At 71.9% G+C, this 111,259-nt stretch carries 115 protein-coding genes and 1 riboswitch (2 of these 116 running past the window's edge); of the genes, 73 read left to right on the forward strand and 42 right to left on the reverse strand.

Annotated elements, in window-relative coordinates; all coding sequences use genetic code 11:
* Window positions 1–205, reverse strand: partial view of a DUF4032 domain-containing protein gene (locus RBH18_RS01190; protein WP_306203921.1) — the beginning only. 1,007 nt of this gene lie to the left of the window's left edge; only the first 205 of its 1,212 coding nucleotides appear in the window; the start codon lies at window positions 203–205; its stop codon lies beyond the left edge, outside the window.
* A gap of 90 nt (window positions 206–295) precedes the next feature.
* Here RBH18_RS01190 and RBH18_RS01195 point away from each other — a divergent pair, with 90 nt between their 5' ends.
* Together RBH18_RS01195 and RBH18_RS01200 are read left to right on the forward strand one after the other, a co-directional pair.
* On the forward strand, window positions 296–1,702 hold the full coding sequence (locus RBH18_RS01195; RefSeq protein WP_306203922.1) for a trypsin-like serine peptidase: 1,407 nt from the start codon (window positions 296–298) through the stop codon (window positions 1,700–1,702).
* Between the two features lie 14 nt (window positions 1,703–1,716).
* Window positions 1,717–2,424 (forward strand): phosphatase PAP2 family protein, encoded by a 708-nt coding sequence (locus RBH18_RS01200; RefSeq protein ID WP_306203923.1) that lies wholly within the window; start codon window positions 1,717–1,719, stop codon window positions 2,422–2,424.
* Here the strand turns inward: RBH18_RS01200 and nagA are convergent.
* Genes nagA through RBH18_RS01215 form a run of 3 tightly spaced genes read right to left on the reverse strand, consistent with a single transcriptional unit; the run spans window position 2,374 to window position 5,333 of the window.
* A complete protein-coding gene (nagA, locus tag RBH18_RS01205) occupies window positions 2,374–3,465 on the reverse strand; it encodes an N-acetylglucosamine-6-phosphate deacetylase (protein WP_306203924.1) in 1,092 nt (363 codons plus the stop codon). The two genes, RBH18_RS01200 and nagA, sit on opposite strands and share 51 nt — an antisense overlap.
* Complete coding sequence (locus tag RBH18_RS01210) at window positions 3,462–4,385, reverse strand: ROK family protein (protein WP_306203925.1); 924 nt, start codon at window positions 4,383–4,385, stop codon at window positions 3,462–3,464. Before RBH18_RS01210 ends, nagA begins: the two co-directional genes overlap by 4 nt.
* 45 nt (window positions 4,386–4,430) lie before the next feature.
* Complete coding sequence (locus tag RBH18_RS01215) at window positions 4,431–5,333, reverse strand: SIS domain-containing protein (RefSeq protein ID WP_306203926.1); 903 nt, start codon at window positions 5,331–5,333, stop codon at window positions 4,431–4,433.
* A 192-nt stretch (window positions 5,334–5,525) separates the two neighbouring features.
* Here RBH18_RS01215 and RBH18_RS01220 point away from each other — a divergent pair, with 192 nt between their 5' ends.
* Entirely contained in the window at window positions 5,526–6,311 is a 786-nt protein-coding gene (locus RBH18_RS01220; protein ID WP_306204031.1) for a DeoR/GlpR family DNA-binding transcription regulator, read from the forward strand.
* Between the two features lie 89 nt (window positions 6,312–6,400).
* Window positions 6,401–6,751, forward strand: a complete 351-nt coding sequence (locus RBH18_RS01225) for a hypothetical protein (RefSeq protein ID WP_306203927.1) — start codon at window positions 6,401–6,403, stop codon at window positions 6,749–6,751.
* A gap of 9 nt (window positions 6,752–6,760) precedes the next feature.
* On the opposite strand, the gene RBH18_RS01230 is transcribed toward RBH18_RS01225, so the two are convergent.
* Complete coding sequence (locus RBH18_RS01230) at window positions 6,761–7,585, reverse strand: ABC transporter permease subunit (RefSeq protein WP_306203928.1); 825 nt, start codon at window positions 7,583–7,585, stop codon at window positions 6,761–6,763.
* Window positions 7,582–10,239, reverse strand: a complete 2,658-nt coding sequence (locus tag RBH18_RS01235) for an alpha/beta fold hydrolase (RefSeq protein ID WP_306203929.1) — start codon at window positions 10,237–10,239, stop codon at window positions 7,582–7,584. The genes RBH18_RS01230 and RBH18_RS01235 overlap by 4 nt, the downstream gene beginning before the upstream one ends.
* A gap of 97 nt (window positions 10,240–10,336) precedes the next feature.
* On the opposite strand from RBH18_RS01235, the gene RBH18_RS01240 reads away from it, so the two are divergent.
* A complete protein-coding gene (locus RBH18_RS01240) occupies window positions 10,337–12,538 on the forward strand; it encodes an AAA family ATPase (protein WP_306203930.1) in 2,202 nt (733 codons plus the stop codon).
* Here RBH18_RS01240 and RBH18_RS44050 read toward each other — a convergent pair.
* From RBH18_RS44050 to RBH18_RS01255, 3 genes are read right to left on the reverse strand one after another with little or no spacing between them, the layout of a single operon-like run.
* A complete protein-coding gene (locus RBH18_RS44050) occupies window positions 12,535–12,891 on the reverse strand; it encodes a DUF3263 domain-containing protein (protein ID WP_372338833.1) in 357 nt (118 codons plus the stop codon). The two genes, RBH18_RS01240 and RBH18_RS44050, sit on opposite strands and share 4 nt — an antisense overlap.
* A gap of 8 nt (window positions 12,892–12,899) precedes the next feature.
* On the reverse strand, window positions 12,900–13,907 hold the full coding sequence (locus RBH18_RS01250; protein WP_306203931.1) for an ABC transporter permease subunit: 1,008 nt from the start codon (window positions 13,905–13,907) through the stop codon (window positions 12,900–12,902).
* Window positions 13,904–14,893 (reverse strand): ATP-binding cassette domain-containing protein, encoded by a 990-nt coding sequence (locus tag RBH18_RS01255; RefSeq protein ID WP_306203932.1) that lies wholly within the window; start codon window positions 14,891–14,893, stop codon window positions 13,904–13,906. Before RBH18_RS01255 ends, RBH18_RS01250 begins: the two co-directional genes overlap by 4 nt.
* Before the next feature lie 160 nt (window positions 14,894–15,053).
* Here RBH18_RS01255 and RBH18_RS01260 point away from each other — a divergent pair, with 160 nt between their 5' ends.
* Entirely contained in the window at window positions 15,054–16,067 is a 1,014-nt protein-coding gene (locus RBH18_RS01260; protein WP_306203933.1) for a helix-turn-helix transcriptional regulator, read from the forward strand.
* A gap of 57 nt (window positions 16,068–16,124) precedes the next feature.
* On the forward strand, window positions 16,125–16,526 hold the full coding sequence (locus RBH18_RS01265; protein WP_306203934.1) for a cupin domain-containing protein: 402 nt from the start codon (window positions 16,125–16,127) through the stop codon (window positions 16,524–16,526).
* Between the two features lie 40 nt (window positions 16,527–16,566).
* On the opposite strand, the gene RBH18_RS01270 is transcribed toward RBH18_RS01265, so the two are convergent.
* Window positions 16,567–16,773, reverse strand: a complete 207-nt coding sequence (locus tag RBH18_RS01270; protein ID WP_306203935.1) for a response regulator transcription factor — start codon at window positions 16,771–16,773, stop codon at window positions 16,567–16,569.
* Window positions 16,773–16,934: a hypothetical protein gene (locus RBH18_RS01275; protein WP_306203936.1), complete on the reverse strand. Its 162-nt coding sequence runs from the start codon at window positions 16,932–16,934 to the stop codon at window positions 16,773–16,775. The genes RBH18_RS01270 and RBH18_RS01275 overlap by 1 nt, the downstream gene beginning before the upstream one ends.
* A gap of 276 nt (window positions 16,935–17,210) precedes the next feature.
* Between RBH18_RS01275 and RBH18_RS01280 the strand changes: the two genes are divergently transcribed.
* From RBH18_RS01280 to RBH18_RS01335, 12 genes are all read left to right on the forward strand, one after another.
* Complete coding sequence (locus tag RBH18_RS01280) at window positions 17,211–17,816, forward strand: helix-turn-helix transcriptional regulator (RefSeq protein WP_306203937.1); 606 nt, start codon at window positions 17,211–17,213, stop codon at window positions 17,814–17,816.
* Window positions 17,817–18,026: 210 nt separating this feature from the next.
* Entirely contained in the window at window positions 18,027–18,161 is a 135-nt protein-coding gene (locus RBH18_RS01285) for a hypothetical protein (protein WP_306203938.1), read from the forward strand.
* Window positions 18,162–18,277: 116 nt separating this feature from the next.
* A complete protein-coding gene (locus RBH18_RS01290) occupies window positions 18,278–19,441 on the forward strand; it encodes a SagB/ThcOx family dehydrogenase (protein WP_306203939.1) in 1,164 nt (387 codons plus the stop codon).
* On the forward strand, window positions 19,434–20,480 hold the full coding sequence (locus tag RBH18_RS01295; protein ID WP_306203940.1) for a SagB/ThcOx family dehydrogenase: 1,047 nt from the start codon (window positions 19,434–19,436) through the stop codon (window positions 20,478–20,480). Before RBH18_RS01290 ends, RBH18_RS01295 begins: the two co-directional genes overlap by 8 nt.
* Window positions 20,477–22,267 (forward strand): S9 family peptidase, encoded by a 1,791-nt coding sequence (locus RBH18_RS01300; protein ID WP_306203941.1) that lies wholly within the window; start codon window positions 20,477–20,479, stop codon window positions 22,265–22,267. Before RBH18_RS01295 ends, RBH18_RS01300 begins: the two co-directional genes overlap by 4 nt.
* The gene (locus RBH18_RS01305) at window positions 22,212–23,471 is read left to right on the forward strand and encodes a tetratricopeptide repeat protein (RefSeq protein ID WP_306203942.1); all 1,260 of its coding nucleotides are present in this window, start codon (window positions 22,212–22,214) and stop codon (window positions 23,469–23,471) included. The genes RBH18_RS01300 and RBH18_RS01305 overlap by 56 nt, the downstream gene beginning before the upstream one ends.
* Window positions 23,472–23,479: 8 nt before the next feature.
* Window positions 23,480–24,838, forward strand: coding sequence for an MATE family efflux transporter (locus RBH18_RS01310; RefSeq protein ID WP_306203943.1), 1,359 nt, complete (start codon window positions 23,480–23,482; stop codon window positions 24,836–24,838).
* The gene (locus tag RBH18_RS01315; RefSeq protein ID WP_306203944.1) at window positions 24,835–25,422 is read left to right on the forward strand and encodes an O-methyltransferase; all 588 of its coding nucleotides are present in this window, start codon (window positions 24,835–24,837) and stop codon (window positions 25,420–25,422) included. Before RBH18_RS01310 ends, RBH18_RS01315 begins: the two co-directional genes overlap by 4 nt.
* Window positions 25,419–25,907, forward strand: a complete 489-nt coding sequence (locus RBH18_RS01320) for a flavin reductase family protein (protein WP_306203945.1) — start codon at window positions 25,419–25,421, stop codon at window positions 25,905–25,907. The genes RBH18_RS01315 and RBH18_RS01320 overlap by 4 nt, the downstream gene beginning before the upstream one ends.
* Window positions 25,904–27,097: a tetratricopeptide repeat protein gene (locus RBH18_RS01325; RefSeq protein WP_306203946.1), complete on the forward strand. Its 1,194-nt coding sequence runs from the start codon at window positions 25,904–25,906 to the stop codon at window positions 27,095–27,097. Before RBH18_RS01320 ends, RBH18_RS01325 begins: the two co-directional genes overlap by 4 nt.
* 50 nt (window positions 27,098–27,147) lie before the next feature.
* A riboswitch (SAM riboswitch) is annotated at window positions 27,148–27,286 on the forward strand.
* Between the two features lie 10 nt (window positions 27,287–27,296).
* Window positions 27,297–28,577, forward strand: a complete 1,281-nt coding sequence (thrC, locus tag RBH18_RS01330; RefSeq protein ID WP_306203947.1) for a threonine synthase — start codon at window positions 27,297–27,299, stop codon at window positions 28,575–28,577.
* A gap of 238 nt (window positions 28,578–28,815) precedes the next feature.
* Window positions 28,816–29,787: a GNAT family N-acetyltransferase gene (locus RBH18_RS01335; RefSeq protein ID WP_306203948.1), complete on the forward strand. Its 972-nt coding sequence runs from the start codon at window positions 28,816–28,818 to the stop codon at window positions 29,785–29,787.
* Here RBH18_RS01335 and RBH18_RS01340 read toward each other — a convergent pair.
* The 3 genes from RBH18_RS01340 to RBH18_RS01350 all read right to left on the reverse strand — a co-directional run bounded on the left by RBH18_RS01340 (window position 29,726) and on the right by RBH18_RS01350 (window position 34,580).
* On the reverse strand, window positions 29,726–30,313 hold the full coding sequence (locus RBH18_RS01340; protein ID WP_306203949.1) for a hypothetical protein: 588 nt from the start codon (window positions 30,311–30,313) through the stop codon (window positions 29,726–29,728). The genes RBH18_RS01335 and RBH18_RS01340 overlap by 62 nt on opposite strands.
* Complete coding sequence (locus tag RBH18_RS01345) at window positions 30,310–30,828, reverse strand: GNAT family N-acetyltransferase (protein WP_306203950.1); 519 nt, start codon at window positions 30,826–30,828, stop codon at window positions 30,310–30,312. The genes RBH18_RS01340 and RBH18_RS01345 overlap by 4 nt, the downstream gene beginning before the upstream one ends.
* Window positions 30,829–30,938: 110 nt before the next feature.
* Window positions 30,939–34,580: a bifunctional glycosyltransferase/CDP-glycerol:glycerophosphate glycerophosphotransferase gene (locus tag RBH18_RS01350; RefSeq protein ID WP_306203951.1), complete on the reverse strand. Its 3,642-nt coding sequence runs from the start codon at window positions 34,578–34,580 to the stop codon at window positions 30,939–30,941.
* 589 nt (window positions 34,581–35,169) lie between these two features.
* On the opposite strand from RBH18_RS01350, the gene groL reads away from it, so the two are divergent.
* A complete protein-coding gene (groL, locus tag RBH18_RS01355; protein WP_306203952.1) occupies window positions 35,170–36,792 on the forward strand; it encodes a chaperonin GroEL in 1,623 nt (540 codons plus the stop codon).
* A gap of 136 nt (window positions 36,793–36,928) precedes the next feature.
* Here the strand turns inward: groL and RBH18_RS01360 are convergent, their stop codons facing one another.
* Window positions 36,929–38,182, reverse strand: coding sequence for a Gfo/Idh/MocA family protein (locus RBH18_RS01360; protein WP_306203953.1), 1,254 nt, complete (start codon window positions 38,180–38,182; stop codon window positions 36,929–36,931).
* A gap of 74 nt (window positions 38,183–38,256) precedes the next feature.
* Here RBH18_RS01360 and RBH18_RS01365 point away from each other — a divergent pair, with 74 nt between their 5' ends.
* From RBH18_RS01365 to RBH18_RS01380, 4 genes are all read left to right on the forward strand, one after another.
* On the forward strand, window positions 38,257–39,384 hold the full coding sequence (locus tag RBH18_RS01365; protein WP_306203954.1) for an ROK family transcriptional regulator: 1,128 nt from the start codon (window positions 38,257–38,259) through the stop codon (window positions 39,382–39,384).
* Window positions 39,385–39,495: 111 nt separating this feature from the next.
* On the forward strand, window positions 39,496–40,737 hold the full coding sequence (locus tag RBH18_RS01370; protein WP_306203955.1) for an ABC transporter substrate-binding protein: 1,242 nt from the start codon (window positions 39,496–39,498) through the stop codon (window positions 40,735–40,737).
* A complete protein-coding gene (locus tag RBH18_RS01375) occupies window positions 40,734–41,639 on the forward strand; it encodes a carbohydrate ABC transporter permease (protein ID WP_306203956.1) in 906 nt (301 codons plus the stop codon). Before RBH18_RS01370 ends, RBH18_RS01375 begins: the two co-directional genes overlap by 4 nt.
* Entirely contained in the window at window positions 41,632–42,450 is an 819-nt protein-coding gene (locus RBH18_RS01380; protein WP_306203957.1) for a carbohydrate ABC transporter permease, read from the forward strand. Before RBH18_RS01375 ends, RBH18_RS01380 begins: the two co-directional genes overlap by 8 nt.
* A 19-nt stretch (window positions 42,451–42,469) precedes the next feature.
* Here the strand turns inward: RBH18_RS01380 and RBH18_RS01385 are convergent, their stop codons facing one another.
* Together RBH18_RS01385 and RBH18_RS01390 are read right to left on the reverse strand one after the other, a co-directional pair.
* The gene (locus RBH18_RS01385) at window positions 42,470–47,770 is read right to left on the reverse strand and encodes an Ig-like domain-containing protein (RefSeq protein ID WP_306204032.1); all 5,301 of its coding nucleotides are present in this window, start codon (window positions 47,768–47,770) and stop codon (window positions 42,470–42,472) included.
* Between the two features lie 172 nt (window positions 47,771–47,942).
* Window positions 47,943–49,160, reverse strand: a complete 1,218-nt coding sequence (locus tag RBH18_RS01390) for an MFS transporter (RefSeq protein WP_306203958.1) — start codon at window positions 49,158–49,160, stop codon at window positions 47,943–47,945.
* 53 nt (window positions 49,161–49,213) lie between these two features.
* On the opposite strand from RBH18_RS01390, the gene RBH18_RS01395 reads away from it, so the two are divergent.
* From RBH18_RS01395 to RBH18_RS01405, 3 genes are read left to right on the forward strand one after another with little or no spacing between them, the layout of a single operon-like run.
* Window positions 49,214–50,041, forward strand: a complete 828-nt coding sequence (locus RBH18_RS01395; protein ID WP_306203959.1) for a winged helix-turn-helix transcriptional regulator — start codon at window positions 49,214–49,216, stop codon at window positions 50,039–50,041.
* A 29-nt stretch (window positions 50,042–50,070) separates the two neighbouring features.
* Entirely contained in the window at window positions 50,071–51,948 is a 1,878-nt protein-coding gene (locus RBH18_RS01400) for a glycerol-3-phosphate dehydrogenase/oxidase (protein ID WP_306203960.1), read from the forward strand.
* Window positions 51,945–52,214, forward strand: coding sequence for a DUF4031 domain-containing protein (locus RBH18_RS01405; protein WP_306203961.1), 270 nt, complete (start codon window positions 51,945–51,947; stop codon window positions 52,212–52,214). The genes RBH18_RS01400 and RBH18_RS01405 overlap by 4 nt, the downstream gene beginning before the upstream one ends.
* On the opposite strand, the gene RBH18_RS01410 is transcribed toward RBH18_RS01405, so the two are convergent.
* Window positions 52,200–52,844 (reverse strand): HD domain-containing protein, encoded by a 645-nt coding sequence (locus RBH18_RS01410; RefSeq protein WP_306203962.1) that lies wholly within the window; start codon window positions 52,842–52,844, stop codon window positions 52,200–52,202. The genes RBH18_RS01405 and RBH18_RS01410 overlap by 15 nt on opposite strands.
* A 24-nt stretch (window positions 52,845–52,868) precedes the next feature.
* On the opposite strand from RBH18_RS01410, the gene RBH18_RS01415 reads away from it, so the two are divergent.
* Together RBH18_RS01415 and RBH18_RS01420 are read left to right on the forward strand one after the other, a co-directional pair.
* Entirely contained in the window at window positions 52,869–54,023 is a 1,155-nt protein-coding gene (locus RBH18_RS01415) for an FUSC family protein (protein WP_306203963.1), read from the forward strand.
* A 46-nt stretch (window positions 54,024–54,069) separates the two neighbouring features.
* Entirely contained in the window at window positions 54,070–55,467 is a 1,398-nt protein-coding gene (locus tag RBH18_RS01420) for a PrsW family intramembrane metalloprotease (RefSeq protein ID WP_306203964.1), read from the forward strand.
* On the opposite strand, the gene RBH18_RS01425 is transcribed toward RBH18_RS01420, so the two are convergent.
* Window positions 55,458–55,754: a GroES family chaperonin gene (locus tag RBH18_RS01425; protein WP_306204033.1), complete on the reverse strand. Its 297-nt coding sequence runs from the start codon at window positions 55,752–55,754 to the stop codon at window positions 55,458–55,460. The two genes, RBH18_RS01420 and RBH18_RS01425, sit on opposite strands and share 10 nt — an antisense overlap.
* Before the next feature lie 190 nt (window positions 55,755–55,944).
* Here RBH18_RS01425 and RBH18_RS01430 point away from each other — a divergent pair, with 190 nt between their 5' ends.
* On the forward strand, window positions 55,945–57,201 hold the full coding sequence (locus RBH18_RS01430; protein ID WP_456237622.1) for an AI-2E family transporter: 1,257 nt from the start codon (window positions 55,945–55,947) through the stop codon (window positions 57,199–57,201).
* A 98-nt stretch (window positions 57,202–57,299) separates the two neighbouring features.
* Window positions 57,300–58,667, forward strand: a complete 1,368-nt coding sequence (locus RBH18_RS01435) for a hypothetical protein (RefSeq protein ID WP_306203966.1) — start codon at window positions 57,300–57,302, stop codon at window positions 58,665–58,667.
* A gap of 118 nt (window positions 58,668–58,785) precedes the next feature.
* On the opposite strand, the gene RBH18_RS01440 is transcribed toward RBH18_RS01435, so the two are convergent.
* On the reverse strand, window positions 58,786–60,714 hold the full coding sequence (locus tag RBH18_RS01440) for an ATP-dependent DNA helicase (RefSeq protein ID WP_306204034.1): 1,929 nt from the start codon (window positions 60,712–60,714) through the stop codon (window positions 58,786–58,788).
* Between the two features lie 163 nt (window positions 60,715–60,877).
* Between RBH18_RS01440 and RBH18_RS01445 the strand changes: the two genes are divergently transcribed.
* Window positions 60,878–61,384: a DUF402 domain-containing protein gene (locus tag RBH18_RS01445; RefSeq protein ID WP_306203967.1), complete on the forward strand. Its 507-nt coding sequence runs from the start codon at window positions 60,878–60,880 to the stop codon at window positions 61,382–61,384.
* Here RBH18_RS01445 and sigJ read toward each other — a convergent pair.
* The gene (gene sigJ / locus RBH18_RS01450) at window positions 61,367–62,266 is read right to left on the reverse strand and encodes an RNA polymerase sigma factor SigJ (RefSeq protein WP_306203968.1); all 900 of its coding nucleotides are present in this window, start codon (window positions 62,264–62,266) and stop codon (window positions 61,367–61,369) included. The genes RBH18_RS01445 and sigJ overlap by 18 nt on opposite strands.
* A 109-nt stretch (window positions 62,267–62,375) precedes the next feature.
* Between sigJ and RBH18_RS01455 the strand changes: the two genes are divergently transcribed.
* The 6 genes from RBH18_RS01455 to RBH18_RS01480 all read left to right on the forward strand — a co-directional run bounded on the left by RBH18_RS01455 (window position 62,376) and on the right by RBH18_RS01480 (window position 66,771).
* Window positions 62,376–63,314, forward strand: coding sequence for a PI-PLC domain-containing protein (locus RBH18_RS01455; protein WP_306203969.1), 939 nt, complete (start codon window positions 62,376–62,378; stop codon window positions 63,312–63,314).
* A gap of 116 nt (window positions 63,315–63,430) precedes the next feature.
* Window positions 63,431–64,057: a DUF47 domain-containing protein gene (locus RBH18_RS01460; RefSeq protein ID WP_305784807.1), complete on the forward strand. Its 627-nt coding sequence runs from the start codon at window positions 63,431–63,433 to the stop codon at window positions 64,055–64,057.
* Window positions 64,058–64,060: 3 nt separating this feature from the next.
* Window positions 64,061–65,068, forward strand: a complete 1,008-nt coding sequence (locus tag RBH18_RS01465; RefSeq protein WP_306203970.1) for an inorganic phosphate transporter — start codon at window positions 64,061–64,063, stop codon at window positions 65,066–65,068.
* 44 nt (window positions 65,069–65,112) lie between these two features.
* Window positions 65,113–65,442, forward strand: a complete 330-nt coding sequence (locus RBH18_RS01470; RefSeq protein WP_305784809.1) for a PadR family transcriptional regulator — start codon at window positions 65,113–65,115, stop codon at window positions 65,440–65,442.
* Window positions 65,439–66,410 (forward strand): hypothetical protein, encoded by a 972-nt coding sequence (locus RBH18_RS01475; protein ID WP_306203971.1) that lies wholly within the window; start codon window positions 65,439–65,441, stop codon window positions 66,408–66,410. Before RBH18_RS01470 ends, RBH18_RS01475 begins: the two co-directional genes overlap by 4 nt.
* A 178-nt stretch (window positions 66,411–66,588) precedes the next feature.
* The gene (locus RBH18_RS01480) at window positions 66,589–66,771 is read left to right on the forward strand and encodes a hypothetical protein (RefSeq protein ID WP_306203972.1); all 183 of its coding nucleotides are present in this window, start codon (window positions 66,589–66,591) and stop codon (window positions 66,769–66,771) included.
* Here RBH18_RS01480 and RBH18_RS01485 read toward each other — a convergent pair.
* Entirely contained in the window at window positions 66,768–67,745 is a 978-nt protein-coding gene (locus tag RBH18_RS01485; RefSeq protein WP_306203973.1) for a Gfo/Idh/MocA family protein, read from the reverse strand. The two genes, RBH18_RS01480 and RBH18_RS01485, sit on opposite strands and share 4 nt — an antisense overlap.
* Window positions 67,746–67,822: 77 nt before the next feature.
* On the opposite strand from RBH18_RS01485, the gene RBH18_RS01490 reads away from it, so the two are divergent.
* Window positions 67,823–68,569: an NUDIX hydrolase gene (locus RBH18_RS01490; RefSeq protein ID WP_306204035.1), complete on the forward strand. Its 747-nt coding sequence runs from the start codon at window positions 67,823–67,825 to the stop codon at window positions 68,567–68,569.
* 39 nt (window positions 68,570–68,608) lie between these two features.
* On the opposite strand, the gene pstB is transcribed toward RBH18_RS01490, so the two are convergent.
* The 4 genes from pstB to pstS are packed head-to-tail and all read right to left on the reverse strand — an operon-like array spanning window position 68,609 to window position 72,707.
* The gene (gene pstB, locus RBH18_RS01495; protein WP_306203974.1) at window positions 68,609–69,385 is read right to left on the reverse strand and encodes a phosphate ABC transporter ATP-binding protein PstB; all 777 of its coding nucleotides are present in this window, start codon (window positions 69,383–69,385) and stop codon (window positions 68,609–68,611) included.
* A 12-nt stretch (window positions 69,386–69,397) separates the two neighbouring features.
* On the reverse strand, window positions 69,398–70,483 hold the full coding sequence (gene pstA, locus RBH18_RS01500; protein ID WP_306203975.1) for a phosphate ABC transporter permease PstA: 1,086 nt from the start codon (window positions 70,481–70,483) through the stop codon (window positions 69,398–69,400).
* Entirely contained in the window at window positions 70,480–71,565 is a 1,086-nt protein-coding gene (gene pstC / locus RBH18_RS01505; protein ID WP_306203976.1) for a phosphate ABC transporter permease subunit PstC, read from the reverse strand. The genes pstA and pstC overlap by 4 nt, the downstream gene beginning before the upstream one ends.
* Window positions 71,566–71,615: 50 nt before the next feature.
* Window positions 71,616–72,707, reverse strand: a complete 1,092-nt coding sequence (gene pstS / locus RBH18_RS01510; protein ID WP_306203977.1) for a phosphate ABC transporter substrate-binding protein PstS — start codon at window positions 72,705–72,707, stop codon at window positions 71,616–71,618.
* 415 nt (window positions 72,708–73,122) lie between these two features.
* Here pstS and RBH18_RS01515 point away from each other — a divergent pair, with 415 nt between their 5' ends.
* Complete coding sequence (locus tag RBH18_RS01515; protein WP_306203978.1) at window positions 73,123–74,820, forward strand: MFS transporter; 1,698 nt, start codon at window positions 73,123–73,125, stop codon at window positions 74,818–74,820.
* On the opposite strand, the gene mshD is transcribed toward RBH18_RS01515, so the two are convergent.
* Together mshD and RBH18_RS01525 are read right to left on the reverse strand one after the other, a co-directional pair.
* On the reverse strand, window positions 74,821–75,699 hold the full coding sequence (gene mshD / locus RBH18_RS01520; protein ID WP_306203979.1) for a mycothiol synthase: 879 nt from the start codon (window positions 75,697–75,699) through the stop codon (window positions 74,821–74,823).
* 10 nt (window positions 75,700–75,709) lie between these two features.
* Entirely contained in the window at window positions 75,710–76,432 is a 723-nt protein-coding gene (locus tag RBH18_RS01525; RefSeq protein WP_306203980.1) for a winged helix-turn-helix transcriptional regulator, read from the reverse strand.
* A gap of 293 nt (window positions 76,433–76,725) precedes the next feature.
* Between RBH18_RS01525 and RBH18_RS01530 the strand changes: the two genes are divergently transcribed.
* From RBH18_RS01530 to RBH18_RS01560, 8 genes are all read left to right on the forward strand, one after another.
* Window positions 76,726–77,724, forward strand: coding sequence for a hypothetical protein (locus tag RBH18_RS01530; RefSeq protein WP_306203981.1), 999 nt, complete (start codon window positions 76,726–76,728; stop codon window positions 77,722–77,724).
* A gap of 54 nt (window positions 77,725–77,778) precedes the next feature.
* Window positions 77,779–78,570, forward strand: coding sequence for an LmeA family phospholipid-binding protein (locus RBH18_RS01535; RefSeq protein ID WP_306203982.1), 792 nt, complete (start codon window positions 77,779–77,781; stop codon window positions 78,568–78,570).
* Window positions 78,571–78,640: 70 nt separating this feature from the next.
* Window positions 78,641–78,718, forward strand: coding sequence for an Ms5788A family Cys-rich leader peptide (locus RBH18_RS44055; protein ID WP_372338835.1), 78 nt, complete (start codon window positions 78,641–78,643; stop codon window positions 78,716–78,718).
* A 151-nt stretch (window positions 78,719–78,869) separates the two neighbouring features.
* Window positions 78,870–79,718 carry a sulfurtransferase gene (locus RBH18_RS01540; protein ID WP_306203983.1) on the forward strand — a complete coding sequence of 283 codons (849 nt, stop codon included), beginning with the start codon at window positions 78,870–78,872 and terminating at the stop codon, window positions 79,716–79,718.
* Window positions 79,719–79,723: 5 nt separating this feature from the next.
* On the forward strand, window positions 79,724–80,056 hold the full coding sequence (locus RBH18_RS01545; RefSeq protein WP_305784824.1) for a DUF1416 domain-containing protein: 333 nt from the start codon (window positions 79,724–79,726) through the stop codon (window positions 80,054–80,056).
* Window positions 80,057–80,190: 134 nt separating this feature from the next.
* Window positions 80,191–80,436 carry a hypothetical protein gene (locus tag RBH18_RS01550; protein WP_306203984.1) on the forward strand — a complete coding sequence of 82 codons (246 nt, stop codon included), beginning with the start codon at window positions 80,191–80,193 and terminating at the stop codon, window positions 80,434–80,436.
* Window positions 80,433–80,735, forward strand: a complete 303-nt coding sequence (locus tag RBH18_RS01555) for a type II toxin-antitoxin system PemK/MazF family toxin (protein WP_306203985.1) — start codon at window positions 80,433–80,435, stop codon at window positions 80,733–80,735. Before RBH18_RS01550 ends, RBH18_RS01555 begins: the two co-directional genes overlap by 4 nt.
* 35 nt (window positions 80,736–80,770) lie before the next feature.
* A complete protein-coding gene (locus RBH18_RS01560) occupies window positions 80,771–81,637 on the forward strand; it encodes a hypothetical protein (protein WP_306203986.1) in 867 nt (288 codons plus the stop codon).
* On the opposite strand, the gene RBH18_RS01565 is transcribed toward RBH18_RS01560, so the two are convergent.
* A complete protein-coding gene (locus RBH18_RS01565; RefSeq protein ID WP_306203988.1) occupies window positions 81,631–82,005 on the reverse strand; it encodes a DsrE family protein in 375 nt (124 codons plus the stop codon). The genes RBH18_RS01560 and RBH18_RS01565 overlap by 7 nt on opposite strands.
* Window positions 82,006–82,019: 14 nt before the next feature.
* Between RBH18_RS01565 and mtfM the strand changes: the two genes are divergently transcribed.
* From mtfM to RBH18_RS01625, 12 genes are all read left to right on the forward strand, one after another.
* Window positions 82,020–82,124, forward strand: coding sequence for a small membrane protein MtfM (gene mtfM / locus RBH18_RS01570; protein ID WP_304438988.1), 105 nt, complete (start codon window positions 82,020–82,022; stop codon window positions 82,122–82,124).
* A complete protein-coding gene (locus RBH18_RS01575; RefSeq protein WP_306203989.1) occupies window positions 82,121–82,723 on the forward strand; it encodes an FABP family protein in 603 nt (200 codons plus the stop codon). The genes mtfM and RBH18_RS01575 overlap by 4 nt, the downstream gene beginning before the upstream one ends.
* 77 nt (window positions 82,724–82,800) lie before the next feature.
* A complete protein-coding gene (locus RBH18_RS01580) occupies window positions 82,801–83,199 on the forward strand; it encodes a Fur family transcriptional regulator (protein ID WP_306204036.1) in 399 nt (132 codons plus the stop codon).
* On the forward strand, window positions 83,196–84,254 hold the full coding sequence (ygfZ, locus tag RBH18_RS01585; protein WP_306203990.1) for a CAF17-like 4Fe-4S cluster assembly/insertion protein YgfZ: 1,059 nt from the start codon (window positions 83,196–83,198) through the stop codon (window positions 84,252–84,254). Before RBH18_RS01580 ends, ygfZ begins: the two co-directional genes overlap by 4 nt.
* Before the next feature lie 26 nt (window positions 84,255–84,280).
* Entirely contained in the window at window positions 84,281–85,114 is an 834-nt protein-coding gene (locus RBH18_RS01590) for a BKACE family enzyme (RefSeq protein ID WP_306203991.1), read from the forward strand.
* The gene (locus tag RBH18_RS01595; protein WP_306203992.1) at window positions 85,111–86,046 is read left to right on the forward strand and encodes an asparaginase; all 936 of its coding nucleotides are present in this window, start codon (window positions 85,111–85,113) and stop codon (window positions 86,044–86,046) included. Before RBH18_RS01590 ends, RBH18_RS01595 begins: the two co-directional genes overlap by 4 nt.
* A gap of 68 nt (window positions 86,047–86,114) precedes the next feature.
* The gene (locus RBH18_RS01600) at window positions 86,115–86,624 is read left to right on the forward strand and encodes a helix-turn-helix domain-containing protein (RefSeq protein WP_306203993.1); all 510 of its coding nucleotides are present in this window, start codon (window positions 86,115–86,117) and stop codon (window positions 86,622–86,624) included.
* The gene (locus RBH18_RS01605; protein ID WP_306203994.1) at window positions 86,624–87,082 is read left to right on the forward strand and encodes a hypothetical protein; all 459 of its coding nucleotides are present in this window, start codon (window positions 86,624–86,626) and stop codon (window positions 87,080–87,082) included. The genes RBH18_RS01600 and RBH18_RS01605 overlap by 1 nt, the downstream gene beginning before the upstream one ends.
* A gap of 64 nt (window positions 87,083–87,146) precedes the next feature.
* The gene (locus RBH18_RS01610) at window positions 87,147–87,458 is read left to right on the forward strand and encodes a DUF2516 family protein (RefSeq protein ID WP_306203995.1); all 312 of its coding nucleotides are present in this window, start codon (window positions 87,147–87,149) and stop codon (window positions 87,456–87,458) included.
* Window positions 87,455–88,351, forward strand: a complete 897-nt coding sequence (locus tag RBH18_RS01615; protein ID WP_372338830.1) for an alpha/beta fold hydrolase — start codon at window positions 87,455–87,457, stop codon at window positions 88,349–88,351. Before RBH18_RS01610 ends, RBH18_RS01615 begins: the two co-directional genes overlap by 4 nt.
* Before the next feature lie 31 nt (window positions 88,352–88,382).
* Entirely contained in the window at window positions 88,383–88,868 is a 486-nt protein-coding gene (locus RBH18_RS01620; RefSeq protein WP_306203996.1) for a hypothetical protein, read from the forward strand.
* A gap of 30 nt (window positions 88,869–88,898) precedes the next feature.
* A complete protein-coding gene (locus RBH18_RS01625) occupies window positions 88,899–89,654 on the forward strand; it encodes an EI24 domain-containing protein (protein WP_306203997.1) in 756 nt (251 codons plus the stop codon).
* Here RBH18_RS01625 and RBH18_RS01630 read toward each other — a convergent pair.
* The 3 genes from RBH18_RS01630 to RBH18_RS01640 all read right to left on the reverse strand — a co-directional run bounded on the left by RBH18_RS01630 (window position 89,651) and on the right by RBH18_RS01640 (window position 92,964).
* A complete protein-coding gene (locus RBH18_RS01630) occupies window positions 89,651–90,664 on the reverse strand; it encodes a LacI family DNA-binding transcriptional regulator (RefSeq protein WP_306203998.1) in 1,014 nt (337 codons plus the stop codon). The genes RBH18_RS01625 and RBH18_RS01630 overlap by 4 nt on opposite strands.
* A gap of 4 nt (window positions 90,665–90,668) precedes the next feature.
* Window positions 90,669–92,075 (reverse strand): GH1 family beta-glucosidase, encoded by a 1,407-nt coding sequence (locus RBH18_RS01635; protein ID WP_306203999.1) that lies wholly within the window; start codon window positions 92,073–92,075, stop codon window positions 90,669–90,671.
* A 127-nt stretch (window positions 92,076–92,202) separates the two neighbouring features.
* Entirely contained in the window at window positions 92,203–92,964 is a 762-nt protein-coding gene (locus RBH18_RS01640; RefSeq protein WP_306204038.1) for a maleylpyruvate isomerase family mycothiol-dependent enzyme, read from the reverse strand.
* Window positions 92,965–93,031: 67 nt separating this feature from the next.
* On the opposite strand from RBH18_RS01640, the gene RBH18_RS01645 reads away from it, so the two are divergent.
* Window positions 93,032–94,111 (forward strand): UDP-N-acetylmuramate dehydrogenase, encoded by a 1,080-nt coding sequence (locus tag RBH18_RS01645; protein ID WP_306204000.1) that lies wholly within the window; start codon window positions 93,032–93,034, stop codon window positions 94,109–94,111.
* On the opposite strand, the gene RBH18_RS01650 is transcribed toward RBH18_RS01645, so the two are convergent.
* Both RBH18_RS01650 and RBH18_RS01655 read right to left on the reverse strand, forming a co-directional pair.
* A complete protein-coding gene (locus RBH18_RS01650) occupies window positions 94,108–94,602 on the reverse strand; it encodes a CAP domain-containing protein (protein ID WP_306204002.1) in 495 nt (164 codons plus the stop codon). The two genes, RBH18_RS01645 and RBH18_RS01650, sit on opposite strands and share 4 nt — an antisense overlap.
* A gap of 60 nt (window positions 94,603–94,662) precedes the next feature.
* Complete coding sequence (locus RBH18_RS01655) at window positions 94,663–95,355, reverse strand: sensor histidine kinase (protein WP_306204003.1); 693 nt, start codon at window positions 95,353–95,355, stop codon at window positions 94,663–94,665.
* A 155-nt stretch (window positions 95,356–95,510) separates the two neighbouring features.
* On the opposite strand from RBH18_RS01655, the gene RBH18_RS01660 reads away from it, so the two are divergent.
* From RBH18_RS01660 to RBH18_RS01715, 12 genes are all read left to right on the forward strand, one after another.
* Window positions 95,511–96,209, forward strand: a complete 699-nt coding sequence (locus RBH18_RS01660) for a response regulator transcription factor (protein ID WP_305784843.1) — start codon at window positions 95,511–95,513, stop codon at window positions 96,207–96,209.
* A gap of 67 nt (window positions 96,210–96,276) precedes the next feature.
* The gene (locus RBH18_RS01665; protein WP_306204004.1) at window positions 96,277–98,631 is read left to right on the forward strand and encodes a chemotaxis protein CheW; all 2,355 of its coding nucleotides are present in this window, start codon (window positions 96,277–96,279) and stop codon (window positions 98,629–98,631) included.
* Between the two features lies 1 nt (window position 98,632).
* Entirely contained in the window at window positions 98,633–99,070 is a 438-nt protein-coding gene (locus RBH18_RS01670) for a chemotaxis protein CheW (protein WP_305784845.1), read from the forward strand.
* Complete coding sequence (locus RBH18_RS01675; protein WP_306204005.1) at window positions 99,070–99,942, forward strand: hypothetical protein; 873 nt, start codon at window positions 99,070–99,072, stop codon at window positions 99,940–99,942. Before RBH18_RS01670 ends, RBH18_RS01675 begins: the two co-directional genes overlap by 1 nt.
* 13 nt (window positions 99,943–99,955) lie before the next feature.
* A complete protein-coding gene (locus RBH18_RS01680) occupies window positions 99,956–101,101 on the forward strand; it encodes a protein-glutamate methylesterase/protein-glutamine glutaminase (protein ID WP_306204006.1) in 1,146 nt (381 codons plus the stop codon).
* Window positions 101,098–101,943 carry a CheR family methyltransferase gene (locus RBH18_RS01685; protein WP_306204007.1) on the forward strand — a complete coding sequence of 282 codons (846 nt, stop codon included), beginning with the start codon at window positions 101,098–101,100 and terminating at the stop codon, window positions 101,941–101,943. Before RBH18_RS01680 ends, RBH18_RS01685 begins: the two co-directional genes overlap by 4 nt.
* A 15-nt stretch (window positions 101,944–101,958) precedes the next feature.
* Window positions 101,959–102,336 carry a response regulator gene (locus RBH18_RS01690; protein ID WP_246595167.1) on the forward strand — a complete coding sequence of 126 codons (378 nt, stop codon included), beginning with the start codon at window positions 101,959–101,961 and terminating at the stop codon, window positions 102,334–102,336.
* A complete protein-coding gene (locus RBH18_RS01695) occupies window positions 102,333–102,812 on the forward strand; it encodes a chemotaxis protein CheX (RefSeq protein ID WP_306204008.1) in 480 nt (159 codons plus the stop codon). The genes RBH18_RS01690 and RBH18_RS01695 overlap by 4 nt, the downstream gene beginning before the upstream one ends.
* Complete coding sequence (locus RBH18_RS01700; RefSeq protein WP_305784850.1) at window positions 102,809–103,171, forward strand: response regulator; 363 nt, start codon at window positions 102,809–102,811, stop codon at window positions 103,169–103,171. The genes RBH18_RS01695 and RBH18_RS01700 overlap by 4 nt, the downstream gene beginning before the upstream one ends.
* A 7-nt stretch (window positions 103,172–103,178) precedes the next feature.
* Window positions 103,179–103,664, forward strand: a complete 486-nt coding sequence (locus tag RBH18_RS01705; RefSeq protein WP_306204009.1) for a hypothetical protein — start codon at window positions 103,179–103,181, stop codon at window positions 103,662–103,664.
* Window positions 103,665–103,930: 266 nt separating this feature from the next.
* Complete coding sequence (locus tag RBH18_RS01710) at window positions 103,931–104,131, forward strand: hypothetical protein (RefSeq protein ID WP_306204010.1); 201 nt, start codon at window positions 103,931–103,933, stop codon at window positions 104,129–104,131.
* Complete coding sequence (locus tag RBH18_RS01715) at window positions 104,118–104,771, forward strand: hypothetical protein (protein WP_306204011.1); 654 nt, start codon at window positions 104,118–104,120, stop codon at window positions 104,769–104,771. The genes RBH18_RS01710 and RBH18_RS01715 overlap by 14 nt, the downstream gene beginning before the upstream one ends.
* 4 nt (window positions 104,772–104,775) lie before the next feature.
* Here the strand turns inward: RBH18_RS01715 and RBH18_RS01720 are convergent, their stop codons facing one another.
* The 8 genes from RBH18_RS01720 to RBH18_RS01755 all read right to left on the reverse strand — a co-directional run.
* Complete coding sequence (locus RBH18_RS01720; RefSeq protein ID WP_306204012.1) at window positions 104,776–105,810, reverse strand: sulfotransferase family protein; 1,035 nt, start codon at window positions 105,808–105,810, stop codon at window positions 104,776–104,778.
* A 239-nt stretch (window positions 105,811–106,049) separates the two neighbouring features.
* On the reverse strand, window positions 106,050–107,141 hold the full coding sequence (locus tag RBH18_RS01725; RefSeq protein WP_306204013.1) for an EscU/YscU/HrcU family type III secretion system export apparatus switch protein: 1,092 nt from the start codon (window positions 107,139–107,141) through the stop codon (window positions 106,050–106,052).
* 3 nt (window positions 107,142–107,144) lie between these two features.
* A complete protein-coding gene (gene fliR / locus RBH18_RS01730; protein ID WP_306204014.1) occupies window positions 107,145–107,909 on the reverse strand; it encodes a flagellar biosynthetic protein FliR in 765 nt (254 codons plus the stop codon).
* Complete coding sequence (gene fliP, locus RBH18_RS01735; RefSeq protein ID WP_306204015.1) at window positions 107,906–108,760, reverse strand: flagellar type III secretion system pore protein FliP; 855 nt, start codon at window positions 108,758–108,760, stop codon at window positions 107,906–107,908. The genes fliR and fliP overlap by 4 nt, the downstream gene beginning before the upstream one ends.
* A gap of 1 nt (window position 108,761) precedes the next feature.
* Entirely contained in the window at window positions 108,762–109,184 is a 423-nt protein-coding gene (gene fliO, locus RBH18_RS01740; protein ID WP_306204016.1) for a flagellar biosynthetic protein FliO, read from the reverse strand.
* Between the two features lie 4 nt (window positions 109,185–109,188).
* Window positions 109,189–109,935 (reverse strand): flagellar motor switch protein FliN, encoded by a 747-nt coding sequence (fliN, locus tag RBH18_RS01745; RefSeq protein ID WP_306204017.1) that lies wholly within the window; start codon window positions 109,933–109,935, stop codon window positions 109,189–109,191.
* On the reverse strand, window positions 109,932–110,870 hold the full coding sequence (locus tag RBH18_RS01750; RefSeq protein WP_306204018.1) for a flagellar motor switch protein FliM: 939 nt from the start codon (window positions 110,868–110,870) through the stop codon (window positions 109,932–109,934). Before RBH18_RS01750 ends, fliN begins: the two co-directional genes overlap by 4 nt.
* Before the next feature lie 135 nt (window positions 110,871–111,005).
* Window positions 111,006–111,259, reverse strand: the 3' portion of a protein-coding gene (locus RBH18_RS01755; protein WP_306204019.1) for a flagellar basal body-associated FliL family protein. 205 nt of this gene lie beyond the right edge of the window; the window shows 254 of its 459 coding nt (coding positions 206–459); its start codon lies beyond the right edge, outside the window; the stop codon is at window positions 111,006–111,008.

Consider the following 111,259-nt stretch of genomic DNA (forward strand, 5'->3'; position numbering starts at 1 on the left):
GCAGCAGGTCGTACTCCTTCTCCGCGATCTTCTCCCGGGTCTCCTTGAGCGCGTAGACCGTGTCGTTGAGCTTGACGAACCGGACGATGTGCCGCGAGATGCCCTGCGGGAGCGCGACCAGGTGATCGGCGGGCCACTCCTCGAGCGGCACGCTCCACGGCAGGTCCAGCAGCGCCGGGTCGATGAGGGCGGACGTGATTCGCACGTTGCCAGTGTGCCTCGCCGCCACGGCGCGTCGCTGTCGTACGTGGCTCGTTACACAGCAGGAAATGGCGACCGAGGGACGGGAGTGAGAGTGCGACGCTCGGTAGGCATCGTCGCCGGGGCATGCACCGCCCTGGCACTGGCCGGGACGGCTGGTGCGGTGGCGTGGAACAAGTCCGGCACCGAGGGCCGGGCGGTCGGCTCGTGGCACGACGCGGCTGAGCGTGTCCCTGTGTCCGCTGATCAGCGCGCGATGGCAGGGGCTGCGAGCAGCGCGCCCAGCGCGTCCGCCTCCCCGTCGGCCACCGGAAGCTCGACGCCCGCAGGCAGCGCTGCCCGGCAGGCGGAGCGCGGCACTGTCGAGGAGAAGTTCGAGCCGCGCGAGCGAGTGCACGAGAGCGGCAAGGAGGAGGACGGCAAGCAGCGGGTCGGCGAGCTGCTCGACGTCGAGAAGCTCCTGGGCTACGGCAAGCCGCAGCGCGAGGTCTTCCACTACCCGAAGGCTTCCTACGTCAAGCTGCACTTCGACCGCATGGCCATGCTCCCCGGCGACTACGTGACCGTCTCCGACCCCGAGGGCGAGGAGTCCTACCGGTACGAGGCGCCGAAGCTGCTGGACCGCACGGCGCCCGTCGACAAGTGGGCGATGTCGGTCACCGGGGACACCGCCGTGCTGGAGGTCCACCGCGGCGGCGGCTCGCTGGTCAGCTCGCTGCTCGGCAAGCTGGGCGTCCGGGTCGACAAGGTAGCGAAGGGCTACTCCCGCGCGGAGCAGGCCAAGGTGCCCGTCGACGAGATGGCCGCCCCGAACCGTACGGGCCGGGAGGAATCGGTCTGCGGCAGCGACGAGAGCTCCGACGCGGTCTGCTACAAGTCGGCCGACCCGGTGGCGTACACGCGGTCCAAGGCGATCGCCCGGCTGCTGATCAACGGCACCGAGCTGTGCACGGGCTGGCGCGTCGGCTCCAAGAACAGGATGCTGACCAACAACCACTGCTTCGCGAGCTCGGCGGACGCGTACGAGACCGAGGTCTGGTTCAACTACCAGTGCGCCAAGTGCGGCGGCTACGAGGTCTTCAACCCCACGAAGGTCTGGGGTGACGAGGTGCTGGCCACCAACCACACGTACGACTACACGCTCTTCACGGTCGGCAACTTCGACAAGATCAAGAAGTTCGGCTCGCTGTCGCTGGACACCGGGCGGCCGGCGAAGGGCCAGGAGCTCTACGTGCCGCAGCACCCGGCCGGCGAGCCGACGCGCATCGCGGGCCGCCTGGGGGAGAAGGCCGGCACCTGCGCGGTGGTCGACAACGCCTTCGACGGGTACGCCCAGGACACCGACGTCTCGTACTACTGCGACACCGAGGGCGGCTCCAGCGGCAGTCCCGTGCTGTCGCGCAAGTCGGACAAGGTCGTGGCCCTGCACCACTTCGGCGGCTGCCCCAACTCCGGTGTGCGTGCCGATCTGCTGCACGAGAAGTTGAAGTCGTACCTCTGAGCTAGCTTGAGGGCATGCCGACTGCCATCGAACCCCGCACAGACCAGCGCGTACGCCGCCAGTGGTGGCCCGACGCGCTGGCGCTGGCGGGGTTCGTGGCGTTGACCGTCGCGCTGGCGAACGGGCACCTGCTGGCCCTGGACGAGGCCGTCGCCGACTGGGTGGACGGTCACCGTCCGGCCCCGCTCTACTGGACCCTGCGCGTGTTCAACTACCTCGGCCAGGGCGGGCAGGTGCTGATGCCGGTCGCCCTGCTGCTGACCGCGCTGGCGTGGTGGCGGCTGCGGTCGTGGCGCGTCGCCGTCCCGTTCGCGGCGGGGTTCGTGATCACGTACGTCACGATCGGCCCGCTGAAGATCTGGCTCGACCGGGCCGCGCCGCACTTCGCCGGCCCCGACCGGGAGATCCTGTTCAATCCCTTCGCCGACGGCGAGAAGGCGATGAGCTATCCCAGCGGGCACGTGGCGAACGCGATCGTCTGGTACTTCGTGATCGCCCTGCTGCTGGGTGTCGTGCTGCGGACGCCGCTGTCGCCCCGGGCCACCGTGCTGCTGCGTGTGGTGCCGCCCGCGATCGTGTTCGTGACGACGACCTACCTGGCGTTCCACTGGATCACGGACTCGGTGGCCGGGCTGCTGCTCGGCCTCGTGCTGGGGCGGGTGCTGGCGCGCCTACCCCTGCTCGAGCCAGGCTCCCGCCCGCATCACGCGCTTGACCTGTAGGTCCTCGGAGAGGACGACCAGGTCGGCGCGCAGGCCGGCCTCCAGGGCGCCCACCTGGTCGGCGAGGCCGAGCGCGCGGGCCGGGGTGGTCGAGGCCATCGCGGCGGCCGTGGGCAGGTCGAAGCCCGCACCGACCGCCTGCCGGAAGGCCGCGTCCATGGTCAGCGTGCTGCCGGCGATCGAGCCGTTGCGGGTCAGCCGCGCCACCCGGTCCGCGACCGTCACCGCCTGCCCGCCCAGCTCGTAGTCGCCGTCCGGCATGCCCGCCGCGTCCATCGCGTCGGTGATCAGCGCCGCCCGGTCCGGGCCGGTGGCGTGGCCCGCGAAGCGCAGCGTGCCGTCGTGCAGGTGGATGCCGTCGGCCACGAGCTCGCAGACGATGCCGGGGGAGTCGAGCAGGGCAACGACCGGGCCGGGCTCCCGGTGGTGCATCGGGGGCATGCCGTTGAAGACGTGGGTGCCGACGGTCGCGCCCGCTGCCACCCCGGCCAGGACCTGCTCGTACGTGGCATCGGTGTGCCCGATCGCCGCGACGACGCCGTTGTCCACGAGCCACTTGATCGCGTCGAGGGCTCCGGGCAGCTCCGGCGCGATGGTGACCATGCGAACGTTTCCGAGAAGCCGGGACAGCTCCTCGATGCTCGGGTCCCGGAGGAAGCCGGGGTTCTGGGCGCCGCAGCGGGCACTGCTCAGATAAGGCCCCTCGAAGTGGATCCCGGCGATCTGCCCGCTCTCCACGAGCGGTGCATAGGCTGTGACCGCATCGCGCATCAGCTCGAACGGGCTGCTGACCAGGCTCGCCAGCATGGTCGTCGTGCCGTGGGCCAGATGGAAGGCGGCCGCCTTCCCGGCGTCCTCGGCGTCCCCCCTGGTGAACGTGTGTCCACCGCCGCCGTGGCAGTGCAGGTCCACGAAGCCGGGCACGACGATATCCGAGATGTCGGGTTCGCTCGCGGCGACGTCGAGGATTGTCGGCCCGTCGACCTCGACGAAACCGGGGATCACCGCGCCCGGCCGGACGATCCGTCCATGCACCTTCATCGTTCCTCCAGGTGGTCGAGGGCCAGCTGAGCGGCACCGATGCAGCCTGCATTGTCGCCCAGGGCCGCGCGGACGAGCTGCGGCATCCGATGGAAGGTGACCCGCGCGTCGAGCGCCGTGCGCAGCGGGCCGAGCAGGGCCTCACCGGCCTCCGCGAGCCCGCCGCCGATGACGATGGCCCCGGCGTCGTAGAGGGCCTGCGCGGTGAGCAACCCGTCGGCGAAGGCTTCGACGGCCTCGTCCCAGACCTGGTTGGCGAGCTGCTCGCCCGCTGCCGCCCGGGTCGCCACGTCCTGCGCGGTCACGCCGGCCTCGCCGGAGAGGGCCACATAGCGCCGGCCGATCGCGCTGGCCGAGCAGATCGACTCCAGGCAGCCGTTGCTCCCGCAGCCGCACGCCGGGCCGCCCGGCCGGACGACGATGTGCCCGAGCTCGCCGGCCGCGCCGTGCGCCCCCGCGAACGCCTTCCCGTCGATCACGTGCGCCGCCGCGATGCCGGTGCCGACGGCGACGAAGAGCACGTGCCCCTCGCCCCGCCCCGCGCCCAGCCGGGCCTCGGCAACCCCGCCCGCGCGCACGTCGTGGCCCAGCGCCGTCGGCAGCTGCACCCTTTCCTCGGCCAGCTGCCGCATCGGTACGTCCCGGAAGCCCACGTTGCTCGACCACACCGCGACGCCGTTGTCCTCGTCGATCACGCCCGGCACGGCCATGCCCACGGCCACCGGGGTGAGGCCCTCGGCGCGCGCCCGGGCCGCCAGGCTCGCCGCGATCTCGAGGATGTTCTCCGTGACCGCCGCGGGCCCGCGCTGGGCGAGCGTGGGGTGCCGCTCGGCGTGGCGGACCGTGCCGTCCGTACTGACCAGGCCGCACTTCATGCCGGTGCCGCCGACGTCCAGCGCCACCACAACGTCGTTGCTCACGGATTTACCTCTCGCGACGCAAAACTGGATCGACGCCGCGTTGCGTCATGACAGCACTACTGATCGGGTGACCCCGCGCGGGTGGTCGGGGTCTATGCCCTGGCTCGTGGCGAAGAGCACCGCGACGCGCTGCGCCACCACCAGGTCGGCCATCGGGTCGAAGGTCTCCCGGTCGGCCGCGCCCCAGTAGCTCTTGCTGTGCACGAAGGTGGCGCCGGTCTCCTCGACCTCCTCGGGCAGCCCGGCCGGCACGTCGCCAAAGGCCCACACCACGCGGCCGGGCTGCGCGATCGCGATCGGCCCGTGCCGGTACTCGAACGCCGGGTACGCCTCCGCCCACCAGCCGGCGGCCTCCCGGCACTTCAGCGCCGCGTCCTCCGCCAGCCCGACGGTCCAGCCCCGGCCCAGGAAGGTGATCTGCTTGGCGAGCGACGGGTGCACCGGCAGCGGCAGCCGCACGGCCACCTCGCCGTCCGCCGCGAGCGCCTCGATGTCGTGGCCCAGGTGCGCCCGGAACATCGCCAGCGTGCTCGTGGCGAACCGGGTCTGCACGACCGACAGCTCGTCGGCGAAGTCGAGCAGAATCCGCTCGTCGGCCAGCGGCACCACCGGCGTCTCCGGGTCGGCGGTCACCACCGTCGTCGGGGTGTTGCCCTGCAGCTGCTTGAGCAGCTCGACGGCCTCCGTCGTGGTGCCGGAGCGGCTGACGACGACGACCCGGTCGTAACGGCGGCCCAGCGGGAACTCGGAGGCCTGGAACGCGTCGGTCTCGCCGTGGCCCTCCCGCTCGCGCAGCGCCGCATAGGTCTGCGCGACGAACCAGGACGTGCCGCAGCCGGCGACGGCGACCCGCTCGCCGGGCTCGGGCAGCCCGGGGGCGCCGGCCAGCTCGGCCGCCTGCCGCCAGCACTCCGGCTGGCTGGCGATCTCCACCTTGACGTGGCTCATACTGCTCCTCATCAGGTGCTGCGGCTGCGCGGTTACGCTCGGTTCGCCGGTCTTTCGAGCGCCATTCTGCGCGGTTCCGGGGCGGCGACGCAACCTCCCGCGCGGCTTCGCGCAGGTAACCTCTTTGCTACGCGCCGTTTCGCGCACTAATGTGCACTCTCTTGACGGGTTTCGAGCATGGGAGATCATCCGGTGGACCGGTACGCGCGCTGGAACGCCCTCCTGGAGCTCCTGGCGGAGAGCGGCCGCGTCACCGTCGAGGACGCCGCCGACCGCCTCGACGTCTCCCAGGCCACCATCCGCCGCGACTTCGACCAGCTCGCCCAGCAGCAGATGATCACCCGCACCCGCGGCGGCGCGGTGGCCAACGGCGTCTCCTACGACCTGCCGCTGCGCTACAAGAGCGCCAAGCACTCGGCGGAGAAGCAGCGCATCGGCGAGGCGGCCGCCACCCTGGTCCAGCCCGGCACCGTGGTCGGCCTCAACGGCGGCACCACCATGACCGAGGTCGCCCGCGCCCTGGCCGTCCGCCCCGACCTCAACACCAGCGGCGAGGGCGCCCAGCTCACGGTCGTCACCAACGCCCTCAACATCGCCAACGAGCTGCTCGTCCGCTCCCGCATGAAAATCGTGGTGGCCGGCGGCGTCGTCCGCCCCCAATCCTTCGAACTGGTCGGCCCCCTGGGCGGCGCCCTCCTCAAGGAGGTCACCCTCGACATCGTCCTGCTCGGCGTCGACGCCCTCGACGTCGACCTGGGCGCCGCCGCCCACCACGAGGGCGAGGCCGCCATGAACAGCCTGATGGTCGCCCGGGCCAAGCGCGTCGTGGTGATCGCCGACAGCTCCAAGCTGGGCGGCCACGCCTTCGCCCGCATCTGCCCCATCACCAAGGTCGAAACCCTCGTCACCGACAGCGGCGCCCCCGACGCCCTGGTCGCCACCTTCCGCGAAGCCGGCGTCGACGTCATCCGCGCCTGACGCCGTCGCGCTCGGACCGGGTGCGCCCGGAGCTTCCCTTCGAGCTCGATCTTGCCTTGGCCGCGTCCCGGCCGTTGACTCTGCGCAGGATGCCCGCCGTCCGCTTCCGCCACGACCACTTCGCCATCTTGCAGGCTGCCGCGCAGGAGTTGCGCGAACGGATTGCGGAGGAAGCGGTCTTTGTGACCGGCAGTGTCGTGCGACTGCATCGTGAGGCAGCTGAGCACGGTGAGATCAGCGTTGCCGGCACGGTGGAAGGCGATGATCGGTTGTACCGGGTATGGATGACCCTTCCGGAGGCCGACTACGTCCAAGCGACGCGTGCCCACGAGCAGATGCTCAGCGTCGCGGTTCGTGGCGACCTGGTGCGCCGGGGGACCAGGCTGTTGCTGCGCAATCCAAGTGGATTCACAGTGCTTCCGGAAAGTGCTGACGAGTGACGGCCCGAGTCAGGAAGTCACGTCCTTGCGGGTGAAGCGGTAGAACGCCAGCCCCCAGAACAGGGCCGCGTAGCAGACGGCCGACAGGGCCCCCTTCACCATGTCGTCGGTCTGGGCGGGGGTGGACAACAGACCCAGCCAGGCGTCGCTGTAGTGGGTGGGGAGGAAATTGCGGATCACGCCGAGGGCTTCGATCTGGTCGAGGATGCTCGACAGGATCCACAGGAGGACCGCGCCGCCGACGGCTCCCAGGGCGGCGTCGGTGGCGACGGAGAGCAGAAAGGCCAGGCCCGCGACGCCCAGCAGGATCACCGCCAGGTACGCCAGGATGCCCAGCAGCCGGACCAGCCCGTCCCCGGCGGGGATGGTGGCGGCGACCGTGCTGCCCAGCGGGTGCCAGCCGTAGCGGAGGGTGCCGGCGAGCAGTGCCGTTCCGGCCAGGGTGAGCAGGGCCGTGAGGGAGTAGCCCAGGGCGACCAGGAGCTTGACCGCGAGCAGGCGGGCCCGGGGCACCGGGATCGCCAGCAGGTAGCGGAGGCTGCCCCAGCTCGCCTCCGAGGCCACCGTGTCGCCGAAGAAGAGGGCGACCACGACGATGAGCAGGAAGTTCGACGAGACCAGCAGCGTGAACAGCGTGAAGTTGAGTCCGCCCGAGGTGGCCAGGTCGACCAGGGAGGAGAAGGCGCCGCCGCCGTTGTCGTCGTCGTCCCCGCCGCCGAACTCGAAGGCGACCAGGACGATCAGGGGCAGCAGGACCATGAAGCCCAGGGCCAGCTGGGTACGCCGCCGCGACGCCTGCCTGCGGACCTCGGCTGTGAGGGGGAGCGTGCTCATCGGTCACCACTTCCGCGGGAGTTGTCGCCGACCAGGGCGAGGAAGGCGTCCTCGAGGCGGCGGCGCGGCACCACCCGGTCGACGCCGACGCCGGCGCGGACCAGGGAAGCCACCACCTCCTCGCGGGGAGTGCCGTTGGTGTCCACGATCAGGGAGGCGCCCTCGGGCTTGGCGTCCAGGGAAAGGCCGGTCAGGACCGCCGTGGCGGCGGCGACGTCGGAGACGCCGATCTGGATGGACGGGGAGTCGCCGACGATGTCCTCGACCGGGCCGGACGCGACGATGCGGCCCTTGTTGACCACGACGGCGTGGGTGCAGGTCTGTTCCACCTCGGCGAGGAGGTGGCTGGAGACCAGGACCGCGCGGCCGTCGGTGGCGTAGCGGCGCAGGACGCGGCGCATCTCGGCGATCTGCGGCGGGTCGAGGCCGTCCGTCGGCTCGTCGAGGACCAGCAGCTCGGGCAGGCCGAGCATGGCCTGGGCGATGGCGAGGCGCTGGCGCATGCCGTGGCTGTACGACTTGGTCCGCCGGTGCACCGAGTTGCCGAGCCCGGCGATCTCCAGCGCCTCCTCGAAGCGGGCCTCCTCGACCGGCCGGCCGGTGGCCCGCCAGTACGCGACCAGGTTCTCGTGGCCGGTGAGGTGCGGCAGGAATCCGGGGCCCTCGACCAGCGCCCCGACCCGGCGCAGCACCGGCGCCCCGGGCACCAGCCGTTCGCCGAAGACCAGGGCGTCGCCGGCCGTCGGCATGGTCAGGCCCATGAGCACCCGCAGCGTGGTCGTCTTGCCGGCGCCGTTGGGTCCGAGCAGCCCGACGACCTGCCCGCGCTCGACCCGGAAGTCCACCTGCTCCACGGCGACGAACCCGTCGTTGTACGCCTTCCGCAGCCCTCGCACCACGAGGGGCGTATCCGAGAAATCGGGAACGGGGGTCGCGGGTCGCCGCCGGGAGAACATCACGACCGCGGCGACAGCCACGGCGATGGCCACGATCACTCCGAGCAGGATCCACCGCCACACCACCTGCGGGTTCGCGATGGGTGTCCCGGCCAGCGTCGGCAGCGAAACCGCGCCCGACACGGCAACGGTGTAGTCCGCGGGCGCGGCGGGGGTCAGGAACGCCTGGTCGGACGTCGCGACCACCACCCGTACCTGATGGCCCTTGTCGATCTGGCGCACGATCGCCGGCAGCGTGACCGTCACCGGCTCGGCCTGGGCCAGAGCCTTCGGCAGGCCGGTGAGCCGGAGCGGCGCGACCAGGCCCCCGCTCAGCGTGGCCGTCCCGTCGGCGCCCACGTCGTAGAGCTTGACGAAGACCGTCGCCGTCCCGCTCTCCGACGCCACCCGGATCGGGACCGTCGGCGCCCCGGCCGCCTCGATCGCCTCGGTCACCGGCGCGGACTCGAAGGTGGCGTGCTGGCCCGGCAGGTCGCCCGCGACGCCGCCGAGCAGCGAGCTGAGCTGGCCGCCGACCCCCGGCAGCGAGGAGATCGCGCCGGGGTTGCCGTTGGGCGGGCTCGCGATCCGCTGCTCGGCCCCGGCGACCGCGACCTGCGTCCGCCCGCCGCCCCCGAGCCCCGGGTACGCCTCGTCCGAGTATCCGTTCGTCACGAGCCCCCGGTCGAGCGCGCTGAACCCGGCCACGCGGGAGTAGGTGAAGCTCGTCGCCGGCGCCGCGCCCGAGCCCTTCACGTAATGGTCGAGCCACTGGACGGTGAGGGCCTCGGTGCGGTCCTGATCCGTCTGCGGCCCGAGACCGCCGTCGTGCCCGCCGGTGAACCACGCGACCCGCACCGGCGTGCCCGTGGCGGCGATCCCGCGCGCGTTGGCATCCGCCTCGGACAGCGGGAACAGCGTGTCGACGGCGCCCTGGATCAGCAGCGTCGGCGCCTTGATCCGGTCCAGCACGCCGGCCGGGCTCGACCTGGCCAGCAGCTCGGAGATCGCCTTGTCCGGCGTCCCGGTCGTGGCCATCTGCAGATAGGCGGCACAGACGTCCGCCGCGAAGCGCCCGCATGCCGGGTTGTCCCCCGCGGACGAGCCGAAGAAAAGGCCCGCCCAGGCCTTCTTGAAGACGCCGCCGGGAAAGAAGGAGGTCTCCAGGCTGTTCCACGTGATCGACGGTGCGATCGCGTCGACCCGGCTGTCCTGCCCGGCCAGCAGCAGCGCCAGCGCCCCGCCGTAGGAGCCGCCCACCACGCCCACCCGCGGGTCGCCGGCCCGGTCGGTGCGGACCTCGGGCCGCGTGGCGAGCCAGTCGAGCAGCCGTTGCGCGTCCTTCACCTCGTAGTCCGGGCTGTCCAGGTGGATCTCGCCGCCGCTGCGCCCGAAACCGCGCGCGGTCCACGTGAGCACGGCATAGCCTCGGTCGGCGAGCTTTTCGGCGGTGTCGGCGACCGAGTTCTTCGTACCCCCGAAGCCGTGGGCGAGCAGGACGGCCGGGACCTTCCCGTCGCGGTCCTTGGGCAGGTAGAAGCGGGTGTCCAGGGTGACCGGCTCGGTGCCGGAGGGGCCGGACTGCACGGTGACCTGGGCGTCCGACGCGGTCCACGAGTGCCGGTCGGGCAGCGCGGCCCAGGTCACCAGGGCGGCGACGAGCACGAGGACCGCAGCACCCGCCAGGATGCGGCGCCGCGTCAGGCGGGGCAGAGACATGTGATCACGCTATAGCGGTGCCACTGAGTGATCGCTGTGAAGTGGCGCGCGGCGCTAGCGTGTCCCCTGTAAGAAACATCGAACGGAAGGCCGGCGCGTGCCCGACGATCTGACGCTGACCGTGCATGAGCGACCCGGGCAGCTGCCCCGCCGCGGCATCGTCCGGCTGCATCCCGAGGTGATGGCCGCGCTGGCGGTCAATCCGGGCGACCCGCTGCGCCTGACCGGCCGGCGCACGACGGCCGGTGTCGCGGCCAAGGCCGAGGCGGGCGCGAGCCGGGCCGCCCTCTACGCCGACGACCTGGTCCTGGGCAACCTGCGGCTGCGCGACGGCGACGAGGTCACGGTCACGCCGATCCCGGTGGTGGCCGCCCGGCGGGTGACGCTGGCCGGGCCGCCGGAGATCACGGCCGTGGTCACCCACGAGATGCTGCGGCTGGCCCTGCTCGGCAAGGTGGTCACCCCGGGCGACGACGTGTCGCTGCTGCCGCAGGACGTGCCGCCGCAGGCCAGCCATCGGGCGCTGGTCGAGGGCGCGCGCCGCAGCCTGGCCAACCGGGTCGGCTTCCGGTGGACCAGCGAGCTGCTGCAGGTGGTCGCGGTCGAGGACGCCGGGTCCGCGCTGGTCACGATGGACACGGTGGTCGGCTGGCAGGGGCGGGACACGACCGTACGCCCGGAGCCCGCGGCCGTGGCCCCGGCGCGACCCGCCGCCACCGACCCGGACACGCCCCCGCTGAGCCTCGACGACCTGCCGGGGTTGCGCACCCAGGCGGACGAGCTGACCGAGCTGCTCGACCTGGGCTTCAACCATCGGGAGGTGCTCAGCAAGCTCGGCACCACCGTGGCGCTGGGCGTGCTGGTCACCGGCCCCGCGGGGTCGGGGAAGTCGGCGCTGGTCCGGGCCGTCGCCGCCGGCGTGGGCGCCAAGGTGCGCGCCGTCTGGGGCCCCGAGCTGGCGGCGCTGACCAACGACGCGGCGGCGACCCGGCTGCGTGACGCCGCCCGGGAGCTACAAGCCGGCGGGCCCGCCGTGCTGCTGATCAGCGACGTCGAGGCGCTCGCCCCGCGCGACGAGCCCGGCCCGCTGGCCACGGTCTTCCGGCAGGTGCTGGCCGGCCTCGTGGAGTCGGGCGCGGCAGTCGTGTGCACCACCAGCCGCCCCGAGTCGGTGGACCCCGCGCTGCGTGCGCCGGACCTGCTGGCCGTCCAGCTGGCGGTGCCGTTGCCCGACGCGGCGATGCGCCGGGAGCAGCTGCGGGTGCTGACGCGCGGGATGCCGCTGGCCGAGGACGTGCGGCTCGACGACGTTGCCGGGCGTACGCCGGGATTCGTCGCCGCCGACCTGGGCGCGCTGGCCCGCGAGGCCGGGGTGCACGCGGCGCTGCGGCAGAAGGAGGCGGAGGCGCCGACCGTGGCGATGGCCGACTTCGAGGCCGCGCTCGACGTGGTGCGCCCGACGTCGATGGCCGAGTCCACGCTGGAGGTCGCGCAGGTCACCCTCGACGACGTGGGCGACATGGCCGAGGTCAAGGAGGTGCTCACCGAGTCGGTGCTGTGGCCGCTGACCTATCCGGACACGTTCGCCCGGCTCGGCGTGCAACCTCCGCGCGGCGTGCTGCTCTACGGCCCGCCCGGCTGCGGCAAGACCTACCTGGTCAAGGCCATCGCCGGTACGGGCAAGGCGAACGTCCTGTCGGTCAAGGGCGCCGAGCTGCTCAGCAAGTGGGTCGGCGACAGTGAGCGGGCCGTCCGCGAGCTGTTCCGCCGCGCCCGTGAGGCCGCCCCGACCCTGGTCTTCCTGGACGAGGTGGACGCGCTGGCTCCCACCCGCGGCCAGTCGACCGACGGCGGCACCACCGACCGCGTGGTGGCCGCGCTGCTGACCGAGTTGGACGGGGTCGAGGCCCTGCGCAACGTCGTGGTGATCGGGGCGACGAACCGGCCGGACCTGATCGACCCGGCGCTGCTGCGCCCCGGGCGGCTGGAGCGGCTGGTCTTCGTGCCGCCGCCGGACGCCGACGCCCGGGCCGCGATCCTGCGCGCCTCGGCGAAGTCGGTGCCGCTGGCCGCCGAGGTGGACCTGGCCGAGCTGGGCATCGAGCTGGAGGGCTTTTCCGCGGCGGACTGCTCGGCGCTGATCCGCGAGGCGGCGCTGGCGGCGATGCGCGAGTCCCTGGACGCCACGACGGTCACCGCCCAGCACGTGGCGACCGCGCGCAAGCGGGTGCGGCCGTCACTGGATCCCGTACAGGTGGCTTGGCTCGAGGCCTATGCCTCGACGCACAGCGCGGGCTAGCGGCGGCGGGTGCGGGCCCGGGTGGACCGCAGCCGCCGGAGCCGGCCCACGAGCACGGGGTCGTGCTCCAGGGCGGCCGGGTTGTCGAGCAGGCCGTTGAGCAGCTGGTAGTAGCGGGTCGAGGAGAGGCCGAACGCGTCGCGGATGGCCTGCTCCTTCGACCCGGCGTGCTTCCACCACTTCTGCTCGAAGGCCAGGATCTGCGTCTCGCGATCCGTCAGCGGGACGCGTTGAGTGGGCACCTGGGGCTCGTCAGGCTGCATGGCGGTTCCTCGCGACGGTCGGCAAGCCCCCGGGAGGGGGACCGTCGTAATAGTGGCAGCCGACGATCCCCTCCGCGCGTTGTCCGGCAGAAACTACATCATGTGATGTCTCGGCTACGGATGGACCACAGCGCGAGGCCGACGATGAGGACTAGGATCCCGCCCAGCAGCCCGCCCGCCATCGGCCAGGTCAGCGTGAGGGTGTCCGGTTCGCACCCGGTCGGCGAGAAGTTGCACGCGTTCCAGTCCTCGAGCTTGACCTCCTTGAGCATCCAGGCGGAGAGCCAGGCCGGGGCGAGGTAGGCCTCGACGAACTTGGTGCCCGCGAGGGCGAGCACGGTCGCGAGTCCCACCTGGAGCACGGCGATCACGCCGATCGCGGCGCCCATGGCCACGGCGGTGTGCCGGCCGATCGAGGCCAGCCCGAAGCCGATCGCCCCGGCGACCAGCACCAGGGCCAGCCCCCGCAGCTCGGTGAGCGCCACGGACTGCCAGGCGCCCGCGGTCATGCCCGCCATCGAGCCCCGGAACTCGCCGATGAGCGCGAAGGCGCCGGTCCACAGCGCCGAGAGCACCACGGTCAGCACGGCGAGACAGCTGAGCAGGGCGAGCAGCTTGGTGCCGAGCACCTGGACGCGCTTCGGCCGCCACAGCAGGAGGTTCATCATGCCGCCGCTGTTCCACTCGGCGCCCACGTAGGACGCCCCGATCACGAACGCCGCGGCCGCCAGCAGGCTGGCGAGCACGACGACCATGGCCGGGAAGAGCTCCTCGAACTCGAAGGTCGCCGGCTCGTACCACTGCGGGTCGAAGTCGGCCTGCTGCGGCGTGTACATGTCCGCGCAGTTCGTCGGCCAGTTGGACGCGTCGGGCGTCCCTTGGGCGTTCTCGCACGCCTGCTTGTCGGCACTGGCCTGCTGGGTCGCGAGCTCGAACTGCCGCTGGGCCTCCGCCTGCGCGGCCGCCGTGGTCTCGGGGCCGAGCTTCTGGTTGGTCACGGCCATGCCGACCGCGACGGCGGCCAGGATCAGCAGCACGCCGAGCAGGAAGAACTTCGTGAAGCGGCGCTTGGTCAGCCGCCGCGTCTCCGCCCTGAACAGACTCATCGGCCCCACCCGTTCGCGCCACCGGACGCCGTGGCGACCGTCTGATCCACCTGCCGGTGCTCGCCCTCGACCGGCGCCGTGCCGGTCAGCTCCAGGAACACGCTCTCCAGGTCGGCGGTCACCGGGGCGAGCTCGCTGACGAAGACGCCCCGCGTGGCGAGCTCGCGATTGATCGCGCTCGGCTGCGCGCCGGAGACCAGGAGGTGGTCGTTCTCGAGCGACACCTGCGCCCCGAGCTCACGCAGGAGGCCGGCCACCGCGGGGAGATCGGTGACGGTGTCCAGGCGTACGCGCACCGAGGCCGACGCGTGCGACGCCAGCACCGACGCCACCGAGCCCGCCGTCACCCGCCGCCCGGCCGCGATGATCGTCACCGAGTCGCAGATCAGCTGGATCTCGCCCAGGATGTGGCTGGACAGCAGCACGGTCATGCCCGACTCGGCGAGGTTGCGCATCAGCGAGCGCATCTCCCGGATGCCGCCGGGGTCGAGGCCGTTCGCCGGCTCGTCGAGGATCAGCAGCCGCGGATTCTTGAGCAGCGCCGACGCCACGGCCAGCCGCTGCTTCATGCCGAGCGAGTAGCTCTTCACCCGGTCCTTGGCGCGGTCGCGCAGCCCGACGAGCTCGAGCACCTCGGTCACCCGGCGCTTGTCGACGCCGCCCGCGTCGGCCAGCAGGGAGAGGGTGTCCTGCGCGGAGAAGTTCCCGAAGAACTGCGGGCTCTCGACGATCGCGCCGACCGACCCGGCCACCTCCGGCAGCGCCGCCGGCACCTCGCGGCCGAGCAGCACCATCCGGCCGCCGTCCGGGCGGATGAGGCCCAGCAGCGTACGCAGCGTGGTGGTCTTGCCCGAGCCGTTCGGACCCAGGAAGCCGTGCACCTGCCCCGACTCGACGACCATGTCGAAGCCGTCGAGGGCCCGGCGCACCCCCTTCCTGCTCTTGTAGGTCTTCCGCAGACCCGATATCTCCAGGACGGCACTCAAGCCGCACCTCCCCGCCCAGTGGCCGATGACCCGCGTCACACTACGCAGTGGCCGCCACCCCGGGGCCCGGCTTCGGCGAGCAGCCCCCGCGAGGACGAACGGGCTGGCTGTGCTGCCCTTCGTAACCTGGTGGTAGTTAAGTCGCGTTACAGTGCGTTGCGTGGCGGACATCGATGGCGGCGAGTCCCACCCCGACGCTCTGGAGACAGCGCTCTACCGCTGGATGGCGGCGAACGACTGGACCTTCGACGAGGAGCGTGCCGCCACGGAGCTGGAGACCACGGTCCCGGCCCTGCGTGCGGCGCTGGCGTGGCATGTCACGGCGGGTCTGCTGCACCGGGACGGCACGTTGCCCGGCCGCTACATCGCGGTCGACCCCGACGTGGTGCTCGCGGCGACGACCTCCGACCTCGAGCAGGCCCTGCGCACCGGGCAGGCCCGGCTCGGCCGGATCCGCAAGCAGTTCGGCGATCTCAAGGCCGACTATCTCGACAGCGTCCGGCGCGCCGCCGGGGCCGTCGAGCTGATCCCCCGGCTCGATCAGGTGCGGGTCGCCCTGACCCGGGCCTCCGAGGCGTGCCGCTTCGAGATGCTGACCAGCCAGCCGGGCGGCAACCGGGCCCCCGAGGCGCTGGAGGAGGCGCTGCACCGCGACACCAGCCTGCTCGAGCGGGGCATCCGCATGCGCACCCTCTATCAGCACACCGCCCGCTTCAACGGCCCCAGCCAGGCGTACGTGGCCACGGTGTCCACCCTCGGCGCCGAGTATCGCACCGCCCACCAGCTCTTCGGCCGGCTCATCATGTTCGACCGCGAGGTGGCCTTCCTGCCGGACTCGCACGGCTCGTGGGGCGCCGTGGTGGTCCGCGAGCCGTCCATCGTGGACTACTTGTTCCACATCTTCGAGGACGCCTGGGATCAGGCCCAGCCCTTCTCCGAGGCGGCCACCGACGGGCTCGAGGCGGTCGCGCGCGATCTGGACCGGACGATCCTGCGCCTGCTCGCCTCCGGGGTGAAGGACGAGACGATCGCGCGGCGGCTGGGCATGTCGCTGCGGACCGCGCGCAAGCACATCGCCGACATCATGGAGGGCCTGAACGCCCAGAGCCGCTTCCAGGCCGGCGTCCGGGCCGCCGCCTCGGGGCTGCTGAACGACACGCGGCTCGAGGGCTGACGCTGTCCCGGATGTTCGTGACTGGTGGGCCCGGGCAGCGGTGGCCACGCTGGATTCATGACCAGGACGACCGGGGCCCTCTTCTGGCGTGACGTGGTGGCCAGCCTGTCGGTGCACGCGCGCCGGGCCCCGGCCGTGGTGTGGCCCGAGGACGGTGAGGCGGTCGCCGAGCAGGTGCTGGCCGGCGACTCCTTCGGCGGGCTGCCGGACCCCGTGGTGTCCGCCACGATCGTGCCGCTCCCGCCGCCGGGGGCCGCGGACGCGGATCGGCTGGTGCTGGTCCTGCGCGGGAGCTGCCGCGTCTGCATCGCGCCGGTGCTCGACCTGCGGCTGCGTACGGGAGAGGTGGTCTTCGTCCCGGCCCGAGCGCGATGCGAGTGGCTGGAGCCGCGCGCCGGCTTCCGCGCCCTGCTGATGGTGCTCGGGGACGCGGACCGGCCCCGGCAGGCGAGCCGGTGACGGCTGCCCGGCCGGGGCCGGTGCTTCGAGGAGGTTCCGGTCAACTCTGCTCGTCGGCGAGCTTGAAGGCCAGCCGCAGCAGCCCCACCCGGGCGTGCGTGCCGGTCTTGCGCCGGATGCGCCGCAGATAGGTGTCGACGGTGTGCCGGCTCAGGTTCATCCGGTGGGCGATCGCGTCGTAGGTGTCGCCGGTGGCGAGCTCGCGCAGCACCTCGCGCTCCCGCGGGGTCAGGGCGCCGGCGGGCATCAGCCGCCCCAGCCGCTGTCTCCGCCCTCGGGCACGGGCCCGTCGGCGAGGACGGTCGTGGTGACGCCGCTGCCGGTGCCGGCCGGTTCGGACGTGGCGTGAGTGGCGATCCCGAGTCCCACCAGCGCCACGAGGGCGGCCGCACAAGCGATCAGCTTCATTCTTCGTTCCTCTCCAGCTCTTTGCGGCGGGTGCTGACATCGAGACTGGCGGACGGCGGCGGGCGGCCGCTACCCGGCCGAGGCTTCACCAAAGTGCGCTGCATCAACGCCACCCGCGAACAAAAGCGGCATCGCCCGGGATGACCGGATGTATCGTCATCTGCGCCGGGGTGGAGTACCGGCACCGGCAGCAACGTGAGGGACGTTCTCGCTGGTCAGCCGCGGGGGTGCCGGGTTTGGCTCGGAGGAACCGGATTGCTGCCACGTGGAGGATCCATGGCCCAGCCCTCAGTGGTCGTCTTCGCCGACGACCCCCTCGTCAAGCAGGGAGCGGACGCGTACCTGCGCTCGGTGAGCGACGTGCGGGTGTGCACCCTGGACGCCCTGCCGGCCGCGGACGTCGTGCTCGTCCTGGCCGCCCAGGTCACCGAGAGCACGATGGCCCTGCTGCGGAACATCGCTGCCACCAGCCGTAACCGCGCGATGCGGATGATCGTCGTGGTGCAGGACATCAGCGAGGTCCACCTGCTGCGTGCCGTCGAGTACGGCATGACCACACTGCTGCTGCGCCCCGACTGCGACTGGGCGCGCATCGTCGCGGCGATCACCGACCCCGACGAGGCGGTGCTGCCGCAGAACGCCATGCGCGCGATGGCGGACCAGCTGCGCCGCAGCCACGCCTCGGACGGGCACGGGCTCTCCGAGCGCGACATCGAAATTCTGAAAATGCTGGCCGACGGCGCCGGGACCGCCGAGATAGCGGATCGCCTGCGCTATTCCGAGCGGACCATCAAAAACATCCTGAACGCCCTCATGAAACGGCTTTCCCTGCGCAATCGAGCGCATGCCGTCTCCTACGCGATGCGCGCGGGTCTGCTCTAGCCCCAGCGCACCGCAACGCCCGGCCGGTCACCGGCCGGGCGTTCTTGTTTTCCCAGCTCAGAACGCTCTGTGGCGGGCTCGCACTGCCCTGTTTCCCCCGCCTGACTTCACCTTGGCCCCTCATCGTTGCCGGCGCCGGTGGCCCTCCGGCAATGTATTCCTCAGAGCCGGACAGGCCGGTTCGAGAAACAGACCGAAAGGGGTCCTGAAATGGACACGAACAACATCTCCGTGATCGAGGACGACGCCACCGCCAAGGCCGCCCCGGTCGAGACCGAGACCGCCGAGATCGTCGAGGAGTCGGCGGCGTACGAGGTCATGCTGCTCCAGGGCTCGGTCTACTGAGCCCAGCGGCGACACCGCTGAAAGCCGGCTGATCACGCGGCCCCTTCAGGGCGACTCCCGCCTGAAGGGGCCGCGTGGCCCCACCGACGCCCCGTCGCCCGAGGAGGGCCGAGAACATGGAGATCCGACTCAACCCGGCGGTCCGGATCCATCCGCCGTCCGAGGTCATCGGCGACCGGTGGTCGGCCGAGAACATCCTCACCCGCACCCGCTTCACCGTCTCCCCCCAGGTCGCCGCGGCGCTGGTCGCGGCCGCCCGCCCGCAGACGCCCGAGGAGCTCGCCCGCGGCCTGGCCGCCGCCACGGCCGAGGCCGGGCGCGCGCCGATCGCCTGGGCCGGCCTGATCGACGGCCTGCGCGAGCGGGACCTGCTGGTCGACGACGCGGCCCTGGGCACGGACGCCGAGCTCGACTGGCTCGTCGACGTGCGCCGCCGCTGGAGCGAGCACGGCTGGCACGAGGCCGCCGAGTACCACACCCTCACCTTCGACTACCCCTGCGTCGACTACACGGCCGCGATCGCGATCCTCGAGGACCGCGACCGGATGCGCGGCTACCAGTCCGACGAACCGGACACCGACCGCTTCAAGCTCGACTACGCCGACCGGAGCGGCATCGCCCTGCCCGAGCTCGACGAGGACCTGATCACGACGAGCGCGCGCGACGTGTGGGCCGGCGAGGTGAAGCCCGTACCGCTGGACCTGGAGAAGTTGCGCACCGTCGTGGCCGCCGCCTTCGGGATCACCGGCTGGATCGTGCCCAAGACCGACTCGGCCCCGCTGCTGCGGCGCAGCAGCCCGTCCGGCGGCGCCCGGAACCCCACCGAGGGCTACGTCGTGGTCCGTGACGTCCCGGGCATCGACCCGGGCTGGTACCACGTCACGATGCAGCCGTTCAGCCTGCGGCGCGTCGGCGAGCTGCCAGTCGACGACGACTCGCTGCGGCGGCTGTTCCCCAACACTGTCCAGCGCTTCCCCGCCCACGCCCGGGCGCTGCTCGTCCTCACCTGCACGTTCGAGCGCAACATGTATCGCTATCGCGAGCCCCGTACCTATCGCACTGTCCACATGGATGCCGGCCACGTCGCCAACGCGTTCCGGGTCGCGAGCCGGGCCGCCGGCCTGACGTCGGCGATCTTCTACTGCGACGCGGCCACCGAGATCGAGGCCGTGCTGGGTCTCGACGGCATGGCCGAGGGCTACATGCTCACCGTCGCGGTGGCCGACGGCCAGGACGAGGAACTGCGCATCCCCGCCCGACGGGAGACCTCCGATGTCTGAGCCCACCCCTCGCTGGCCGGTCGGCGTCGCCGTACGCCCCCCGGTCGACCCCGCAGCCGGAACCGTCGAGGTGGCGGACGTCATCAGCGGCCGCCGCTTCCAGTGGCGTCCCGAGGCGCTCGCCACGGCGATCCTCGGCGGGCGCACACCCGACCGCCTCACCGGCCTCGGCGACCGCGACCACCTCGTCGAGGGCTGGCAGCACTGGTACCGCCGGGGCTGGCATCCGTCCGACGAGTCCTATGTGGCCTCGCGGCGGTGGGCGTACGCCGACACGACCGACCCGGGCGACACCATCCGCGAGCAGACCCTCCGCGACTACCTCGAGACCCACGGCGACCCGCCCGAGGAACAGCTGCCCGACACGCCCCCCGTGTCCCTCGGTACGCCGGCCGAGCCCGGGGAGCACGCCGTGTCCCAGCTCATGGCGCGGCGGCGCAGCGGCCGGGCGTACGTGCCGCGGGACGTCCCGCTGGCGAGCCTGTCCGGGCTGCTCTGGTACGGGCTGGCCGACATCCGCGAGCGGCGCGAGCGCACGGGCACCGGCGACCCGGTGACCCTGCTCGACAGCTTCGGCTCGGCGTGGGACATCGCGCTCTGCGTCTTCGGCGTCGAGGGCGTCGAGCCGGGCACGTACCGCTACGACCTGCGCCGCCACGAACTGCGCCCGGTCCGTCCCGGCGGGCACCGCGACGCCATGATCGACGTGTTGCAGGGCATGCACTCGCCGGCCACCGCGGCGTGGACCCTCGGGCTGGTCGCCGATCTGCCCCGCTACCAGTGGCGTTACCGGCACGAGCACGCGCTGCGGCGGCTCTGGTTCGAGGCCGGGATCATCGGCCAGGAGCTGTTGCTGCTCGCCTCCGCGTACGGCATCAGCACGCTGGTCACCCCCGCCCAGAAGGACCGGCCCTACCTGGAGCTGCACGGCTTCGACGACCGCCGGTACACCGCCGTCTACACGCTGACCCAGGGGCTCAGCCGGGCCCGGGCGGGCATCGCCTTCAACGGCCACGACGTCGACGCGGTGCCGCGATGAGCCTGCGCGACGAGCTGCTGGCCGGGGAGCTGCACACCCACGTGCGGCTCGCGCCCGGCGGCGGATCCGTGGCGCTGGTCCGCACCACCGCGTCCGGCCCGGAGATCGTCGCCGGCGACAAGGTGCTGGCCACCGAGCACGACCACTCGGTCGGCGGTCTGATGTGGACGCCCGACGGGACGGGACTGCTGTATCGCCGGGCGCCGCGCGGCACCGAGCGATGGGAGCTCGTCCTGCTGCGCCTGGCCGGCGGCCCGCCCGAGGTGGTGTCGTCCGGCCCGGTGACCGACTTCTGGGCCGCGGGAGAGGACATCCTCTACGCCGGCCGGGGCGCCCTCTTCCGCTGCCGGCCGGGCGCCGCGCCGCCGGAGGAGGTGGCCGCCGACCGTACGTTCCACCGCTGGCTGGTCGATCGGGACCTGCGCGTCCGCGGCGGCATCCGGCTGCTCCGCGACGGCGGTCTCCAGCTGGTCCTCGACGGCGAGGTCCGGCTCGCGATCGGCGTCGACGAGGCCGCCATGTTCGCCGTGGTGGGCTTCTCGGGCGACGGCACGACGCTCTACGTGCTCTCCGGTCACGACGCGCCCACCCGCCGGTTGCTCGCCCTGGGCGCCGCCACGGAGACGCTCTACGCGCATCCGAAGCTCGACGTCGAGGGCTACCCGATCGGCGGTCCCGGCGTCTGGTTCGACCCGCGCACCGGGCTGCCGGACCTCTGCCAGACCGTGGCGCAGCGTCCCGAGCTGCACAGCCTCACCCCGGCCCGGGACGAGGCGGTCCGGCGGCTCAACGCCGATGCCGAGGCGGTGCTGCTGGTCGACCGGGCCGCCGACGACCGGACCTGGCTGATCGTCCGGGTCACCTCGGACGGGCCGATCCACTACGAGCTCATCGATCCGGAGACCGGCGCGGGCCGCCCGGTGCTGGTCAACCGGCCGGGCCTGCTGGGCCGCCGGCTGCCCCGGCTGACCGACCTGCATTTCCCGGCCCGCGACGGCACCCCGATCAGCGGGTACGCCCTCCGGCCCCTCGACCGCGCGGGCCCGCTGCCCACGGTGGTCGTCGTGCACGGCGGCCCGGCGGGACGCGACTACTACCGGTTCCACGCCGAGGCGCAGTTCCTCGCCGCGCTCGGCTACCAGTCCCTGCACGTCAACTATCGCGGCTCCCGGGGCTTCGGCTCCGCGTTCCGGCTGGCCGGCAACGGCGAGTGGGGCGGCCTGATGCAGCAGGACCTGTACGACGCCGTGGCCGCCGGCGTCGAGCGGGGTCTGGTCGACCCGGCCCGGGTGGCGTTCCTCGGCAGCTCGTACGGCGGATTCAGCGCCCTGCTCGCCGCCTGCACCCGCCCCGACCTGGTCCGGTGCGCCGTGGCGATCAGCCCGCCCACCGACCTGGCGGCACTGGTCACCGACACGCCCGGCTACTGGCGGCCCCTTGCCCCGGCGCTGCGCCGGCAGATCCTGGGCGGCCGCGCGCCGGACGGCGACTGGCTGCGGGAACGGTCGCCGGTGCACACCGTACGAACGGACTCCGCGCCGATGCTCGTGGCGCACGGCGTCCGGGACCCCCGCGTGCCGGTCGCCGCCGTCGACGAGTTCGTGCGCGTGGCCCGGGCAGCCGGCCCCGGCGTCACCTACCTGCGCTTCGACGGCGAGGGCCACCACGTGGCGAGTGCCGCCGCCCGCCGCGTCCTCTTCTCCGAGATCGAGCACTTCCTGGAGGCTCACCTTGTCCACGACGACCGTCCAGCCCCGGCTCCAGCTGCAACGCCGGTTCACGCGTAGCCACCCGCACGGCCACTTCCCCCGGGTCACCGGGATGCCGGGGCTGCCGCACAACCGGCTGGGCGTCTTCTGGCGCCCGATCATCGACATGGCCGACAGCCCGTACGCCCCCCTGCGCCTGCGCCTCGTCCAGCACGTCTCCGACTGGATCGCCGAGCCGGACGCGGGACACGTCTCGTGGTTCGCGATCATCGGCATCCCGGGGCTGCGGCACCAGGTGCTCCGGCACGCCGGCCTGGAGGAGTACGACTGCCTGACGCCCGAGGGTCTGCCCGCGCACCTGCGCACCCCGCAGTGGCAGCGGCTCGTCGACGCCGTCGGGCGCTTCGACCGGCTCGACGACGGGACCCGGGCGCTGGTCGTCTTCCAGCTGGCGCAGATCTCGTACTGCGAGTTCGCCGCCGATCTCGCCGGGGTCGTGCATCCGGACGGCAGCGAGCGGCGGGACAAGCTGGCGTACGAGGTCGCCCGGGTCACCGCCCGCGTGCCCGGCCGGGCGCCGGTGGCCCTGGACGTGTTCGCCGAGGTGGCCACCCGGGCGGCGGATCCGCGGCTCGCGCTGGCGGCCTGCTCGCAGGGCATCGGTCACTCGATCCGCAGCAACGCGGGCGTCGAGCGGGCGGAGGGCTTCGAGCGGCTCGGCGACGCGGTGCTGGCGGGCGGCGTGCCCGACGACTGGCACGGTCACCTGATCCGCAGCCGCTACCACCGCGCGGTCGCCCTGCTCCGGCTCGCCCAGCGGCGCCCGGCCGAGATGCGCGCGGAGGTGGAGTCCGCCCTGGCGGAGAGCGACATCCTGTACGCGGCCGACCCCACCGGCACCGACCGCATGGTCGCCGACGAGAACCGTCGCATCATCCTCGAGTCGCAGATCAAGGCGGCGGCGCGGGCCCGGGGCGACGAGTCCGAGGCGCAGCTGCGCGAGTTCTGCGACGGGCTGCACTCCTTCGACCCGTACTGCCTCGAGGCCCTGCTCGTGATCGGCGACGGCTACGCGACCGCGGGCCTGTTCGCCGACGCCGCCCGGTGGTACGCCCGGGCCGGCGAGCTCTGCACCGGCGCCGGGGCGATCGGGTGGTTCCGGGCCGGCCAGTGCTACGAGCTGATCGGCGATCTCGGCAGCGCCGTCAACGCGATGGGCCGCTGCCTGGAGCTGGACACCACCGCCGTCGAACCGCGCGAGTTCCTCGCCCGACAGCTCTAGGAGCCATCATGTCCTCCTCGCGCACGATCGCGGCGCTCGGCTTCCCGATGCTGCTCGGCGCGTTGTCGGCGTCGCTGTCCGGCGTCATCGACACCGCGATGATGGGCCGCTTCGGCCCGGCGGACCTGGCGGCGGTCGCCGGCACCTCGGCCGTCTTCGACATCTTCGCCAACGTGGTGCTGGCCGCGATGGTCAGCTATCAGATCCTCGCTCCCCGGTTCGCCGGCCGCAAGGACCCGGCGGGCATCCGGCGCTCGCTCGCCTCGGCGCTGCGCTGGTGCGGCGGCGCGGCGATCCTGCTCACCGTCGTCACGTACGCGGCCGGGGGCTGGCTCAGCGGCCTGGTCTCCGGCGGCGACGAGCAGGTGCGGCAGATCGGTGCCGACTACCTGGCCACGCGCGCCCCGACACTGCTGCTGATCGTCCCGTTCACGCTGCTGACGGCGAGCCTGAACGCGTACGGGGAGACCCGCTACGCCGCCCTCGCGAGCATCGTGGTCAACGCCGCCAACCTCGGGCTGGACGCCGCGCTCATCTACGGCCCGGGCCCGTTCCCGCGGCTCGGGGCGGCCGGCAACGGGCTCGCCACCACCCTCGCCTGGCTGATCGGCCTCGCCTGCCTGGCCGTCAGCGCCCGTCGCTTCGGGCTGTGGCGTCGCCTGGGCGCGTCCGGTCCCGCCCTGCCGCCGCCGGACTTCGAGACGTCGGTGCCCCGGCTCGCCTGGCCCGCCGTCGTGTCGAACGGGCTCGACTACGCGGGCATGGCCGTCTTCTTCGCCATCCTCGGCTCGGTCGGCACGACCGCCCTGGCCGGGGGCCGCGTGGCCTTCGAGATCACGCTGTTCCTGTTCGGCATCGGCATGTCGTTCGGTGCGGCGGCCCGGATCCTCATCGGCCGCTCGGCGGGGGCGGAGGACCCCGCGGCCGTACGCGGCCTGTGGTCGGCCGGGCGCGGCGTCCTGCTCGTCCCCGCCGTGCTGATCGCCCTGCTCCTGGTCGTGTTCGCGCATCCGGTGGCCGGCATCTTCACCTCGTTCGCCGACGTCCGCGAGCAGACGGTGACCGTGCTGCCCCTGGTCGCCCTCTGCGTGCCGCTGATGGCCCTGACGCTCGGCAACCTGAGTTTGATCCGCGCCCTCGGCCACACCCGCAAGGACATGTACGCCAACCTCGCCGCCGCCCTCCTCGTCCAGCTGCCGGTCGGCTGGCTCGGGGCCACGGCGACGGGCTGGGGACTGCGCGGCGCGTTCCTCGGCGTCCTCGCCTACTGGCTCGCCCGGGCCGTGTTCACCGAGATCGTGGCCCGGCGCCTCCTGCCCGTCCCGTCCGAACCCACCCCACTGCAAGCGAAGGAGACTGTCCGATGAGCGACTTCCCGATCGACATCCCCGAGGTCAGCCGCAAGGCCGAGGCACGCGCCGTGGCCGGCAGGTTCATGATGTCCTCCGAGCCGCGCGTGGGTGCGCTGCTGCGGACCCTGGTCGCCAGCAAGCCCGGCGGCCGGATCCTGGAGGTGGGCGCCGGGATCGGCGTCGGGGCCGGCTGGATGCTCGACGGCATGGACGCCGACGCCCGCCTGACCTCGCTGGAGGTGCACGGCCGCTACGCCGACGTCTGCCGCCAGATGCTCGCCGGCGACGACCGGGTCGAGGTGGTGACCTCGGACGCGACCGAGTGGCTGGAGGCCTACGACGGCGAGCCCTTCGACTTCGCCTTCGTCGACACCACGATCACCAAGTTCCACCGCCGCGACTCGCTGTTCCGCGTCCTGGCCGACGGCGCCATCGTCGTCGCCGACGACCTGCTGCCCCAGGACAGCTGGGCGCCCGAGCACCCGCCGCGCGTGGAGCTGTTCCGCAAGGAGATCCTCGTCGAGCCGGACCTCGTGCCGACCCTGCTGGACTGGGCGTCGGGCGTGGTCATCGCCACCTACCGCAAGCCGCGCTCATGACCGCCACCGCCGTCCCGGCCGCCGACTTCGTGCGGCGCGCCCTGCGCAGGCACGCCGCCGGGGTCACCGTCGTCACCGTGCCCGGCCCGGCCGGCTTCACCGCGACGTCGTTCACCTCCGTGTCCCTGCGGCCCGCCTTGGTCACGTTCTTCGTGGCCGAGGAGTCGTCGGCCGCCGCGGCGGTGGTGCGGGCGGACGTCTTCGGGGTCCACCTGCTGGCGGCCGGGGAGGCGGGGCTGGCCCGGCGCTTCGCCGCCCGGGGAATCGACCGCTTCGCCGGCCTCGCGACCACCGCGGGGCCCGGCGGGGTGCCCCTGCTCGACGGCGTCGACCGGCTCGTTGCGCGGACCGTCTCGGTCCACCCCGTCGGCGACCATCTGCAGGTGCTGGGCGAGGTGGTGAGCGCGGCCGGCCACCGCCCGCGCGGCCCGCTGGTCTATCACGACGGCGGCTACGCCACCACGACCGCGCTGCCGGCGTCATGACCAGTGCGGTCTACACGCGTACGGATGTCCGGGGCGGCTTCCCCCGCCGCGAGGGCGCCCCGGACATCGCCGCCAACCGGCTCGCCGTCTTCTGGCGGCCCCTGCTGGACCTGCGGGACAGCCCGTTCACCGCCGTGCGGCTGCGCGCCGTGCCGGTCGTCAACGCCTGGCTGCGTGCCCCGGAGCGGGCGCCCCGGTCACCGTTCTCGCTGATCGGGGTGCCCGGTCAGCGCGGTCAGGTGGCCCGGCACGCGGGGCTCGACGCGTACGGGTGCCGCGAGCCCGCCGCCCTGGCCCCGCACCTGCGGCCCCCGGGCTGGCAGACGCTCGTGGACGCGATCGACGCCTTCCCCGGCCTCGACGACCACGCCCGTGGCCTGGTCGTCTTCCACCTCGCCCAGCTGTCGTTCTGCGATGTGGCGCTCCGGCTGGCGGGCGACGTCCGGCCCACCGGCGACGTCACGCACGACTGGTACGTGCTGGACGTGGGGCGGGTGCTGGCGCGTACCGGAAGATTCGACAGGGCTCTGCCGCTTTTCGCCGCCCTGACCGAGTCGCCCGACCCGGTCCTCGCGACCACGGCGGTCTTCCAGTGGATCGGGCACTCGCTGCGCACGAGCGGCCCGGACGCGCACCGCTTCCTCGACCTCGGCCTCGCCCGCGCCCGGCAGGTCGCCGACCCCCTGGTGGTGAGCCACTTCTCCCGGGCCGTCGCCATGCTCCTGCTGCGCGACGGCGACCTCGGCGGCGCCCGCCGCCACGCCGGCCTGGCGTTGTCGTTCCACGAGGCGATAGCCCCCGGGCTGCCGCGCGACGAGAACGACCGGTGCCTGGCGGAGCTCGCCCTGCGCATCGCGATGCGGGCCGGCGACCCGTCGGAGATCGTGGCCTGCTGCGACCGCCTGGCCCGGGCCGACCCCTACTGCGTGGACGTCCGCCTCCAGCTGGGCGCCGGCCATGCCGCTGCGGGTGACCTCCGCTCGGCGGCCCACTGGTTCTCCCGGGCGGGCGAGCTGGGCACGGGCGCGGGGGCGGTCGGCTGGTTCCGCGCCGCCCACTGCTTCGCGGCGGCGGGCGACCCGGCAGCCGCGGCGAACGCCATGGGCCGCTGCCTCGAACTGGACACCTCCGCCCGCGAGCCCCGTCATCACCTCGCCGAAGCGTTAGATCCCGCTCACACCTCGGGATGAGCGGGTTGGCTTTCCGGGGCGAGGACGTAAGGTGGTCGTAACAACTGAATACCTCATCCAGAGGGGTAGAGGGACACGGCCCGACGACACCCCGGCAACCACCGCGCTCGACTCGATGACGAGGCAGAGGCACGGCAGGTGCTAATTCCGTCCTGGTTTGCAGTGATCCTGCGCCAGGGAAGATGAGAAGGAGCCTCGCATGACGTCGACGGTCGACGCCCCCACCACCTCCATCAGCCCCGCCCGCTCGCTCGTGTGCCGCGGCTGCGGTGCCGAGTTCCCGCTCGCCGCGCAGCACGCTTGTTACGAGTGTTTCGGCCCGCTCGAGGTCGCCTACGACACCGCGGCGCTGGCCAAGGTGACGCGGGAGCAGATCGAGGCGGGTCCGCAGAACATCTGGCGCTACGCGGCGCTGCTCCCGGCCGGGCAGGACGCCGCCACCCGGGTCACGCTCGACCCCGGCATGACGCCGCTGGTGAGCGCGCCGGCGCTGGCCGCCGAGATCGGCCTGCGGGCCCCGCTGTGGGTCAAGGACGACTCGGCCAACCCGACCCACTCGTTCAAGGACCGGGTGGTGTCGGTGGCCCTCACCGCCGCCCGTGAGCTGGGCTTCACCCGCTTCGCCTGCGCGTCGACCGGCAACCTGGCCAACTCGGTGGCCGCGCACGCCGCCCGGGCCGGCGTCCCCTCGATCACGTTCATCCCCAGCGACCTCGAGCAGGGCAAGGTCATCACCACCGCGGTGTACGGCGGGGAGCTCGTCGCCATCGACGGCTCCTACGACGACGTCAACCGGCTGTGCGGCGAGCTCGTCGAGACGGACGAGTTCGAGGACACCGCGTTCGTCAACGTCAACGTCCGCCCGTTCTACGCGGAGGGCTCCAAGACGCTGGGCTACGAGGTGGCCGAGCAGCTGGGCTGGCGCATCCCGGCCCAGGTCGTCATCCCGATGGCCTCCGGCGAGCTGCTGACGAAGGTCGACAAGGCGTTCAGCGAGCTGGTCGAGATCGGGCTGGTGGAGGCGCCCGAGGGCGGCTGGACCGTCTTCGGCGCGCAGTCGGCCGGCTGCAACCCGATCGCCACGGCCCTGCAGAACGACTCCGACACCATCGTGCCCGTCAAGCCGACCGGCATCGCGAAGTCGCTGAACATCGGCGACCCGGCCGCCGGGGCGTACGCGATCGAGGCGGTCAAGCGCACGGGCGGCTGGATGGACTACGCCGACGACGACGAGATCCGTGAGGGCATCCGGCTTCTTGCCCGGACGACCGGGGTGTTCGCCGAGACCGCCGGCGGGACCACCGTCGCCGTCCTCAAGAAGCTGGTCGAGAGCGGCAAGCTCGACCCCGAGAAGGAGACCGTGGTCTACAACACCGGCGAGGGCCTCAAGACGATCGACGCCGTGGCGGGCCTGGTCGGGCCGACCCACCGGATCAAGCCGTCGCTGCGGGGCGCCCGTGAGGCCGGCCTGCTGGGCTGATCCGGCCGCCGATCACGCTGCGTGATCGATCCTCTGCCGACGGTCTAAATTACTCCCCAGGAGGGCTTGCGCGCCGATCTCCGGATCGGCAGGATGCTCTACGCGGGAGGGCGCGACGCCGTACGAGACCCCCACCTTTGAGCTTGGAAACAATCTCTCCCGGGGGTCCAACGACCCGGTGCCGGAGGCGCCGTGCGCGCGCCCTCTCGACCAAATTCGCTGGTGCGGTGCCCCGTGGATGGACCACCATCCGCGGGTGCACATCACCCCGCTCACCCCCGCCGACCACGATGACGCCTATGCCGTGGCCCGCGCCTCCGCCGAGCACGAGACGCCGGAGATCCCCTTCTGGTCCCGCGCGGGCTTTCTCGGCCGCATCGAGGCCCCGTGGCCCGGCAGCACCTACGAGTTCTTCCTCGCCCGCCTCGACGACGGCACGCCGGCCGGCTTCCTCGAGGCCGGCTTCCCGGAATCGGGGACCGCTGTCAATCTGCACCTTGCCGTGCATCCCGAGCACCGGCGGCGCGGGGTGGGACGGGCACTCTACGCACTCGCCGTCGAGCGTGCCCGCGCCCTCGGCCGCAAGCACCTGATCGCCCCGGCCATCGACCGGCTGCCCGACGGCCCGGCCTTCGCCGCCGCCATGGGTGCCGTTCCCGGGCTGCCCGAGGTCCGCAGCCGGCTGGACGTGCCGGACGCCGTCGCCGCGCCGCCCGTCGCCGCCGGCTACCGCCTGGTGCAGTGGGTCGACCACGCCCCCGACGAGTACGTCGACGACATCGCCTACCTGGACAGCCGCCTGCTCGCCGACGCACCCACCGGCGATCTCGCGTGGGAGCCGGAAAAGGTCGACGCCGCCCGGGTCCGCGAGGCCGAGGAGGCGATCGTCCGGCGCAACCGCACGGCCTTCCACACCGGCGCCGTCCACGTGGCGACCGATCGCCTCGTCGCCTGGACCATGATCACGTGCCCGGACGACGTCCGGTGGCAGGCCTGGCAGCAGATCACGATCGTCGACCCGCCGCACCGCGGGCACGGGCTCGGGCTGACCGTCAAGGCCGCGAACCTGGCCTTCACCCGCGCCGACCGGCCGGAGCTGCGGGCGGTCGACACCTTCAACGCGGCGGAGAACGCCCCTATGCTGGCGGTCAACGAGGCGCTGGGCTACCGCCGCCGCGAGACCTGGGTGCAGTGGCAAGCCACGCTCTGAGCCCGCCTCCGGCCCGAGGCCTGGGTGCAGTGGCAAGCCACGCTCTGAGCCCGCCTCCGGCCCGAGGCCTGGGTGCAGTGGCAAGCCACGCTCTGAGCCCGCCGCCGGCGACCCGGCGCAACCCGCGCCGCAGGGGCAGGTCGCGGTAGCCGCCGTGGGCCAGGCCGGCGTGCCGTTCGAAGGCGTTGCGGGCGCCGTACGAGCCGGTGAGCGCCCAGGACCAGCCGCACGTCGCCCAGTAGGCCGGCCAGAACAGTGGGCCCAGCAGCGCGTACTGGTCGGCGTGGCGGCTCTCGTGGGCGAACAGCTCCGCGCGGTCGGGGTGCAGCAGCCACGCGGCCGGGCGGCGGGTCAGGATCACCGAGCCGACTGTGAAGCAGGTCGCCGGGGGCACGCGCCGCCGGTAGCCCTCGGCGACCAGGATGCCGTCCCGCCCGCGCCGCAGTCTGGTGCCGCTCAGGAGGGCCAGCAGGACGCCCGCGCCCGTGGTGCCGTTGAGCAGGTTCACCGCGGATCGCAGCCTCATGCGCGCCGCCGCATCTGCAGCTCGCGCAGCCCGGGGACGACCGGGTGGGGGACGCGTACGCCCGTGTCCTCGAAGCCGATCCGCTCGTAGGCCCGCACGGCCCGGTCGTTGCCGACGACGACCTCCAGCATCAGCTCGTCCCGGCCGCACGCCAGCGACCACTCGGCGACGGCGTCGATCAGCGAGGCGAGCACGCCGCGGCCGCGGTGGGCGGGCGTGAGATAGACCGCGAAGACCACCGTCGCCCCGGGCGCCTCGGGCAGCACAGTGCCCCCGGCGTGCCCCACCAGCCGTCCGCCGGGATCCGCGACGAACTGGGCCAGGTGCTCGCCCGTCGCCGCCTGCGCGATCCGCCGGCAGTAGTCGGCGTGCGGCCGGGCGGCGGCCTGCGCCACCGACTCCAGGAACGCGAGCGGGCTGTCGGCCAGCATCTCGAGGCGCAACGCCCGCATCCGCGCCGCGTCCTCGGGCGTCACCCGGTGCACGGTCAGCGTCGGGGCCAGGGTGCTGGTCATGCTGCCTGCCTACCTGGTAAGGCCGCCACCGGCAACCCGGACGACGGAATCACCACCGGAGAACCCGCCGCCCGGACAGCGCGGCGGGACTCCGGTCCGTCACCGGCGCGTCAGCCGCCGAGCTCCAGGATGCGGTCCAGCACCCGCCGCGTCGCCTTCCCGTCGTCCAGGTCGCAGAAGCGGGCCCGGAACGCCGCCCGCTCGTCCTGGTAGGCCGTCGGGTCCGCCGCGACCTCCACCAGCGTCTTGATCACGTCGTCGGACGTCATCAGGAGCGGGCCGGGGGCCTCGTTCTCGAAGTCGAAGTAGAAGCCGCGCAGCCGGTCCCGGTAGTGCTCGAGGTCGTACGTGAAGAGCAGGATCGGCCGCCCGGTGTTGGCGAAGTCGAACATCACCGAGGAGTAGTCCGTGATCAGCACGTCCGCGATCGAGCAGAGGTCCGCCATGTCGGGGTAGGTCGACACGTCGATGGCGAAGCCCGAGCCGTCGTTCGGGATGGGGTCGACGACGTTGGGGTGGCGGCGCACCAGCACGACGTGGTCGTCGCCCAGGGCCCGGCGGGCGGCGGCGAGGTCGAGGTGCATCGACATCTTGTAGCGGCCCGAGCCGTAGAACTCGTCGTCCCGCCAGGTGGGGGCGTACAGGACGACGCGCTTGCCCTCCGGGAGGCCGATGCGCTCGCGGATGGCGGCCATGGCCACCGGGTCCTGGTTGACGAGCACGTCGTTGCGGGGGTAGCCGGACTCGAGCATCTCGCCCTGGTAGCGGAAGGCCCGCTGCAGGATCGGGGTGCTGAAGCGGTTGGGCGACACCAGGAACGACCAGTTGGGCGTCTCGCGCTCGACCCGCTCCAGGTAGTTCCAGTCGGCGTGGCGGATGTCGTCGACGTCGAACGCCAGCCGCTTGAGCGGGGTGCCGTGCCAGATCTGCGCCACGACCTGGCCGGGGCGGCGGACGAACCAGTCCGGCAGGTGCGAGGTGGTGACGATGAAGCGCGCGGTGGCGAGGGCCTCGTACCACTCGGTGCCGCCGAGGCGGGCCGGGGTGAGCGTCTCCGGCACGGGGGCCTGCCCGTCACGGACCGTCAGATACTGCGCCTCGAGCGGCAGCCCGCGGCGGAGGATCTCCTCGTGGATCCGCCTCGGGCTGTCCGAGTACTGCCGGCCGCCGAAGCACTCGAACAGCACGGCGTCGCGCAGTGGGCTGCGGCGCAGGGTGGCTGTCCGCTTCTCGCGCAGCTGGGTGCGGGCGTAGGCGCCGCGCTCCTCCACCCGGAGCACCGAGCCGGCCCGCAGCGCCACGAAGTCGCCGTCGGAGAGCTCCAGGAGGAACTCGCGGTGCTCGTCGGGCGAGTAGGCCGGGCAGATCGCCCGGACGGCGTTCGCCACGACCAGGTTGGTGAACCTGTTGGGGCCCTCGGCCCGGTGCGAGACCAGGATGTCCCACAGCGAGGGCCGCAGCTCGATCACGCTGCCCCAGGACGGCACCTTGCTCGGGTTGATCCGCGCCGCCCACTGGTCGCCGTCGACGGTGACCTCGATCGGGCACTCGTCGGTGCCGTTGCGGGTCCGCAGCTTGATCTCCGGCGGGCCGTCGACCGGCCGGAAGTCACCGGTCAGCACGAGCGTGCCGTCGGGCTCCCACCCGGCCGTCCGGGCCACCGGGCCCTGGGCGCGGGCGCACAGCCACAGGAAGCCCGCGGTGGAGCGGCGGACGAAGACGTGCCGGTCGAACGCGGTGGTCCAGGCGCTCGGGAGGTCGTCGCTGACCAGGTGCTCGGACCGCTGGCCGCCGCTGAAGAACCCCATCTGGATGCGCCAGCGGTCCATCGGGCCGCCGGGCGGGGGCATGCTGGCCGGCCCGGCGTCGCCGAGCAGGTCCTTGAGGTCCATGACCGCCCGGAACGGGGTGCTGCCGTGCCGGGTCTCGCCGAACTCGACCGCCGCGTGGGCGTCGGCGATGTCGGGGACCCGGCACAGCCGGATGCGTCCGGCGCTCGGCTGGCTGCCGAGGACCTGGCCGGCGATGACGAGCTTGTCGTCCTCGAAGGTGATCGAGGTCGCCTTGGCGGACACCTTGTCGATGCGCAGCATCATGTTGGCGCCGTCGGTCGACGGGGTGATCTGGGTGGAGGCGTCCAGCACCTGGCGGGTGAGGCGCAGCTTGGTCGGCAGCGCGCCGACCTTGAGCCGGCCCTTGCGCAGCTTGGTGCCGGAGAGCACGCCGACCGCGATCTGCCAGCGGCCCTCGGTCCAGCCGCCGCCGGACTGCAGGTCGACCGGGTCGATGGTGACCTCGAAGCCGGACCAGTCGTACGACTGCTGGGGGCGGCTGGAGGTGGCGGTCGCCTCGGGCTCGCGGCGCGCGGTGGTGGGCAGCGTGATCGTGCGGCCGGTCTTGCGCTCGCGCAGGCGGATGACGCGCACCGAGGTCCACCGGGAGTTGGCCGGGGTGCCGTCGACGTAGGCGTAGCCACGGAGGACGAGCTTGCCGTCGCGCCAGGTCACCTCGGTGACCCGGCTGCGGAGCGCCGGCTTGCCCAGCTCGTAGAGCTCACGCGGGACGCCCACCGCCGGGTCGTCCAGGAAGGGCAGCTCGGCGTAGCGCTTGTTGCCCTCGTGCTTGGTGCCGACCGTCATGCCGGGCCGGCTGGCCTGCAGCACCTCGATGACTTCCGCGAGCTTGTCTTGGCGCACGAGGTGCCAGAGCACCTTGAACTTGGGGGGCAGGCGGTCCATCGTGTCGGGCGACACCCGGTCGAGGAAGAGCTTGACCTCGCGCATGAACGCCGCCTGGAACTCCGGGCCGGCGTCGGGCAGCTGGCGGGCGACGATCGCGAAGTCGTCGACCAGCACGTTGTAGTCGTAGGCCTGCTTGACCTCGTCCTGGCCGTGGTCCTGCAGGAAGCTGCTGACGGTGTCGATCGCCCGGAAGCGGTCGCCGGTGGTGCCCCAGTCGTTGAGGCGCTGGGTGATCGACTGCTCGCCGGCCTCGCGGCGGCGCCAGTAGTAGACCGGCACGCTGAGGACGTCGACCGTGGTGGCCATCGCGTGGGCGATCAGCGACGGCGGGATGTCCTCGTGCAGGCCGGGCGGGAAGGTGATCCCGTTCTCGTCCCAGAACCGGCGCCGGTAGACCTTGTTCCACATGGTGCGGTCGCGCAGCAGGGCGTGCCGCTCCCGGACGTGGGTGCGCAGCACGGTCTTGCTGAAGGTCGCGGTGTGCATGCCCGACGGGGCGGCGCCCTTGGAGGTCAGGAGCCGGACCGCGCCGCACGCGAAGTCGGAGCCGGTGTGGTCCAGGGTGTTGATGAGCAGCTCGTAGGCGTAGGACGGGACGATGTCGTCGCCGTCGCAGAAGGCCAGGAAGGTGCCCTTGGCGGCCGCGATGCCGGTGTTGCGGGCGATGCCCGGGCCGCTCTCGCTCTGGTGGATCGCCGTGAAGCGGGAGTCCTTGGCCGCCCAGGCGTCGGCGATCGCCGCGGTGCCGTCGACCGAGCCGTCGTCCACCACGATGACTTCGAGGTTGTGGTAGGTCTGGCGGGCGAGCGACGTCAGGCACTCGTCGAGATAGGTCTCGATGTCGTGAGCGGGCACCACGACGCTGAGCAGCGGCCTGGTGCTGGTGCTCGGACGCGTTGCTTGATCCTCGGCGGACCCGGTGACGCTGGGTGACCGCTGCGCCGGGATCCGCTGGGCCTCCGCTTCCCGTAGGTGGGCGCGCTCGTCCGCGCCGACAGTACGGTTGTCCACTCCGCTCACTCCTCAATCCGGTCGAGGCCGGATCGCCCGCTGTCTTCCGGCTGGCTCGCCGCCCCCGGCACGCTACACGTGCCGTCAATCGCTGACGGATGGTCGCCGACCAGGAGCGACGGCCAATTTAGCATTGATCTGTCCAGATCGAATCGGGCAAACAGCTCATTATGGGCAGGTGTCCGGCGGGTGTCACCAGCCTGTCCTCCGCCCGGTGGTCGCCGAGCAGGGGGATTGCCGCCGGCGGGCGTCTCCGGCCGGAATCCGCAGTCCGCGGATCGTTCACGCATTGTGATCATCGAAGTGTTGCGCGGGAGCCCGGACATGGCTGTTGTCCTTGCACTCGCCCCAGGGGAGTGCTAAACAAGTTCTTGGCACTCGCGACCAGTGAGTGCCAGCAGGTCGGGACGGTGGGGTCACGGCCGCGGTGCCGCCATCGGCGCCGGGGCACGGGACCGGTCGTCGCGGGCTATCCGGCTCGGCCTGAGGACGTCGCATCGCCAGGTGGCGACGTCCACAGCGTTTCTCGACGTGCGGAATGCGGGCCGACGAGGCCCGGCGCCGCGAATGTCCAGGAGGACACAGCCGTATGGCCAAGATCATCGCATTCGACGAGGAAGCTCGTCGCGGCCTCGAGCGTGGCATGAACCAGCTCGCCGACGCCGTCAAGGTGACGCTCGGCCCCAAGGGCCGCAACGTCGTGCTCGAGAAGAAGTGGGGCGCTCCCACCATCACCAACGATGGTGTGTCGATCGCCAAGGAGATCGAGCTCGAGGACTCCTACGAGAAGATCGGCGCCGAGCTGGTCAAGGAGGTCGCGAAGAAGACGGACGACGTCGCCGGTGACGGCACGACGACCGCGACCGTCCTGGCCCAGGCGCTGGTCCGTGAGGGTCTGCGCAACGTCGCGGCCGGCGCGAACCCGATGGCCCTCAAGCGGGGCATCGAGGCCGCCGTCGCCAGCGTCTCCGAGGGCCTCTCGCAGCTCGCCAAGGACGTGGAGACCAAGGAGCAGATCGCCTCCACCGCCTCCATCTCCGCCGGTGACTCCACGGTCGGCGAGATCATCGCCGAGGCCATGGACAAGGTCGGCAAGGAAGGCGTCATCACCGTCGAGGAGAGCAACACCTTCGGTCTCGAGCTCGAGCTCACCGAGGGCATGCGCTTCGACAAGGGCTACATCTCGGCCTACTTCATGACCGACGCGGAGCGCATGGAGGCCGTCTTCGACGACCCCTACATCCTCATCGCGAACAGCAAGATCTCCGCGGTGAAGGACCTGCTCCCGGTGCTGGAGAAGGTCATGCAGGGCGGCAAGCCGCTGATCATCATCGCCGAGGACGTCGAGGGCGAGGCCCTGGCGACCCTGGTCGTCAACAAGGTCCGTGGCACCTTCAAGTCCGTCGCCGTCAAGGCCCCGGGCTTCGGTGACCGCCGCAAGGCCATGCTCGACGACATCGCCATCCTCACCGGCGGCACGGTCATCAGCGAGGAGGTCGGCCTCAAGCTCGACGCCGCCGACCTGAGCCTGCTGGGCCAGGCCCGCAAGGTCGTCATCACCAAGGACGAGACCACCATCGTCGACGGTGCCGGCAACGCCGAGCAGATCCAGGGCCGGGTCAACCAGATCCGCGCCGAGATCGAGAAGTCGGACTCCGACTACGACCGCGAGAAGCTGCAGGAGCGCCTGGCCAAGCTGGCCGGCGGCGTTGCGGTCATCAAGGTCGGCGCGGCCACCGAGGTCGAGCTCAAGGAGCGCAAGCACCGCATCGAGGACGCCGTGCGCAACGCGAAGGCGGCCGTCGAGGAGGGCATCGTGCCCGGCGGTGGCGTGGCCCTGGTGCAGGCCGGCAAGACCGCGTTCGACAAGCTGGACCTGACCGGCGACGAGGCCACCGGTGCCAACATCGTCAAGGTCGCGCTCGACGCCCCGCTGCGTCAGATCGCCGTGAACGCCGGCCTCGAGGGCGGCGTCGTGGTGGAGAAGGTGCGCAACCTGGAGGCCGGCCACGGCCTCAACGCCGCCAACGGCGAGTACGTCGACCTGCTGGCCGCGGGCATCATCGACCCGGCCAAGGTCACCCGCTCGGCGCTGCAGAACGCCGCGTCGATCGCCGCGCTGTTCCTCACCACCGAGGCCGTCGTGGCCGACAAGCCCGAGAAGACCCCGGCCCCGGCCGGTGCCCCGGGCGGCGGGGACATGGACTTCTGAGTCCAGCCCCACCCGGGTGAGCCCCCTCGCGGGGTGAGCCCGTCGCAAGGCACGAAGAGCGGGTCGCCCTCCCCGGCGGCCCGCTCTTCCTTTTGTCGTACGCCCGCCGCGGCCGATGAGGAGCCACGGCGGGGCCTCAGTCGGCGAGGGTGACGACGGTGCCGGTGTGGCGGGCTTCCTCGGCGGCCCAGACGACGCGGTGGGTGGCGAGGCTCTGGACCGCGTCCGAGGTGAGCAGCGACGGGTCGTTCGAGGCCACGGCCGCGAGGAAGGCGTCCAGCAGACCCTCGTCGCCCCCGCCGTGGCCGCCGGCGGCGTCGGGACCGCCGGGCACCGTGGCGGTGAGGGTGGTCTCGGCGCCGGTGCGGAAGTCGACGTAGCGGGCGGTGTGGCCGTCGCCGTCGAGGTAGCCGTGGGTGCCCAGCAGGCGGGTCCTGCGGTGCTCCATGGGTGTGAAGGCGCTCATCGTGAAGGAGCAGGTCGCGCCGTCGGCGAACTCCATCGTCACGACCTGGTGGTCGACCACGTCGTTGTCGCTGGCGTAGACGCAGCGGCCGTACGGGCCCGTGCGCAGCGCCTCGAGCACGGCGCCCTCGGTGAACTCGTCGGTGATCGCGCCCAGCGGCCAGAAGTGCTGCTCCTCGTCGGCCAGCGCCGCCAGGTAGAACTTCGTGGCCGAGTACGGGCACGTCTGCTGGAGTGGGCAGTCGACGCACCGGTCGGCGGCCGTGGGCGGGCGCTCGGCGGCCCGGAAGTGGGTGAGGCTGCCGAAGGAGCTGACCCGCCGGGGCGTACGCCCGAACACGTAGACCAGCCAGTCGATGTCGTGACAGCTCTTGGTGAGCAGCATCGGCCCCGACTCCGTGGAGTTGCGCCAGTTGCCGCGCACGAAGGAGTGCGCGTGGTGCCACCAGCCCACCGGCTCCAGGTGCTGCACGCTCACCAGCCGGCCGATCAGCCCGTCGTCGAGCGCCTTTCTGATCATCCTGGTGTACGGCGTGTACCGGAGCACGTGGCACACCGCGAAGATGACGCCGTTGCGCAGGGCGGCGTCCGCGATGGCCGTGGCCTCGGGCTCGGTCGGGGCCATCGGCTTCTCGAGCAGGATGTGGTAGCCGAGGTCGGCCAGGGCGACGGCCGGGCCGAGGTGCATGCGGTCCTGGGTCGCGATCACGGCGGCGTCGGCGAGGCGGGGCTGCGCGGCCAGTCCGGCCCAGTCCTCGTACACGTGCTCGGGCGGGATGCCGAACTCGGCGGCGACCCGTTCGCGGCGGTGCCGGTCGGGCTCGGCGACGGCGACGACGCGGCCGCGACCGGAGGCGACCGCGTGCCGGGCGTACGCCTGACCCCTCAGGCCGGCGCCGGCGAGGGCTAGAGTCACTGCGGGCATGGGTCCCTCCGGAACGTTACTCTGGAGTCCATGATTATTGGTGGCCGACGGCGTCGTTCACAAGGGGGTCCGGCTTGACCAGCGGCGGGGATCTGTCCCGGCTTCGTCAGCTCAACGCGCTGGCGGCGCTCAAGGTGGTGCGGGCCGCGGAGGGCGGCCTGACCCTCACCGAATTGTCGCGCCGCACCGGCCTGTCCCGCGCCTCGACCGAGGATGTCGTGCGCGATCTGCTCGGCCGTGGCTGGGTGACGGAGGCCGAGCCCACGGCCGGCGGGGTCGGGCGGCCGGCGCGGCGCTACCGCTTCCGGGCGGACGCGGGGCGGCTGCTCGGCGTGGACATCGGCCGGCAGGAGGTGCTCGCCCTGCTCACCGACCTGGACGGCGAGGTGCTGCACAGCCACCGGGTCGCCGTCACGCCCGAGCTCGGCCGCGCCGAGCGGCTGGCGGCCACGGACCGGGCGGTGGGTGCGGTGCTCAAGGAGGCGGGCCTGCGCGGCGACCGCGTGTGGGCCAGCGGGGTCGCGACGACCGGGCTGGTCGACGGCACGGGCAAGGTCATGCTCTCCGAGGCGCTGCGCGAGTGGACCGGCGTGGACCTGGCGGCGCACGTCCGGGGCCTGGTCGGCGGGCCCGTCCTGGTCGAGAACGACAGTAAGCTCGCGGCGCTGGCGGAGGGCTGGCTGGGCGTGGCGCGGCACGCGAAGGACGTCGTGTTCATCCTCTCCGGGGTGGCCACCGGCGTCGGGCTGATCATCGACGGCAAGCTGCACCGGGGCTTCGGCAACGCGGCCGGCGAGATCGGCGCGCTGCCCGCGGTGGGCTGGACCCGCGCCCCCGAGCACCTGAAGCGGCCCGAGGGCGGCGACATCTTCGCGGCGGCCCGGGCGGGCGACCGGCGGGCCGCGGCGGCGATCAGGAAGTACGTGAAGGACCTCGCCCTCGGCGTGTCGGCGCTGGTCCTGACGCTGGACCCGGAGCTGGTCGTGGTCGGCGGCGCCTTCTCGAGCGCGGGGGACCTGATCGCCGGGCCGCTGCGGCAGGAGCTGGACCGCTGGTGCCTGCGGACGCCGGAGATCCGCGTCTCGGAGCTGGCCGGGCGTGGTGTGGCGCTCGGCGCGGTCAAGCTGGCGGCCGATCACATCGAGGCGGTGCTCGCCTCCAGGTCGGGCTTCACGTCGACCGACCAGTTCTCCCGGGCCTGAATGTTGATGAAGTCGTAACAATCGAAGGCCTTGCCATAATTTCACTGGTCCCCATGATAATTCCTCAAGCGCAGGACCGCCGGGCCACGGCGGGTGTCGGAGGGACCACGTATGCGCGCCACCACACGAATCGCCGCTGCACTCCTCGGGGCCACGGCCCTGATGCTGTCCGCCTGTTCCCAGGATTCGTCCGGATCCGACGACAAGGTCACCCTGTCCTACGCGGTCTGGGACCAGACCCAGAAGGCCGCGATGGACCAGCTCGCCGCCGACTTCACCAAGAGCCACCCGAACATCACCGTCGACGTCCAGCTGACCCCGTGGGAGGGCTACTGGACCAAGCTCAAGGCCGCGGCCACCGGCGGGGACGCGCCCGACGTCTTCTGGATGAACGGCCCCAACTTCCAGCTGTACGCCTCGAACGGCGTGATCAGCCCGAACCCCGAGCAGGTCGACACGTCGGTCTATCCGAAGGCGCTCGTGGACCTCTACACCTTCGACGGCAAGATGTACGGCCTGCCGAAGGACATGGACACCGTCGGCGTCTGGTACAACAAGGCGCTCTTCGACGCGAAGAAGGTGCCCTATCCGAAGGACGGCTGGACCTGGGCCGACTTCCAGGACGCCGCCGCGAGGCTGACCGACGAGGGCAAGGGCGTCTACGGCACCGCCGCGTCGCTGAGCAGCTTCCAGGAGTACCAGTACAACACCATCGCCCAGGCCGGCGGCTACGTGATCAGCCCGGACGGCAAGAGCTCCGGCTACGCCGACCCGAAGACCATCGCCGGCCTCAAGTTCTGGACCGACCTGATCGAGAAGAAGCACTCGCCGGACCTCAAGACGATGACGGACACCATCCCGCTCCAGCTCTTCGAGGCCGGGAAGATCGCGATGTACTGGGGCGGCTCCTGGGACGTCCTCGAGTTCACCGGCAACGACTACACCAAGGACAAGGTGGACGTCGCGCCGCTGCCCACGGGGGAGAAGCAGGCGACGATCATCCACGGGGTGGCCAACGTGGTCGGGGCCAAGGGCGAGCACAAGGACCAGGCCTGGGAGTTCGTGAAGTACCTCGGCTCGCAGCCGGCCGCGCGGATTCTCGGGAAGACCGGTCCCATCCCGGCCTACACCGGCACGCAGACCGACTGGGTGAGCGCCCACCCGGAGCTGAGGCTGCAGACCTTCCTCGACGCGGTGAGCTACGCCGTGCCGTTCCCGGTCTCGAAGAACACCGCCGCCTGGAACGAGGCCGAGCTGAGCCACCTCACCAAGGCGTGGAGCGGGGAGCAGCCGGTCGAGCAGGCCGCGACCGAGCTGGCCACCGACATGAACGCGCTGCTGGCCAAGGAATGACGTCCCCGCGCAGGCACCGGGTCACCGAGGCGCTGTGGGGGTACGCGTTCATCGCCCCCACGGCCCTCGGGCTCGGGCTCTTCTACCTCTGGCCGGTGCTGCAGACGGCGTACTTCTCGTTCACCGAGTGGGGCGCCTTCGGCGGCCACACCTTCAGCGGCCTGACCAACTACGAGCGCCTGGTGCACGACCCCGAGATGGGCCGCGCGCTGGTCAACACGTTCGCGTACACGCTGCTGGGCCTGCTCTCCATCCCGCTGGCGATCGTCTTCGCGGCGCTGCTCAACCGGAAGATGCGCGGCGTCTCCGTCTACCGCACCTTCTTCTTCCTGCCCGTGGTCACCATGCCGGTCGCCGTGGCGATGGTGTGGCGCTGGCTCTACAACGGCGACTACGGGCTGATCAACTACGTGCTGTCGCTGGCCGGCGTCGACGGGCCGAACTGGGTCGCGGATCCGGACACCGCGCTCTACGCGCTGGTGGTCGTCGGGGTGTGGAGCAGCGTCGGCTACAACCTGATCATCTTCCTGGCCGGCATGCAGGCCATCCCCGCGGACTACTACGAGGCCGCGTCGCTCGACGGCGCCGGCGCGTTCCGGCAGTTCTTCCGGATCACGCTGCCGCTGCTGTCGCCCACCGCCTTCTTCGTGTCGGTGGTCTCGGTGATCGGCTCGCTCCAGCTCTTCGACCTCGTGTACGTCATCGGCGGGTCGGGCGCCGCGGCCCGCGCGAACCCCGCGTTCCCCCGGCTGCAGACGGTCGTGCAGCTCTTCTACGACCGGGCGTTCGTCACCAACGACCGGGGCTACGGCGCCGCGATCGTGATGGTCCTGCTGCTCATCATCGTGGTGCTGACCGCGATCCAGTTCCGGCTCCAGAAGCGGTGGGTGCACTATGCCTGAGAAGAGCCGGCGGATCGGGCTGCACGCGGTGCTGATCGTCGCCTCGGTGCTGATGGTCACGCCGTTCCTGTGGCAGATCGTCACGTCGCTCAAGACGCTGAGCAGCGCCACGAGCGTGCCGCCGACGCTGCTGCCCGAGGGCCACTGGGCCAATTACGGGCGGGTGTTCGACCTGCTGCCGTTCGGCACGCAGTTTCTCAACACATTGGTCACGGCCCTGGCCCGTACGGTGGGACAGGTCTTTCTCTGCTCGATGGCGGCCTATGCCTTCGCGCGCCTGCGTTTCCCCGGCCGGAATTTCCTCTTCGGACTCTTCCTGTCGGTGCTCATGGTGCCGCCGCAGCTGTTCATCATTCCGCAGTACCAGATCATGTCCGACCTGGGCTGGCTCAACAGCCTCCCGGCGCTCATCGTGCCCGGGCTGTTCAGCGCGTTCGGCGTCTTCCTGCTCCGCCAGTTCTTCCTCGGCCTGCCGGTGGAGCTCGAGGAGGCGGCGCGCATCGACGGCGCCGGGCCGTGGCGGATCTACTGGTCGATCGTGCTGCCGCTCGCGCGTCCCGGGCTGGTGGCGCTGGCCGTGCTGGTGCTGCTGTGGTCCTGGAACGACCTGTTCTGGCCGCTCGTGGTCAACACCGACCCGGACAAGATGACGCTGGCGGCGGGGCTCGCGTCGCTGCAGGGCCAGTATCAGACCGACTATCCGGTGCTCATGGCCGGCTCGCTGCTGGCGTCCGTACCCGTCATCGCGGTCTTCGTCTTCCTGCAGCGGCAGTTCATCCAGGGCATCGCCCAGACCGGCATCAAGGGGTGATGCCGGTCCGGGCGATCCGTCAGGCGGCGTGCTTGCCGGGGCGGTGGCGGCCCGGGCCGCGGTCCCGGGTGCCGCCGGCCAGGAGCCAGGCCGGGCTGCGCCCGCCGAACCAGAAGAGCGCCGCGCCGACGATCAGCGTCAGGATGCCCACACCGCCCACCGACGCGAGGTCGGCACCGGTCTTCGGCAGCTTGATCAATGATCCGCTCGTGCCGTTGTCGGCCTCGTGCACGGTGACCGTCACGGTGGCCTTGGCGGTGCCGCCGTTGCCGTCGCTGATGGTGTAGGTGAACGTGTCCTTGCCACCGGCGTAGGAGTCGTCCGGCGCGTACGTGATCGTGCCGTCGGCGTTGATCACCGCATGGCCGTGCGCCGGCTTGCTCACCTTGACGATCGTGGCCGCGTTGGTGTCGTTGGCGCGGACCTGGACGATGACCGACTTGCCGGCGGTCACCGAGGCGGTGTCGTTCTTCGCCTTCGGCGCGATGGCCGTGGAGGTGCCGGCCACCATCACCTTGATCGTGCCGGTGGCCACGTTGCCGTCCGCGTCGACCGCCGAGTACGTGAAGCTGTCCGCCCCGGCGAAACCGGCCTCCGGCACGTACGTGACCGTGCCGTCGGCGTTCAGCTTGGCCGTACCGTGCGCGGGCTTGCCGATCCGGGTGACGGTGACCGGCGTACCGTGCTCGTCCTTGGTGGGCAGCGTGACCGACACCGGGGTGGCCGGCTTGGCGTTCGCGCTCTTGTCCGGCACCACCGGCGGCTGGCCCACCTTGACGGTGACCGTGGCGGTCGACGTCGCGGTGCCGTCGGTGATCGTGTAGGTGAAGGTCGCCGTCCCCGACCAGCCGGCCGGCGGCGTGTAGCGCACCGAGGTGCCGGTGAAGGTCACCGAGCCGTGCTCCGGCTGGGTCACCGCGGTCACGGTCAGCGGGTCGCCGGCCGGGTCCAGGTCGTTGGCCAGCACCTTCACGGTCACGGCCTGCTGGTACGGCGTCGTGGCCGAGTCCGGCAGCGCCACCGGGGCGTCGCCGGTGACCGTCACGGTGACGGTGCCCGTCGCGGTGCCGCCGTTGCCGTCGCCGACCACGTAGGTGAAGGTGTCCGTACCCGTCCAGCCCGCGTCCGGCACGTACCGCACCTTGCCGTCCACGATCGTCGCCTTGCCGTGCGCCGGCGTGCTGACCGACTGCACGGTCAGCTTCTGGCCGGTGTTGACGTCGGTGTCGTTGGCGAGCACGTCGATGTCCGTCTTGCCGTTGCGGGCCGCGGCGGCCTGGTCGGAGGTCGCGACCGGCGGCGTGTTGCCGACGCCCACGGTCGCGGTGCCCGTGGCCTCGCCGCCCGACGCGTCCCGGACGACATAGGTGAACGTGTCGGTGCCGACATAGCCGGCCTCCGGCGTATAGACGGCCTTGCCGTCGACGAGCGTCACCTTGCCGTGCTTCGGCTGGGTCACCGAGACCAGGGTCAGCGCGCCGCCCGCCGGGGCGGTGTCGTTGCCGAGCAGGTCGACGGTCACCGCCGTACCGGCCTTGGTCGTCGCGTTGTCGGGCGCGGGGACCGGCAGCGCGCGGATGGTGATCGTGACGGTCTCGGTGTCCTCGCCGCCGTTGTCGTCGGTCACCGTGTACTCGAAGGTGTCCGTGCCGCTGGCGCCGGAGTCGGCCGTGTAGGTGACCGTCTTGCCGTCGGCGCTGACGACCGCCTTGCCCTTGCCGGGCGTGGTGACCGACTTGAGGCGCAGCACCTGGCCCAGGTTCGGGTCGGTGTCGTTGGCGAGCACCTTGAGGACGGCCGGCGTGCCCGGCTGGGCCACGGCGGTGTCCGGTACGGCGATCGGGTTCGCGTTCTGCACGGTGACCGTGACAACCGCGGTGTCGGTGTTCCCGTGCGTGTCCCCGACCGTGTAGGTGAAGGTGTCGACGCCCGCGAAGCCGCCCGACGGCACGTAGATCAGGTTGCCGCCGCTCAGCGTGACAGTGCCGTGGGCGCCGTTCGTGAACGCGGTGACCGAGATCGGGTCGCCGTTGGGGTCGGTGTCGTTGTCGAGCACGGTCAGCGTGACCGCGGTGTCGGTCGGCGTGGTGGCCGAGTCGGGCTTCGCGACCGGCGCCGAGTTGAGCACGGCGATGGTGACGAGCGCGGTGGCCGTGCCGCCCTTGCCGTCGGTGATCGTGTACTCCAGGCTGTCGGGCCCGAGGTAGCCGGCGGTCGGCGTGTACGCGATCGTGCCGTCGGGGTTGACCGACGCGGTGCCGTGCGTGGGCATCGTGGTGATCGTGACCGTCAGCGGGTCGCCGTTGGGGTCGGCGTCGTTGGCGAGCACGGTCAGGGTCGTGGGCACGTTCGACTCGGCGCTGACCGGGTCGTCGCCGGCGATCGGCGCCGCGTTCGCCACGGTCACGGTGACCTTGGCGGTGATCTCGCCGCCCCGGCCGTCGCCGACCGTGTACTCGAAGGTGTCCGGGCCGGACCAGCTGGTGTCGGGCTCGTAGACCAGCTTGCCGTCGCCGTCCACGGACGCCGTGCCGTGCCCCGGCTGCGTCGTGCCGATGATCGTCAGCGGGTCGTTGTTCGCGTCCGCGGCCTTCGGCGCCCAGTCGATGGTGACCGGGGTGTCGTAGTCGGTGGCCGCCGTGAGGTCGGCGGCGGTCGGCGCGGCGTTCTCCACGGTCACGGTGACCGTGGCGGTGGACGTCGCGGTGCCGTCGGAGATCGTGTAGGAGAAGGTGTCCGTACCGGAGAACTTGGCCGCCGGGCGGTAGGTGATCTTGCCGCTGGTGATGTCGGCGGTGCCGTGCGCCGGCGTGGTGGCGTTGGTGATGGTCAGCGTGTCCTTGTTGGCGTCGGTGTCGTTCCCGAGGACGTTGATGACCACGTCGGCGAGGTAGGGCGTGGTGGCGATGTCGTTCGACGCGGCCGGGGCCGCGTTGGCGACGGTGACCTTGACCGTGCCCGGCGTGGTGCCGCCCCGGCCGTCCGACGCGGTGTAGGTGAAGGTCGCCAGGCCCTTGAAGTCGGCGTTCGGGGTGAACACGACCTTGTTGCCGCTGATGGTGACCGTGCCGCCGGCGGGCTGGGTGACCGCCGCGACGCTCTTCGGGTCGCCGTTGGGGTCCGAGTCGTTGGCCAGCACGTCGATCGTGACCGGCTGGGCGGCAAGAGTGGCCGCCGTGTCGTCGGCGGTCACCGGCGGGGCGTTGTCGACGTTCACGGTCACGGTGCCGGTGGCGGTGCCGCCGTAGCCGTCGCTGACCGTGTAGGTGAAGGTGTCGGTGCCGGCCCAGCCGGTCGTCGGCGTGTAGGTGATCGTCTTGTCGGCGTTGACGACGGCGCTGCCGTGCGCGGGCGCGGCGCCCATGGCGACAGTCAGGGTGTCCCCGGCGTCGGCGTCGCTGTCGTTGGTCAGGACGTTGATCGTCGCGGCGGTGCTGGTGGCGGTGTTGGCCGTGTCGGCGCCCGCCTGGGGCACGCTGTTGACCCGCAGCGGGGCGGTCGCGGTGTTGTTGCCCGGGGTGTTGTCGGTGCCGGAGCCGGAGACCGCGACGGTGGTGGCCGAGTCGAGCACGGCGCTGCTGCCCACGGTCGCGGTGATGGTGACCGTGCCGGAGGTGCCGCTCTCCAGGGCGCTCAGCGCGCAGGTGATGTCCTGGCCGGACTGCGTGCAGCCGGCGGGCAGCGAGCTCACGGTGATGCCGGTCGGCAGGGTCAGCTTGGCGACGGGCAGGGGCTCGCGGTCCGTGCCGTTGTTGGTGACCGTCACGACGTACGTCACCGTGGCCGGGGCCGGGTCGCGCTGCACCGTCACCGGGGTGGCGGTCACGGCGGCGGACAGGTCGGCGACGGGCTTGTCGACGGTGGCGTTGACCACGTTGCTCGTACCGGAGATCAGGCGGCCGGTGTGCTCGCCCTCGTAGCTCATCGCGGCGACGTTGGTGATGGTCGAGCCGGACGGGGTCGAGTCCTTGACCTTCACCCGGTACGTGACCACGGTCGTCGCGCCGGTCGCGAGCGTGCCGCCGGCGGTCGCCGTGGCGCCGGTGCCGAGGCGGAAGGTCGTCTTGCCCTGCGCGCTGTCGGTGACGAACTCGCCGCGGTCGTCGCCGGAGGCGTCCGTCACGGCGGTGCCGTCGATCTTCAGCGAGCCCGGCACGTACGTCGTCCCGGCGGGCACGGCGTCGGTCAGCACGGTGTGCAGGCTGTTGTCGGTGCCCTTGTTGTTGACGCTGATCGAGTACTCGATGACGTCGCCGGGCATGAGCCGCGAGTCTCCGGTCTTGTCGGTGCCGGTGAGCGTGGCGGTGAGGTCGGGGGCGTACAGGTCGGTGGTGAAGGTGACGACGCCCGGGTAGAACGTCTCGCCGCTCGTGGTCAGCGTCAGGGTCGCGCTGGTGGCGCCGTTGGCGAGCTTGCCGGTGGCGTCGAACTGGTCGACGTCCAGGCCCATGGTGTTGACGTAGTTCGGCGTCCGGTCGGTGATCGACGTGCCGCCCTCGCTGATGGTGCTGTTGAAGAAGTTGTCGGCGGGGTTCTTGCCGTCCGTCATCGCGGTGCCGTTGAGCTTCAGGGCGTCGCCGGTCTTGCCCAGGTCGCCCTCGTAGACGACCGTGCCGATCTTGGTGGTGACCTGGCCGGAGCCGGGCGTCAGGAAGCCGTTGACGGTGATGTCGACGCTGGTCGAGGAGTTGCTGACGACCCCGAAGCCGTCGTAGACGCGCAGGTCGCGCATGGGCAGCGAGGCGTTCTGGTACGCGATCACGAGCGCCCAGCCGGCGTGGCGGTCCTTGCCCGTGCCGGCCTGGATGTTGCCGACCGCGTAGGTGCCGTTGCCCGCGCCGGCGACCGCCGAGGTGACGTCCGCGAAGCCCTGGAAGACCGTGGTCGCCGTGACGTTGACCTTGCCGGCCGTGACCGTGGACCAGCCGGGCGTACCGGGGACGGCGAACTTGACCTTGTTCTTGTCCGCCTCGGTCGGCGCAGCCGCGCCGCTGGTGCCCGCCGCCGTGTTCGCGCTCCAGTAGAGGCCCGCGAAGAGCACGGTGCTGTTCGCCGGCATCGCGATGGCCGCGCTGCTCGAGTTGAAGATGCCGTTCGCGCTGTCCGCACCGACGTTCTCCATGACGTAGCCGTTGTTGTTCAACGACTCGTCGGTGGTCGAGCCCGAGCCGCCCTGCGCGGCGGTGCAGCCGGTCGCGGCGGTGGGGCACACGAGGTTCACGTTGCCGCGCATCAGGATCGCGCCGTTGGCGTTGGTCCCGAACTCCTGGCCGAACGGAGTCGTGATCGCGGCATCGGCGCGGTTGATGTACAGCGTCATGGCCACGGCCACAGCAACGACGACGAGCAGAGCGAGCACACGGTGCGGTGCGGAGCGCAGGGCATGCATGCGGGCCTCGAGATCCTGAGCGTGCGGAAGCCCCGGGCCTGGTGGCCCGGGTCTCACTGACGCTAGGGACGGACGAGAGCCGTTCAGGTGCAGCGGCGGCCGCTCACGGTTGCACCTCCGCCAGGTCCCGCTTGTCGCGCGCCGGCGACAGCAGCCACGCCAGGGGAGCGCACACGGCCACCACTCCCGCCGCGACGAGCGTGGCCCGGGCGCCGACCAGCCCGGCCGCGGCGCCCGCGAGCAGCCCGCCGATCGGAATGGCGCCCCAGGACACGAACCGGACCGTCGCCATGACCCGGCTGAGCAGCTCGGGCGGGCTCTCGGTCTGCCGGTACGTCCGGGTGGTCACGCTCAGCACCACCACGGACCCCGCGAAGATCAAATTCCCCAGAGCGAAGGATCCGTACGCGAGCCCGCCCGCCCCGGCCGGGATGAGCAGCGCGCCTGCCGCCGCCGTGCCGCCGGTGAGCAGGAGCGCCCGTGCCGTGCCGACGGCGGTCGTGAACCGGGTGGTGAGCGCGGCGCCGATCAGGGTGCCCACGCCGTCGGTGGCGAGCATGAGCCCGACCACGCCGGGGGAGGCGTGCAGGTCACGCACCAGATAGAGCGGGAAGAGCGCGAGATGCACGCCGCAGACGAAGTTGACGGCCGTGGCCGCCCACATGCCGGGGCCCATCACCGGGTGCCGGACGACGTAGGAGAAGCCCTCCCGGATCATCGCGGCCACGGGCGGCCACTTGTCCGGCCGGGCCACCCGCCGCTCGGGCAGGCTGCGCAGCAGGACCGCGGACACCAGATAGCTGACGGCGTCGAAGAGCAGGGTGGGCACCGCGCCCAGGACCTGGACGACGACACCGCCGAGGGAGGGGCCGCCCAGCTCGGTGGAGGCGTGGGTGCCCGAGGTGAGGCTGTTGCGCGCCTGGAGCTGGTCCTTGCCGACGATCTCGGGCAGGAACGTCGAGTTGGCGACGTCGAACAGCACGTTGGCGAAGCTGATGACGAGCGCGGTCACGACGAGATGGGTCACCGAGAGGGTGCCCAGCCACCAGGCGACGGGCACGGACCCGACCGCGACGGCCCGGGCCAGATCGGCGCCGACCTGGGTGCCGCGCAGGGGGAGGCGCTGCACGATCACCCCGGACGGCAGGCCGATCACGATCCAGGCGGCGTAGCGCGCGGCGGCGATCAGACCCATCTGGAACGGCGACGCGTCGAGCACCGCGAGCGCGGTCAGCGGCAGTGCGACGCCCCCGATGGCCGTGCCGAGACCGCTGACAGTCCCGGCCGTCCACCACCGCCAGAAGACGCTCACGGCACCCACCTCGTCCGTCGCTCGTAGTGAGTTCCAATCTGGAACGCACTATACTGACGAGCGTGCGGAGAGTCGACCTGGCGGATGCGGACTGCGGGATCGCGCAGGCGGTCGGGGTGCTCAGCGACTGGTGGACGTTCCTGGTCGTGCGCGACATCGCCGGGGGCGTGACCCGCTTCGACGCGCTGCAGCGGGCGCTGGGCATGAGCCGGCGGGCGCTGACCGAGCGGCTGGGCGCGCTCGTCGACGACGGCGTGCTGCGGCGGGAGGCGTACTCGGAGCATCCGCCGCGCTACGACTACGTGCTCACGGAGAAGGGCGAGGGGCTGCTGCCGGTGCTCATCGCGCTGCAGGACTGGGGCACGCGGCACGTGATGGGCGACGGCTCGCTGACGGCCGAGGCCGGCCCCGAGGAGATCCGCCGGGTGCACGACCTCGTGGGGCGGGCGGTGCCCGGGCTGACCGTGGAGCAGCCGACGGTGCTGTTCTTCTTCCCCGGGGCCTATGCGCCGGAGGATCGCCGGGGCTATCCGCCCGGCTACGGGGACATCCCGGGCGCCGCGGGCTGCACGCTGGAGGCGCGGACCTATGCGGCGCGCGCTGCCGACTTCGCGGCGCACGGCGTTGCGGTGCGGGGCGTGAGCACCCAGCGCGCGGACGAGCTGGCGGCGTTCGCGGCGTACGCGGAGCTGCCCTTTCCCCTGCTCTCGGACGAGGACGGCAAGCTGGCCGCGGGGCTGCGGCTGCCGACCTTCCGCGCCGGGGGCACCGAGCGCTTCAAGCGGCTGACCCTGCTGGTCGATGGGGGAGCCGTGATCCGCACCGTGCAGTTCCCGGTGACCGATCCGGCCGGGTCGGTGCGGGAAATGCTGACGAATGTCACGAGCTGAGGGTCGCCGACCGGCGCTACGGTGGGGGCGTGCGCAATCCCTCGGAATCCCGGTATGCGGCCGGGCGGCTCTCCCCGATCCGCCGTGCGGCCGACCTCCAGCGGCTGCGTGACGAGCAGTTCGACGTCCTCGTCATCGGTGGCGGCGTCACCGGTGCGGGCGCGGCCCTCGACGCCGCGTCGCGCGGCCTGAAAGTCGCGCTGGTCGAGGCCCGTGACCTGGCGTCCGGCACGTCCAGCCGGTCCAGCAAGCTCATCCACGGCGGCCTGCGCTATCTGGAGCAGCTGGAGCTGCACCTGGTGCACGAGGCGCTGCAGGAGCGCGGGTTGCTGACCAGCCGCATCGCGCCGCACCTGGTGCGCCCGGTGCCGATCCTGGTGCCGCTGGAGCCCGCCGCCCCGCCGGCCCGCGTGTGGCACCGGCTCTACTACGGGCTGGGCGTCGCGGCCTACGACGTCTTCGCCGGGGTGTTCGGCAAGGGCCGGGGCATGCCGCTGCACCGGCACCTGACCCGCGACGGCGCCCGCCATCTCTTCCCGAGCCTGCGGGCCGACAAGATCACCGGCGCCATCCGCTACTACGACGGGCAGGTCGACGACGCCCGGCTCGTGGTCAACCTGGCCCGCACGGCGGCCAGCCTCGGCGCGGCCGTGGTCACCAGCGCCCGGGTCACCGGCTTCCTGCGCGAGGCGCGGCAGGTCGTGGGCGTGCGCGTCCGTGACCTCGAGTCGCCCGGCGCGCCCGAGTTCGAGGTCCGCGCCCGGCAGGTCGTCGCCGCCACCGGCGTGTGGAGCGACGACATGTCCCGCATGCTCGACGACGTCGGCGTGCGCCCGGGCCTGCGCGTGCGCGCGTCCAAGGGCGTGCACCTCGTGGTTCCCCGCTCGGCGATCACCGGCGACGCCGGCCTGATCCTGCGCACCGCCACGTCGGTGCTCTTCGTCATCCCGTGGGGCGGCCACTGGATCATCGGCACCACCGACACCGACTGGGAGCTCGACCGCTCGCACCCCGCCGCGTCCGCCCGCGACATCCGCTACCTGCTCGACCAGGTCAACACGGTGCTCGAGCGGCCGCTCACCACCGACGACATCGAGGGCGTCTACGCCGGGCTGCGCCCGCTGCTCTCCGGCGAGGCGGACTCGACGTCGAAGCTCTCCCGCGAGCACGCCGTCGTGGAGCCCATGCTGGGCCTGCTGCTCGTGGCCGGCGGGAAGTACACGACGTACCGGGTCATGGCCGCCGACGTCATCAACCTCGCGGCCCGCCGGCTCGGCAGCGAGGCACCGTCCCGGACGGCGGAGTTGCCGCTGCTGGGCGCCGACGGCTATGCCGCCGCGTGGCGTGACCGGCAGGACGCCGCGCGCCGCCACGGGGTCACCACCGGCGTCATCGAGCATCTGCTGGAGCGCTACGGCACGCTGACCGGGCATCTGCTCGCGCTCATGGAGGCCGACCCGGAGCTGGCGGCGCCGCTGGCCGGGGCGCCGGAATACCTGGCCGCCGAGGTGGCGTACGCGGCCGCGGCCGAGGGCGCCCTGCACCTGGACGATGTGCTGACCCGGCGCACCCGCATCTCGTTCGAGACCGCCCACCGCGGCTCGGAGACCGCCCGGCACGCCGCCACGATCATGGCCAAGGTCCTCGAGTGGGACGACGCCGTGCGCGACCGGGAGGTCGAGCACTACCTGGCCCGGGTCGAGGCGGAGCGGCAGTCGCAGAAGATGCCCGACGACCTCACCGCCGACGCCGCCCGCCTCGGCGCCTCGGACGTGCGCGGCTATGCGGCCGACCGCAGCCCGTCGGTCGTGCTGCCCGACCCGGGCCTGCAGGAGCTGAACGACCCCGACGCGTACGCCACGGGGCTGGCCGGACCGGATCTGGCCGCCTTCGAGAGCGATCGGTGATCCTGGTCGACCTGCCACGCTGGCCGGCCCGGGGCCTGCTCTGGTCCCACCTGGTCAGCGACGTCTCGTTCGCCGAGCTGCACGCCTTCGCGGAGATGCTGGGAGCGCCCCGGCGCGGTTTCGACCGCGACCACTACGACATCCCGGAGACCCGCTTCGCGACGGCGCTGTGGCTCGGGGCGACCCTGGTGCCGTCGCGGGAGATCGCGGCGCGGCTGCGGGCGGCCGGGCTGCGCCGCCCGAAGCACCTGTCAGCCCGCCGCTAGCTTGCGCAACTCCTGCTCGAGGTTCTCGCGGGCCCGGGCTTCCCAGCGCTCGCGCAGCGGCTCGTTGCGGTAGATGGCGGGCAGCTCGAGCAGCGAGACCAGCACCTGGGCGCGGGCGGCCCGGAAGGTGTCGTCGGGCACGTGGGCGTACTCGCGGCGGATCGCCTCCGTGTAGGCCGCGTAGCGCTCCGGCTCCGCCGCGAGGATGGCCAGGTCGGCGTCGCACAGCAGCTCGCCGTCCGGGTCGTCGTCGCCGGTCGCGTGCCCGGCGGTCAGGCTCACCAGGCGGGCCACCTCGGCGGCGACCTCCGCGGGCGTGCCGAGCGTCGCGAGCAGCCCCTCGGCGAACTCCGCGCTGTCCCGCTCGTTGGCGTCGCCCAGCGCCCGGGGGTCGTAGACGGCGTCGTGCATCCACGTGGCCAGCCGGACCCGGTCGGCGTGCCGGGCCAGGCCGGCGTGCTCGTCGACGAGGTCCAGCACGGCGGTGAGGTGGCTCACGTCGTGGTACTTCCGCTGCGGCTCGGACCAGCGGCTCAGCAGGTAGGCGCCGGCGGCGGCCAGGTCCGCCTCGTCCGCGGTGGCGCCGGCCCCTCGTGCCGCGCCCACGAATCGGTCTCCAAGAGATGTCACGGCAACTAGCCTAGGGTCTGATCTATGACGGACCGAGGGCTCGCAGCCGCGCTGGCCCAGTTGCACAGCCGGTCGCGGTCCGGGGCGGCGGCCGGCTGGGCCCGGGTGCGCGGCGCCTTCGTGCTGGCGCTGCAGGCCGGGCTCGGGGCGGGCATCGCCTGGTTCCTCGCGCACGACGTGATCGGCCGGCCCAACCCGTTCTTCGCCCCGATCGCCGCCGTGATCACGCTGGCATCCTCGGTCGGGCAGCGCGCCCGGCGCACGGCCGAGCTGGTCCTCGGCGTGGCCATCGGCATCGGCATCGGCGACGCGATCATCCTGCTCATCGGCTCCGGGCCGTGGCAGATCGGCCTGGTGGTCCTGCTCGCCATCGTCACGGCGGCCGCGGTCGGCGGCGGCACCCCGCTGGTCGTGCAGTCCGCGTCGTCCGCGGTGCTGGTCGCCACGCTCACCTCGGCGACCGGCCTGCCCTGGACCCGCTTCTTCGACGCCCTGGTCGGCGGGGGCGTCGGCCTGGTGGTCATGTCGCTGTTGCTGCCGCTCAACCCCCTTTCCGTCGTACGCCGGGCAGCCGACCCCGCCCTGGAGGAACTCGCCGCCGGCCTCCGCGTGGTGGCCAAGGGCGCGGCGGCCGGCTCCTCCGGCGACGTGGGCGCGGGGCTGGCCCGGCTGCGGTCGGCGGAGAGCAACTTCACGGCGCTCGCCCAGGCGGCCGCGGCGGCCAGTGAGAACATCGCGATCGCGCCCGCCCGGTGGCGCTCCCGCGGCGCCCTCAGCCAGTACGTCGAGGGGGCGCCCCACCTCACGTACGCGCTGCGCAACATCCGGGTCCTCGCCCGCCGGATGATGACCGCACTGGACGACAAGGAGCCGATCCCGGCCGTCCTGCCCACGTCGATCGAGCTGCTCGCCGACGCGGTGGACCTGCTCCGGCAGGAGTGGGCGCGGGGCGTGGAGCCCGAGGCGACCCGGGAGCGGGCGCTGCGGGCGGCGGCGGAGGGCGGACAGGCGTACCGGGACGGGGTGGGTTTCTCCGGTGGCGTCGTGGTGGCGCAGGTCCGGACCACCGTCACGGACCTGCTGCGGGCGACGGGCGTGGAGTATGCGGAGGCGCCGCGGCTGACCCGGCGGGCGGCCGGGTGGCACGCCCGGCCGCGGTCGCGGCGCCGCACTCTTTGATCTTCCCGGGGCCGCGGTCCGGTGCCCGGGTGACTACGCTGGTTGCATGGCCGACGACGCTTCGCCCGCTGGCACGACGACGTCGGCGCCGCCCGCTTCCCCGGCGCCGCAGCTGACTCCGGCTCCCGAGCCGCCGCCGCTGCCGGACCGGCGCTCGGGCTGGCGGCGCTGGCTGCCGCTGACCGGCATCATCGCGTTCATCGCCGCGTGCTCGATCGCGATGCTGATCATCCTCGGCTTCAGCAACGGCCCGACCGGGCTGGCCATCGGCCTGGTCGCCGCGATGCTGCCGGTGCCCGTCCTGGTCTCGTGCTTCCTGTGGCTCGACCGCTACGAGCCCGAGCCCATCCGCTATCTCGTCTTCTGCTTCACCTGGGGCGCGGCCGTGGCCACCCTGGTCGCGATCGGGGTGAACAGCGGGGCCGCGTGGCTCTTCGACAAGTGGGGGCTGCCCGAGGCCCTCGTGGCGGTGATCGTCGCGCCCTTCATCGAGGAGTCGATGAAGGCGCTCGGCCCGATCCTGCTCTTCTGGCGGCGCCGCCGCGAGTGGTCCGGCATCACCGACGGCATCGTCTACTGCGGGCTCTCCGCGCTCGGCTTCGCGATGGTGGAGAACGTGCTCTACCTGGGCGGCCACGGCTATGCCGCGGGCGCCGACCAGTACGGCCCGGCCACCGGCATCCAGAACGTCTTCCTGATCTTCATCGTGCGGATCCTCTTCACCGGCTTCGCGCACCCGCTCTTCACCTCGATGACCGGCATCGGCCTGGGCATCGCCGCCCGCTCGGCGGACCGCCGGGTGCGCTGGCTGGCCCCGATCGCCGGCCTGCTGATGGCGATGATCCTGCACGGCACGTTCAACCTGCTGCCGACGCTGTCCGTGGCGACCGGCGAGACCTTGATCATGCTGTACGGCTACCTCGGCTTCATGGTGCCGTTCTTCTTCGCGGTGCTGGGGTTCGCCATCGCGTTGCGCGGTTACGAGGGGCGGCTCAGCGAGCGGATCCTGCCGCAGTACGTCCGGGCGGGCTGGCTGTCCCCGCCCGAGGTGGCGACGCTGGGCACCCTCGGCCGCCGGCACTCGGCGCGCCGGTGGGCGAAGCGGGTCGCCGGCGATCCGGGGCTCCGGGCCATGCGCGCCTTCCAGCTCGCCGGCACCCAGCTGGCCCTGCTGCGCGACGGCATGCAGCGCGGGCTCGTCCGCACGCCGCAGGAGGCGGAACGGGCCCGGGAGGAGGAGCGGAAGCTGCTCAGCGACATCTCCGGCTACCGGTCGGTCTTCGTCGGCCGCGATCCGCAGGCGCCGGGCGCCTTCTGGAACGGGACGTCCTACAGCCTCCGCTTCCCCGACGGATCGGTGCGGCAGGTCGGAGCGCCGCCGGAGCCCGTGGTTCCGGTGCCCGTGCTCCTGCCCCCCTATTACGGCGGCCCCTACTACAGGTAGAGGCCGGTGCCGTCCGACTCGACCCGGCTGGCGGCGACCGCGTGCACGTCCCGCTCGCGCAGGAGCACGTACTCCTTGCCGTGCAGCTCGACCTCGGAGCGGTCCTCGGGGTCGAACAGCACCCGGTCGCCCACGACGATGGACCGCACGTTGGGGCCCACGCCGACGGCCTTGGCCCAGGAGAGCCGGCGGCCCATGGAAGCAGTGGCGGGGATGACGATGCCGGCGCTGGAGCGGCGTTCGCCCTCGCCGCCGTCCTGCCGGACGAGAACGCGGTCGTGCAGCATGCGGATCGGCAGACCGGCCTCGGTGCGGGTGTCGGTGCTCACGAAAGGGACGGTACGCCTGCGCCTCACGGCTTCGTGTGCCGGTCTCGACTAGGGTCTGTCCACGGGACAGACCCCAGGGGTCGGTCGGCGGGACCGGCCCTTCGGGTGGTCGCGGCGACTACGGCAAGGGGGTTGGCGGTTGAGCCGCTTGCAACGGGTCCGGGCGAACCTGCGCAGGGCCTACGAGACGGGTCGTGACTCGGTGCGCCTCGCCCGCGTCGAGAGCGAGCGCCCGGCCGAGGAGGCCGAGGCGGAGTTCGAGCCGCCGGCGCCGGAGCCGACCCTCGAGCACCACTCCACCGCCAGCCGCGACGACGCCGAGGTGCCGCACCCGTTGCGCATCGCGGCGGCCTGGTCGTGGCGGCTCATCGTGGTGGGCGTGGTCGGCTGGGTGCTGCTGCGCTTCATCGGCATCATCAGCGTCGTGGTCGTCCCGCTGGCCATCGCGCTGCTGCTCTCGGCGCTGCTCTCACCCGCCGTCAGCTGGCTGCTGAAGGCCAAGCTGCCGCCCTCGCTGGCCACCTTCCTGGTGCTCATCTGCGGGCTGGGCGCCGTGGCCGGGACGCTGACCGCGGTGGTCACCCAGTTCATCGACGGGCTGCCGCAGCTGACCGCGAGCGCCACCAAGGGCATCCGGCAGATCCAGGACTGGGCGCGCACCGGCCCGCTGCACCTCTCCGACGCCCAGGTCGACCAGGCCATCGACTCGGCCCAGGAATGGGTCAACTCCAACACCTCGTCGCTGACCGCCACCGGCTTCGCCACCGCCGCCACGGTCTTCGAGCTGCTCACCGGCGCGGTGCTGGTGCTCTTCGCGACGTTCTTCTTCCTCCGCGACGGGCGCAAGATCTGGCGCTTCCTGGTCCGCCTCTTCCCGGTCAACGCCCGCTGGAGCCTCGCCGACGCCGGCGACGCGTCCTGGGCCACGCTCGGCGCCTACGTCCGCGCCACGGTGCTCGTCGCGATCATCGACGCCACCGGCATCGGCCTCGCCCTGGTGATCCTCGACGTCCCGTTCGCCTTCCCGCTGGCCGCCCTGGTCTTCCTCGGCGCCTTCGTCCCGATCGTCGGCGCGAGCGTGTCGGGCGCCGTCGCCGTCCTCGTGGCGCTGGTCGCCCAGGGCTGGATCGTCGCCCTCATCGTCCTGGGCGCGGTCATCCTGGTCCAGCAGGTCGAGGGGCACATCCTGCAGCCGCTCATCATGGGCCGGGCGGTCGCCATCCACCCCCTGGTGGTCATCGTGGGCATCGCCTCCGGCGTCGTCCTGGCCGGGATCATCGGCGCCCTGGTGGCGGTGCCGCTGATCGCCGTCCTCAACACCGGCGTCCGCCGCCTCGCCCGCCGCCGTCCCGAGGTCCCGCCCAGCGCGGTGGTGGTCACCGCCGGCGGGGAGCTTCACCCTTAGCTGCCGCACCGGCCAGTGATACGGTTTGGCGCTCTCGTGACGGGAGAGCAACCGGGTGACGACGGCCGGTCGACGGCCGAGGCGGAGACTGGACAGGGATGACCACCGAGCACACCTACGCCCCGGACCGGGACGAGACCACCCCGGCGGACACCGTGCGGGGCGACGAGCCCGGACGGCCCGCGCGGATCTCCCGTACAGCGTGGTGGGTCTTCCTGGGTCTGGCGGTCCTCGGCCTGCTGAGCGTGCTGCCGACGGTGAACAGCTGGAGCGACGCCAGCCGGATGGCCACCATCCAGGCCATCGTCGAGCACCACACCTTCTCGATCGACCGGACGGTGTTCCTGCCCACCGGCGACAAGGTGCTCGTCGACGGGCACTACTACTCCGACAAGCTGGCCGGCCCGGCGCTCATCGGCGCGGTCGTCTACTACCCGATCCACGCGCTGGGTTTCGAGCTCGCGTACGGGTGGAACGTCGCCTACTACCTGATCACGCTGCTCACCGTGAAGGTCTTCTGGCTGGCCGGCCTGATCGCCTTCTACAAATCGCTCGGCTACACGCCGCTGGCCGACCGCAAGCGGCTCTGGCTGACCCTGGCCCTGGGCGTCGGATCGCTCTACTTCACCTGGTCGGCGACGTTCAACAACCACTCGCTGGCCGCGTCCTGGGTGGCGATCGGCTTCTTCTTCATGCTGCGCGCGCGGCACGGCTTCCACGTCGGGCGCAGCCTCTTCGTCGCCGGCCTGTTCTTCTCGCTGTGCGGCGGCACCGACGTGCCCATCTTCGCGGTCTACGGCTGCTTCTTCCTGTACGTGCTGGCCCAGCGCACCCTGCGCCGCAACGCCGGCTGGTACCTGCTGCCGCTGGTGGTGACCGCCGCCCCGGCACTGGTGGTCAACTACTCGATCTCCGGCAGCCTGGTCCCGGTGCAGCTGGTCGCCGACTACTTCGCCTGGCCCGGCACGCCCTGGACGCCCGAGGAGCTCACCGGCGGCGGGGCGAACAGCGGCAGGTTCCTCGCCGAGTACGCCTTCACGGCCCTGATCGGCTCGCGTGGCTTCCTGCTCTACAACCCGCTGATGTGGCTGGCGATCCCCTTGGCGGTGCGGGAGCTCGTCAGGAGGCGGCCGTTCGCCCGCGAGGCCGCGGTCGCCGGCGTCGTGACCGTCGTCATCGTGGCGTACTACCTGCTCTTCTCGAACAACTACAGCGGCTGGAGCTACAGCATCCGCTGGTTCGTCCCGCTCCTGCCGCTGCTGCTGTTCTTCCTCTACCCGGTGCTGGACAGCCATGTGACGCTGAAGGTGCTCTTCGCGCTCCTGCTGCTGGCCGGCACGGCGGTCGCGGTCATCGGCGTGACCAAGCCGTGGTCGAACATGAGCCTCAGCGACTATCCGCTGGTCGCGAACCTGCACTCGCTCCCGAAGCAGATCGCCGACGGGCGCAAGGCACTCTTCGGCTGACGGCTCTCCGGGGCCCAGGCTTCTCGCCGGACGCCGCGGGGCGCCGCTGCGGGATGCTCGACGTCAGCTTTTGCGAGGCGGCGCGCGGGGTCAGCTTTTCGCGAGGCGGCGGGCGGGGTCAGCTTTTCGCGAGGCGTTGCAGGGCGCCGATCGCCACCTCCGTGCGCGTCGTGTACCAGAACGGGGGCAGCGAATTGCGCAGGAAGGCGCCGTAGCCCCGGGCCGTCTCCAGCCGCGAGTCGAGCACCGCGACCACGCCCTTGTCGCCGGTCGAGCGGATGAGGCGGCCGACGCCCTGTGCCAGCCGGATGGCGGCGATCGGGACGCTGACCGAGGCGAAGCCGGAGCCGCCGGTGGAGTCGACCGCGGCGGCGCGGGCGGCGGCCAGGGGCTCGTCGGGGCGGGGGAAGGGCAGACGGTCGATCACGACGAGCTGGCAGGAGTCGCCGGGGACGTCGACGCCCTGCCAGAGGGACATGACGCCGAACAGGCAGCTCTCCCTCTGCTCCTTGAACTTGCGGACCAGGATCGGCAGCGTCTCCTCGCCCTGCAGGAGGATCGGCAGGTCGGTGCGGCTGCGCAACAGCTCGGCCGCCTGGGTCGCGGCCCGGCGGGAGGAGAAGAGCCCGAGGGTGCGCCCGCCGAGCGCCTCGACGAGCTTGACCAGCTCCTCGCCCGCCTGCGCCGGCAGCCCCGAGGCGGCGGGGCGCGGGAGATGCGCCGCGACGTAGAGGATGCCCTGCTTCGGATAGTCGAACGGCGAGCCCACGTCGAGGGAGGTCCAGCCGTCGCCGGAGGTGGGCGCGGCGTCGGCGTCGGTGCGGGCGGCGGGGACGGGGCCCGGCGTGGCGGCGGGCAGGCCGAGCGCCCGGGCGACGGTGTCGAAGCGGCCGCCCAGCGTCAGGGTGGCCGAGGTGGCGACGACCGTGCGCTCGTCGTAGAGGTGGGTGCCGAGCGTGCCGGCGACCGACAGCGGGGCGACCACGACGGCGCGGCGGCCGGCGCCGATGTCGCTCTTCTCGATCCAGGCGACGTCGAAGTCGGACTCCTCGAGCAGGCGCTGGGCGGTCTCGGAGATCTCGTCGAGGGACGCCTTGGCCTGCTGCTTGCGGACCGGGTCGGGGTCGTCGGCCTTGATGTCGCCGATCGCGGTGAGGGCGGCGCGGGTGGCCGTGTCGAGCAGCAGCAGCGCCTGGTGCAGCGGGGTGGGCAGGCCGGTGGTGAGGCGGCCGGCGGGCAGGTCGGCCAGGCCGACGGTGAGCGAGTCGGCGGCCTCGGCGAGGGACTCGGCGACGTCCTGCGGGATCAGGGTGCGGGCCCGCTTGGCGGTGCGCTCGACGTGCTCCGGGGTGAGCTCGGCCTGCGCCGCCGAGGAGACCCGGTCGGCCAGCTCGTGGGCCTCGTCGACGATCAGCAGCTTGTGCGGCGGGACGATGTGGCGCCCGGCCAGCATGTCGACCGCGAGCAGGCTGTGGTTGGTCACCACGATGTCGGCCTCGCGGGCGCGGGCGCGGGAGGCCTCGGCGAAGCACTCCTGCCCGTACGGACACTTGGTCGCCCCCACGCAGTCGCGCGCGGGCGTGGAGACCTGCCGCCACGCCGTGTCGTCGACGCCGGGGTCGAGCTCGTCGCGGTCGCCGGTCTGCGTCTTCTCCGACCAGTCGCGGATGCGCATGATCTGCTTGCCGAGCCGCCCGGCCTCGCCCAGCCACTGGGTCGCCCGGGGCGGCGAGTCGTCGAAGAGCGTGTCGGTCGGCGTCTCCTCGTCGGCGTGCTCGAGCTTGGCCACGCACAGGTAGTGGTGGCGGCCCTTGAGCACGGCATAGGTCGGCTTGCGGCCCAGCACCGGCTCGACCGCCTCGGCGAGCCGCGGCAGGTCGCGCTCGACGAGCTGGTGCTGCAGCGCGAGGGTGGCCGTGGAGATCACGGCGGGGCCGTCGACGAGCAGGGCCGGCGCGAGATAGGCCAGCGACTTGCCGGTGCCGGTGCCGGCCTGGACCAGCAGATGCTCCCGCTCCTTGACGGCGTGCTCGATCGCGGCGGCCATCTGCTCCTGGCCGGGGCGGGTGGCTCCGCCGGGCACCGCACCGACGGCGGCGGCGAGCAGGTCCTTGGCGGTAGCACCCTTGCGGCGGGACTTGGCGGGGGCGGTCACGCCAAGACCGTACCCGTCACCACCGACAGATCCGTCGCACCGTTAGGGTCTTGTCATGCCGAGCGACATGGTCCGGGTGGTCTACACCAAGTACAACGGTGCTGCTCACCGGGACTATCCGGCCCGTCGCCTGAACGAGGACGACCTGGGCGTGTGGGTGGGTGTGACCAGGGGCACGGCGTCGGTCTACCACGGCCGCCCGTCGGTGGAGCAGATCCCCTTCGTGCTGCTGATCCCGCACCGGGCCTGGTGGACGGGCATGTTCAACCCGCCGCCGCGGACCAGCGAGGTCTACTGCGACATCACCACCCCGGCGCGCTGGGAGGGTGACACGGTCCACATCATCGACCTCGACCTCGACGTGTCGCGCCGGCGGGACTCCGGGCTGATCGAGCTGCGGGACGAGGACGAGTTCGAGGAGCACCGGGTGAGCTTCGGCTACCCCGAGGACGTGGTCACCGAGGCGCGCGCCGCGGCGGCCCGGCTGCTCACGGCGCTGGGGGACGGGACCGAGCCGTTCGCCGCCGCGTACCGGAAATGGCTGTCAGCCGTCGGCGAGTGAGCCCAGCTTGGCCGGGTTGAGCTGGCAGTAGATCGCGGTGATGCGGCCGTCGGCGACGGTCGCGGAGAGCAGCGCGCGCACCCGGTGTCCGGTCGAGTCGGTGCCGTGCATGAAGATGCCGGCGGAGCCGTTGACCAGCAGCGGCTCGAGGAGCACCGAGTGCGGGCCCGCCGTGCGTCGCGAGATGATGCCGGCCCAGAACTTGGCGACCCGGTCGATGCCCTCCAGGGGGACGCGTGCCGCCTGGGCGACGCCGCCGCCGTCGCTGATCGAGACCACCTCGGGGGCCAGCACCGCGGCGAGCGCCCGGAGGTCTCCGGAAGCCGCGGCGGCCAGGAAGGCGTCCAGCGTCCTGCGCTGCTCGGCTAGGTCGGCCGTGTGCCGGGCCTGACCGAGGGCCACCGCCTTGCGCCCCCGCGAGGCGTGCTGCCGGGTGGCGGCCACGCTGGTGCCGAGCACCTGGGCCACCTCCTCGAAGGGCAGCCCGAAGGCGTCGTGCAGCACCACCGCCACCCGCTGCTCGGGGGTGAGCCGCTCGAGTACCACGAGCAGCGCGAGGCTGACCTCCTGGCGCCGGGCCACCTGCTCGGCGGGGTCGTCCTCCGGCCGGGCCACGACCGGCTCGGGCAGCCACTGCCCCGGATAGGCCTCGCGGCGCACCCGGGCGGACTTGAGCACATCGAGGGCGATGCGGCCGACGACCGCGGTCAGCCACCCGCGCAGGTCACGGATCTCGGTGCCGCCCGCCCGCGCTCGGTCGTAGCGCAGCCAGGCCTCCTGCACCGCGTCCTCCGCCTCGGCATGGCTGCCCAGCATGCGGTAGGCGACCGCCAGCAGATGCGATCGCTCGGCCTCGAACCCGTCCACGGCCACAGGCGGCATGGGGGAATTCTGCGCGAGATTGCCCGATCGGCACAGTCACGTGTGACACAGTGGTGACCAGTATGGGGCATTTCACCCCCATTTCACCAAGGTCGAGGGGGAGTCGGCGGTGGCGGACGACGTGGCGACCGTGCTGAGCGGCCTGGCCGGCGTGGCCGGAGTCACCGCGGCGGCCACCCTGGGGGTCGCCGCCGCGCGCCGGCCCCGGCCGTACCTGCCCGCCGGGCACGCGCTCGCCGGGCCGGAGGCCACCGACCCGCTGCCCGACGTTCTGCGCCGGGGCCTGGCCGGACTGACCGTGCCGGTGCGCCCGGGGCCGCACGGCGAGCTCCACCTCGGCCCCGGGGCGCCGCAGCCCGGGCGTACGCTGCGCCGTCTGGTCCTGGCTCCGCTCTTCGGCCGCGCGCACGCCCGTGGCGGCCGGCTGTGCCGTGACCAGCGCGTGCCGTTCCGCCTGGTCGTGGAGTTCACCGGGCCGAACCGCGACCCGGACCTGCTGCTGCGCGCCTTCCGCCTGCTCGACCAGCAGTTGCGCGACCACGCCCCGCTGCTGAGCCGCTGCGTCGGCGGTCACCTCGAGCCCGGCGCGGTCACCGTCGCGATCTCCGGCATCGTCGACGCCCGCGACCTGCTGACAGCACAGCACCAGCGGTACGCCTTCGCCGACGGCACCTTCGACGACATCGGCAACGAGGCGGCGCCGCCGGGGCTGGTGCCCATGATCAGCGAGCAGTGGACCCGGCGGTTCGGGTGGGACGGGTGCGAGCCGATCCCGGCCGAGGAACGGCACCTGCTGCACGCGCTGGTCCGGTCGGCGCACGAGGACGGGCGTACGGTCCGCATCGCCGGCCTGCCGTCCGCCTCCCGGCAGGCCCGTCGCGCGTTGTGGGACGAGCTGGACGCGGCCGGGGTCGACGTCATCGCCGACTGCGACCATGCGGGACTGGCCCGTCATCTGCGCCGCCGCCCGGCGCGACCGGGCGGCCCGGACCGGCTCCCGCCCCGCCGACGGCCGGAAAGATCCACAAAACATCCGGTTCACGGTTAACAACAGGTGAACGCGCGCTGAACTGGTGTTGAGCGGGGGTAGGCGGGCTCGGCAACGGGGGAGGCGTTTCCTAGCATTCCCTCGAATCCGCCCCACCCTTCAGCGAGGTCCGCGCCGTGAAGTTCTCCTTCCGCCCCGTCGAGGGCGCTTTTTACGAGCTGTTCACCCGGGCAGCCCAGAACCTCGTGCGCGGCACCGAGCTGCTCAACGAGCTGGCTCTGCCCGGCGTCGACGTGCAGTCGGTCAGCGACCGGCTCACCGACGTCGAGCACGACAGCGACCAGATCACGCACGACCTCTACAAGAAGATCAACTCCACCTTCATCACGCCGTTCGACCGCGAGGACATCTACTCGCTGGGCTCGCAGCTCGACGACGTCATGGACCACCTCGAGGCGGTCGGCAACCTGCTCTACCTCTACGGCCTGACCGAGCTGCCGTCGCTGCCCCGCGAGATGCACGAGCTGGTCAACGTGCTCGACCAGCAGGCCAAGGTGACCGCGGACGCGATGCCCCGGCTGCGCTCGATGAAGAACCTCGAGGAGTACTGGATCGAGATCAACCGGCTCGAGAACGACGGCGACCGGGCGTACCGGATGCTGCTCGTCCGGCTCTTCTCCGGGGAGTACGACGCGCTGACCGTCCTCAAGATGAAGGAGGTGGCCGACGAGCTGGAGGCCGCCTGCGACGCCTTCGAGCACGTGGCGAACACGGTCGAGACCATCACGGTCAAGGAGTCCTAGGCCTTGTCCCCCGAGTTCATCGCCGTCACCGCGGTCATCATCGCCGCGATGGCGTTCGATTACACCAACGGGTTCCACGATGCGGCGAACGCCATCGCCACCAGCATCAGCACCCGTGCCCTGACGCCGCGGGTGGCCCTCGCCATGGCGGCCGTCGGCAACTTCATCGGCGCGCACTTCGGCGCGGGCGTCGCCAAGACCGTCGGTGACGGCCTGGTCAAGCTGCCCGGCGGGGTGGAAAGCCTCGGCGTCGTCTTCGCCGGCGTCGTCGGTGCCATCGTCTGGAACCTCTTCACCTGGTATTTCGGGCTGCCCTCCAGCTCGTCGCACGCGCTCTTCGGCGGCCTGGTCGGCGCCACCTTCTTCGCCGCCGACGCGACGATCGAGTGGGGCAACATCGTCGACAAGGTGCTGATCCCGATGGTGGTCTCGCCGGTGGTCGGCCTGCTCCTCGGCTTCGCCTTCATGATCGCGCTGCTGTGGGCCTTCCGCCGGGGCAACCCGGGCAAGCTCAACCGCGGCTTCCGGCACGCGCAGACCGTCTCGGCCGCGTTCATGTCGGTCGGCCACGGCATGCAGGACGCCGCGAAGACGATGGGCATCATCGTGCTGGCCCTCTACACCGGCGGTTTCCAGGACAGCTCCACGCACATCCCGCAGTGGGTCTTCTGGACCTCGGCGGCGATGCTGGCGGCGGGCACCTACGCGGGCGGCTGGCGCATCATCCGTACGCTGGGTCGCAAGATCATCGACCTCGGCCCGGCGGAGGGCTTCGCCGCCGAGATGGTGGCGAGCTCGGTGCTCTACTTCAACGCGCTGGTCCTGCACGCGCCGATCTCGACCACCCACACGATCACCTCGGCGATCATGGGCGTGGGCGCCACCAAGCGGCTCAGCGCGGTCCGCTGGAACGTGGCCGGCAACATCATCATCGCGTGGGTCACGACGTTCCCCGCGGCCGCGGCGATCTCCTGCCTCGTCTACTTCCTCGTGCGGCCGCTCTTCGGCTGATACTACGGTTGACGTCATATGTCGGCGCCCGTACTGTGGGCGCCGTGCAGGAACCCACCTTTCTCATCCTGACCGCGCTCGCGGCCCAGCCGCTGCACGGTTACGGGATCATCCAGTCCGTCGCCGACCTGTCCGAGGGCGAGGTGAAGCTGCGCCCCGGCACGCTCTACGGGGCGCTCGACCGCCTCGCCGACCAGGGTCTCATCGAGGTCGAGCGGGAGGAGGCGGTCGACGGCCGCCTGCGGCGCTACTACCGGCTCAGCGACAGCGGGGCCACGGCGCTCACCGAGCAGGCCGACCGGCTGCACCGGCGCGCCACGGCCGCCGAGGTGCAGCTGCGCCGCCGTCCCGGGCTGGCGGGCGGTGCCCTGTGAACGCACTGCTGTGGGCCTACCCGGCGCGGCTGCGCGAGCGGCACGGCGCCGAGCTGATCACCACCCTGATGGACATGTCCGGCGACCGGCCCAGCCGCGGCGACCGGTGGCAGCTCGTGCTCGACGGCCTGGGCGAGCGCTTCCGGCCGCCGGTCAAGTGGCGGCCGTTCGCCCTCGTCCTGGCCGTCCTCGCCGTGGTGGCCGGCGGCGCGCTCGGTGCCGCGGCCGGGTCCTGGGCCGCGACCTTCGCCTATGCCGAGTTGCCGTCCGCCCGCGTGCTGGCCGACCAGGCGCTGGGCCCGGGCGCCGACGCCCACGGCGGCCGCTACTACCTCGACGCCGAGCTCCCGCTGACCCCCGGCGCCGCCTCGGGGCCCGCGGCCGAGCAGGTCCGGCAGCGACTGATCGCCGCCGGCTGGACGGTGTCGGCCCCGGCCGTCGGCGACGGCAGCGACAACATCCTGGTCAACACGCACTTCCGGGCCTCGGACGGCGACGTCGAGCTCAGCGTGTACGCCTACGACTACGAGCAGCCGTTCGTCCAGCTCGCCGGCTGGCCCGCGCGGCCCGCGAGCTACCTGCCGCTGACGATCGCGGGCACGCTGCTCGGCCTGATCGCCGGCTGGCTGCTCGGCATGGCCCTGAGCCACCGGATCGCGGCCGCCCGGCGCCCCCTGCGCAGCGCGGTCCTCGCGAGCACCGGCCTCGCCCTCCTGCTCGTGCCGTCGGTGTTGTTCGTCATGTCGCTGGGGTTCTACCTGGGCGCCACCGACCCGAACGGCCAGGGCGGGCTGCTGCACACCTCCGGGCTCACCTTCGGCGCCACCTTCGACCTGGTGCGCGCCTGGGACCTGCCCTACGAGCTCACCGACGCCTACCTCTACGCGCTGCTCGGCCTGGTCGCCGTCGCGGTCGCCGCGATCCTGGCCCGGTCGGCCCGCGAGCCCCTGGTCCGGGAGGCCGCGTGAGAGCACTGCTGTGGGCCTACCCGGTGCGGGTGCGCCGACGGCACGGCGCTGAGCTGCTCACCACCCTGCTGGAGACGAGCGACGGCCGGCCCTGCTGCTCGCACCGGCGACCTCGATCATTGCCTTCGCGGTGGACGGCGTCCGGTGGCCGGCCGGCCTGACCGGCACAAGCGACCCGGTGCATGGGGCACTGGACACCGACGTGCTCAGGGCGACGGGCCTGTGGGAGCCCGTGTGGCATGCGGGCTGGGGACCCCTGGTGCCCAGCCCGCCCAACAATGCGCTCGTCCTCGCCGGGATCGTTGCGCTGGCCGCCGCGGCTCTGGTCACGCGGCCGCGCACCACCCGCTCGCGGCCCTAGTAGGCGACGCCGATCTCGGCGCGGATCGTGTCGAGCAGCGTCATGATCTCCAGGGTGGTGGTGTGCGGGACGAGCGGGCTCTCCGGCAGCCCCTCGGCCAGGCAGCGCTGCACCTCCGCCGCCTCGAACTGGTAACCGCTGCCCTCGAAGCCGAAGTCGAACTCCTCGCTCTCACCGGTGCTGCGCTTGAGCGTGAACGACCGCGGCACGAAGAAGCCCTGCGGCAGGTCGATGCGCCCGAGCGTGCCGGTGATCGATGCGGCGTTGCGGGACTCGCCGGCGATGCTGCAGGTCAGGGCCGCGACGGCGCCCGAGTGGTAGCCGAGCAACACGCCGGTCGTCTCGTCGACGCCCTCCGGGGTCAGGCGCGCCCAGCTGTGCACGGCGGCCGGGCTGCCGAGGACCAGGTCGGCGAAGTGGATCGGATAGACGCCCAGGTCGAGCAGCGCCCCGCCGCCCAGCGCGGGGTCCCGCAGCCGGTGCGACGCGTCGAAGGGGCCCTGCAGCCCGAAGTCGGCGTGCACGGTGACGACGTCGCCGATCTCCCCGTCCTCGATCAGCTCCTGGATCTTGCGGATGGCCGGGTTGAGGCGCATCCACATGGCCTCCATGAGGAACAGGCCGCGGCTGCGGGCCTCCTGCACCAGCTGCGCCGACGACGCCAGGTCCAGGGTCATCGGCTTCTCGCAGAGCACCGACTTGCCGCCCTCCAGGCACGCCATCGTGGCGGCGTGGTGCGAGGAGTGCGGGGTGGCCACGTAGATCACGTCGAGGTCGGGATCGGCGGCCAGCTCCGCCCAGGACCCGTACGCGCGGGGCACGCCGAACTTCGCGGCGAAGGTGTCGGCGGCCTCGGCCGTGCGGGAGCCCACCGCGGCCAGCTCGGCGCCCGGGACGAGCGGAAGGTCGGAAGCGAAGGTCGCGGCGATGCCGCCGGTGCCGAGAATGCCCCAGCGGGTGGTCCGTTCGGTCATGATCGCCACGCTATCTCCCCGGCCCCCTCCGGTGGGAGGATCGGGCGGTGACCCTCTCGCTCCCCCTGCCGCCGGCGATGGCCCGGCGAGCTCTCGAATTCCACGGTACGCCCGCCCCGGCGCGCCCCGCGGCGACGGTCGTGCTGCTCCACCCCGAGACCCTTCAGGTGTACGTCCTCAAGCGCGCGAGCACCATGGTGTTCGGTGGTGTCCACGCCTTCCCGGGCGGGCGCGTCGACCCCGCCGACCGCCCCGGGACGCTGCGGCCGGACTGGGACAAGCTCCTCGGCGTGCCCGACGAGGAGGCGCGGGCGGTGGTGGGAGCCGCGATCCGGGAGCTCTTCGAGGAGACGGGCGTGCTGCTCGCCGGGCGGGTGGACGAGCCGGATCGGATGGCCGGCGACGTGAGCGGCGAGGAGTGGGAGGCGGATCGGGCGGCAGTCGCCCGGCGGGAGCTGAGCATGACGGAGCTGCTCGACCGGCGGGGCCTGCTGCTGCGGGACGATCTGCTGCTGCCGTGGGCGCGGTGGATCACGCCGGAGTTCGAGCCGAAGCGGTTCGACACGTGGTTCTTCGTCGCGTTGCTGCCGGAGGCGCAGGCGCCACGGGACGTCTCGGGGGAGGCGGACGGGACGGCGTGGATCGACCCGGGGGCGCCCGGCGACCTGACGATGCTGCCGCCTACGCGGGTGACGCTGGCGCAGCTGGCGGCGTACGAAAGCGTGGATGATCTTGTTGCGGGGAGCGCGACGCGCGACGCCACCGTGCCCGTCATGCCGCGCGTGCGGCCGACCGGCGACGGTGGCGTCGTCGTGGAGCTGTGACCTGGTTGTTTGCGGTTTTCCGCCGCGGGCCGGCTCGGCTCAGCCGAAGCGGCCGGTGATGTAGTCCTCGGTCTTTTTCTGCGACGGGTTGCTGAAGATCTTCTGCGTGTCGTCGTACTCGATGAGGCGGCCGGGGTCGCCGGTCTTGTCGATCGAGAAGAAGCCGGTCTTGTCGCTGACCCGGGCGGCCTGCTGCATGTTGTGCGTGACGATGATGATCGTGAAGCGGTCCTTCAGCTTGAACATCAGGTCCTCGATCGCCAGCGTCGAGATCGGGTCGAGCGCCGAGCAGGGCTCGTCCATGAGCACGACCTGCGGCTCGACCGCGATGGTGCGGGCGATGCAGAGGCGCTGCTGCTGACCGCCGGACAGACCCGCACCCGGCCGGTTGAGCCGGTCCTTGACCTCGTCCCACAGGTTCGCCGACTTGAGCGACTTCTCCGCCGCGTCGTCCAGCAGCGACTTCTTCTTGACGCCGTTGAGCTTGAGGCCGGCGACCACGTTCTCGTAGATCGACATCGTGGGGAACGGGTTGGGGCGCTGGAACACCATGCCGATCAGCCGGCGGACCGCGGTGACGTCGACGTCGGGGTCGTAGATGTTCTGGTCGTCGATGGTGAGCTTGCCCTCGATGCGGGCGCCGGGCAGCACCTCGTGCATGCGGTTGATGGACCGCAGGAAGGTCGACTTGCCGCAGCCGGACGGGCCGATCAGGGCGGTGATGGTCTTCGGCTCGACGGTCATCGAGATGCCGTCGATCGCCTTGAAGTTGCCGTAGTAGGACGAGACTCCGCTCGCCTCGATGCGCTTGGCCACTCAGAACACCTCTTACTTGGACAGCTGGTTGCGGCGGGCGAGCAGCTTCGCTGCGATGGTCAGGATGAGCACCAGGGCGACCAGCGTGAGCGCGGCCGTCCACGCGCGGTCGGGGGCGAAGCGGGAGGCGTCTCCGGCCTGCTGGTACACGAAGACCGCGAGCGACGACTGGGGACCCGCGAAGGGGTCGCCGTTGATCGCGGCGGTGGCGCCGGCGACGAGCAGCACCGGGGCGGTCTCGCCGGCCGCACGGGCCACGGAGAGCATGATGCCGGTGACGATGCCGGGCAGGGCGGTCGGCAGCACGACCCGCAGGATCGTCTTCCACTGCGGCACACCGAGGGCGTACGCACCCTCGCGCAGCGGCCCGGGCACGAGCCGCAGCATCTCCTCGGTCGAGCGCACGATCGTCGGCAGCATCAGCACCGTCAGGGCCAGCGAGGCGGCGAAGCCGGAGAACTGCGGCGTGCCGTTGTTGAACCACGGGCTGACGATGAGCACCCAGAACGACAGCACGAACAGGCCGGCCACGATCGACGGGATGCCGGTCATGACGTCCACGAAGAAGCGGACGGTCAGCGCGAACCTGCCCTTGCCGTACTCGACCAGGTAGATCGCGCCGAGCACGCCCAGCGGCACGGCCATCAGCGCGGCCAGGCCGACCTGCTCCAGCGTGCCGAGGATGGCGTGGTAGGCGCCGCCGTTGGGGTCGCGGGCGCCGATGTTGTTCATCGAGGAGCCGAAGAAGTCGCCGTCGAGGCGCGCCGCGCCCTTGGTGACCAGCGTCCACACCACCGACACGAGCGGGATGATCGCCAGGACGCAGGCGGCGTAGATGGCGGCGCGCCACATGCGGTTGCGGGCGGCCCGCTTGCCCTCGATCGCGCCGGCCGCGAAGTTGAGGCCGACCAGGTAGAACACGGCGCCGAGGAAGACCACGAGCACCCAGTTGCCGATGCCGAAGCCCAGCACGACCGCCGCGGCGACCACGAGGGCGCCGAGGGCGATGCCGAGGTCGGCGACGACCGGCAGCTTGCGGCTGCGGATGTTGTCCGGCGTCATGACGACGCCGGGAGTTTCCCTGTCCAAGAGGCTCATGCGGCACTGTCCCGGAACTCGCGGCGGCGGTAGATGATCGCCCGCGCGGCCATGTTGACGACCAGGGTGATGGCGAAGAGCACCAGACCCGAGGCGATCAGGGCGCCGCGGCCGGTCTCGTTGGCCTCGCCGAAGGTGTTGGCGATGTTCGCGGCGATCGAGTTGCCGCCGCTCTGGATCAGGTTGAACGAGATCACGAACGTCGTGCCGAGGGTGAGCGCCAGGGCGATGGTCTCGCCGAGCGCGCGGCCCAGGCCGAGCATGACCGAGGCGATGACGCCGGGTTTGCCGTACGGCAGCACCGCCGTGCGGATCATCTCCCACTTGGTGGCGCCCAGGGCGAGCGCGGCCTCCTCGTTCATGCCGGGCGTCTGCTGGAAGACCTCACGCGACAGCGAGGTGACGATCGGCAGCACCATGATCGCCAGCACCAGCGAGCCCAGCAGGATCGACCGGCCGAACGGCCCTTCGCCGCCGAAGAGGGGGATCCAGCTGAAGTACTTGTTGAGCCACACCGAGAAGTCCTTCACCGGCTCCGAGAAGACGTCGCGGCCCCAGAGGCCGAAGACGACGCTGGGCACGGCGGCGAGCAGGTCGATGATGAAGCCGAGCGGCGTGGCGAGCCGCTTGGGCGCGTAGTGCGAGAGGAACAGCGCGATGCCCATCGCGATCGGCACCGCCACCAGCAGCGCGATCACCGACGACAGCACCGTGCCGAACGCCAGCGCGGCGATGCCGAAGGCCGGCGGGGTGTCGTTCGGGAACCATTCCTTGGTGGTCAGGAAGTTCGCGTCGTTGGCGCTGAGCGCCGGCGCGGCCTTGGAGATCAGGAACACCGCGATGGCGGCGATGATGACCAGCACCATCACGCCTGCCGCGGTGCTGAGGCCGCGGAAGCCGGTCTCCATGGAGAACCGGGCCTTCTTCGGCAGGGCACCCCCGCCACCGAGCGGCGGCCGATTTTCGGGGCGGTCGTCGGGAGGAATCGGCGATACGCCGTCGCCGGCGGACCGGGCGTGACGTGCTGTCACACCCGAGCCGCCGGCTTCGGTGCTCGCCGAGCGGGAGGGATAGTCGCCCATTCGCTCGCTCGCGTTCGTCTAGGAGGGGGTCTCTACCTGCGTACGGTGCTTCAGGAGATGCTGGCGACCACGGTCGCGACCTTGGCGCGGACCGACTCGGGCAGCGGGGCGTAGCCCAGGTCGGCGAGCGCCTCCTGGCCGGCGGTGCTCGAGGTGTAGGTCAGGAAGCCCTTGATCGCGGCGGCCTTGGGGCTGCCCTTGTCACAGACGATCTCGTACGTGGCCAGCACGATCGGGTAGGCACCCGCGGTGGTGGTGTTGTAGTCGATGTCCAGCTTGAGGTCGTTGCCGGTGCCGGCGACCTTCGCACCCTCGATCGTCTTGCCGGCGCTCTCGCCGGTCAGCTCGGTGTACTCACCGGCGCCGTTCTTGATCTTGGCCTTCTGCAGGCTGCTGTTCTCGGCGTAGGACAGCTCGACGTAGGAGATCGTGCCAACCGTGCTCTTCACCAGGGCGGCGACACCGTCGGACTTCGCGGCGGCGGTGCCGCCCGGGGCCTTCCACGCCTTCGCGTTGCCGTAGGTCCAGTCGGCCTCGGCGGTCTTGCTCAGGTACTTGGTGAAGTTGTCGGTGGTGCCCGACTCGTCCGAGCGGTGGACGGCCTGGATGGCGGCCGACGGCAGGGTCACGCCGGCGTTCTCCGCCTTGATGGCCGCGTCGTCCCACTTGGTGATCTTGCCGGAGAAGATCTTGGCCAGCGTGGCCGGCGAGAACTGCAGGTTGTCCGCGCCCTCGACGTTGTAGACGACCGCGATCGGTCCGACGACCATGGGCAGGTTGACCGCCGCGCCGCCGGGGCACTTGGCGGTGGCCTGCGGCTGCTCGTCGTCCTTGAGCGCCGAGTCCGAGCCGGCGAAGTCGGCGGTGCCGTTGATGAACGCCTCGATGCCCGCGCCCGAGCCGTTGCCGTTGTAGTTGATCTGCGCGCCGGAGCACTGGCCCTGGTACGTCTTGATCCACTCGTCCATGGCGTTCTTCTGCGCGGACGAACCGGCGGCGTTCAGCGTGCCGGTGGCGCAGTTCTCGGCAGCAGCGGAGCCACCGGCGGCCGACGGCGAGTCGTTGTTGTCAGAGCCGCACGCGCTGAGCGCGAAGGCGGCGGTCATGGCAATACCAGCAACGTAGAACCGCTGGAGCTTCACGGTTTCCCCTTCAATGGATCGCATCTCCGGGCTCCGTAGTCCCGGCGGCCGAAATCTCATCGGCACACAGGGAAAGCTAAGAGCGTCAGGTGACCGGCTCACCGGGGCAGGGTGAACGCAGGGTGAACACGTCTGCGCCTCCTCGTTGCCTTTGGCTGAGGAGGGGTTGTCCGTTACGTGAACCGCGCGTCCCTTGACCGATTTATCCGGGCAAAACGCCACGGCTTGACTGCACCGAGATGTCTCGTTGACCGTTCCGTGACCGGAGTGACGGACGGAGTGTGTCTGGCGTCACTCTGTCATAACGGGACTTCGGGAGTCGGCCGTTCAGCTGCTGTTCGCCGCCATGGTGGTCCCACGTTCACGTGGTGCTCACCACTGGCTGCTCCCGGAGAGATCGCTGCATAATACAGATATGCAGAACGGCGCCCCCTCTCCCTTCAAGCAACCCCGCGCGGTGTGGGCCGTGGCCTTCGCCTGCGTCATCTCCTTCATGGGCATCGGGCTCGTGGACCCGATCCTCCCCGCCCTCGCCGAGGACCTGCACGCCTCGCCCAGCCAGGTGTCGCTGCTCTTCACCAGCTATCTCGTGGTGACCGCGGTCGCGATGCTGCTCGCCGGCGCGGTCGCCAGCCGGATCGGCCCCAAGCGCACCCTGGTCGTCGGCCTGGCGATCATCGTCGTCTTCGCCGCCCTGGCCGGCACCTCCGACACCGTCGGCCAGATCGTCGGCTTCCGCGCCGGCTGGGGCCTGGGCAACGCGCTCTTCATCGCGACCAGCCTCGCGGTCATCGTCGCGTCCGCCACCAGCGGCTTCGCCGGCGCGATCATCCTCTACGAGACCGCCCTCGGCCTCGGCATCGCGGTCGGCCCGCTGCTCGGCGGCGAGCTGGGCAGCATCAGCTGGCGCGGCCCCTTCTTCGGCGTCGCCGTGCTGATGGCGATCGCCATGGTGGCCACCATCGCCTTCGTGCCCGCGCTGCCCAAGCCGGCCCGGCGCCAGTCGGTCACCGAGCCGCTCAAGGCGCTGCGCCACCGCGGGCTGCTGACCATGGGCATCATGGCGCTGCTCTACAACTGGGGCTTCTTCACGATGCTGGGCTACGCGCCCTACCCGATGGAGCTCGGCGCCCACGAGCTCGGCCTCGTCTTCACCGGCTGGGGGCTGCTGGTCGCCCTGTTCAGCGTCTTCGTCGCCCCGCGCCTGCAGGCCCGCTTCGGCACGGCCCCGGTCCTGTACGCCAACATGGCCGCCCTCGCCGTCGTCATGGTCGTCATCGCGGCCGGCGTCACCACGCCCGCCACGGTGATCGCCGCGGTGATCGTCAGCGGCGCCTTCATCGGCATCAACAACACGCTCACCACCCAGGCCGTCATGCTGGTGGCGCCGGTCGAGCGGTCGGTGGCCTCCTCGGCGTACGGCTTCGTCCGCTTCATCGGCGGTGGCCTGGCCCCCTTCGCCGCGGGCAAGCTCGCCGACTCCTTCGACCTGAGCGTCCCGTTCTACGTGGGAGGACTGGCCTTCCTGCTCGCGATCCCGGTCCTGGCCTCGGGGCACAAGCTGGTGACCGCCGCGGAGAACGCCCCTGCCTCGCCCTCGCCCTCGCTGTCCCCGGTGGGCCCCGCGCTCGCCACGGACTCCCGGCCGGTCGTCGTGGCGATCGGCGACAACGATGCGGCCGAGGAGATCGTGGACGCGGCGGCCGCGCTCGCCCGGGCGCAGGGCAGCGCCCTCGAGGTGGTCCACGTGCGCGAGACCGTGGTCGTCGAGGAGCTCGCCGTCGAGCCCGAAGACCCCGAGCACGCCCTCGCCGCGGTCCAGGGGCACCTCGACAGGCTCGCCGCGCACGGCGTCGCGGCCCACGGGCAGATCCTGACCAGCGTCGGGGACCACGCCGCCGCCGGCCGGGTGCTCGCGCAGCATGCCGAGGACGTGCACGCCCGGGCCGTTGCCGTCGGGCGTTCGCCGCGCGGGGCTGCCGCTCAGTTCGCCGACGGAAGCTTCACCGCGGCGCTGACCCATGCTGCCGCGTGCACGGTGGTGCTGGTCCGGCCGGGCGAGGAGCCGCACCCGCTCACGCCGGCGGCCCTGCCCGAGCTGCGCGGGGTGTGATCAGCGGCGGGCGTACTGGATGTCGGTCGAGTAGACCTCGAAGCCCAGGCGGCGGTAGAGGGCGACGGCGGCCGTGTTCGACTCGTCCACGTAGAGCAGGGCGTCGCCCAGGCCGAGGCCGGCGAGATGGCGCAGGCCGGCCACGCTGAGCGCGGCGCCCAGCCCCCGCCGGTGCCCGCCCGGGTCGACGCCGAGCACGTAGATCTCGCCGAGTGCCGGCTCGCCGCCCTCGGCGGGGTGCACCTTGGTCCAGTGGAAACCCAGCAGCCGGTCGTCGGCCGGGTCGACGGCGAGCAGGAAGCCGGCCGGGTCGAACCACGGCTCGGCCCGGCGCAGCCGCAGGTCGTCGGCGGTCCAGCGGCCCTGCTCGGGATGGTGGGCGAAGGCCCGCGCGTTGACGCCCAGCCAGGCCTCGTCGTCCCGGCCGGGCACGAAGGGCCGGATCCGGACGCCGTCGGGCACGGGGACATCGGGCAGCCCGTCGAGCGGCCGGCGCATCTGCCACAGCACCCGGTCGCGGGTGAAGCCGGCCTTCTCCGCGAAGGCGCGGGCGCCGGGCTCGTCGCCGTGCGCCCAGAACTGCAGCTCACCGGGGCCGGCGGCGGTCAGCAGGGCCGTGCCGTGGCCGCGGAGGCGATGCTTGGGGTGCACGACCAGCTCGCCGGACGTGCCGTTGAGATAGGCGTAACCCGCGAGCTCGCCGCCCCCGGACTCGGTCGCATAGGCGAGCAGGTGCCGATGGGCGTCGCCGCGGAGTCCGAGAAGGCCGTCCTCGGAGAGTGGACTGACGCCGTCCGCCTCGTCCGCCGCGGTGGCCAGCGCGAGCACGTCGGCCACCTCGGCGGAGGAGAGTCGGTCCGTGGACCGGACGGCAGTCATCCCGGACGGCTCAGACGGGCAGGGCGACGGGCTCGTTGTCGGGCAGCTGGCGGCCGTTCGGCGGGACCACGAACTTGTAGCCGACCTGGCGCACGGTGCCGATCATCGACTCATACTCCGAGCCGAGCTTGGCCCGCAGGCGCCGGACGTGCACGTCGACCGTGCGGGTGCCGCCGAAGTAGTCGTAGCCCCAGACCTCGCGGAGCAGCTGGTCGCGGGTGAAGACCCGGCCCGGGTGCTGCGCCAGGAACTTGAGCAGCTCGAACTCCTTGTAGGTGAGGTCGAGCGGGCGCCCCTTGAGCTTGGCGGCGTAGGTGTCGGGGTCGATGTTGAGCTCGCCGGCGCGGATCGAGCCGCCGGCGCCGGCGGTCGCGTTGGTCAGCCGGCCGACGCCCAGGCGCAGCCGGGCCTCGACCTCGGCCGGACCCGCCGTGGCGAGGATGACGTCGTCGACACCCCAGTCGGCGTTGAGCGCGATGAGGCCGGCCTCGGTGACCACGGCGACCAGCGGGACGCCGATGCCGGTCGCGTGCAGCATGCGGCAGGTCGCCCGGGCCTCGGAGAGCTCGGAGCGCGCGTCCACCAGCACGGCGTCGGGGCTCGGGCCCGACACCAGGGTGCGGACGTCGCGCGGGGCGGTGCGCACGGAGTGGGGCAGCAGGTCCAGCGCGGGCAGCACGGCGGAAGGTTCGCCGGCGCGGGCCGTCACCAACAGGAGAAGTTCCACACTCACCTCGATCCTCGCGGCACGTCGGCCGCTCAGGTGACCCGGTCTGCACGCATCTCTGCAGCGCAACCGGATGGGTCTCGTCCCGGCGTCACCGACGGGTGGGCTGGCACCACCTTAACCGATGCATCCGGCTGTTCACCCGTCAGCGACCGTCGTGTGATGCGGCGTACGCCCTCGAGGTGGCCGAACGGTCAACTCTTGACCAACCGTTCACCCGAGCGGTCGCCCCGGTCCGATGGGAGCGTGCCCAGGCCGCGCCTGCGCACGGACTTGCCCGGTCTGGCACCATCGCAGGCGTGTTTCCCTCAACCCCGCGCGACAGCGATGCCTGGGACGAAGACGCCACCAGGGACGTCGCCAGGTCCGCGCCGGGCCGTGGCCACTTCTACGCCGGCGACCGGGAGGACGAGCGCAGGCCCTCCGGCGACGCCGACGACGCGGAGTTCGAGGAGGAAGAGGTCCGGGTCGTCCCGGTGCGCCGGCAGCTGTCGGTGGCCATCGCCGGGTTCGCCGGGCTGCTCGGCGCCGGCCTGGTGCTCGGCGCGCAGACGTCGGGGCCGGACGCCCGGCTGCCGTACGCCATCGTGCTCTTCGGGGTGCAGCTGTTGTATGTGCTCGCCTTCACGATGGCCATCCGGCCGCCCGCGGCGTACACGGTCGCGGGAATCTCGCTCGTCGCCGGTGCCGCGGCGGACTATGTGGCCGTGACCGGTGACTCACCCGGTGTCATGCCGACGCTCTATATCTTGGGCGCCGCCTTCCTCGGAGCCCTCATCGGCCAGGCCGTCCGGCCGGAGGACCGGCTGCGGCTGCGCGACGCGCTCGGCGGCACCTTCCTGGTCGTCCTCGGCCCCGCCTGTCTCGCCCTGCTGATCGTCCTGACCCGCCGCCCGGCCGGCACCCAGGCCATCATGATGTGCCTCGGCGCCGTGGGGGTGACGCTGCTGGTCGCCCACCTGACCGACGCGGTGTTCCCCAAGCCGCGCGTCGCGCTCCAGGTGCCCCGCGGGGCCACGGGCATCGTGCTCGGCGCCATGCTCGGCACCTTCGGCGCCGCCGCGCTGGGCAGCGTGCTGGTCCTGCCCTTCACGCCGGGCAAGGGTGCGATCCTCGGCCTGGTCGTCGCGGGCATTGCCGCGCTGGTCGACCTGGCCGTCAACTACTCCGAGGCGGGCCGGGGGCTGGCCGGCGACGCTCCCACCTTCTGGATCGCCCGGCACATGCAGGGGCCGCTCGGGGCCTTCGCGTTCGCGGTCCCGGCCACGTACATCCTCGCGGTGTTCGTTCTCTCCTAGCACTGGGCATATACCGTCGCCGTCCCCGTTACTGCTCTTCTGCGAGGTGCTCAGGTGGCCGAGGTCTACGGGTCGGCGCAGCCGCGTAAGCGTCGCCGGGGCCGGAAGCTGCTCGTCGGCTTCCTGGTCCTGCTCGTCCTGCTGGGCATCGCCCTGGCGGTGGCCGACCGGGTGGCCGCCTCCTACGCGGAGCGCACCATCGCCGACCGGGTCAGCCAGCAGCTCGCCGACCAGAAGGCGACCGCGGAGAGCCCGGACGTCACGGTCGAGGGCGTGCCCTTCCTGACCCAGGTCGCCCGCGGGGAGTACCAGGAGATCAAGATCCTGCTGCAGGACTTCTCCGCGCCCGCCGGCAACGGCCAGACGATCAAGATGCCGACGCTCGACATCCGGGCGAAGGACGTGGCCGCGCCGCTCAACACCCTGCGCACCGGCAACGGCGACATCACGGCCGGCACGGTGACGGGCACCGGCACGATCGCGTACGCGGACCTCGCCGCCCTCATCGGCCAGGACGGCCTGAAGGTCTCCGAGCAGGGCGGCAAGCTCGTCGGCACGGCTCCGGTCCAGGCGCTCGGCCAGACCTTCCAGGTCACCGGCACGGCGAACCTCGAGGTCGCCGACGGCGTGGTGCGGGTGCGCTTCGCCGACGTGACGGCCGAGGGGCTCCCGGCGATCCCGCTGGTGCAGAACATCGTCGACAACTACGTGCAGAACCTGTCGTACGACCTCGACGTCCCCGCGCTGCCCCTCGACCTCAAGGTGCAGAAGGTGGAGCCCAAGCCGGAGGGCCTGGTGGTGACGGCCGGGGCCGACAACGTGCCGCTGAACTCCGGCGGACTGTGACGGCTGCCTCCCGTCCCGGATGGTGATAGAGGTTTTCCGCTCTGTAACACCGCTGGTAGGGTCGGTCACCATGAGCCTGTTGCTCACCAAGAGGCGCGCGGTCGACCTGTGCCGCGTGGCCGCCTGCCTGTGTCGCCCCGCATTCTGACGGGGCCACTCGCGCTTTCCTTTTTCGCCCGGCAGTGGCGCCGTACGCAAACCGTGATCCGTTTTCCGGGTCGGCGCGCGTGCGTCCTCTTCACCACCCCAGCTCCCGCGCGCTGACTCACCCATCTCTCACCTGACAAGGGAGCAATCCGATGAGTCGCGACTCCGCACTCGTCTCTGCCGACTGGGCCGAGAAGAACCTGGACACCCCGGGTGTCGTCTTCGTCGAGGTCGACGAGGACACCACCGCCTACGACGGCGGGCACATCCCCGGTGCCGTGAAGCTCGACTGGAAGCAGGACCTGCAGGACCCGGTGCGCCGGGACTTCGTGAACCAGGAGCAGTTCTCCGCCCTGCTGTCCGAGAAGGGCATCTCCAACGATGACGTCGTCGTGCTCTACGGCGGCAACAACAACTGGTTCGCGGCGTACGCGTACTGGTACTTCAAGCTCTACGGCCACGAGCAGGTCAAGCTGATCGACGGTGGCCGCAAGAAGTGGGAGCTCGACGCCCGCACGTACACCAAGGATGTCCCCTCGCGCGCCAAGACGACGTACGTCGCCAAGGAGCCGGACCTGTCGATCCGCGCCTTCCGCGACGAGGTCGTGCAGGCCATCGGCGTGAAGAACCTCGTCGACGTGCGCAGCCCCGACGAGTTCGCGGGCCGGCTGCTCGCCCCGGCGCACCTGCCCCAGGAGCAGTCGCAGCGCGGCGGCCACATCCCCACGGCCATCAGCGTGCCGTGGAGCAAGGCCGCGAACGAGGACGGCACCTTCAAGTCCGACGAGGAACTGAAGAAGATCTACGGCGACGCCGGCCTCGACGGCAGCAAGGACACCATCGCCTACTGCCGCATCGGCGAGCGCTCCTCGCACACGTGGTTCGTGCTGCGCGAGCTCCTCGGCCAGGAGAACGTGAAGAACTACGACGGCTCGTGGACCGAGTACGGCTCGCTCATCGGCGTGCCGATCGCGCTCGGCGACGAGCCCGGAAAGGCGTGACCGCCATGACCACCCCCTCCAACATCGCGGACGGCTGCGCCGCCCCCGACCAGTCGGCGCCCCTCCCCGCGAGCGTCGACCTGGAGAAGGAGACGGTCATCACCGGCATCGTCTCCAACGCCGAGGGCGAGGCCGTGGGCGGCGCGTACGTCCGCCTGCTCGACTCGTCCGGCGAGTTCACCGCCGAGGTCGTGACGTCGCCCGAGGGCGTGTTCCGCTTCTTCGCGGCGCCCGGCTCGTGGACGCTGCGGGCGCTCTCCCGCGCCGGCAACGGCGACCTGGCCGTCGACGCCACGCGCGGCGTGAACGAAGTGGCGCTGGCTGTCGCGGCTGCCTGACCCACGCTCTGTTCGACAGGGGCGGTACTCCTCCGGGAGTGCCGCCCCTGCTCGTTGTCCACAGGCCGATGAGTTATCCACATCTTGCGCTCCCGAGGATGACGCGGCGCCAGTGACGTGAGTACGGTTGCGCCATGACTAGATCGATGGATGCGCCCGTGGAGCGTGTCGACATTCCCTTGGCGGGCTGCGTGCTCGCTGCAGCCCAGCATGCCGCTTCGTGCGAGGGCCTGTCCCTGTCCGATTGGGTGGAAAAGGCGGTGCTCTTCCGGGCTGTCGCCCGGGTGCAGGAAGTGCCTCCTGATCAATACGAGCGATCCCCCGACTACCTGCCCGGGTGGCCACGCAACCAGGTCTTCGACTACGAGGACCTGGCGTGAAGCGAGGCGAGATCTGGTCGGTGGTGCGCATGCGGCACCAGCGGTCCGTGGTCGTCGTCGGCAGCGACGAGGTGACCGCCAAGCGAGATGCGGTGCTTTCTGTGCCGCTGTCGGAGGTGATGAGTGCCGCCCCGGAGCATCCCGCTGTGGCGGAGAGTTCCGGACGACCGATGGGAGTGGCCCTGGCTCCCCGGATCGGCGAGATCGACAAGAGCTACTTCCTGGTCCCGAGCGGTGAGTTGAGCCGGGACAGCCTCGACAAGCTCGACCGTGCCCTGCGGGAGGTGCTGGACCTGTGACCTTGGGGCGGGCGGCGGCGTGCGAGCATGGCGGCGTGAGCAGTCCGCCGCAGTTCGCGTTCGCGCCGCCGCCGGTGCCGGAGCGGCCGAGGCGGCGGTGGTGGGTCGTGGGGATCGTGGCGGCCTGGGCGGTGGTGCTGGTGGGGGCCTCGGTGTGGTCGGTGCGCAACGATCCGCCGACCGTGCCGGAGCAGCGGGACATCGCGGCGGCGCTGCCGGTCGTGCAGCGGGCCTCGGGGTTCGTGGTGGCCGCGGCCGGTGGGCCCGGGCAGGTCCTGGAGATCGGGGCGCTCACCTTCGACCGGGACTGTGCGCTCACGCCGGTGCGTGACGGGGTCGAGGCGGCGCGGGACGTCGTCGTGCGGGTCAAGGACAACGAGGCGCCCGAGGTGCTCGAGGCGATCGGCGCGGGGCTGCCCGGCGACTATCACGCGGCCGTGGAGCACAACCTGGATCAGACGCGGTTCTCGCTGCGGGCGGATGCGGGGGAGTTCGTGGGCGTGGACGCGTCGATCCGGGAGGCCGACACGACGATCCGGCTGCGGGTGTCGACCGGGTGCCGGCCCCTGGCGGACGGGGTGGACTATGCGCCTGCGCCGACGCCGGCGGGGCAGGAGCCGGATGCTTTCCGGGATGCCGTGGCGGCGCTGGGCGGGGGAGGCTCGGCGACGGTGACCGAGGTCTCGTGCCCGGGCGCTGCCGCCACTGCGCGCACGGTGGTGGCGGAGGGGCTGAAGGCGCCGGCGGATCTCGGGCCGGTGTTGCGGCAGCTGACCGGCGCGGCGGTGGTGGTGCGGGCCGAGGCGGGCGAGTGGGCGTACCGGGTGGGTGACGTGTCCGTGGTCGTGACCGGTGCGGAGGGGGCGGCCCGGGTCAGCGCGACGACGGGGTGCGCTCAGTAGACGACGGCCTGGGCGCCGTCGCCCATGATCTCCTCGACGAAGACGGCGGCGCCGGCGATGCGGATGCCCGGCAGGACGTCGCCGGGGCCGATCTCGCGCCGGGCCGCGCACTGCGTGCACAGGGTCACCGTGCCCGAGGCCAGCAGCAGGTCGAGCAGGTCCGGCAGCGGCGCGGCGTGCGGCAGCTCGAAGGACGCCGCCCGGCCCGGCAGCGCGAACCACGCCGACTCGCCGGTCAGCCAGAAGGAGACCGGCACGCCGGAAGCCGCCGCGGTGCTCGCCACCGTGAAGGCCTGCGAGCAGCGCTCCGGGGCGTCGGCGCCGGCGGTGGTCTTGACGACGAGGAGGCGGGCCATGCGGGTCAGCATAGGATGGTCCCGTCATGGTTACGGAGATCGGGTATGTCAGCCTGCTGGTCGCCGGCATCGGCGCGCTGGCGGGCGGTTTGGGCTATCTGGCTATGCGCATTGCAAGGGGACGCTGGTGAGCAGTGAGACGGAGAACCCCCTCGGACCGCCGCCCTGGCTGAACGCGCCACCGGTCGAGGGCTATCCGTACGAGGACACCCACGACCTGCGCTCGGGCCCGGACCTGCACCCCGCGCTGCTCGGCCTGCTGCCGTTCATCGGGCTGTGGCGGGGCCGCGGGCAGGGTGGCTTTCCGGCGACGGAGGACTACAACTTCGCACAGGAGATCCGGATCAGCCACGACGGCCGGCCCTTCCTGGCGTACGAGTCGCGCATCTGGCTGCTCGACGACGAGTCGAAGCCGATCGGGATGGCGGACCGGGAGTTCGGGTTCTGGCGGCCGGTGCTGAACGCCGAGGGCCGCCCGACGGACGAGATGGAGGCCACGCTCACCACGCAGGAGGGCGTGATCGAGATCTACGAGGGCGAGGCCAAGGGCACGCGGCTCGAGATGGCGACGGCGGGTGTCGGGCACACCGCCACGGGGCTGGCGGTCTCGGGCGGGCACCGGCTGTTCGGGATCGTCGAGGGTGCGCTGCTGTATGCGTACGAGATGGCGGCGAAGGGTGAGGCCCTCCAGCCGCACCTCTCCGCGCGGCTGTTGCGCATCGGCGGCTGAGAGCACAGCGAGCGCGGCGGTCGTGAGGCCGCCGCGCGAACTATGCTCGACGTGTGTCCGCCACCTCTCTCGCCGAGATGCTCCGGGAGCGCGGCCTGCGCCTCACACCGCAGCGCCAGCTGATCCTGGAGGCGGTCCATGAGCTGGGCCACGCGACGCCGGAGTCGATCCACCACGCCGTGCGCGAGCGCGCCGCCGGGGTGAACATCACGACGGTCTACCGCACCCTCGAGCTGCTCGAGGAGCTGGGCCTGGTCAATCACACCCACCTGTCGCACGGCTCGCCGACCTACCATCCCGCGGGTGAGGATCAGCACGTCCACTTGGTCTGCCGCAATTGTGGGGCTATCAAGGAAGTCGATCCGTCGATCATGTTGCCGGTCACCGAGCGGCTGCAGCGGGAGTGCGACTTCCGCGTCGACGTCGGCCACGTGTCCCTCTTCGGGGTCTGCGGCGACTGCAAGGAGCGAGCATGACCATCGTCGCGGTTCAGGATCTCGAGCCGGAGTCCGCCGACGCCGGGGTGCCGGCGCACTACGGCGACCCAATGCGCGAGCAGCGCCTGCTGGAGACCGGCGCCGGGCTGGTCGACCGCTCCAACCGTGACGTCGTGGCCGTGCCCGGCGAGGAGCGGGCGAGCTGGCTGCACACCATCACCACCCAGCACCTCAGCGACCTGGGCGCCGGGCAGGGCACCGAGCTGCTCGTCCTCTCGCCGCACGGGCACGTCGAGCAGCACGCCCAGGTGACCGAGGACGGCACGACGACCTGGCTCGACACCGAGCCCGGGGCCGGCGCCGGCCTGCTCGGCTATCTCCAGATGATGCGCTTCTTCACGCGGGTCGAGCCGCGGGACGCCACGGCCGAGATCGCGGTGCTGTCGCTGGTGGGCCCCGATGCCGCCGCGACCGCCGCGCGCCTGCTCGGCGTCGAGCTGGCCGAGCCGCGGGTGGCGGAGATCCCGGGGCCGAAGTTCGCCGCCGGGTCCGTGCCGTCCGGCCCGACCGCGCGCTACGACGTCCGGCCGTTCGAGGGCGGGTGGGCCCGCCGGGTGCCGCTCGGCGTGGACCTGCTCGTGCCGCGGGACAGGCTGGACGACGTCGCGGCGCGGCTGGCCGAGGTGCCGCGGGCGGGGCTGTGGGCGTACGAGGCGGTGCGGGTGGCGCATCGCATCCCGCGGCTGGGCTGGGAGACCGACCACCGGACGATCCCGGCCGAGGCCGGGTTCCTCGCCGCGGCCGTGCACCTCGACAAGGGTTGCTACCGGGGGCAGGAGACCGTCGCCCGGGTGCACAACCTGGGGCGCCCGCCGCGCCGGCTGGTCCTGCTGCACCTGGACGGCGTTGCGACCGACCACCCGCCGGCGCACGGCACGCCGGTCACGCTCGACGGGCGGGAGGTCGGGTTCGTCGGGACCGCCGTGCGGCACCACGAGCTGGGCATGATCGCGCTGGCCGTGCTCAAGCGCAACGTCGCCGACGACGCCCGCCTGACTGTGGCGGAGTCCGCGGCGGCGATCGATCCGGAGTAAGAACGAGGCGTGGCAGGATCTCGGATATGACCGGGACCTTGATCACTGTCGCGCCCACCGGCGCGGAGAGCTCGAAGGCAGCCGCACCCGCGCTGCCGGTGACCCTGGACGAGCTCGTGGCCACCGCCAAGGAGTGCGAGGCGCTCGGCGCCGCCGTCGTCCACGTCCACATCCGCGACGACGCCGCCGAGCCGACGCTCGACCCGGGCCGGCTGCGCGACACCGTGGCGGCGCTGCGGCAGGCGACGGACCTCATCGTGCAGCTCTCCTCGGGCGGCGCGGTCACCGATCCGGAGGCCGACCGGCTGGCGGTGCTCGACGCGGGCCCCGAGATGGCGTCGTGCACGATGGGCACGGTCAACTTCGGCGACGGGGTGTTCCTCAACCGCTGGGAGTTCATCGTCGACCTGCACACCCGGATGCAGGAGCGCGGCATCGTGCCGGAGTACGAGATCTTCGACCTGGGCCAGCTGACGACCCTGCAGCGGCTGCTCGGCCGGCACGGCCTGCCGTACGGGGGCCATGTCCACGTCGACCTGGTCATGGGCGTGCCGGGCGGCATGCCGGGCACGGCCGAGGCGCTCGTCGCGTGCACCTCGGCGATCCGGGACCTGCCCGCGGGCACCACGTTCTCGGCCACGGGCATCGGCCGGTCGACGATCCCGGTCATGCTCGCGTCGCTGGCGACCGGTGGGCACCTGCGCGTCGGCATGGAGGACACGCTGACGTACGCCAAGGGTCGCGCCGTCGAGTCGAACATGCAGCTGGTCGCGCGGGCCGTCGGCTTCGCCCAGCTGGCCCAGCGCCCGCCGATCACCACGGCCGAGGCGCGCGAGCTGCTGGGGGTGCCGGCCCGATGATCCTCGCCGAGGTGGTGCGCTCCGGCTTCGTGGAGTGCGTGCACGAGGGGTCGGTCGTGGTGCTGGACACGTCCGGCGCGGTCGTCGCGGCCGCGGGGGACGTGACCGGTCCCGTCTTCCCGCGCTCGTCGAACAAGCCGTTGCAGACCGTGGGGATGCTGCGCAGCGGATTGCGTACGGGGGAGCCTGCCGATCTTGCTCTGATCAGCGGCAGCCACTACGGCGAGCCGTTCCACGTGGCCCGGGTCCGGCGGATCCTGGCCGGGGCCGGGCTCGCCGAGGACGATCTGCGCTGCGTGGAGTCGTTGCCGTTGCTGGAGAGCGCGCGCGACGATGTGCTCCGCGCCGGGGGCGGCGCCTCGCGGATCCTCATGAACTGCTCGGGCAAGCACGCCGGCATGCTCGCGACCTGCGTGGCGAACGGGTGGCCCCGGGACGACTACCGCGACGCCAAGCACCCGCTGCAGGTGGCCGTCGCCGACACCGTGGAGGAGCTGGTCGGCGAGCCGATCGCGGCGACCGGGGTGGACGGCTGCGGGGCGCCGGTCTTCGGCTTCTCGCTGACCGCGCTGGCCCGGGGCTTCCAGACGCTGGTCGAGGCGCCGGAGGGCAGCCTCGAGCGGCAGGTGGCCGACGCGATGCGCGCCGACCCGGAGCTGGTCGCGGGCACCGGCGCCGACGACACGCTGCTCATGCGGGGGGTGCCGGGGCTGCTGTCCAAGGGCGGCGCCGAGGGCGTGGTCGCGGTCGCCGTGCCCGGGGCGGGTGCGGTGGCGCTCAAGATCGCCGACGGGGCGATGCGGGCGCGGATGCCCGTACTCGTCTCCGCGCTGCGCAAGCTGGGCCTCGACGCGCCCGTGCTGACCCAGCTCTCCGAGGTGCCGGTCCTGGGCGGCGGGGTGCAGGTGGGCGAGGTCCGCGCGACCTGGTGACCTGATTCACGCTAACTCCTGCAAGCGTTTTGCTTGCAGGAGTTAGCACCCGGGGCTACCGTCGGGACATGGCCACCGGTAAGGATCTGCCCCAGGACATCGGCTCCTTCATCAAGGACCTGCGGCAGACCGCGAAGATCTCGCTCCGGCAGCTCGCCGACAAGGCGGGCGTCAGCAACCCCTACCTGAGCCAGGTCGAGCGGGGGCTGCGCAAGCCGAGTGCCGAGGTGCTGCAGCAGATCGCCAGCGCGCTGCGGGTGTCGACGCCCGCGATGTACCTGCGTGCCGGCCTGCTCGACGGCGAGGGCGCGCAGGGGGTGATCGCGGCGATCGCGGTCGACCCCGACCTCACGATCGCGCAGAAGCAGTCGCTCACCCAGATCTACGAGACGTTCCGCAACGAGAACGCGCGGCAGGCCGCCGCCGACGCGCCCGCCGGGGCCGCGGCGGTGCCCGAGCCCGGCCCGGTCGACGTGCCCGACGAGGACGAGGCCCTGCGGGCCGCGATCGCCGATGTCGCCGTCGTCGAAGAAGGGGCCACGCCCCCGCCCAGGACCACTCCATCCGAGGAGAAGTGATGACCGAGCAGACCAAGACCCGGATCCCCGCCCCCCTCTACGCCGCCGCCGGCGCCGGTGACCTCGCCCTGCAGGAGCTGCGCAAGCTCCCCGCCGTGGTGAGCCAGCTCAGCGACCGCGCCGTCGCCTCGCTGCGCGTCGCCAACGACACCGCGGGCGCCACGGCCGGCTCGCTGCGCGAGAAGGCCACCGCCACCGACTTCGACAAGCTGCGCGACACCGCCGCGTCGAGCGCCCTGGCGTTCGCGCAGGTGGCCCAGGAGCGGGCCGTCGCCGCCTACACGGCGCTGGTCGCCCGGGGCGAGCGCGTGGTCGGCACCGGCGTCGTCGAGGCCGCCGACGTGGTCAACGCCGACATCGAGACCACCGAGGAGCCGAAGGCCGTCGAGGCCACGCCGGCCGCCGTCAAGCCGCGCAAGCGCGTCACCAAGGCCGCGCCCAAGCCGGTCGCCGAGTGAGCCACTGACGGACCTTGATCGCGCGTCCCGGCGTTCGCCGGGGCGTGCGGCATAAACTGCCCTCATGGTCTCCAGCGCGCCGCTTTTCTACGGTGTTGTCGTCGGCTACATCAACCTGCTCGTCACCATCGTCTCGATGGTCGTGCAGGCGGTGGCCCTTATCCACTGCATCACTCAGCGCGGCGACGCCTTCCAGGCGCTCGGCACCCTGCCCAAGGGCGCCTGGCTGGCCATCATCGCGGTCTGCATGGTGCTGACCCTGCTGCTCGGCTCGACCGGCATCTTCGGGCTGATCGGCATCGCCGCCGCGCTGATCTACCTGCTCGACGTGCGTCCGGGGCTGCGCGACCTCTCGGACGGCAAGGGCTTCTGGTGAGGTTCCGCAGGCCGTCGCCCCCGGACGGCGGCCCGCGGACCCCCGGCCCCGGCCCCACCGGGCCCCGCAGCGGCCGGCCCACCCTGCCGGCCCCGCCCACCGAGCTCGTCGAGACCCCCCATGGCGTACGCCTGGAGCAGCTCGTCACCGGCGTCGGCACCCCGGTCACCGTGTTCGCGCACGGGCTCGCCGGGGACATCGCCGGCACCCGCCCGCTCGGCAGCGCCGTGGCCGGCCGCCGGGTGTTCTTCCAGTTCCGGGGGCACGGCCGCTCCGACGCGCCGCCGGGGCCGTGGCGCTTCGCCGACCTGGCCGCCGATCTGAGCGCCGTCGCCGACCGGGCGGGCGCGACCCGGGCGGTGGGCGTCAGCATGGGCGCCGGGGCCCTCGCCCGGCTGCTCGCCACCGATCCCACCCGCTTCGAGCGGGTGGTCTTCTACCTGCCGGCACCGCTGGACGGCGTCCGCCCCCGGATCGCGGAGGAGCGGCTGTCCCGCCTGCTCGCCGCCGTCGAGTCCGGGGAGGCAGCCGCGGTCGCCGAGGCCGTCGAGGGCGAGCTGCCGCCCTCGGTGCGCAACACCCCGACGGGCTGGAGCTACCTGCGCCAGCGGGTCGATCAGCTGCTCCGCGACGGGCTCGCCCCGGAGCTGGAGACGCTGTGGCAGGAGCCGGCGCTGGCCGACCCGGAGCTGCTCAAGGCGTACCAGGGGGAGGCTCTGGTGATCGGCTGCCGCGGCGACGAGGTCCACCCGGTGGGCTGGGCCGAGCGGCTGGCCGCGCTGCTGCCGGGCGCCGACCTCGAGGTGTACGACCGCCCGGCCGTCCTCTGGACCCACCGGCGCGAGCTGCGGGCCCGCATTTCGGCCTTCCTGAACCGGCCGAACGGGCCGTAACCAAACCGGGGCGTCGCGCGGTGTACGGAACGTGCGGTTCACCCCGAAATCGGTCTTTCTCGGCATCGTCGCCGTCGGTCTCCCGTTCGCCGTCGTCACCGGCTGGTCGCTGGCCACTCCCGGCACGCCGCCCTCCGCGGTCGCCCAGGCCCCGGGCGGCGCGGGTGGCCTGGGCGCCGCCCCTGCCGGCAGGCAACCCGCGCGTACGGTGACCACTCCCGAGACCTGGTCGCCGCGCGAGACCCGGCAGGTCTCCGTGATCGAGTCCGTGGCACCGAGCGCGCCCCCGGCCAAGGCGTCACCGACGGCCACCGGCACGCCATCGTCCGCCCCGCCCACGTCGCCGGCGGCAGACCCGGACACCGGCTCGACGCTGACCCTGCCGCCGGTGCCCACGCCGACGTCGATCGAGACCGCCGACCCGAGCGCCTCGGCGACGGACGAGCCCGGCCCGGTCGCCTCCGAGTCCGCGCCGTCCGGCGGCTTCGGTCAACTCCGCTGGCACCGCCGCCGCTGAGCGGGCGCCGGGCCCCTATGCTTCTGGCCCGTGGGCGACTCAGTACGTGACTTCTTCACCGGCGTGAGCTTTCTCGGGCGCGGCCTCGGCCTGGTGCTGAGCACCCCGCGCCTGCTCGGTCTCGGCCTGCTCCCCGCCCTGATCAGCGGCGCTCTCTACGCCGCCGCGCTGGTCACGCTGATCGTCTTCCTCGGCGACCTGTCGGCGGCGGTGACGTGGTTCGCCGACGACTGGTCCACGGTGTGGCGCGATGTGATGCGGTTCCTGGGCGGCGCGGCGCTGCTCGGGCTGACCGGCCTGCTGGGCGTCCTGGCCTTCACGGCGGTCACGCTGGCGATCGGCGACCCGTTCTACGAGCGGATCTCCCGGCACGTCGAGCAGCGCTACGGCGGGGTGCCCGGCGAGGTCGAGGTTCCCCTGTGGCAGTCGGTGCGCCGGAGCGTCGCCGACTCGCTGCGGCTGATCGGTCTGTCGGTGCTGCTCGGCATCCCGCTCTTCGTCGCCGGCTTCATCCCGGTGGTGGGGCAGACCGTGGTCCCGGTGCTCGGCGGCGCGGTGGGCGGCTGGCTGCTGGCGCTGGAGCTGACCGGGGTGCCGTTCGAGCGCCGCGGGCTCCGGCTGCGCCACCGCCGGGAGGAGCTGCGCCGGCGCCGGCCGCTGGCGGTCGGCTTCGGGGCGGCCGTCTTCGTGTGCTTTCTGATCCCCCTGGGCGCGATCCTGTTGATGCCCGCGGCGGTCGCCGGCGCCGCCCTGCTGTCCCGGCGGGTCTTCGACCAGCCGATCTAGGCCGACGCGCGGACGACGAGCTCGGTGGGGAGCACGACCGAGCCCGGCAGGTCGGTGCGCCCGTCGACCAGGCCGAGCATCTGCCGGGCCATCGTGCGGCCCATCTCGACGATCGGCTGGCGGACGGTGGTCAGCGGCGGGTCGCTGATCCGGCTGATCTCGACGTCGTCGAAGCCGATCACCGCGACGTCGGCGGGCACCCGGCGGCCGGCCTCCCGCAGGGCCTGCAGCGCGCCGTGGGCCATCATGTCCGAGGCGACGAAGACCGCGTCCAGCTCCGGGTCCGCGGCGAGCAGGCGGCGCATGGCGTACAGCCCCGACTCGCGGGTGAAGTCGCCGGCCTCGACGAGCTCGGGCTGCCCCGCCTCGGCGAGGGCCGCCCGGTAGCCGGCGAGCCGGTCGATGCCCGCGACCATGTCCTGCGGCCCGGCCACCGTCGCGATCCGGCGGCGCCCGGCGCGCAGGAGATGCCGTACGGCCGTGGCGACGCCCTCGATGTGGTCCACGTCCACGTACGAGACGGTCGGCTCGCCGCCCATCGGCCGCCCGCTGCACACCACGGGGATGCCCAGCCGCGCCAGCACGCCCGGCAACGGGTCGGCACCGTGGACGGAGGCGAACATGACGCCGTCGACGTGACCCGCCATGGCGTACCGCTCGACCCGGTCGTGGCTCGCCGAGGAGCCGGCCATCATCAGCACCAGCTGCTTGTCCGCGGCCTCCAGCTCGGTGCTCACGCCGCGGATCATCGCCGGGAAGAAGAGATCGTCGGAGAAGACCCTGTTCGCCGTCTCGGGCAGGATCAGCGCGATCGACTCGGTCCGGTGGGTCACCAGGCTGCGTGCGGCCTGGTTGGGCACGTAGCCCAGCTCCCGCACGGCCTGGTTGACCGCGTCGCGGATCGCCACGGCGACGGTCGTCGAGCCGTTGACGACGCGGGAGACGGTCGCCCGGGACACCCCGGCACGCCGGGCCACCGCTTCGAGGGTCGGCCGCTCCCGCGTCACCATCAGCTCACTCCTCGATCCCGGCCGCTTCCTCGAGGCCGTTCCGGCGGATCACGTCGCTGTACCACTGCGCGCTGCGCTTCGGGGTGCGCTCCTGGGTGGTGTAGTCGACGTGCACCAGCCCGAAGCGCATGTTGTAGCCCTCGGCCCACTCGTAGTTGTCCATGAGCGACCACGCGAAGTATCCACGAAGGTCCACACCGTACGACAGCGAGTCCAGGCACGCGCGCAGGTGCCCGTCGAAGTAGGCGACGCGCCCCGGGTCGTCGACGCCGCCGTTGTAGGCCGCGCCGTTCTCGGTGATCATCATCGGGATGCCGTAGTCGTCGTGGATCCGGTTGAGCAGCCGGGTCAGCGCCGCCGGCTCGATCTGCCAGCCGATGTCGGTGACCGGCCCGACCGGCTTGCGGAAGGCGATGCCCTCGCTGCCCGGCGTGTCCAGGGCGGCCGGCGTGCCGGGGACGGCCGACACGTAGGTCGGCGTGTAGTAGTTGATGCCCAGCACGTCGAGCGGCGCGTTGATGATCGCCTCGTCGCCCTCGCGGATGTGCGACAGGTCGGTGAAGCGGGCGATGATCTGCTTGACGTCCTCCGGGTAGGCGCCGCGCAGCAGCGGGTCCAGGAAGATGCGGTTGCCGACGCCGTCGACGATCCGGGAGGCGGCCACGTCGGCCGGGTTCGCCGGGTCCAGCGGGGCGACGGCGACCGGGTTCAGCGTGATGCTGACCGTCTGGGCGCCGGCCGCCTTGAGCGCGCGGGCCGCCAGCCCGTGACCGAGCAGCAGGTGGTGGGTGGCGACGAGGGCCGAGGCCGGGTCCTGGATGCCCGGGGCGTGCACGCCGTTGCCGTAGCCGAGGTAGGCCGAGCACCACGGCTCGTTCAGCGTGGTCCACGTGTTCACGCGGTCGCCGAGGCGGGCGTGGACGATCTGCGCGTACTCGGCGAAGGCCTCCGCGGTGCCGCGGTTGGTCCAGCCGCCCTGGTCCTGCAGGGTCTGCGGCAGGTCCCAGTGGTAGAGCGTCACGACCGGGTCGATGCCCTTGCCGATCAGCTCGTCGACCAGCCGGTCGTAGAAGTCGAGGCCGCGGGTGTTGACCGGCCCGGTGCCGTCCGGCTGGATCCGGGGCCAGGCCACCGAGAACCGGTACGCCCCCAGGCCGAGTCCCGCCATGAGCTGCACGTCGCCGGCGTACCGGTGGTAGTGGTCGCACGCCACGTCGCCCGTGTGCCCGCGGAACACCCGGCCGGGCGTCCGGCTGAAGGTGTCCCAGATGGACGCGCCCCGGCCGTCCTCGGTCGCCGCACCCTCGATCTGGTACGACGCCGTCGCCGCGCCCCAGACGAAGCCGTCCGGGAACCGGAGCCCCGACTTCAGCGGCTCGCCGCTGGACTTCTCCTCCACGGTTGCCGTCATGCCGTCACCGCTCTCTGCGTGAGGCCACCGCGCCCGATCCGCTCCGACCGGGCCCCGGGGCCGCCCAACTTAACCGGTCCAGCGTACGGCCAAACGGCCCCGCGAGAGCCCCCCGGATGTTGCGGAACTAGCCCGCCCGCAGCGCCGAGACGAGGCGCGGGTCCCCCAGGATGGCCAATTTGTCGGTTTCCGCGCGTCCCATGAGCGTGAGCAGCAGGTCGCTCGCCGTGCCGGTGGCCTGCGCCCGGGCGTGGTGATCGTCGGAGTCGAGGATCGTGCCGGTGTCGAGCAGGGCGATGCCCGGGCCGCGCAGCCGCACGAACCACTCGTAGCTCGCGTCCGTGGCGACCAGGTGCACCACGCCGTGCAGGTCGGTGGGGCCCTTGCGGTAGCCCGCGGGCAGCCAGGTGTCGAGGACCTCGCTGACGCCGTCGGCGGCGAGCTTGGTCTCGATCGCCGTCGGCCGGCCGGCGGCGGCCTCGGCGTCCCAGCGGTGCACCGACATCTCGTGCGCGAGGCGCCGCTGCCAGAAGCCCGCCTTCTTCGCCTGCGCCGGCCAGGTCCACGACGGCAGGTCGGGGTCGAGGGCGTCGAGCGTCTCGATCGTGCCGGTGATCTCCCGGCGCAGCCCGTCGAGCGCCTCCTGCCAGCCGGGGCGCGGGTCGGGCACGACCCGGGCGGCCGGCTTGTCGACCACGCCGCGCGGCGCGAGCTCCCGGACCCAGCGCAGAACCGCGGTGAGGTGCTCGACGAGGTCGGCGGTCGTCCACTCGGGACAACCGGGCACCGCGGCGTCCGGACCGGTCTCGGCCACGGCGTCCTGCAGTGCCGGCCCGTCGGTGCGCAACGCGGCCAGCCAGAAGTCCTTCGTCGCGTTGAGCCTGTTCATCAGCATCTCCCGCTCGAAGAGGACCACCAGTCCATCGCCCCGTGCCGCCTCGGCCTAGGGTGAAGTCGTGCCTGACGTTAGTGCTGATCCCCCCGCCCTCGCATCCGCAGTGCATGCCAGTTCGCTGGGGGCGTACACGACGCTACGCCTCGGCGGCCCCGCCGGCACGGTGTCAGTCGTCACCGAAACCGACGAAGCGGTCGAAACCGTACGCGCGGCCACCGGCCCGATCCTCGTCCTGGCCGGCGGCAGCAACGTCGTGATCGGCGACGACGGGTTCCCCGGCACGGTGCTGCTCCTGCGTACCCGGGGCGTGGAGGTGGTCGACCAGGATCAGCGTGGCGCGCTTGTCCGGGTCGCCGCCGGCGAGCCGTGGGACGACTTCGTGGCGGAGACGGTCCGGCGCGGGCTGTCCGGGCTCGAGGCGCTCTCGGGCATCCCGGGCTCGGCGGGCGCGACGCCCATCCAGAACGTCGGCGCGTACGGCCAGGAGGTCGCCCGCACGATCGAGAAGGTGCGCGTCGTCGACCGGGACACCGGCGAGGTCACCTGGATGGGGCTCGACGAGTGCCGCTTCGGCTACCGGTCGAGCGTCTTCAAGCACAACGACCGCTACCTGGTGCTCGAGGTCGACTTCCGGCTGCCCGTCTCCGCCGACTCCGCGCCGATCCGCTATGCCGAGCTGGCCCGGCACCTCGGCGTCGAGGTGGGCGAGCGGGTGGCCGCCGAGCGGGTCCGCGAGACCGTGCTCAAGGTGCGCGCGAGCAAGGGCATGGTCCTCGACCCGGAGGACCCCGACACCCGCTCGGTGGGCTCCTTCTTCACCAACCCGGTGCTCTCCGCCGAGCAGTGGGCGGCGGTGCAGGACAGGCTCGCCGACGCGGGCGAGCCCCCGAGCTGGCCGGCGCCGAACGGCACGGTCAAGGTGCCGGCCGCCTGGCTGATCGAGAAGGCGGGCTTCACCAAGGGGTACGCGGGCCGGGACGGCGTGGCCATCTCCAGCAAGCACACCCTCGCCCTCACCCACCGGGGCGGCGGCTCGACGGAGGCGCTGCTGGACCTCGCCCGGGAGATCCGCGACGGGGTCCGGGACCGGTTCGGCGTGACGCTGCACCCCGAGCCGGTCCTGGTCAACTGCGCTCTCTAGTAACCGAAGACCTGCGTCCAGTAGTGGGTGCCGTCGGCGGCCCGCTGCACCCCGGCGCCGAAGGAGCGCGCCTCGCAGTTGAGGATGTTGCGCCGGTGCGGCGGGCTGGCCATCCAGGCGTCGACCACGGCGGCGGCGTCGGCGAAGCCCCAGGCGATGTTCTCCCCGGCGGGCTCGGCGTAGCCCGCGGCACGGGAGCGGGCCTCGAAGGTGGAGCCGCGCCAGCCCAGGTGACCGAAGTCGCCGGTGGCCGCCATGTAGTGCGCCTGGCGCACCGAGGCGACCGTCAGCTCCTGGTCGACGGCGAGCTCGGGGCAACCGTACAGGCGGCGCTGGTCGTTGGTGTGGATCAGGATCTCGTCCATCAGCGCGGGCGCGGTCATCGGCCCGACGGCCCGCGCGGGGGCCGCGGTCGTGGCGATCAGGGCGGCGGGCAGGGCCGCGGTGACGGCGATGCGTCGTAGCAGGTTGAACATGTCGACATCGGACACCGGCCCTCGGCCGTATGTCCCTTCTTTCGCCGTTTACGAGGTTCCGGCCCCGGCCTCGTGTCACGCTGTGGGGATGGTCAGGGGCAGCCGGACCACGGCCCCCGCGCCCGTGCCCGGGTCGTAGGTGAGCACCACCGACCCGCCGTGCCGGTCGGCGATCGCCTCGGCGAGCAGCAGCCACAGCGCGGTGCTCCGCCGGCGGTAGGGCGGCTCCGGCTCCGCCAGCATGCCCGCCATCAGCGCCTCGTTCGTGAGCTGCTCGGCCGTGCGGGCGGTGACCGTGACCTCCCAGCCGTCCGGGGCGGGCTCGGCGCGTACCGTCGCGGAGCGGTCCGCCGCCCCGCTCGCGACCGTGCCGATCACCGCGTAGAAGAGGTCGCGCAGCAGGCCGGCGTCCCCGGTGAGCGGCGGCCCGGCGGCGGCCTCGACCTGCGCCGCCGTGTAGGGCTCGCGGCTGGCCAGCTGGTCGGCCGCCGCCCGGATCGCCTCGCCGGGCTGCACGGGCCCCGGCCGCAGTTCCAGGTCGCCGGTCTGCAGCCGGCTGACCACCATGAGGTCGCGCACCAGGGCGAGCATCCGGTCGGTGTTGCGGCGCACCGCGCTGAGGGCCACCGAGCGCTCGGCCGGGGCCAGGTCGTCGGTGTCGAGGCTCTCGGTGAACGAGGCGATGGTGGTCAGCGGCGTCCGCAGCTCGTGGGAGATGACCGAGAGGAAGCGTGCCTGCTGCGCGAAGGCGTCTGTGGGGGTTCGCACGCTGAACTATAACTTTCCGTATATGAACCGACACGTCACGCTATCGTGAGTTTCGAACATTTCATCGCCGTCGTCCGCCCGGCGCGGGCGGCACGCGCAACGAGCTGACCCCAGGTGCGAGAGCGGGGCGGCCGCATGCCGGAGGAGGCCCAGCAATGAGCAGATTGCTCGTGGTCGAGGACGACCCGGACATCGCGCTGGCGCTGCGGCTGCTGTTCAGCCGGGCGGGGTACGAGGTCGCGCACGCGGGCGACGGCCGGACGGGTCTCAAGGAGGCCTACGCCGAGCACCCCGACCTCGTGGTCCTCGACGTCGGCCTGCCGGAGATGGACGGCTGGCAGGTGCTCGAGCGGCTGCGGGACGTGTCGGACGTACCCGTGCTGGTGCTCACCGCCCACGGCCAGGAGCAGGAGAAGGTACGCGGCCTGCGCGGCGGCGCCGACGACTACCTGACCAAGCCGTTCGCCAACAACGAGCTGCTCGCCCGGGTGGAGGCGCTGCTGCGCCGCTCGTCCAGCGGGCAGAACAGCTGGGCCAGCCAGATCTACGACGACGGCCTGGTGCACCTCGATCCGACCAAGCGCCGGGTCTATGTCAAGGGCGACGAGAAGCGCCTCACCCCGACCGAGTTCCGGCTGCTCAACGCGCTGGTCCGGCACGCGGGCGCGGTGCTCAGCCCCAACCAGCTGCTGACCCAGGCGTGGGACGACCCGACCGGCATCGGGCAGGAACGTGTCAAGTTCGCCGTGCTGCGGCTGCGCCGCAAGCTCGGCTGGTCGGATCCCGACGAGAGCCCCATCGAGTCAGTCCGCGGATTCGGTTACCGCTACCGCCGCCCGGGAGGAGACACCTGAGCCGGTGTTCTCAGGTGGGACCGGGTGGAACCGATGAGGGCTTTTGGGAAACGAGCAGGAGGTAGGCGTGGAAGACCTTGGCGAGATCGTCGGCGAATTCCTCATGGAGAGCCACGAGAACCTGGACCAGATCGACCGGGACCTCGTGGCGCTGGAGCAGGACCCGGGATCGCGTGACCTGATCTCCCGGATCTTCCGGGCGATCCACACCATCAAGGGCACCAGTGGCTTCCTCGCCTTCAGCCGGCTGGAGACTCTGGCGCACGCGGGTGAGTCGCTGTTGTCGCGGTTGCGCGACGGCGTCCAGCCGGTGACGCCGACGACGATCACGACGCTGCTGGCGACGATCGACGGCGTCCGCAACCTGCTCGAGGCGATCGAGCAGAACAACTCGGAGGAGGGCGTCGACGTCGACGCGATCATCGCGGCAGTGCACGCCCAGATGAACGCGCCGGCCACGGACGCCCCCGCCGCGCCGGCGCCGCAGGCGCCGCCTGCGGCGCCCGAGGAGAAGCCCGAGCCGGTGGCGGAGACGCCCGTACGCCCGGCACCCGAGCCGGTCGAGGAGCAGCGCCGCCCGCTCGGCGAGGTGCTGGTCGAGACCGGCGCGGCCGAGCCCTCCGACGTCAGCTCCGCGCTGCAGGCCCAGCTCGAGGGCGACGAGCGCAAGCTCGGCACGATCCTGCTCGAGGAGGGCAAGGCGCAGCCGGCCGCGGTCAACGAGGCGCTGCAGGCCCAGTCGCCGAAGCGCAGCGTCGCCGACAGCGCGATCCGCGTCGACGTCGACCTGCTCGACAGCCTGATGAACATGGTCGGTGAGCTCGTGCTCGCCCGCAACCAGCTGGTTCGCGGCGTCATGGAGATCGGCGACTCCGGCCTGGTGCGCAGCGCCCAGCGGCTCGGCATGATCACCTCGGAGCTCCAAGAGGGGATCATGAAGACCCGCATGCAGCCGATCGAGCACATCTGGTCGAAGCTGCCGCGAGTCATCCGGGACCTGAGCCAGTCGCTCGGCAAGAAGGTCGAGCTGGTCATGGAGGGCAAGGAGACCGAGCTCGACCGGTCCCTGCTCGAGGCGGTCAAGGACCCGCTGACCCACCTGGTGCGCAACGCGGTCGACCACGGCATCGAGGACGAGCAGCGGCGCATCGCGGCCGGCAAGAACCCGGAGGGCACGCTGACGCTGCGCGCCTACCACGAGGGTGGCCACGTCGCGGTCGAGGTGGCCGACGACGGCGCCGGCATGGACGTGGACCGGATCGCGCAGAAGGCCGTGGAGAAGGGCCTGCTGCGGCCCGAGCAGCTGCCCGGCATGGACAAGCGCGAGATCATGGCGATGGTCTTCCAGCCCGGCTTCTCCACCGCCGCCAAGGTGACGAACGTGTCCGGCCGCGGCGTCGGCATGGACGTCGTCAAGACCAACATCGAGCGGATCGGCGGCGCGGTCAGCGTCGACTCGACGCTGGGCGAGGGCACGGTCTGGCGCCTCAACATCCCGCTGACGCTGGCCATCGTGCAGGCGCTCACCGTGGACTGCGGCGACCAGCGCTACGTCATCCCGCAGGTCGCCGTGCTGGAGCTGGTCTACATCGACGGCAACTCCACGAAGATCGAGTACGCCTCCGGCGCGCCCGTCTACCGGCTGCGCGGCAAGCTGCTCCCGCTGGTCCGCCTGGACCGGGCGCTCGGCTTCGACGTCGGCGGCGACCAGGGCGTCTACATCATGGTGCTGCAGGCCGACGGCCGGCGCTTCGGGCTGGTCGTGGACCGCGTCCTCAACACCGAGGAGGTCGTGGTCAAGGCGCTCAACAGCCGCCTCAAGGACATCGGCCTCTACTCCGGCGCCACGATCCTCGGCGACGGCAAGGTGGGCCTGATCCTCGACGTGTCCCAGCTGGCCCGCCGCTCGCACCTGGCGGCCGAGGGCGACCGCGAGAACCTGGTCGGCACGTCCCGGGCGGGCGCCGGCACCGGCAACGGCGAGCGGCTGCTCATCACGGCCGTCGGCGAGCGCCGGGTGGCGATCCCGCTCGACACGGTCACCCGGCTCGAGGAGTTCCCGCGGAGCCGCATCGAACAGGCCGGCTCGCGCGAGGTCGTGCAGTACCGCGGCCAGATCCTGCCGCTCATGCGGCTGTCGCACGTGCTCGGCGCGTACAGCGAGGTGGAGGAGGGCGACACCGTCTCGGTGGTCGTCTACAGCGAGGGAGGCCGCAGCGTGGCGCTGGTGGTGGACCGGATCGTCGACATCGCCGAGAACGAGGCCACGGCCCGGCGCGACGTCGAGGAGGACGGCCTGGTCGGCACGGCGGTGATCCAGCAGCGGGTCACCGAGCTGCTGGACGTGCGCCGCGCGATCCTCGCCGCCGACCCGAACTTCTACAGCGAGATGTCCGGCAACGACATGATGGTGGGTGCCTGACATGGCGAGCCGCCAGTTCGCCACCTTCGAGGTGGCCGACCAGCTGTTCGGCGTCGAGGTCGACACCGTGCAGGAGGTCCTCTCCTACAACGAGTACACGCCGGTGCCCCTCGCGCCGCCGGCCGTGGGCGGGCTCTTCAACCTCCGCGGGCAGGTGATCGCGGCGGTGGACCTGCGGGTGCAGCTGGGTCTGGCCCGGCAGGCGCTGCAGGGCCCGGTCATGAACGTGATCCTGCGCGGCGACGGCGAGCCGGTCAGCCTGCTCGTCGACCGGATCGGCGAGGTCGTCGACCTGGACGACGACATGTTCGAGCCGCCGCCGGACACGCTCAGCGGCCCGACCCGGGAGCTGGTCGTGGGCACGTTCAAGCTGGACGGCCGGCTCATGCTCGCCCTGGACGCCAACCAGGCGGTCGACACGTTCCGAGCCACCACCTGATGTACAGCCTGGTCAGTGCCCCCGTGCTCGGCTTCGACCTGACCCGCCTCAAGGGCGGGTCGGCGACCGCCGAGGTGCTGCTGCGCGCCTTGCGCCTCAGCTCCGGGGACCTGCCGACCCTCGCCGAGCGGCTGCCGGACGAAGGGGTGCGCGGCCCGCTCTGGGTCGAGGTGGAGAGCGCGGCGCGCCGGTTGCCGTCGCTGAAGGGGATGAAGCCCGACGACCCGGCGAGCTCGCTCGCGCTGGTCGAGCGGGCCCCCATCGGCTCGGTGGACGCGCTGCTCACCTGTCTGCGCTACGACGTGATGGCGTGGACGTGGGAGGGCAGCGGCCGGGACGCCGCGCAGTCGGAGACGGCGGCCTCGGCGACGGCGCTGCTCTGCGACGCCGCAGTGGCGAGCTATCTGCGGGAAGTGCTCGACGAGCAGACCCGCCGGATGCTCGGCGCCGGCTGGGTGTCGGCCCTGCGCAAGCTGCCGGCCGGCAAGCCCATCGACCTCGGACCGCACCACTACGCGGTGTCGGCCCTGCTGGACCGGTTGCGCTCGCTCTCGGCGAACGACCTGGCCCGGCTCACCTCCTCGGCGGCGGATGCCCGGCGCTCGGCGGGAGGGTGGTCGCCGGCGGTGCATTCGGCGTCGTGGGCGGCGTACCTGTCGGACCGGGTCCGGACGGCCGCGGCCGCGCAGATGCTGCTGGTCCAGGCGATCGACATCGCGTCGATCCCGCTCGCCGAGCGGGCCGGTGGCGTGTGGAACATGCTCAGCGGCGCCGTGCAGGCGCTGGTCGTACGGGATCTGCTGGACACCGCGACGGCGCACCGGCTGCTGTCGCCGGTGATCGCCGCCCTAGGCCCCGCGTGGCTCGGATGAACGGAGGACATCGATGATCCGAGTGCTCGTCGTCGACGACTCCGTCGTCGTGCGCCGGCTCATCGTCGACTCGCTCGGCGGCATGCCGGACATCGAGGTGGTCGGCACCGCCTCCAACGGGCTGCTGGCCCAGGCGAAGATCGACCAGCTCAAGCCCGACGTGATCACCATGGACATCGAGATGCCGCAGATGAACGGCATCGAGGCGGTCCGCGAGCTGCGCAAGCGGCACCGGATGATCCCCGTGATCATGTTCAGCACGCTGTCGGCCTCGGGCGCGTCGGCGACGCTGGAGGCCCTCTCCGCGGGTGCCACGGACTACGTGACCAAGCCCTCCAATGTGGGGTCGGTCAGCGAGTCGATCGCGGCGGTCCGGGAGCAGCTGGTTCCCAAGATCCACGCGCTCGCCGGGGGACGCCGGCCCGGGGTCCGCCCCGGAGCTGCCCCGCCCCGCCCGGGAGCGGCGCCGCCACCGGTGTCGCGGATCGGCCTGCCGGCCCGCCCGCCGGCCGCCGCGCCCCCGCGGCCGGTGCGCCGCGGCGGTCCCCAGACGCGGGTGGACATTCTGGCCATCGGCTCGTCCACCGGCGGCCCGGACGCCCTGACCAAGGTCTTCCAGGGGCTGCCCGCGGACCTGCCCGTGCCGATCGTCGTCACCCAGCACATGCCGCCGGTCTTCACCCGGATGTTCGCCGAACGGCTGGACCGCAGCACCCCGCTGCACGTGGTCGAGGCCACCGACGGCATGGAGTTGACGGCGGGCACGGCATACATCGCTCCCGGCGACAAGCACCTCGTGCTGCAACGCCGGGGCACCGCGACGCTGACCCAGCTCAGCGGCGCGCCGCCGGAGAACTCGTGCCGTCCGGCGGTGGACGTGATGTTCCGGTCGGTGTCGGCCCTCTACGGGGCTGCCGTACACGCGACGGTGCTGACCGGCATGGGATACGACGGACGGGGTGGTGCGAAAGTGCTGCGTGACGCGGGGGCCGAGATCTTGGCCCAGGACGAGGCGACCTCGGTGGTCTGGGGCATGCCCGGAGCCGTGGTGGGCGCGAACCTCGCCGACGAGGTGCTGCCATTGGACCGGATCGCCGCGGCGCTGGTGCAGCGGGTGCAGGCCGGCCGGGCGCCACGAGCGACGGCGGTGACCCGATGACGCTGTCGCAGGCGGACTTCGAGTTCGTGTCCCAGCTCGTGCGGCGCGAGGCGGCGATCGTGCTCGCCCCCGGCAAGGAGTATCTGGTGGAGGCCCGGCTGATCCCGGTCGCCCGGCAGGTCGGGGCGGCGAGCGTCGCCGAGTTCATCGCCAACCTGCAGCGCAAGCCCAACCCGGCGGACCAGCGCCGGATCGTGGACGCGCTGACGACCAACGAGACGTCGTGGTTCCGCGACCGGGAGCCGTTCACCGCGCTCACCGACGTGGTGCTGCCCGAGCTCGTCAAGAGCCGGGGGAGCGCGCGTCAGCTCCGGCTCTGGTCGGCGGCGAGCTCCAGCGGCCAGGAGGCGTACAGCCTGGCCATCACGCTGCAGGAAGCGCTGCCGGCGGGCTGGAACTACGAGATCATGGGCAGTGACATCTCCACCGAGATGATCAAACGGGCCGAGGCCGCCGAGTACAGCCAGGTCGAGGTCAACCGCGGCCTGCCGGCGTCCCAGCTGGTGCAGTACTTCGAGCGGGTGGGCGCCCACTGGCGGATCGCGCCCCACCTGCGGCGCAACGTGTCGTTCAAGCACATGAACCTCGTCGCGCCGCTGCCGCCCATGCAGCCGTTCGACGTGATCTTCCTGCGCAACGTGCTCATCTACTTCGACGTCGCGACGAAGAAGTCGGTGCTGCGCAACGTCGCCCGGCTGCTGCGCCCGGACGGCTGGCTCTTCCTCGGCGCGGCCGAGACGACGATCGGGATCGACGACAACTACGAGCGGGTGGCGGCCGGACGTACGTCCGCCTACCGGGTCCGAAGCGCGGTGCCAGCCGGTGCCGTCAGGAAGGGGTGAGCTGCGGTGCGCGCCATGGTGATCGACGATTCGCGGGCGATGCGGATGATTCTGAAGCGCATCGTCGCGAAGCTGAACTTCGAGGCGGTGGAGGCGGGAGACGGCCAGGAGGCCCTCGACCTGCTGGCCACCATGACCGAGGTGCCGGAACTGGCCCTCATCGACTGGAACATGCCCAACATGAACGGGCTCGAGTTCGTGACGAAGGTCCGCGCCGAACCCCGGCTGCGGGAGATGACGCTGGTCATGGTGACCACCGAGAGCGAACAGAGCCAGATCGTCCGGGCCCTCGCCGCGGGCGCCCACGAATACGTGATCAAGCCCTTCACCGAAGGAGCGATGATCGAGAAGCTGGCCCTGCTGGGCCTGGTACCGACCGGAGCGAACTCATGAGCGTCGAAACCGTGGTGACCGAGGACGACCTGGCCGAGATGGTGGAACAGGTCTGGGCGTCCTACCTCGACCCCGAGGGGGTCAGCCCGCTGATCCCCACCGCTGACGCCGACCAGCCGACCGAGGTGCACTCGACGGTGTCCATCACCGGCACCTGGCACGGGCACCTGGTCTACGCGTCCTCGACGCAGGCCGCCAAGAAGGCCGCCGCGGCGTTCCTCGCCATGGAGCTCGACGAGGTCGGCCAGGAGGACGTCTCGGACGTGCTGGGCGAGCTGGCGAACATCGTCGGCGGCAACGTCAAGGCGATGCTGCCCGCCGGCTGCTTCCTCTCGCTGCCCACCGTCGTGCTGGCGCCGCAGACCGCTTCGTACTATCCGGCCGCCGAGCGGATCAGCGGCCTGTGGGGCGTCTGGGACGGCGAGCCCATTTCCATCTCCATGTGGCAGAGCACCAAGCAGGGGGACAACGCATGAAGATCCTGATCGCGGACGACAGCCGGGTCATGCGCCAGATCGTGACCCGGACGCTGCGCCAGGCCGGCTTCGACAATCACGACCTCGTCGAGGCCGCCGACGGCGCGGAGGCGGCCGCCAAGGCGGCGTCGGAGAGCCCCGACCTGATCATCTCGGACTGGAACATGCCCGAGATGACCGGCATCGAGGTGCTCCGCAAGCTGCGCGCCGAGGGCAACAACGTGAAGTTCGGCTTCGTCACCTCGGAGTGCACCGACGAGATGAAGAACGCGGCGGAGAGCGCCGGCTCGGCCTTCTTCATCGTCAAGCCCTTCACAGCTGACCAATTCCAAGAGGCCTTCTCTCCTATTTTGGGATGATGTACCCATGTCTGACACCTCGGTACTCCCCGCCTCCCTGGCCGTCCGCAACCTCTTCGAGGACCTCCTCGGCCGCGACGTGAACGTCGCCCCCGGCGACCCCATGACCGCGGACGACCTCCCGCTCGGCACCATCGCCATCTACACGGACCCGTCCCAGAAGATCTACGCGGTGATGGGCATGCAGCTCTCGCTGGCGGCCAACGTGGGAGCGGCCCTGGGCCTGCTCCCCGCCGGCGCGGCCGAGGACGCCATCGACGAGAAGACGCTCTTTCCCAACCTCGCGGAAAACCTCGGCGAGGCCTTCAACATCCTCACCAGCCTCCTCAACCGCGAGGGGGCGCCGCACGTCAAGCTCTACCAGGTGATCTACCCGGGCGGCTCGCTGCCGAACGACGCCCGCGCGCACTTCCTGGCGCTGGGCAAGCGGCTCGATCTCACGATCGAGGTCGCCCGGTACGGCAAGGGGAAGTTCTCGCTGTCGATGGCCTGATTTATCGTGATGAAACCCCCGTTCCGGTTGCGCTGGGACGGGGGTTTCGCCGTTTTTATGAGTACGCACGACGAAAGGCCGGACCGGCGGCCGGCGACCTGGGCGCGGGGTCGCGGCCGCAGCGCCCGCATCCGGCGTGACGTCGTGGGTCCAGGCCGACGCCCATGCTGGTGGGGCGCGCTTTGTGCCAACGTCAAGATGTCGCTTGCACACTGTCCAATGACAAGCCTAGTCTTATGCCATCCCTTCGAGAGAAAGGAATGACCATGACCCTTGTGCCAGCGCAGCGCGCCGAGGAGCGGGCCGAGTTCGTCCGGCTCACCCGTGAGGAGTGGCAGGAGGAGGTCGATGCCCAGCTCGCTCGGCTCGGCCTCACCCTCGAGGAGCTCAAGGCGCAGGCGCGCGAGGACGTCTTCGATTCTCACGATGCCAAGATCGTCTGGATGTACTTCGATGCCACTCAGTGACCTCGAGCGCGGCGCCCGGCGTTTCGCCGACACCATTCAGCGTCTCCTCAACACCACTGTCGCCAGTGGCGCGAGCATTCGGGCGACAACTCAGGCTGATGCGGCCACATGTGCTGTGGCTGTCGCGTCGCGTCGCGGCAAGAGGGAAGTGATCGAGCTGCCCACAGCTGACCCTCGGGTCCCGCTGTATCTGAACGTTCACTACCTTCTCGGCCTGGATGACGAGGGCGCGCATCTGGCGGTGCGCACCTCCACCTTCCGCGTTCAGGGCGCTCGCGACGCGCTCGACGGCTGGTTCCACTACGACTTCGAGCGGAACAAAGCCGGCTATCCCGAAGCTCATCTTCAGATCCTCGCCCAGCACAACGAGGCCGAGCAGATCATGCGCAGGCTGAGTCGGCGGCGGAAGAACAAGCAGTTCGGCGAGCTGCACTTTCCCGTGGGTGGCCGGCGTTACCGGCCCGCGCTCGAGGATCTGATCGAGTTTCTGGTCGCCGAGGAGCTCGTGGTGCCGAAGGACGGGTGGGAGAAGGAGCTGGAGCGCTCCCGGCGGGAGTTCCGGGAGATCCAGCTCCGGGCGGCCATCCGGCGGGATCCCGATGTGGCGAAACGGGCTCTGGAGGACCTGTTCCGCCGGTGAGCGGTCAGGGATGGGCGGCGGTTTCTGCTCCCTCGGCTGCGCGGGGGAGCGGCGCCGTCGGCAGGTGGGCCAGGTCCTCGGAGGGGCGGAGGCGGACGGCGGCCCGGCTGATCCGGCGGCGGGCCGGGATGAAGCGCTGCGGGGTGGCCGACCAGCCGTAACGGACCAGGTCCGCGGGGTTGGGGCGGGCGTTGCCCGACAGCTCGTAGCCGTTGGCGACGAGGCGGCGGCCCAGGGCTGCCTCGCAGAGGGCGATCTCCTCCGGGGTGAGGCGGGTCTCCCAGCTGCGTACCCGCTCGGTGTTGACCGGGGCGTGGGTGCGCGCGTGCCAGGTCTTGAAGGACGGCACCGCGACCTCGGCGACGGCGGAGGGCTCCGCCATGGCCGGGTCGTAGTCCTCGCCCAGATAGTCGCACAGCGCCATGAGCTGGGTGTGCGGGTCGGTGACCAGGTCTTCGTAGCGCAGTTCGAACCACTGCGCGCTGCCCAGGCGACGGGCGGCGCGGCGGGCGTCGTCGACGGCTCGGGCCCAGGCGGCGACCGTGGCGTAGATGTCCTTGCGGTGCCAGGACATCTCCTTGAGGGAGGCCACGCAGTCGCGGCCGTCGCGGACGATGTTGACGAACTGGGCATCCGGGAAGAGGCGCAACAGCAGGTCGACGTTGTGCAGGTAGGCGGGGCGTTTGTCGCCCCAGCGGGGCTTGCCGAAGCGGGCCGCGTACCCCTGGAAGACCGTGCCCAGCACGGAGCCGAGCGTGCCCTGCGCCGCGGCCATGCGCTCGACCGTCTCCTCGGGGTCGAGGCCGAGGTCGCAGAAGCGGGTCTCGCGGCGGTCCACGATGCGGCGGGCCAGCGCGCGGCGGTTGGCCTCGATCCGCAGGTCGCCGAAGTCGCGGCGTTCGCGGTAGGCGGCCAGCACGAACCGGGTCTCCGGCGGGATCGCGATGCGCGGGTGGGCGTGCAACATCAGCTGCAACATCGTGGTGCCCGACCGTGGGCAGCCGACGACGATGATCGGGCGTTCGGGGCAGTCACTCACCGGCGTTACCGTAATGCCCGATTGGCGAATTGTTAACGAAGTGTCAAGGCGTGTCGCAAATGTGGCCCGGTCGGCACGCGAGCTCCGCTGTCCCCAGGCCGGGGTTATCCACAGGGCGCCCGGCGTGGGCGTCCTGACGCGGGCACAATGTCCAGGGCGGTGGCCCCCTGGGGTGGGCGGGCTCACGCGGGCGGCGGGCCTGCGGGCGGGCTCACGCGTGCGGGCGGGGCTGCCAAGCGTCAAGCAGAGGCCGGCGTCGGGTTCGGGTTGCGATGCGTGCCCGCCGCCGCGCCCTTCGCCTTCAGGCTCATGACGAATGCCAGCACCTTCGCCACGGCCCCGTAGAAGTCCGCCGGGATCTCCATGCCGACGTCCACGCTCTTCTCCAGCGCCCGGGCGAGGGCGACGTCCTGCACCAGCGGGATCCGGTTTTCCGAGGCCACCTCGCGGATCTTCTGCGCGATGGCGCCCTGCCCCTTGGCGAGCACCCGCGGCGCGCCCTTCTCCGGTTCGTACCGGAGCGCCACGGCCACGTGCGTCGGGTTGATCAGCACCACGTCGGCGGTCGGGACGTCGGCCATCTGGCGGTTGCGGGCCATGGCCATCTGCTTGGCCCGGATGTGGCCCTTGAGGTGCGGGTCGCCCTCGGTGTTCTTGTTCTCCTGCTTGACCTCTTCCTTGGTCATGCGCAGCTGCTTGTTCGTACGCCGGCGCACGACGAAGTAGTCCGCGGCGGCCATGACGATGCCGGCGACCGAGGCGGCGCGGATCAGGCCGATGGCGGCGTCGTTGACCACGCCGAGCAGCGAGCCGATCTGGAGGCGGCCGGCGGTCATCAGGACCGGGACGATGTCCTTCATGGTCATGTAGAGGACGACGCCCAGCACCGCGGTCTTGATCAGGGCCTTGGAGCCTTCCCAGAGGGCCTGCGGGCCGAGCATCTTCTTGATGCCGGGCAGCGGGTTGAGCCGGCTGAACTTCGGGATGAACAGCTTGGTGGCGACCCGGATGCCGCCCTGGGCGCCGGCCGCGGCGATGCCGACCGCCATCATGGTCGCGGCCAGCGGAAGGACGGCCCAGGCGGCGCTCATCAGGCCGTCCTTGAGGATGCTGAGCGCCACGCCCGGCTGGGGGTCGGCGATGACCTCCGGGAGTTTGGCCATGAGCTCCCGGGAGTGCTCCATCGTCGTCTTGAGCGTGCGCGGCAGCATGATGCTGGCCGCCAGCATCCCGAACCAGGCGCCGACGTCCTGGCTGCGGCCGATCTGGCCTTCCTGCTTGGCCTTCTTGAGTTTCTGCGGTGTCGGCTGTTCGGTCTTCTCCCCGGACACGGATCACCCCCCGCTGATGCTGACGACCGCGCTGACCGCCCTGTCCACGAGGGTGTCCAGCACCCGGGGCAGGATGGTGATGGCCGTGCCGGAGAGCACGAGCACCAGCAGGATCTTGGCGGGGAAGCCGAGCTGGAAGGCGTTGAGCGCCGGGGCGACCCGGTTGAGCAGGCCGAAGGCCACGTCGGTGAGGAAGAGGACGGCGATCAGGGGCCCCGCGATCTGCAACGCCGACACGAACATCTCGCCCACGCCGCGTACGAGCAGGTTGCTGAAGGTCTCCAGGGAGAAGCCGGCGTCCAGCGGCAGGGTCTTGTAGGACTGGGCGAAGCCGCGCAGGATCAGCTGGTGCCCGTCGGTGGCGAAGAGCAGCGTGGCGGCGACGAGGTTGTAGAAGCGGCCGAGCACCGAGCTCTGGTTCTGCGACAGGGGGTCGTAGGCGGAGGCCAGCGTGAAACCGCCGAAGACGTCGAGCAGGTCGCCCGCCGCCTGCACGGCCGCGAAGAACAGATAGGTGATGAAGCCCAGCGCCGCGCCCACGAAGATCTGCAGTGCGGTCGCGGCGATGATGGCCGAGGTCTGCAGCGACGGTACGGCCGGCGTCAGCCACGGGATCATCGGGAACGCGATGCCGATCGACAGCAGCACCTTGACCTGCGCCGGGATGAGGCGCGAGTTGAAGGGCGGGCACAGCATCAGCCACGCCCCGGCCCGGGCCGCCCCGAGGAAGAGGGCGATCAGCTGGGTCGTGGGCAGGTCGAAGTTCACCGGTACGAGCCCACCAGCGCCGTGATGATCAGCCCCCAACCGTTGACCAGCACGAACAGCAGCAGCTTGAAGGGCATCGCCACGGTGACAGGCGGCAGCATCATCATGCCCAGGGCCATCAGGGACGCGGAGACGACCATGTCGATGATGAGGAACGGGATGAAGATGACGAAGCCGATGATGAAGGCGGCGCGCAGCTCGGACAGGACGAAGGACGGGATGAGCGTGGTCAGCTCGACGTCCTCCTTGGCCGCCGGCCGCTCCTGACCCGAGACCTTGTTCATCAGGGCGAGTTCCTCTTCGCGGGTGCTGTTGAGCATGAACTCGCGCAGCGGCTGGACGCCGTCCCGGAACGCCTGCGACTGGGTCTTGTCGCCGGCCAGATAGGGCTGGACGCCCTGCTCGTTCACCTGGCTCAGCACCGGGCCCATGATGAAGAGGCTGACGAAGAGCGCCAGCCCCGCGAGCACCTGGTTGGGCGGCATGCTGGTGAGGCCGAGCGCGTTGCGGGTGATGCCCAGGACCATGAAGACCTTGGTGAAGCACGTGCACAGCAGCAGGACGGCCGGGGCCACCGACAGCAGCGTCAGCCCGAGCACGATCACCAGGGAGGTGGCGGGCTTGCTGCCGTCCGGGTTGGTCCCGTTGATGTTGAAGTTGATGCTGCCGCCGCTCGGCGCCACCGTGGGCGCGACGGGTGCGGTCGGCCCGACCGGAGCCCGCGGCAGTTCATACCGCACCGGTACGCCCACCGGCGCCGGAGTGGGAGCGGGAGCAGCCTGAGCTGCCACGGCGGGAAGTAGCAGCCCGCCGAGCGCCAGCAGCAGGATCAGGAGCGCGCGCCGCCACATGTCAGTGCCTCGATGTCCGGTCGCGGAGGAAGTCCAGGGTCGAGTGCCAGGTCCGGGGCGACAGCACCGAGCCGTCCAGCTTGCCGCCGTGGTGCGGCAGCACGGTCGCGTGCACGGGATGCTCCGGGTCGGTCGGGTCGACCTCGAGGTGGTCGCGGTGCTCGTGCTCGTGGGCGAAGGCGGCCAGGTCGGTCTCGCCCAGCAGGCTCACGTGCGCGTCCGTCACGCCGAGGATCAGGGCGCGGTCGGCCACCTGCACCACGGCGACCGACGAGCCCCGGCTCAGCGTGGTGCGGCCGAGGATCGACAGCGTGCCCGTCCCGCGCCGGCCGACGCCACCGCGGCGCAGGACCCGGGCGATTCCCCACATGAGGCCGAGGACGACCAGGAGGGAGAAGCCGATGCGCAGGACGAGTTCGATCAACGTCTCACTCCCGTTCGGTGCCGGGGGCGACGATCTCCGTGATCCGGATGCCGAAGTTCTCGTCGACCACGACGACCTCGCCGCGGGCGATGAGGCGGCCGTTGACCAGCAGGTCGGCGGGGCTGCCGGCGGCCCGGTCCAGCTCGACGATGGCGCCGGGGGTCAGGCTGAGCAGCTCTCGTACGCTCATCCGGGTCCGCCCGAGCTCGGCCGACACCTCCATCTCGACGTCGTGCAGCATGTCGAGCCCGCCGCGCATGGGCGCCGCGCCGGAGGCTCCCCGCGGGGCGACGCCGCCCGGGTCGGCCGGCCACGGGGTCAATGCCATGGCGAGCACGGCGTTGACCTGGCCGGCGTCGAGCAGCGGCACCGCGACGGCGTCGCCCTTCGCGGCGATCGAGCTGAGGGCGACGTCGGGCTCCATGAGCTGGCCGGGGTCGAGGACGACGGGGCCGAAGGCGCGGGCGGCGGCCTCCAGCGCCGGGCGTACGGCAGCCGTCAGGTCGAGCTCGCCGAGCGGGCTCTCCTTGAGCGCGTCGGCGAGGTCCTGGCCCACGACCACGACCACCTCGCCGGTGGCCGCGCCGCTGAACCGGGCGGTGACGGCCTGGCCGGTGGTCAGCAGGTCGGGCGTTGCCGCCACGGGGTTGCCGGCGGTCAGCTCGCGGCTGGTCGGCAGCACCCCGAGGGCCGCCACCGCGGCGGTCCGGACCAGCGCGAGCTGGGGCTCGGTGATCGTAGGCGCGGTCATCTACGTTCTTCCTCCTTGGGCGACGGCACGACGAGACACGCCAGCCGGGCGCCCTGGTTGCCGGGTACCGCATGGGCAAAAACGGTCTCGTTGACGGTCACCTCGAGCGGCACGCTGGTCGGGTGCCCGAGCGGCACGACGTCGCCGGGGCGTAGATCCACGATGTCATCGGTACGCATCCGGATGGGCTGGAATCGGACAGCTACGTCGATCGGCGCCGCGGAAAGGCCGGCCGTCAGGTTGCGCAGCGAGGTGTCCCGGACCATCCGTTCCTGCGGGGTGAGCTCGATCTGCTCCTGCTTCTCCAGGACCGGCAGCACGGTGTTGAACGGAACGCACAGCGTGGCCGCGCACTCCTCCGAGCCGATCTTCATCTCGAACGTGGCCACGACCACCGCGTCGCCGGGCTGGTGGGCGCGCAGGAACTGGGCGTTGTACTCGATGTCCTTGAGCTTCGGGTGGATGTCGACCAGCGTCTCGAAGCCGTACCGGAGCTCGCCGAGCATGCGCTCCAGCAGCCCGCGCAGCAGCGGCATCTCGACCTCGGTCAGCGGGCGCTCCGGCTGGGGCCCGCCGGGGCCACCGAGCATGTGGTCGATCGCGGTCATCACCGCGGAGGAGGCCATCTCCATGAGCACCGTGCCGGGCAGCGGGTCGATGGACACCACGGCGATGACGGTCGGGTTGGCCAGGGAGGCGACGTACTCGTCGTAGTTCAGCTGTTCGATCGAGACCAGGGACACGCTGCTGACCACGCGCAGCCGGGTGGTGAAGAGCGTGCCGCAGCTGCGGGCGTACGTCTCGAAGGCGATCTGCAGGGTCCGCACGTGCTCGCGGGACAGCTTGATCGGCTTGCGGAAGTCGTAGGAGGTCGGTCCCGCGCCGGCGCCACGCCGGGAGATCTTGCCGGGGGATCGGGTCGGGGAGCTGGTCACAGCAACCTCATCGGCACGATTCCGCAACCCGCTGAGGCGTACGGCGTGCTATGTCCCCGGAAAACACGAATAGGCGGATCCGCGTCTCCGCGGACCCGCCCTCGTCACTCGTGATCGGTGCCCCAGCCCAGGGCGTTACTGCGTGACGAACTGCGTGAAGTAGATGTCCATGACGGCCTGCTTGTCCTCCTCGACGTAGGCCTTCTCGATCTTCGCCAGGAGCTCCTCCTTGGCCTTCTCGCGGCCCTTCTCGGTGGACAGCTCGGCGACCGTCATGCCGGTGTACTGGTCGATCGCCAGGTCGGCGGCCTCGCTGAGGTCGACGGCCTCGGCCACGTCGGCGGTCTGCTGCAGGGCGAAGCCCAGCTTCAGGTAGTGCCCGTCGGCGA

The organism is Actinoplanes oryzae, assembly GCF_030757795.1.
In the GTDB taxonomy this organism is placed as follows: Bacteria; Actinomycetota; Actinomycetes; order Mycobacteriales; family Micromonosporaceae; genus Actinoplanes.

Coding starts and splice junctions, on each gene's coding strand:
- RBH18_RS01600 (WP_306203993.1), top strand. CDS start 86,115: ATGGCCACCGGTAAGGATCTGCCCCAGGACATCGGCTCCTTCATCAAG.
- RBH18_RS01385 (WP_306204032.1), bottom strand. CDS start 47,770: ATGACGCTGTACATCAACCGCGCCGATGCCGCGATCACGACTCCGTTC.
- RBH18_RS01685 (WP_306204007.1), top strand. CDS start 101,098: ATGACGCTGTCGCAGGCGGACTTCGAGTTCGTGTCCCAGCTCGTGCGG.
- fliN (WP_306204017.1), bottom strand. CDS start 109,935: ATGACCGCGCCTACGATCACCGAGCCCCAGCTCGCGCTGGTCCGGACC.
- RBH18_RS01290 (WP_306203939.1), top strand. CDS start 18,278: ATGGAGATCCGACTCAACCCGGCGGTCCGGATCCATCCGCCGTCCGAG.
- RBH18_RS01275 (WP_306203936.1), bottom strand. CDS start 16,934: ATGAAGCTGATCGCTTGTGCGGCCGCCCTCGTGGCGCTGGTGGGACTC.
- RBH18_RS01380 (WP_306203957.1), top strand. CDS start 41,632: ATGCCTGAGAAGAGCCGGCGGATCGGGCTGCACGCGGTGCTGATCGTC.
- RBH18_RS01640 (WP_306204038.1), bottom strand. CDS start 92,964: ATGAACAGGCTCAACGCGACGAAGGACTTCTGGCTGGCCGCGTTGCGC.
- thrC (WP_306203947.1), top strand. CDS start 27,297: ATGACGTCGACGGTCGACGCCCCCACCACCTCCATCAGCCCCGCCCGC.
- RBH18_RS01590 (WP_306203991.1), top strand. CDS start 84,281: ATGACCGGGACCTTGATCACTGTCGCGCCCACCGGCGCGGAGAGCTCG.
- RBH18_RS01270 (WP_306203935.1), bottom strand. CDS start 16,773: ATGCCCGCCGGCGCCCTGACCCCGCGGGAGCGCGAGGTGCTGCGCGAG.
- RBH18_RS01280 (WP_306203937.1), top strand. CDS start 17,211: ATGGCCCAGCCCTCAGTGGTCGTCTTCGCCGACGACCCCCTCGTCAAG.
- mtfM (WP_304438988.1), top strand. CDS start 82,020: ATGGTTACGGAGATCGGGTATGTCAGCCTGCTGGTCGCCGGCATCGGC.
- RBH18_RS01440 (WP_306204034.1), bottom strand. CDS start 60,714: ATGGCCGCCGCGATCGAGCACGCCGTCAAGGAGCGGGAGCATCTGCTG.
- RBH18_RS01200 (WP_306203923.1), top strand. CDS start 1,717: ATGCCGACTGCCATCGAACCCCGCACAGACCAGCGCGTACGCCGCCAG.
- RBH18_RS01580 (WP_306204036.1), top strand. CDS start 82,801: ATGCTCCGGGAGCGCGGCCTGCGCCTCACACCGCAGCGCCAGCTGATC.
- RBH18_RS01235 (WP_306203929.1), bottom strand. CDS start 10,239: ATGTCTCTGCCCCGCCTGACGCGGCGCCGCATCCTGGCGGGTGCTGCG.
- RBH18_RS01315 (WP_306203944.1), top strand. CDS start 24,835: ATGAGCGACTTCCCGATCGACATCCCCGAGGTCAGCCGCAAGGCCGAG.
- RBH18_RS01335 (WP_306203948.1), top strand. CDS start 28,816: ATGGACCACCATCCGCGGGTGCACATCACCCCGCTCACCCCCGCCGAC.
- RBH18_RS01225 (WP_306203927.1), top strand. CDS start 6,401: ATGCCCGCCGTCCGCTTCCGCCACGACCACTTCGCCATCTTGCAGGCT.
- RBH18_RS01610 (WP_306203995.1), top strand. CDS start 87,147: ATGGTCTCCAGCGCGCCGCTTTTCTACGGTGTTGTCGTCGGCTACATC.
- RBH18_RS01695 (WP_306204008.1), top strand. CDS start 102,333: ATGAGCGTCGAAACCGTGGTGACCGAGGACGACCTGGCCGAGATGGTG.
- RBH18_RS01690 (WP_246595167.1), top strand. CDS start 101,959: ATGGTGATCGACGATTCGCGGGCGATGCGGATGATTCTGAAGCGCATC.
- RBH18_RS01595 (WP_306203992.1), top strand. CDS start 85,111: ATGATCCTCGCCGAGGTGGTGCGCTCCGGCTTCGTGGAGTGCGTGCAC.
- RBH18_RS01540 (WP_306203983.1), top strand. CDS start 78,870: ATGAGTCGCGACTCCGCACTCGTCTCTGCCGACTGGGCCGAGAAGAAC.
- groL (WP_306203952.1), top strand. CDS start 35,170: ATGGCCAAGATCATCGCATTCGACGAGGAAGCTCGTCGCGGCCTCGAG.
- RBH18_RS01605 (WP_306203994.1), top strand. CDS start 86,624: ATGACCGAGCAGACCAAGACCCGGATCCCCGCCCCCCTCTACGCCGCC.
- RBH18_RS44055 (WP_372338835.1), top strand. CDS start 78,641: ATGAGCCTGTTGCTCACCAAGAGGCGCGCGGTCGACCTGTGCCGCGTG.
- RBH18_RS01635 (WP_306203999.1), bottom strand. CDS start 92,075: ATGACGGCAACCGTGGAGGAGAAGTCCAGCGGCGAGCCGCTGAAGTCG.
- RBH18_RS01700 (WP_305784850.1), top strand. CDS start 102,809: ATGAAGATCCTGATCGCGGACGACAGCCGGGTCATGCGCCAGATCGTG.
- pstA (WP_306203975.1), bottom strand. CDS start 70,483: ATGAGCCTCTTGGACAGGGAAACTCCCGGCGTCGTCATGACGCCGGAC.
- RBH18_RS01370 (WP_306203955.1), top strand. CDS start 39,496: ATGCGCGCCACCACACGAATCGCCGCTGCACTCCTCGGGGCCACGGCC.
- RBH18_RS01320 (WP_306203945.1), top strand. CDS start 25,419: ATGACCGCCACCGCCGTCCCGGCCGCCGACTTCGTGCGGCGCGCCCTG.
- RBH18_RS01565 (WP_306203988.1), bottom strand. CDS start 82,005: ATGCTGACCCGCATGGCCCGCCTCCTCGTCGTCAAGACCACCGCCGGC.
- RBH18_RS01660 (WP_305784843.1), top strand. CDS start 95,511: ATGAGCAGATTGCTCGTGGTCGAGGACGACCCGGACATCGCGCTGGCG.
- RBH18_RS01675 (WP_306204005.1), top strand. CDS start 99,070: ATGTACAGCCTGGTCAGTGCCCCCGTGCTCGGCTTCGACCTGACCCGC.
- RBH18_RS01215 (WP_306203926.1), bottom strand. CDS start 5,333: ATGAGCCACGTCAAGGTGGAGATCGCCAGCCAGCCGGAGTGCTGGCGG.
- RBH18_RS01490 (WP_306204035.1), top strand. CDS start 67,823: ATGGCCCGGCGAGCTCTCGAATTCCACGGTACGCCCGCCCCGGCGCGC.
- fliP (WP_306204015.1), bottom strand. CDS start 108,760: ATGTGGCGGCGCGCGCTCCTGATCCTGCTGCTGGCGCTCGGCGGGCTG.
- RBH18_RS01230 (WP_306203928.1), bottom strand. CDS start 7,585: ATGAGCACGCTCCCCCTCACAGCCGAGGTCCGCAGGCAGGCGTCGCGG.
- nagA (WP_306203924.1), bottom strand. CDS start 3,465: ATGAAGGTGCATGGACGGATCGTCCGGCCGGGCGCGGTGATCCCCGGT.
- RBH18_RS01415 (WP_306203963.1), top strand. CDS start 52,869: ATGACGGACCGAGGGCTCGCAGCCGCGCTGGCCCAGTTGCACAGCCGG.
- ygfZ (WP_306203990.1), top strand. CDS start 83,196: ATGACCATCGTCGCGGTTCAGGATCTCGAGCCGGAGTCCGCCGACGCC.
- RBH18_RS01340 (WP_306203949.1), bottom strand. CDS start 30,313: ATGAGGCTGCGATCCGCGGTGAACCTGCTCAACGGCACCACGGGCGCG.
- RBH18_RS01420 (WP_306203964.1), top strand. CDS start 54,070: ATGGCCGACGACGCTTCGCCCGCTGGCACGACGACGTCGGCGCCGCCC.
- RBH18_RS01285 (WP_306203938.1), top strand. CDS start 18,027: ATGGACACGAACAACATCTCCGTGATCGAGGACGACGCCACCGCCAAG.
- RBH18_RS01265 (WP_306203934.1), top strand. CDS start 16,125: ATGACCAGGACGACCGGGGCCCTCTTCTGGCGTGACGTGGTGGCCAGC.
- RBH18_RS01310 (WP_306203943.1), top strand. CDS start 23,480: ATGTCCTCCTCGCGCACGATCGCGGCGCTCGGCTTCCCGATGCTGCTC.
- RBH18_RS01630 (WP_306203998.1), bottom strand. CDS start 90,664: ATGGTGACGCGGGAGCGGCCGACCCTCGAAGCGGTGGCCCGGCGTGCC.
- RBH18_RS01545 (WP_305784824.1), top strand. CDS start 79,724: ATGACCACCCCCTCCAACATCGCGGACGGCTGCGCCGCCCCCGACCAG.
- RBH18_RS01425 (WP_306204033.1), bottom strand. CDS start 55,754: ATGCTGCACGACCGCGTTCTCGTCCGGCAGGACGGCGGCGAGGGCGAA.
- RBH18_RS01435 (WP_306203966.1), top strand. CDS start 57,300: ATGACCACCGAGCACACCTACGCCCCGGACCGGGACGAGACCACCCCG.
- RBH18_RS01445 (WP_306203967.1), top strand. CDS start 60,878: ATGCCGAGCGACATGGTCCGGGTGGTCTACACCAAGTACAACGGTGCT.
- RBH18_RS01295 (WP_306203940.1), top strand. CDS start 19,434: ATGTCTGAGCCCACCCCTCGCTGGCCGGTCGGCGTCGCCGTACGCCCC.
- RBH18_RS01375 (WP_306203956.1), top strand. CDS start 40,734: ATGACGTCCCCGCGCAGGCACCGGGTCACCGAGGCGCTGTGGGGGTAC.
- pstC (WP_306203976.1), bottom strand. CDS start 71,565: ATGGGCGACTATCCCTCCCGCTCGGCGAGCACCGAAGCCGGCGGCTCG.
- RBH18_RS01550 (WP_306203984.1), top strand. CDS start 80,191: ATGACTAGATCGATGGATGCGCCCGTGGAGCGTGTCGACATTCCCTTG.
- RBH18_RS01710 (WP_306204010.1), top strand. CDS start 103,931: ATGACCCTTGTGCCAGCGCAGCGCGCCGAGGAGCGGGCCGAGTTCGTC.
- sigJ (WP_306203968.1), bottom strand. CDS start 62,266: ATGCCGCCTGTGGCCGTGGACGGGTTCGAGGCCGAGCGATCGCATCTG.
- RBH18_RS01670 (WP_305784845.1), top strand. CDS start 98,633: ATGGCGAGCCGCCAGTTCGCCACCTTCGAGGTGGCCGACCAGCTGTTC.
- RBH18_RS01300 (WP_306203941.1), top strand. CDS start 20,477: ATGAGCCTGCGCGACGAGCTGCTGGCCGGGGAGCTGCACACCCACGTG.
- RBH18_RS01680 (WP_306204006.1), top strand. CDS start 99,956: ATGATCCGAGTGCTCGTCGTCGACGACTCCGTCGTCGTGCGCCGGCTC.
- RBH18_RS01705 (WP_306204009.1), top strand. CDS start 103,179: ATGTCTGACACCTCGGTACTCCCCGCCTCCCTGGCCGTCCGCAACCTC.
- RBH18_RS01715 (WP_306204011.1), top strand. CDS start 104,118: ATGCCACTCAGTGACCTCGAGCGCGGCGCCCGGCGTTTCGCCGACACC.
- RBH18_RS01360 (WP_306203953.1), bottom strand. CDS start 38,182: ATGCCCGCAGTGACTCTAGCCCTCGCCGGCGCCGGCCTGAGGGGTCAG.
- RBH18_RS01345 (WP_306203950.1), bottom strand. CDS start 30,828: ATGACCAGCACCCTGGCCCCGACGCTGACCGTGCACCGGGTGACGCCC.
- mshD (WP_306203979.1), bottom strand. CDS start 75,699: ATGACTGCCGTCCGGTCCACGGACCGACTCTCCTCCGCCGAGGTGGCC.
- RBH18_RS01485 (WP_306203973.1), bottom strand. CDS start 67,745: ATGACCGAACGGACCACCCGCTGGGGCATTCTCGGCACCGGCGGCATC.
- RBH18_RS01515 (WP_306203978.1), top strand. CDS start 73,123: ATGCAGAACGGCGCCCCCTCTCCCTTCAAGCAACCCCGCGCGGTGTGG.
- RBH18_RS01250 (WP_306203931.1), bottom strand. CDS start 13,907: ATGAGTCTGTTCAGGGCGGAGACGCGGCGGCTGACCAAGCGCCGCTTC.
- RBH18_RS01325 (WP_306203946.1), top strand. CDS start 25,904: ATGACCAGTGCGGTCTACACGCGTACGGATGTCCGGGGCGGCTTCCCC.